123 protein-coding genes and 1 tRNA gene (2 of these 124 running past the window's edge) are annotated in these 104,928 nt (G+C 69.6%); 71 read left to right on the forward strand and 53 right to left on the reverse strand.

Going from position 1 to position 104,928, the window contains the following annotated elements:
- A protein-coding gene (gene alr / locus ACFFGE_RS04630) for an alanine racemase (protein ID WP_376834755.1) crosses the window boundary here: on the forward strand, positions 1–205 show its 3' portion. It extends 830 nt beyond the left edge of the window; 205 of the gene's 1,035 nt are visible here — the last part of the coding sequence; the start codon falls outside the window, past its left edge; its stop codon occupies positions 203–205.
- Between the two features lie 3 nt (positions 206–208).
- Here alr and ACFFGE_RS04635 read toward each other — a convergent pair whose 3' ends face one another.
- Positions 209–487 carry a hypothetical protein gene (locus ACFFGE_RS04635; protein ID WP_376834757.1) on the reverse strand — a complete coding sequence of 93 codons (279 nt, stop codon included), beginning with the start codon at positions 485–487 and terminating at the stop codon, positions 209–211.
- A 139-nt stretch (positions 488–626) separates the two neighbouring features.
- Here ACFFGE_RS04635 and radA point away from each other — a divergent pair, with 139 nt between their 5' ends.
- From radA to ACFFGE_RS04665, 6 genes are read left to right on the forward strand one after another with little or no spacing between them, the layout of a single operon-like run.
- Complete coding sequence (gene radA / locus ACFFGE_RS04640) at positions 627–2,006, forward strand: DNA repair protein RadA (RefSeq protein ID WP_376834759.1); 1,380 nt, start codon at positions 627–629, stop codon at positions 2,004–2,006.
- A gap of 53 nt (positions 2,007–2,059) precedes the next feature.
- Complete coding sequence (locus ACFFGE_RS04645) at positions 2,060–2,650, forward strand: CvpA family protein (protein ID WP_376834761.1); 591 nt, start codon at positions 2,060–2,062, stop codon at positions 2,648–2,650.
- Between the two features lie 26 nt (positions 2,651–2,676).
- Entirely contained in the window at positions 2,677–4,191 is a 1,515-nt protein-coding gene (gene purF, locus ACFFGE_RS04650; RefSeq protein ID WP_376834763.1) for an amidophosphoribosyltransferase, read from the forward strand.
- A gap of 6 nt (positions 4,192–4,197) precedes the next feature.
- A complete protein-coding gene (locus ACFFGE_RS04655; protein WP_376834766.1) occupies positions 4,198–4,539 on the forward strand; it encodes a VOC family protein in 342 nt (113 codons plus the stop codon).
- 47 nt (positions 4,540–4,586) lie between these two features.
- Positions 4,587–5,333 carry an SDR family NAD(P)-dependent oxidoreductase gene (locus ACFFGE_RS04660; protein WP_376834768.1) on the forward strand — a complete coding sequence of 249 codons (747 nt, stop codon included), beginning with the start codon at positions 4,587–4,589 and terminating at the stop codon, positions 5,331–5,333.
- The gene (locus ACFFGE_RS04665; protein WP_376834771.1) at positions 5,330–6,253 is read left to right on the forward strand and encodes a DMT family transporter; all 924 of its coding nucleotides are present in this window, start codon (positions 5,330–5,332) and stop codon (positions 6,251–6,253) included. The genes ACFFGE_RS04660 and ACFFGE_RS04665 overlap by 4 nt, the downstream gene beginning before the upstream one ends.
- Before the next feature lie 12 nt (positions 6,254–6,265).
- On the opposite strand, the gene ACFFGE_RS04670 is transcribed toward ACFFGE_RS04665, so the two are convergent.
- The 6 genes from ACFFGE_RS04670 to ACFFGE_RS04695 form a co-directional block, all read right to left on the reverse strand.
- Positions 6,266–6,469 (reverse strand): cold-shock protein, encoded by a 204-nt coding sequence (locus ACFFGE_RS04670; RefSeq protein ID WP_298278254.1) that lies wholly within the window; start codon positions 6,467–6,469, stop codon positions 6,266–6,268.
- Between the two features lie 194 nt (positions 6,470–6,663).
- A complete protein-coding gene (locus tag ACFFGE_RS04675; protein WP_376834775.1) occupies positions 6,664–7,431 on the reverse strand; it encodes an extensin-like domain-containing protein in 768 nt (255 codons plus the stop codon).
- The gene (locus ACFFGE_RS04680; protein WP_376834777.1) at positions 7,428–8,516 is read right to left on the reverse strand and encodes a serine hydrolase domain-containing protein; all 1,089 of its coding nucleotides are present in this window, start codon (positions 8,514–8,516) and stop codon (positions 7,428–7,430) included. Before ACFFGE_RS04680 ends, ACFFGE_RS04675 begins: the two co-directional genes overlap by 4 nt.
- 48 nt (positions 8,517–8,564) lie before the next feature.
- Positions 8,565–9,653 carry an HAAS signaling domain-containing protein gene (locus tag ACFFGE_RS04685; protein WP_376834780.1) on the reverse strand — a complete coding sequence of 363 codons (1,089 nt, stop codon included), beginning with the start codon at positions 9,651–9,653 and terminating at the stop codon, positions 8,565–8,567.
- A complete protein-coding gene (locus ACFFGE_RS04690) occupies positions 9,650–10,000 on the reverse strand; it encodes a PadR family transcriptional regulator (protein ID WP_376834782.1) in 351 nt (116 codons plus the stop codon). Before ACFFGE_RS04690 ends, ACFFGE_RS04685 begins: the two co-directional genes overlap by 4 nt.
- Before the next feature lie 259 nt (positions 10,001–10,259).
- Positions 10,260–11,684: an alpha-amylase family glycosyl hydrolase gene (locus ACFFGE_RS04695; RefSeq protein ID WP_376834784.1), complete on the reverse strand. Its 1,425-nt coding sequence runs from the start codon at positions 11,682–11,684 to the stop codon at positions 10,260–10,262.
- Positions 11,685–11,797: 113 nt separating this feature from the next.
- Here ACFFGE_RS04695 and ACFFGE_RS04700 point away from each other — a divergent pair, with 113 nt between their 5' ends.
- Positions 11,798–12,841: a mechanosensitive ion channel family protein gene (locus ACFFGE_RS04700; protein ID WP_376834786.1), complete on the forward strand. Its 1,044-nt coding sequence runs from the start codon at positions 11,798–11,800 to the stop codon at positions 12,839–12,841.
- A 4-nt stretch (positions 12,842–12,845) separates the two neighbouring features.
- Here ACFFGE_RS04700 and ACFFGE_RS04705 read toward each other — a convergent pair whose 3' ends face one another.
- Positions 12,846–13,580, reverse strand: a complete 735-nt coding sequence (locus tag ACFFGE_RS04705; RefSeq protein WP_376834787.1) for an extensin family protein — start codon at positions 13,578–13,580, stop codon at positions 12,846–12,848.
- Between the two features lie 79 nt (positions 13,581–13,659).
- On the opposite strand from ACFFGE_RS04705, the gene uvrB reads away from it, so the two are divergent.
- The 8 genes from uvrB to ACFFGE_RS04745 all read left to right on the forward strand — a co-directional run bounded on the left by uvrB (position 13,660) and on the right by ACFFGE_RS04745 (position 19,543).
- Entirely contained in the window at positions 13,660–15,894 is a 2,235-nt protein-coding gene (gene uvrB / locus ACFFGE_RS04710) for an excinuclease ABC subunit UvrB (RefSeq protein WP_376835215.1), read from the forward strand.
- 103 nt (positions 15,895–15,997) lie between these two features.
- Positions 15,998–16,270, forward strand: a complete 273-nt coding sequence (locus tag ACFFGE_RS04715) for a hypothetical protein (RefSeq protein ID WP_376834789.1) — start codon at positions 15,998–16,000, stop codon at positions 16,268–16,270.
- Positions 16,270–16,614, forward strand: a complete 345-nt coding sequence (locus ACFFGE_RS04720; RefSeq protein ID WP_376834791.1) for a type II toxin-antitoxin system RelE/ParE family toxin — start codon at positions 16,270–16,272, stop codon at positions 16,612–16,614. Before ACFFGE_RS04715 ends, ACFFGE_RS04720 begins: the two co-directional genes overlap by 1 nt.
- Before the next feature lie 12 nt (positions 16,615–16,626).
- Positions 16,627–16,752, forward strand: a complete 126-nt coding sequence (locus ACFFGE_RS04725; protein ID WP_376834793.1) for a hypothetical protein — start codon at positions 16,627–16,629, stop codon at positions 16,750–16,752.
- A 75-nt stretch (positions 16,753–16,827) separates the two neighbouring features.
- Positions 16,828–17,802, forward strand: a complete 975-nt coding sequence (locus ACFFGE_RS04730; RefSeq protein WP_376834795.1) for a toll/interleukin-1 receptor domain-containing protein — start codon at positions 16,828–16,830, stop codon at positions 17,800–17,802.
- 69 nt (positions 17,803–17,871) lie between these two features.
- Complete coding sequence (locus tag ACFFGE_RS04735; RefSeq protein ID WP_376834797.1) at positions 17,872–18,090, forward strand: hypothetical protein; 219 nt, start codon at positions 17,872–17,874, stop codon at positions 18,088–18,090.
- A 27-nt stretch (positions 18,091–18,117) separates the two neighbouring features.
- Entirely contained in the window at positions 18,118–18,906 is a 789-nt protein-coding gene (locus ACFFGE_RS04740; RefSeq protein WP_376834799.1) for a DpnI domain-containing protein, read from the forward strand.
- A gap of 88 nt (positions 18,907–18,994) precedes the next feature.
- Entirely contained in the window at positions 18,995–19,543 is a 549-nt protein-coding gene (locus ACFFGE_RS04745; protein WP_376834801.1) for a hypothetical protein, read from the forward strand.
- Positions 19,544–19,559: 16 nt separating this feature from the next.
- Here the strand turns inward: ACFFGE_RS04745 and ACFFGE_RS04750 are convergent, their stop codons facing one another.
- On the reverse strand, positions 19,560–19,814 hold the full coding sequence (locus tag ACFFGE_RS04750; protein WP_376834803.1) for a hypothetical protein: 255 nt from the start codon (positions 19,812–19,814) through the stop codon (positions 19,560–19,562).
- A 239-nt stretch (positions 19,815–20,053) separates the two neighbouring features.
- On the opposite strand from ACFFGE_RS04750, the gene ACFFGE_RS04755 reads away from it, so the two are divergent.
- Complete coding sequence (locus ACFFGE_RS04755; RefSeq protein WP_376834805.1) at positions 20,054–20,659, forward strand: hypothetical protein; 606 nt, start codon at positions 20,054–20,056, stop codon at positions 20,657–20,659.
- 153 nt (positions 20,660–20,812) lie between these two features.
- On the forward strand, positions 20,813–21,124 hold the full coding sequence (locus tag ACFFGE_RS04760) for a hypothetical protein (RefSeq protein ID WP_376834807.1): 312 nt from the start codon (positions 20,813–20,815) through the stop codon (positions 21,122–21,124).
- A 6-nt stretch (positions 21,125–21,130) separates the two neighbouring features.
- Here ACFFGE_RS04760 and ACFFGE_RS04765 read toward each other — a convergent pair whose 3' ends face one another.
- Positions 21,131–21,400: an usg protein gene (locus ACFFGE_RS04765; protein WP_376834809.1), complete on the reverse strand. Its 270-nt coding sequence runs from the start codon at positions 21,398–21,400 to the stop codon at positions 21,131–21,133.
- A 228-nt stretch (positions 21,401–21,628) separates the two neighbouring features.
- On the opposite strand from ACFFGE_RS04765, the gene ACFFGE_RS04770 reads away from it, so the two are divergent.
- Both ACFFGE_RS04770 and ACFFGE_RS04775 read left to right on the forward strand, forming a co-directional pair.
- Positions 21,629–21,940, forward strand: a complete 312-nt coding sequence (locus ACFFGE_RS04770; protein WP_376834811.1) for a hypothetical protein — start codon at positions 21,629–21,631, stop codon at positions 21,938–21,940.
- Positions 21,930–22,928 carry an SDR family oxidoreductase gene (locus ACFFGE_RS04775; protein WP_376834813.1) on the forward strand — a complete coding sequence of 333 codons (999 nt, stop codon included), beginning with the start codon at positions 21,930–21,932 and terminating at the stop codon, positions 22,926–22,928. The genes ACFFGE_RS04770 and ACFFGE_RS04775 overlap by 11 nt, the downstream gene beginning before the upstream one ends.
- Here ACFFGE_RS04775 and ACFFGE_RS04780 read toward each other — a convergent pair.
- On the reverse strand, positions 22,913–23,536 hold the full coding sequence (locus ACFFGE_RS04780) for a winged helix-turn-helix transcriptional regulator (protein ID WP_376834815.1): 624 nt from the start codon (positions 23,534–23,536) through the stop codon (positions 22,913–22,915). The genes ACFFGE_RS04775 and ACFFGE_RS04780 overlap by 16 nt on opposite strands.
- A gap of 209 nt (positions 23,537–23,745) precedes the next feature.
- On the opposite strand from ACFFGE_RS04780, the gene ACFFGE_RS04785 reads away from it, so the two are divergent.
- The 5 genes from ACFFGE_RS04785 (at position 23,746) to ACFFGE_RS04805 (ending at position 25,829) form a co-directional block, all read left to right on the forward strand.
- Positions 23,746–24,186, forward strand: coding sequence for a VOC family protein (locus tag ACFFGE_RS04785; RefSeq protein ID WP_376834817.1), 441 nt, complete (start codon positions 23,746–23,748; stop codon positions 24,184–24,186).
- Positions 24,186–24,653 (forward strand): SRPBCC domain-containing protein, encoded by a 468-nt coding sequence (locus ACFFGE_RS04790; protein WP_376834819.1) that lies wholly within the window; start codon positions 24,186–24,188, stop codon positions 24,651–24,653. Before ACFFGE_RS04785 ends, ACFFGE_RS04790 begins: the two co-directional genes overlap by 1 nt.
- Complete coding sequence (locus ACFFGE_RS04795; protein ID WP_376834821.1) at positions 24,650–24,868, forward strand: DUF4287 domain-containing protein; 219 nt, start codon at positions 24,650–24,652, stop codon at positions 24,866–24,868. Before ACFFGE_RS04790 ends, ACFFGE_RS04795 begins: the two co-directional genes overlap by 4 nt.
- Before the next feature lie 8 nt (positions 24,869–24,876).
- Positions 24,877–25,365 (forward strand): VOC family protein, encoded by a 489-nt coding sequence (locus tag ACFFGE_RS04800; RefSeq protein ID WP_376835216.1) that lies wholly within the window; start codon positions 24,877–24,879, stop codon positions 25,363–25,365.
- A 116-nt stretch (positions 25,366–25,481) separates the two neighbouring features.
- A complete protein-coding gene (locus ACFFGE_RS04805) occupies positions 25,482–25,829 on the forward strand; it encodes a DUF1428 domain-containing protein (RefSeq protein WP_376834822.1) in 348 nt (115 codons plus the stop codon).
- 6 nt (positions 25,830–25,835) lie between these two features.
- Here ACFFGE_RS04805 and ACFFGE_RS04810 read toward each other — a convergent pair whose 3' ends face one another.
- Positions 25,836–26,366 carry a hypothetical protein gene (locus tag ACFFGE_RS04810; RefSeq protein WP_376834823.1) on the reverse strand — a complete coding sequence of 177 codons (531 nt, stop codon included), beginning with the start codon at positions 26,364–26,366 and terminating at the stop codon, positions 25,836–25,838.
- Between the two features lie 150 nt (positions 26,367–26,516).
- Between ACFFGE_RS04810 and ACFFGE_RS04815 the strand changes: the two genes are divergently transcribed.
- The gene (locus tag ACFFGE_RS04815; protein WP_376834825.1) at positions 26,517–29,168 is read left to right on the forward strand and encodes a M14 family metallopeptidase; all 2,652 of its coding nucleotides are present in this window, start codon (positions 26,517–26,519) and stop codon (positions 29,166–29,168) included.
- A gap of 91 nt (positions 29,169–29,259) precedes the next feature.
- Positions 29,260–29,469, forward strand: coding sequence for a flagellar hook protein FlgE (locus ACFFGE_RS04820; protein ID WP_376834827.1), 210 nt, complete (start codon positions 29,260–29,262; stop codon positions 29,467–29,469).
- Positions 29,470–29,502: 33 nt separating this feature from the next.
- On the opposite strand, the gene rpoD is transcribed toward ACFFGE_RS04820, so the two are convergent.
- Positions 29,503–31,434: an RNA polymerase sigma factor RpoD gene (rpoD, locus tag ACFFGE_RS04825; protein ID WP_376834829.1), complete on the reverse strand. Its 1,932-nt coding sequence runs from the start codon at positions 31,432–31,434 to the stop codon at positions 29,503–29,505.
- Between the two features lie 61 nt (positions 31,435–31,495).
- Positions 31,496–33,352 (reverse strand): DNA primase, encoded by a 1,857-nt coding sequence (gene dnaG, locus ACFFGE_RS04830; RefSeq protein WP_376834831.1) that lies wholly within the window; start codon positions 33,350–33,352, stop codon positions 31,496–31,498.
- A gap of 189 nt (positions 33,353–33,541) precedes the next feature.
- On the opposite strand from dnaG, the gene ACFFGE_RS04835 reads away from it, so the two are divergent.
- Positions 33,542–33,808: a hypothetical protein gene (locus ACFFGE_RS04835; protein ID WP_376834833.1), complete on the forward strand. Its 267-nt coding sequence runs from the start codon at positions 33,542–33,544 to the stop codon at positions 33,806–33,808.
- Between the two features lie 234 nt (positions 33,809–34,042).
- On the opposite strand, the gene ACFFGE_RS04840 is transcribed toward ACFFGE_RS04835, so the two are convergent.
- The 3 genes from ACFFGE_RS04840 to ACFFGE_RS04850 form a co-directional block, all read right to left on the reverse strand.
- Positions 34,043–35,185 carry a patatin-like phospholipase family protein gene (locus tag ACFFGE_RS04840; RefSeq protein ID WP_376834835.1) on the reverse strand — a complete coding sequence of 381 codons (1,143 nt, stop codon included), beginning with the start codon at positions 35,183–35,185 and terminating at the stop codon, positions 34,043–34,045.
- Positions 35,186–35,255: 70 nt separating this feature from the next.
- Positions 35,256–36,416, reverse strand: a complete 1,161-nt coding sequence (gene carA, locus ACFFGE_RS04845; RefSeq protein ID WP_376834837.1) for a glutamine-hydrolyzing carbamoyl-phosphate synthase small subunit — start codon at positions 36,414–36,416, stop codon at positions 35,256–35,258.
- Positions 36,417–36,497: 81 nt separating this feature from the next.
- Entirely contained in the window at positions 36,498–37,187 is a 690-nt protein-coding gene (locus ACFFGE_RS04850) for an SDR family NAD(P)-dependent oxidoreductase (RefSeq protein ID WP_376834839.1), read from the reverse strand.
- A gap of 120 nt (positions 37,188–37,307) precedes the next feature.
- Here ACFFGE_RS04850 and ACFFGE_RS04855 point away from each other — a divergent pair, with 120 nt between their 5' ends.
- The gene (locus ACFFGE_RS04855; RefSeq protein WP_376834841.1) at positions 37,308–38,003 is read left to right on the forward strand and encodes an HAD family hydrolase; all 696 of its coding nucleotides are present in this window, start codon (positions 37,308–37,310) and stop codon (positions 38,001–38,003) included.
- A 16-nt stretch (positions 38,004–38,019) separates the two neighbouring features.
- Here ACFFGE_RS04855 and ACFFGE_RS04860 read toward each other — a convergent pair whose 3' ends face one another.
- Entirely contained in the window at positions 38,020–38,814 is a 795-nt protein-coding gene (locus tag ACFFGE_RS04860) for a hypothetical protein (RefSeq protein WP_376834843.1), read from the reverse strand.
- Between the two features lie 81 nt (positions 38,815–38,895).
- Positions 38,896–41,889, reverse strand: a complete 2,994-nt coding sequence (locus ACFFGE_RS04865; RefSeq protein WP_376834845.1) for a TonB-dependent receptor plug domain-containing protein — start codon at positions 41,887–41,889, stop codon at positions 38,896–38,898.
- Between the two features lie 340 nt (positions 41,890–42,229).
- On the opposite strand from ACFFGE_RS04865, the gene carB reads away from it, so the two are divergent.
- Positions 42,230–45,529 carry a carbamoyl-phosphate synthase large subunit gene (carB, locus tag ACFFGE_RS04870; protein ID WP_376834847.1) on the forward strand — a complete coding sequence of 1,100 codons (3,300 nt, stop codon included), beginning with the start codon at positions 42,230–42,232 and terminating at the stop codon, positions 45,527–45,529.
- 4 nt (positions 45,530–45,533) lie between these two features.
- Here carB and ACFFGE_RS04875 read toward each other — a convergent pair whose 3' ends face one another.
- Both ACFFGE_RS04875 and ACFFGE_RS04880 read right to left on the reverse strand, forming a co-directional pair.
- Complete coding sequence (locus ACFFGE_RS04875) at positions 45,534–46,538, reverse strand: serine hydrolase domain-containing protein (RefSeq protein WP_376834849.1); 1,005 nt, start codon at positions 46,536–46,538, stop codon at positions 45,534–45,536.
- Positions 46,539–46,605: 67 nt separating this feature from the next.
- Positions 46,606–47,910: a dicarboxylate/amino acid:cation symporter gene (locus tag ACFFGE_RS04880; protein WP_376834851.1), complete on the reverse strand. Its 1,305-nt coding sequence runs from the start codon at positions 47,908–47,910 to the stop codon at positions 46,606–46,608.
- Between the two features lie 108 nt (positions 47,911–48,018).
- Here ACFFGE_RS04880 and ACFFGE_RS04885 point away from each other — a divergent pair, with 108 nt between their 5' ends.
- Positions 48,019–48,684 (forward strand): glutathione S-transferase family protein, encoded by a 666-nt coding sequence (locus ACFFGE_RS04885; RefSeq protein WP_376834853.1) that lies wholly within the window; start codon positions 48,019–48,021, stop codon positions 48,682–48,684.
- A 57-nt stretch (positions 48,685–48,741) separates the two neighbouring features.
- Positions 48,742–49,521: a CAF17-like 4Fe-4S cluster assembly/insertion protein YgfZ gene (gene ygfZ / locus ACFFGE_RS04890; protein WP_376834855.1), complete on the forward strand. Its 780-nt coding sequence runs from the start codon at positions 48,742–48,744 to the stop codon at positions 49,519–49,521.
- Between the two features lie 4 nt (positions 49,522–49,525).
- Here ygfZ and ACFFGE_RS04895 read toward each other — a convergent pair whose 3' ends face one another.
- Positions 49,526–49,780: a YdeI/OmpD-associated family protein gene (locus ACFFGE_RS04895; RefSeq protein ID WP_376834857.1), complete on the reverse strand. Its 255-nt coding sequence runs from the start codon at positions 49,778–49,780 to the stop codon at positions 49,526–49,528.
- Between the two features lie 56 nt (positions 49,781–49,836).
- Between ACFFGE_RS04895 and ACFFGE_RS04900 the strand changes: the two genes are divergently transcribed.
- Complete coding sequence (locus tag ACFFGE_RS04900) at positions 49,837–50,427, forward strand: DNA-3-methyladenine glycosylase I (protein ID WP_376834859.1); 591 nt, start codon at positions 49,837–49,839, stop codon at positions 50,425–50,427.
- A 45-nt stretch (positions 50,428–50,472) separates the two neighbouring features.
- On the opposite strand, the gene ACFFGE_RS04905 is transcribed toward ACFFGE_RS04900, so the two are convergent.
- Positions 50,473–51,003, reverse strand: coding sequence for a P-loop nucleotide/nucleoside kinase family protein (locus ACFFGE_RS04905; protein ID WP_376834861.1), 531 nt, complete (start codon positions 51,001–51,003; stop codon positions 50,473–50,475).
- A 155-nt stretch (positions 51,004–51,158) separates the two neighbouring features.
- On the opposite strand from ACFFGE_RS04905, the gene rnhB reads away from it, so the two are divergent.
- A complete protein-coding gene (rnhB, locus tag ACFFGE_RS04910; protein ID WP_376834863.1) occupies positions 51,159–51,776 on the forward strand; it encodes a ribonuclease HII in 618 nt (205 codons plus the stop codon).
- On the opposite strand, the gene ACFFGE_RS04915 is transcribed toward rnhB, so the two are convergent.
- The 6 genes from ACFFGE_RS04915 to fni all read right to left on the reverse strand — a co-directional run bounded on the left by ACFFGE_RS04915 (position 51,773) and on the right by fni (position 56,467).
- Positions 51,773–52,051, reverse strand: coding sequence for a hypothetical protein (locus tag ACFFGE_RS04915; protein ID WP_376834865.1), 279 nt, complete (start codon positions 52,049–52,051; stop codon positions 51,773–51,775). The genes rnhB and ACFFGE_RS04915 overlap by 4 nt on opposite strands.
- A gap of 24 nt (positions 52,052–52,075) precedes the next feature.
- Positions 52,076–53,113 (reverse strand): DNA adenine methylase, encoded by a 1,038-nt coding sequence (locus tag ACFFGE_RS04920; protein ID WP_376834867.1) that lies wholly within the window; start codon positions 53,111–53,113, stop codon positions 52,076–52,078.
- A 30-nt stretch (positions 53,114–53,143) separates the two neighbouring features.
- On the reverse strand, positions 53,144–54,196 hold the full coding sequence (locus tag ACFFGE_RS04925) for a DNA methyltransferase family protein (protein WP_376834869.1): 1,053 nt from the start codon (positions 54,194–54,196) through the stop codon (positions 53,144–53,146).
- A 2-nt stretch (positions 54,197–54,198) separates the two neighbouring features.
- Complete coding sequence (locus ACFFGE_RS04930; protein ID WP_376834871.1) at positions 54,199–54,522, reverse strand: type IIL restriction-modification enzyme MmeI; 324 nt, start codon at positions 54,520–54,522, stop codon at positions 54,199–54,201.
- 80 nt (positions 54,523–54,602) lie between these two features.
- Positions 54,603–55,376 carry a hypothetical protein gene (locus tag ACFFGE_RS04935; RefSeq protein ID WP_376834873.1) on the reverse strand — a complete coding sequence of 258 codons (774 nt, stop codon included), beginning with the start codon at positions 55,374–55,376 and terminating at the stop codon, positions 54,603–54,605.
- Between the two features lie 62 nt (positions 55,377–55,438).
- Positions 55,439–56,467, reverse strand: coding sequence for a type 2 isopentenyl-diphosphate Delta-isomerase (gene fni, locus ACFFGE_RS04940; protein WP_376834875.1), 1,029 nt, complete (start codon positions 56,465–56,467; stop codon positions 55,439–55,441).
- A gap of 64 nt (positions 56,468–56,531) precedes the next feature.
- Between fni and ACFFGE_RS04945 the strand changes: the two genes are divergently transcribed.
- On the forward strand, positions 56,532–57,056 hold the full coding sequence (locus tag ACFFGE_RS04945) for a sterol desaturase family protein (protein WP_376834877.1): 525 nt from the start codon (positions 56,532–56,534) through the stop codon (positions 57,054–57,056).
- On the opposite strand, the gene ACFFGE_RS04950 is transcribed toward ACFFGE_RS04945, so the two are convergent.
- The gene (locus ACFFGE_RS04950) at positions 57,026–57,583 is read right to left on the reverse strand and encodes a hypothetical protein (protein WP_376834879.1); all 558 of its coding nucleotides are present in this window, start codon (positions 57,581–57,583) and stop codon (positions 57,026–57,028) included. The two genes, ACFFGE_RS04945 and ACFFGE_RS04950, sit on opposite strands and share 31 nt — an antisense overlap.
- Before the next feature lie 58 nt (positions 57,584–57,641).
- Between ACFFGE_RS04950 and ACFFGE_RS04955 the strand changes: the two genes are divergently transcribed.
- The gene (locus tag ACFFGE_RS04955; RefSeq protein ID WP_376834881.1) at positions 57,642–58,592 is read left to right on the forward strand and encodes a glycosyltransferase family 9 protein; all 951 of its coding nucleotides are present in this window, start codon (positions 57,642–57,644) and stop codon (positions 58,590–58,592) included.
- Between the two features lie 2 nt (positions 58,593–58,594).
- Positions 58,595–59,929, forward strand: a complete 1,335-nt coding sequence (locus ACFFGE_RS04960; RefSeq protein ID WP_376834883.1) for a dihydroorotase — start codon at positions 58,595–58,597, stop codon at positions 59,927–59,929.
- A gap of 2 nt (positions 59,930–59,931) precedes the next feature.
- On the opposite strand, the gene ACFFGE_RS04965 is transcribed toward ACFFGE_RS04960, so the two are convergent.
- From ACFFGE_RS04965 to ACFFGE_RS04980, 4 genes are read right to left on the reverse strand one after another with little or no spacing between them, the layout of a single operon-like run.
- Positions 59,932–60,870, reverse strand: a complete 939-nt coding sequence (locus ACFFGE_RS04965) for a phytoene/squalene synthase family protein (protein WP_376834885.1) — start codon at positions 60,868–60,870, stop codon at positions 59,932–59,934.
- Complete coding sequence (locus ACFFGE_RS04970) at positions 60,867–62,369, reverse strand: phytoene desaturase (protein WP_376834887.1); 1,503 nt, start codon at positions 62,367–62,369, stop codon at positions 60,867–60,869. Before ACFFGE_RS04970 ends, ACFFGE_RS04965 begins: the two co-directional genes overlap by 4 nt.
- Positions 62,366–63,538 carry a lycopene beta-cyclase CrtY gene (gene crtY, locus ACFFGE_RS04975; protein WP_376834889.1) on the reverse strand — a complete coding sequence of 391 codons (1,173 nt, stop codon included), beginning with the start codon at positions 63,536–63,538 and terminating at the stop codon, positions 62,366–62,368. The genes ACFFGE_RS04970 and crtY overlap by 4 nt, the downstream gene beginning before the upstream one ends.
- A gap of 9 nt (positions 63,539–63,547) precedes the next feature.
- Positions 63,548–65,356, reverse strand: coding sequence for a PPC domain-containing protein (locus tag ACFFGE_RS04980; protein ID WP_376834891.1), 1,809 nt, complete (start codon positions 65,354–65,356; stop codon positions 63,548–63,550).
- A 98-nt stretch (positions 65,357–65,454) separates the two neighbouring features.
- Between ACFFGE_RS04980 and folD the strand changes: the two genes are divergently transcribed.
- The 5 genes from folD to ACFFGE_RS05005 all read left to right on the forward strand — a co-directional run bounded on the left by folD (position 65,455) and on the right by ACFFGE_RS05005 (position 69,405).
- Positions 65,455–66,375, forward strand: coding sequence for a bifunctional methylenetetrahydrofolate dehydrogenase/methenyltetrahydrofolate cyclohydrolase FolD (folD, locus tag ACFFGE_RS04985; protein ID WP_376834893.1), 921 nt, complete (start codon positions 65,455–65,457; stop codon positions 66,373–66,375).
- 79 nt (positions 66,376–66,454) lie between these two features.
- Positions 66,455–67,135, forward strand: a complete 681-nt coding sequence (locus ACFFGE_RS04990) for a LemA family protein (RefSeq protein ID WP_376834895.1) — start codon at positions 66,455–66,457, stop codon at positions 67,133–67,135.
- Positions 67,135–67,932: a TPM domain-containing protein gene (locus ACFFGE_RS04995; RefSeq protein ID WP_376834897.1), complete on the forward strand. Its 798-nt coding sequence runs from the start codon at positions 67,135–67,137 to the stop codon at positions 67,930–67,932. The genes ACFFGE_RS04990 and ACFFGE_RS04995 overlap by 1 nt, the downstream gene beginning before the upstream one ends.
- Positions 67,932–68,618 (forward strand): TPM domain-containing protein, encoded by a 687-nt coding sequence (locus ACFFGE_RS05000; RefSeq protein WP_376834899.1) that lies wholly within the window; start codon positions 67,932–67,934, stop codon positions 68,616–68,618. The genes ACFFGE_RS04995 and ACFFGE_RS05000 overlap by 1 nt, the downstream gene beginning before the upstream one ends.
- A 49-nt stretch (positions 68,619–68,667) precedes the next feature.
- Positions 68,668–69,405 carry an endonuclease/exonuclease/phosphatase family protein gene (locus ACFFGE_RS05005; protein WP_376834901.1) on the forward strand — a complete coding sequence of 246 codons (738 nt, stop codon included), beginning with the start codon at positions 68,668–68,670 and terminating at the stop codon, positions 69,403–69,405.
- Here ACFFGE_RS05005 and ACFFGE_RS05010 read toward each other — a convergent pair.
- Complete coding sequence (locus ACFFGE_RS05010; RefSeq protein ID WP_376834903.1) at positions 69,398–70,861, reverse strand: phospholipase D-like domain-containing protein; 1,464 nt, start codon at positions 70,859–70,861, stop codon at positions 69,398–69,400. The two genes, ACFFGE_RS05005 and ACFFGE_RS05010, sit on opposite strands and share 8 nt — an antisense overlap.
- A gap of 155 nt (positions 70,862–71,016) precedes the next feature.
- On the opposite strand from ACFFGE_RS05010, the gene ACFFGE_RS05015 reads away from it, so the two are divergent.
- The 3 genes from ACFFGE_RS05015 to ACFFGE_RS05025 all read left to right on the forward strand — a co-directional run bounded on the left by ACFFGE_RS05015 (position 71,017) and on the right by ACFFGE_RS05025 (position 74,574).
- On the forward strand, positions 71,017–71,199 hold the full coding sequence (locus ACFFGE_RS05015; RefSeq protein ID WP_376834905.1) for a hypothetical protein: 183 nt from the start codon (positions 71,017–71,019) through the stop codon (positions 71,197–71,199).
- A gap of 109 nt (positions 71,200–71,308) precedes the next feature.
- Positions 71,309–73,879, forward strand: a complete 2,571-nt coding sequence (locus ACFFGE_RS05020) for a tipN (RefSeq protein WP_376834907.1) — start codon at positions 71,309–71,311, stop codon at positions 73,877–73,879.
- 134 nt (positions 73,880–74,013) lie between these two features.
- On the forward strand, positions 74,014–74,574 hold the full coding sequence (locus ACFFGE_RS05025) for a hypothetical protein (RefSeq protein WP_376834909.1): 561 nt from the start codon (positions 74,014–74,016) through the stop codon (positions 74,572–74,574).
- Here ACFFGE_RS05025 and ACFFGE_RS05030 read toward each other — a convergent pair.
- On the reverse strand, positions 74,556–75,722 hold the full coding sequence (locus tag ACFFGE_RS05030) for an MFS transporter (protein WP_376834911.1): 1,167 nt from the start codon (positions 75,720–75,722) through the stop codon (positions 74,556–74,558). The genes ACFFGE_RS05025 and ACFFGE_RS05030 overlap by 19 nt on opposite strands.
- A gap of 50 nt (positions 75,723–75,772) precedes the next feature.
- On the opposite strand from ACFFGE_RS05030, the gene ACFFGE_RS05035 reads away from it, so the two are divergent.
- Positions 75,773–76,141: a DUF423 domain-containing protein gene (locus tag ACFFGE_RS05035; RefSeq protein WP_376834913.1), complete on the forward strand. Its 369-nt coding sequence runs from the start codon at positions 75,773–75,775 to the stop codon at positions 76,139–76,141.
- Positions 76,142–76,171: 30 nt separating this feature from the next.
- Positions 76,172–77,146: a prolyl aminopeptidase gene (gene pip / locus ACFFGE_RS05040; protein WP_376834915.1), complete on the forward strand. Its 975-nt coding sequence runs from the start codon at positions 76,172–76,174 to the stop codon at positions 77,144–77,146.
- A 1-nt stretch (position 77,147) separates the two neighbouring features.
- Here the strand turns inward: pip and ACFFGE_RS05045 are convergent, their stop codons facing one another.
- On the reverse strand, positions 77,148–77,585 hold the full coding sequence (locus tag ACFFGE_RS05045; protein ID WP_376834917.1) for a DUF6173 family protein: 438 nt from the start codon (positions 77,583–77,585) through the stop codon (positions 77,148–77,150).
- 41 nt (positions 77,586–77,626) lie between these two features.
- Complete coding sequence (locus ACFFGE_RS05050; protein WP_376834919.1) at positions 77,627–78,298, reverse strand: Fe2+-dependent dioxygenase; 672 nt, start codon at positions 78,296–78,298, stop codon at positions 77,627–77,629.
- Between the two features lie 81 nt (positions 78,299–78,379).
- Here ACFFGE_RS05050 and ACFFGE_RS05055 point away from each other — a divergent pair, with 81 nt between their 5' ends.
- On the forward strand, positions 78,380–79,189 hold the full coding sequence (locus tag ACFFGE_RS05055; protein ID WP_376834921.1) for a hypothetical protein: 810 nt from the start codon (positions 78,380–78,382) through the stop codon (positions 79,187–79,189).
- A gap of 7 nt (positions 79,190–79,196) precedes the next feature.
- On the opposite strand, the gene ACFFGE_RS05060 is transcribed toward ACFFGE_RS05055, so the two are convergent.
- From ACFFGE_RS05060 to ACFFGE_RS05125, 14 genes are all read right to left on the reverse strand, one after another.
- Positions 79,197–79,273: transfer RNA gene (locus ACFFGE_RS05060), tRNA-Lys, on the reverse strand.
- Between the two features lie 19 nt (positions 79,274–79,292).
- Positions 79,293–80,393: a tyrosine-type recombinase/integrase gene (locus ACFFGE_RS05065; RefSeq protein ID WP_376834923.1), complete on the reverse strand. Its 1,101-nt coding sequence runs from the start codon at positions 80,391–80,393 to the stop codon at positions 79,293–79,295.
- A gap of 286 nt (positions 80,394–80,679) precedes the next feature.
- A complete protein-coding gene (locus ACFFGE_RS05070; protein WP_376834925.1) occupies positions 80,680–81,300 on the reverse strand; it encodes a hypothetical protein in 621 nt (206 codons plus the stop codon).
- 170 nt (positions 81,301–81,470) lie between these two features.
- Complete coding sequence (locus ACFFGE_RS05075) at positions 81,471–81,905, reverse strand: hypothetical protein (RefSeq protein ID WP_376834927.1); 435 nt, start codon at positions 81,903–81,905, stop codon at positions 81,471–81,473.
- Entirely contained in the window at positions 81,902–82,726 is an 825-nt protein-coding gene (locus ACFFGE_RS05080) for a recombinase family protein (protein ID WP_376834929.1), read from the reverse strand. Before ACFFGE_RS05080 ends, ACFFGE_RS05075 begins: the two co-directional genes overlap by 4 nt.
- Positions 82,723–83,883: a PD-(D/E)XK nuclease family protein gene (locus ACFFGE_RS05085; protein WP_376834930.1), complete on the reverse strand. Its 1,161-nt coding sequence runs from the start codon at positions 83,881–83,883 to the stop codon at positions 82,723–82,725. The genes ACFFGE_RS05080 and ACFFGE_RS05085 overlap by 4 nt, the downstream gene beginning before the upstream one ends.
- Positions 83,880–84,113, reverse strand: a complete 234-nt coding sequence (locus ACFFGE_RS05090) for a hypothetical protein (protein ID WP_376834932.1) — start codon at positions 84,111–84,113, stop codon at positions 83,880–83,882. The genes ACFFGE_RS05085 and ACFFGE_RS05090 overlap by 4 nt, the downstream gene beginning before the upstream one ends.
- Position 84,114: 1 nt before the next feature.
- Entirely contained in the window at positions 84,115–84,954 is an 840-nt protein-coding gene (locus ACFFGE_RS05095; RefSeq protein WP_376834934.1) for a pentapeptide repeat-containing protein, read from the reverse strand.
- Position 84,955: 1 nt separating this feature from the next.
- Positions 84,956–85,087, reverse strand: a complete 132-nt coding sequence (locus tag ACFFGE_RS05100) for a hypothetical protein (protein WP_376834936.1) — start codon at positions 85,085–85,087, stop codon at positions 84,956–84,958.
- Positions 85,084–85,422 (reverse strand): hypothetical protein, encoded by a 339-nt coding sequence (locus ACFFGE_RS05105; RefSeq protein WP_376834938.1) that lies wholly within the window; start codon positions 85,420–85,422, stop codon positions 85,084–85,086. The genes ACFFGE_RS05100 and ACFFGE_RS05105 overlap by 4 nt, the downstream gene beginning before the upstream one ends.
- Positions 85,423–85,454: 32 nt before the next feature.
- Positions 85,455–85,664, reverse strand: coding sequence for a hypothetical protein (locus ACFFGE_RS05110; RefSeq protein ID WP_376834940.1), 210 nt, complete (start codon positions 85,662–85,664; stop codon positions 85,455–85,457).
- Complete coding sequence (locus ACFFGE_RS05115; protein ID WP_376834942.1) at positions 85,664–86,341, reverse strand: hypothetical protein; 678 nt, start codon at positions 86,339–86,341, stop codon at positions 85,664–85,666. The genes ACFFGE_RS05110 and ACFFGE_RS05115 overlap by 1 nt, the downstream gene beginning before the upstream one ends.
- Before the next feature lies 1 nt (position 86,342).
- Complete coding sequence (locus ACFFGE_RS05120) at positions 86,343–86,654, reverse strand: hypothetical protein (protein ID WP_376834944.1); 312 nt, start codon at positions 86,652–86,654, stop codon at positions 86,343–86,345.
- Positions 86,654–87,763 carry a DUF7666 domain-containing protein gene (locus ACFFGE_RS05125; protein WP_376834946.1) on the reverse strand — a complete coding sequence of 370 codons (1,110 nt, stop codon included), beginning with the start codon at positions 87,761–87,763 and terminating at the stop codon, positions 86,654–86,656. Before ACFFGE_RS05125 ends, ACFFGE_RS05120 begins: the two co-directional genes overlap by 1 nt.
- Positions 87,764–87,896: 133 nt before the next feature.
- On the opposite strand from ACFFGE_RS05125, the gene ACFFGE_RS05130 reads away from it, so the two are divergent.
- Entirely contained in the window at positions 87,897–88,280 is a 384-nt protein-coding gene (locus tag ACFFGE_RS05130; protein ID WP_376834948.1) for a hypothetical protein, read from the forward strand.
- Positions 88,280–88,795, forward strand: coding sequence for a hypothetical protein (locus ACFFGE_RS05135; RefSeq protein WP_376834950.1), 516 nt, complete (start codon positions 88,280–88,282; stop codon positions 88,793–88,795). Before ACFFGE_RS05130 ends, ACFFGE_RS05135 begins: the two co-directional genes overlap by 1 nt.
- Here ACFFGE_RS05135 and ACFFGE_RS05140 read toward each other — a convergent pair.
- Positions 88,788–89,471 (reverse strand): LexA family protein, encoded by a 684-nt coding sequence (locus tag ACFFGE_RS05140; protein ID WP_376834952.1) that lies wholly within the window; start codon positions 89,469–89,471, stop codon positions 88,788–88,790. The two genes, ACFFGE_RS05135 and ACFFGE_RS05140, sit on opposite strands and share 8 nt — an antisense overlap.
- Before the next feature lie 84 nt (positions 89,472–89,555).
- Here ACFFGE_RS05140 and ACFFGE_RS05145 point away from each other — a divergent pair, with 84 nt between their 5' ends.
- The 21 genes from ACFFGE_RS05145 to ACFFGE_RS05245 all read left to right on the forward strand — a co-directional run.
- A complete protein-coding gene (locus ACFFGE_RS05145) occupies positions 89,556–89,762 on the forward strand; it encodes a helix-turn-helix domain-containing protein (RefSeq protein WP_376834954.1) in 207 nt (68 codons plus the stop codon).
- Complete coding sequence (locus tag ACFFGE_RS05150) at positions 89,759–90,169, forward strand: hypothetical protein (RefSeq protein WP_376834956.1); 411 nt, start codon at positions 89,759–89,761, stop codon at positions 90,167–90,169. Before ACFFGE_RS05145 ends, ACFFGE_RS05150 begins: the two co-directional genes overlap by 4 nt.
- Positions 90,170–90,229: 60 nt before the next feature.
- Positions 90,230–90,487 carry a hypothetical protein gene (locus tag ACFFGE_RS05155; protein WP_376834958.1) on the forward strand — a complete coding sequence of 86 codons (258 nt, stop codon included), beginning with the start codon at positions 90,230–90,232 and terminating at the stop codon, positions 90,485–90,487.
- A gap of 50 nt (positions 90,488–90,537) precedes the next feature.
- Complete coding sequence (locus ACFFGE_RS05160) at positions 90,538–90,954, forward strand: hypothetical protein (RefSeq protein WP_376834960.1); 417 nt, start codon at positions 90,538–90,540, stop codon at positions 90,952–90,954.
- A gap of 237 nt (positions 90,955–91,191) precedes the next feature.
- The gene (locus ACFFGE_RS05165) at positions 91,192–91,527 is read left to right on the forward strand and encodes a YfdP family phage-associated protein (protein ID WP_376834962.1); all 336 of its coding nucleotides are present in this window, start codon (positions 91,192–91,194) and stop codon (positions 91,525–91,527) included.
- Positions 91,524–92,342 carry a DUF2303 family protein gene (locus ACFFGE_RS05170; RefSeq protein ID WP_376834964.1) on the forward strand — a complete coding sequence of 273 codons (819 nt, stop codon included), beginning with the start codon at positions 91,524–91,526 and terminating at the stop codon, positions 92,340–92,342. The genes ACFFGE_RS05165 and ACFFGE_RS05170 overlap by 4 nt, the downstream gene beginning before the upstream one ends.
- 79 nt (positions 92,343–92,421) lie before the next feature.
- Positions 92,422–92,577: a hypothetical protein gene (locus ACFFGE_RS05175; RefSeq protein ID WP_376834966.1), complete on the forward strand. Its 156-nt coding sequence runs from the start codon at positions 92,422–92,424 to the stop codon at positions 92,575–92,577.
- Positions 92,574–93,293 (forward strand): GcrA family cell cycle regulator, encoded by a 720-nt coding sequence (locus ACFFGE_RS05180; RefSeq protein WP_376834968.1) that lies wholly within the window; start codon positions 92,574–92,576, stop codon positions 93,291–93,293. Before ACFFGE_RS05175 ends, ACFFGE_RS05180 begins: the two co-directional genes overlap by 4 nt.
- Positions 93,290–93,628 carry a hypothetical protein gene (locus tag ACFFGE_RS05185; protein WP_376834970.1) on the forward strand — a complete coding sequence of 113 codons (339 nt, stop codon included), beginning with the start codon at positions 93,290–93,292 and terminating at the stop codon, positions 93,626–93,628. Before ACFFGE_RS05180 ends, ACFFGE_RS05185 begins: the two co-directional genes overlap by 4 nt.
- Positions 93,625–94,872 carry a DNA-methyltransferase gene (locus ACFFGE_RS05190; protein WP_376834972.1) on the forward strand — a complete coding sequence of 416 codons (1,248 nt, stop codon included), beginning with the start codon at positions 93,625–93,627 and terminating at the stop codon, positions 94,870–94,872. Before ACFFGE_RS05185 ends, ACFFGE_RS05190 begins: the two co-directional genes overlap by 4 nt.
- Positions 94,869–95,903 carry a hypothetical protein gene (locus ACFFGE_RS05195; protein WP_376834974.1) on the forward strand — a complete coding sequence of 345 codons (1,035 nt, stop codon included), beginning with the start codon at positions 94,869–94,871 and terminating at the stop codon, positions 95,901–95,903. Before ACFFGE_RS05190 ends, ACFFGE_RS05195 begins: the two co-directional genes overlap by 4 nt.
- Positions 95,900–96,157: a hypothetical protein gene (locus ACFFGE_RS05200; RefSeq protein ID WP_376834976.1), complete on the forward strand. Its 258-nt coding sequence runs from the start codon at positions 95,900–95,902 to the stop codon at positions 96,155–96,157. Before ACFFGE_RS05195 ends, ACFFGE_RS05200 begins: the two co-directional genes overlap by 4 nt.
- A complete protein-coding gene (locus ACFFGE_RS05205) occupies positions 96,151–97,722 on the forward strand; it encodes a DEAD/DEAH box helicase (protein WP_376834978.1) in 1,572 nt (523 codons plus the stop codon). The genes ACFFGE_RS05200 and ACFFGE_RS05205 overlap by 7 nt, the downstream gene beginning before the upstream one ends.
- Positions 97,719–98,642, forward strand: a complete 924-nt coding sequence (locus tag ACFFGE_RS05210; protein WP_376834979.1) for a primase/helicase family protein — start codon at positions 97,719–97,721, stop codon at positions 98,640–98,642. Before ACFFGE_RS05205 ends, ACFFGE_RS05210 begins: the two co-directional genes overlap by 4 nt.
- A 403-nt stretch (positions 98,643–99,045) precedes the next feature.
- Positions 99,046–99,666 carry a hypothetical protein gene (locus ACFFGE_RS05215; RefSeq protein WP_376834981.1) on the forward strand — a complete coding sequence of 207 codons (621 nt, stop codon included), beginning with the start codon at positions 99,046–99,048 and terminating at the stop codon, positions 99,664–99,666.
- Complete coding sequence (locus ACFFGE_RS05220) at positions 99,663–100,247, forward strand: hypothetical protein (RefSeq protein ID WP_376834983.1); 585 nt, start codon at positions 99,663–99,665, stop codon at positions 100,245–100,247. The genes ACFFGE_RS05215 and ACFFGE_RS05220 overlap by 4 nt, the downstream gene beginning before the upstream one ends.
- 277 nt (positions 100,248–100,524) lie before the next feature.
- On the forward strand, positions 100,525–100,743 hold the full coding sequence (locus ACFFGE_RS05225) for a hypothetical protein (protein WP_376834985.1): 219 nt from the start codon (positions 100,525–100,527) through the stop codon (positions 100,741–100,743).
- Between the two features lie 101 nt (positions 100,744–100,844).
- Positions 100,845–101,321 carry a phage terminase small subunit, hendrixvirinae-type gene (locus tag ACFFGE_RS05230; protein WP_376834987.1) on the forward strand — a complete coding sequence of 159 codons (477 nt, stop codon included), beginning with the start codon at positions 100,845–100,847 and terminating at the stop codon, positions 101,319–101,321.
- Between the two features lie 70 nt (positions 101,322–101,391).
- On the forward strand, positions 101,392–102,279 hold the full coding sequence (locus ACFFGE_RS05235) for an HNH endonuclease signature motif containing protein (RefSeq protein ID WP_376834989.1): 888 nt from the start codon (positions 101,392–101,394) through the stop codon (positions 102,277–102,279).
- 73 nt (positions 102,280–102,352) lie between these two features.
- The gene (locus ACFFGE_RS05240) at positions 102,353–103,798 is read left to right on the forward strand and encodes a terminase large subunit (RefSeq protein ID WP_376834991.1); all 1,446 of its coding nucleotides are present in this window, start codon (positions 102,353–102,355) and stop codon (positions 103,796–103,798) included.
- A 101-nt stretch (positions 103,799–103,899) separates the two neighbouring features.
- Positions 103,900–104,928 carry the 5' portion of a phage portal protein gene (locus tag ACFFGE_RS05245; protein ID WP_376835218.1) on the forward strand. The gene runs 93 nt beyond the window's last position, so 1,029 of the gene's 1,122 nt are visible here — the first part of the coding sequence; it begins with the start codon at positions 103,900–103,902; the stop codon falls past the right edge of the window.

The following is a 104,928-nucleotide window of genomic DNA, read 5'->3' on the forward strand; positions in this document are numbered from 1 at the left end:
GAACGGCGAAACGCGCCCCTTGCTGGGGCGCGTCTCCATGGACGTCTGCGCGGTCGACGTGACCGGCCTTGACGTCGCCGTCGGCGACCGCGCGGAGCTGTTCGGGCCCCGCCGCCGGATCGACGACCAGGCCTCGGCCGCCGGCACGATCGCCTATGAGCTGCAGACCTCGGTCACGGCGCGCGTGCCGAGGCGCTACCGCTAGACGTCAGCCCGCGTCGCCGGTGACCGGGGCGTCCTGCTCCTCGATCACGTCGGCGCGCTCCTCCGCCTGTTCACGCACCTGATCGGCCTGGGCTTCGAGCGCCTCCTCGGCGGCGTCGGTGGGGGCCTGGTCGGCCTGGGCCTCGAGCACGGCGGCGTCGGCTTCGCCGGCGGCCTCGACCGCCTCGGCCTGGGCGTCGGCGGCCTCTTCCACGGGATCGCTGCAGGCGGCCAGCGACACGGCGGCGGCGGCGGCGGCGAGGAGGGCGGCGGTGATCTTCATTCCAGCTTCCTTTTTCAAGCGTTGCCTTGACCGAACGCCGCAGCGACCCTCGGGTTCAGTCCACGTCCGCCAATGACGCATCCGCCGGTCATCCACATCGCGCGCCAGGGAATCGGCGCGCTCTGCTAAGGACCGCGTCATGGCTCGCGACGGCGCTCTCTATGTCTGCCAGTCCTGTGGGGCGGTTCATTCGAAATGGGCCGGCCAATGCTCGGCCTGCCAGTCCTGGAACACCCTGGTCGAGGAGACCAAGTCCGCCCCGCCCGGCGCGATGAAGCCCGCGGCCACCGCCCGCGGCCGCGGCCTGACCTTCGAGAGCCTGACCTCCGAGACGCCCGAGCCGCCGCGCATCCTGACCGGGGTGGCCGAGTTCGACCGCGTCTGCGGCGGCGGGGTCGTGCCGGGCTCGGCCCTGCTGCTCGGCGGCGACCCCGGCGTCGGCAAATCCACCCTGCTGCTCGAGGTGCTGGCCAAGGCCGCCCGTGCGGGCGCCCGCACCGCCTACATCTCCGGCGAGGAGGCGATCGAGCAGATCCGCGCCCGGGCGCGCCGCATGGGCGTGGCCGACGCGCCCGTCGAGCTGGCCTCCGCCACCTCGCTCCGGGACATCCTGACGACGCTCAAGCGCGAGCGGTTCGACATCGTCGTCATCGACTCCATTCAGACGCTGTGGAGCGACGTGCACGACGCGGGGCCCGGCTCCATCGTCCAGGTTCGCGCGTGCGCCGCCGAACTGGTGCGCCTCGCCAAGGCGGGCGGCCCGGCGGTCATCCTTGTCGGCCACGTCACCAAGGACGGCCAGATCGCCGGGCCTCGCGTGGTCGAGCACATGGTCGACGCCGTCCTCAGCTTCGAGGGCGAGCGCGGCTATCCCTTCCGCATCCTGCGCGCGGGCAAGAACCGCTTCGGCGCCACCGACGAGATCGGCGTGTTCGAGATGGGCGACGCGGGCCTGCGCGAAGTCGCCAACCCGTCGGCCCTGTTCCTGGGCGAGGGGAAGGACCGGGCCCCAGGCGCGGCCGTCTTCGCCGGCATCGAGGGCTCGCGCCCGGTTCTGGTCGAGGTCCAGGCCCTGGTCGCGCCGTCCGCCTACGGCACGCCCCGGCGCGCGGTGGTCGGCTGGGACTCCGGGCGCCTGGCCATGGTGCTGGCGGTGCTCGAGGCCCGCTGCGGCCTCGGCTTCGGCGACCGCGACGTCTATCTGAACGTCGCCGGCGGCCTTCGCGTCACCGAACCCGCGGCGGATCTCGCGGCGGCCGCCGCCCTGATTTCATCCGCCACCGACATGCCCCTGCCGCAGGGCTGCGTCGTCTTCGGCGAGGTCAGCCTGTCGGGCGAGGTTCGCGCCGTCGGTCGCGCCGAGGCCCGCCTGCGCGAGGCCGCCAAGCTGGGCTTCGACCAGGCCCTGTGCGCCCCGGGGCCCGCGAGGGGAGGCGCCGCCAGGAGCGAGGCCGTCGGCCTCACCGCCGTCAACCGACTCGCGGAAGCGGTCGAACGAATCTCGACGAACCGGTATTAGGGATCTGTCTCGTCCCCGTTCGTGCGACGAATGGGGACGAGAAGGTGGAGCGAATGACCGGCTACGACGTCTTCGTCATTCTCGTGGTGCTGGCCTCGGCGGCGGCCGGGGGCGTGCGCGGCGGCGTGCGCGAGATCATCACGCTGCTCAGCTTCGTCCTCGCGGCCTTCGTCGCCCTCATCGCCCTGCCCTTCACCGCGCCCCTGGGCCGGGCGCTGGTCGATCCCGACTGGGCCGGCTCGATCCTGGCGGCGATCGTCAGCTTCATGGCGATTTACTTCGGCATCCGCATCTTCGGCTCGACCCTGTCCAGGCGCGCCCAGGCCCATCCCCAGCTCAGCGGCGTCGACCGGGCGCTCGGCGTCGTCGTCGGCGCGGGTCGGGCCCTGGTTCTGGTGGGCGCGGTGCACCTGGTGATCGCCGCCGCCCTGCCGGGCGAGCGCACGCCGCGCTGGCTGTCCGAGGCCGCGCTCTACGACCTCAGCGCCGGCTCGGCGCGGACGATCCAGTGGATTCTCCCCGGCATCGGCCAGAGTGTCGACGCGGTCACGCCCGCGCTGGACTCGTCCGTCCGCAGAGGGTTCTCCGGCGACGACGCCTTGCCCCCGCCGCAAACCGAGCCTACTTCGCCCACCGATCCCTGACCCCGCCGATCATCGGAGCCCCGACGATGAGCCGCACCGCCCACGCGATCGCCGATCCGGTGGTCCATCGCGCGCACTGGCGCGATCCCGAGGACGACCAGCCCCGTCTGGAGTGCGGCGTCTGCGGCGTCTGGGGGGCGGCCGACACCGACGGCGCCTCCATCGTCGCCCTGGGCCTGCACGCGCTCCAGCATCGCGGCCAGGAGGCCTGCGGCATCGCCTCGGTGCACCAGGCCCGCTTTCACACCGAACGGCACCAGGGCCTGGTCGGCGACGCCTTCGGCGGCTCGGACCTGTCCCAGCGCCTGCCTGGCTCGGCCGCGATCGGCCACACGCGCTACTCCACCGCCGGCGGCGGCTTCGCGCGCAACATCCAGCCGATGTTCGCCGACCTGGACTCCGGCGGCATCGCCATCGCCCACAACGGCAACCTGACCAACTTCCACCACCTGCGGAAGATCCTGGTCGGCGAGGGCGCGATCTTCCAGTCGACCTCGGACTCCGAGGTGATCCTGCACCTCATCGCCCGCAGCCGTAAGGCCAAGATCGTCGATCGCTTCATCGACGCCATCGGTCGGATCGAGGGCGGTTACGCCCTGGTCTGCCAGACCCGGTCCAAGATGATCGGCGCGCGCGATCCTCTGGGCATCCGGCCGCTGGTGCTCGGCCGTCTCGGCGAGGCCTGGGTGCTGGCGTCCGAGACCTGCGCGCTGGACACCATCGGCGCCGAGTTCGTCCGCGACGTGGAGAACGGCGAGGTCATCGTCATCGACCACGAGGGCCTCAAGTCCCTCAAGCCCTTCCCCGAGCGCCCGGCCCGGCCCTGCCTGTTCGAGTACGTCTACTTCTCCCGCCCCGACAGCGTGGTGAACGGCCGTTCGGTCTATGGCGTGCGCAAGGCCATGGGCCGCATCCTGGCCCGCGAGCATCCGGCCGAGGCCGACGTGGTGGTGCCGGTGCCCGACTCCGGCGTCCCCGCCGCCATGGGCTTCGCCCAGGAATCCGGCGTGCCCTACGAGATGGGCATCATCCGCAGCCACTATCTGGGCCGCACCTTCATCCAGCCCAGCCAGGGCGCCCGGCAGAAGGGCGTGCGCATGAAGCACAGCCCGAACCGCAGCGTCATCGAGGGCAAGCGGGTCATCCTGATCGACGACTCCATCGTGCGCGGCACCACCTCGGTGAAGCTGGTGCGCGCCGTGCGCGCTGCGGGCGCCAAGGAGATCCACCTGCGCTCGGCCTCCCCGCCGATCCTCTATCCCGACTTCTACGGCATCGACATGCCGTCTCGCGACCAGCTGCTGGCCGCCAACAAGTCGCTTGAGGAGATGCGCCAGTACCTCGAGGTCGATTCGCTGGGCTTCCTGTCGGTCGATGGCCTTTACGAGGCGATGGGCGCCGGGCCGCGCGATCCGCGCCACCCACAGTTCACCGACCACTACTTCACCGGCGACTATCCGACCCGCCTGCTGGACCGCGAGATCGAGGAGGGCGGCCGCGAGGAGGCCGCGCGGCAACTTTCCCTGCTCGTCAGCGCTTAACGGCGCATGATCCAGCTCGGCTACTTCACCCTCGCCACGCCCGATCTCGACAAGGCCCGCGCCTTCTACGGCGCTCTGTTCGGCTGGACCTTCGACGAGGCCGGGTCGCATCAGACCTACGCCCACGTGGCCGACAGCGCCCCCGCCTTCGGCATCACCAAGGGTGAGCGCAAGGATTTCAGCCACCTCTACTTCCGCGTGGATGACGTCGATGCGCTCTGCGCCCGCATCGCAGAACTCGGCGGGAAGGCCGCGGTGCCGTCCGACAGCCCGTCAGGCCGTTCCGTCACCTGCGAGGACGACCAGGGCGTCAGCTTCAGCCTGTGGACGCCGGCCGAGGGATACTGAGACGGCTTACGGCCTTGTGTTGAGGCGGCGCGGCGCTATCAAGCGCCATGACTGACGCCAGCCCGCTTTCCGATCGCATCGCCCTCGTCGTCGGGGCCTCGCGCGGCATCGGATACGAGAGCGCGCTCGCCCTGGCCAAGGCCGGCGCCCACGTCATCGCCACCGCGCGAACCGAGGGCGGACTGGAGGCGCTGGACGACGCCGTCTACGCCGCGACCGGCTGTCACGCGACGCTCGTGCCCTTCGACCTGGTGGACGGCGGCGGCATCGACCGGCTGGGCGGCGCCATCCACCAGCGCTTCGGCCGGCTGGACGTCTGGGTCCAGGCGGCGGCGACCATGGGGCCGTCGGGCCTCACGCCGGTGTCCCACGCCGACCCGCGCGAGTTCGCCAGGATCGAGCGGGTCAACTTCACCGGCGTCTACCGCCTGATCCGCTCGCTGGAGCCGCTGCTGCGGGTCTCCGACGCCGGCCGCATGATCCACCTGACGACCAGTCTGGCCACCAATCCCCGCGCCTTCTGGGGCGCCTACGCCGCCACCAAGGCGGGGGCCGAGGCGCTGATCGGCTGCTGGGCCGACGAGATCGAGAACACCCCGATCCGCGCCACCATCCTGGACCCCGGCCGCCTGCGGACCCAGCTGCGGGGTCAGGCCTATCCGGGCGAGGATCCCATGAGCGTCCCGCCCGCGTCCGACATCGGCCCGCTGATCGTCGAGCTCGCCCGACCCGACCGCACGCCGCCCGCGCGCGTGTCGCTGAAAGAGTGGCTGAAGGACCGGCCCGCGGCGTGACGCGGCCCGCGGCGCTGCCCCTCCTGGTCCTGACGGCGGCGGCCTGCGTCCTGGGGCTGGCGCCCATCCTCGTGCGTCTGACCGAGACGGGTCCGGCGGCCGCAGGGTTCTGGCGGCTGTTCCTGGCCCTGCCGCTGCTGCTGGCGCTGAACCTGGCCTTCGCCCGCCGCGACAGCGAGACCTCGGGATCGGACCTGGCCCCCAACCGCTGGATGTTCCTGGCGGGCGGCTTCTTCGCCCTGGACCTCGGCTTCTGGCACTACGGCATCACCCTGACTTCGGTCGCCAACGCCACGGTGCTGTGCAACCTGACTCCGGTGGTCGTGACGGCCGTCGCCTGGATCGCGTTCCGTGAGCGGCCGGGGGGCGGCTTCCTGATCGCGCTGGCCGTGGCGCTGGCGGGCGCCTTCGCCATGGCGGCGGGCGCGGACCCGGCTCAGGGCCGCCGGCCGCTGCTGGGCGACCTGCTCAGCCTGGCCGTCTCCTTCTGGTACGCGGGCTACTTCCTGGCGGTGAAGGCGGCGCGCAAGACGGCCTCGGCGCTGAAGGTCATGCTCTGGTCCACCGCCGCCGGGGCGCCCCTGATGCTCGTCGCGGCGGTCCTGTTCGGCGAGGACATCCTGCCGGTCGCGCCGATCGGCTGGCTGTTCTGCGGCCTGTTCGCCCTGGTGCACGTCGCGGGTCAGACCGGCGTCACCTGGGCGCTGGGTCGTCTCCCGGCCGGGCTGACCGCGCTGGTCATCCTGATCCAGCCGCTGGTCGCCGCCCTGTTCGGCTGGCTGCTGTTCGCCGAGACGCTGACCGTCATCCAGGCGCTGGGCGGGGTTCTCGTGCTGGCTGCGGTGGCCATCGCCCAATGGACCGGCGCCCAAAGGAAAACGGGCGCGGAGACCACAGCCCCCGCGCCCGCCGAAACCTGAATTCTCTAGAGGTTAGAGAAGCTTGAGGTTCACCGCCGCCGTCTTGCCGCGCTGGGATTCCAGCTCGTACTCGACGCGGGCGTTCTCGTTCAGGCCGGCGAGACCCGCCTTCTGAACCGCGGTGATGTGCACGAACACGTCATTGCCGCCGTTCTCGGGCTGGATGAAGCCGAAGCCCTTCGTGGGGTTGAACCACTTGACCGTACCGGTCGCCATTGTGCGCTCTCCGTAAACGCGCTTTCCAGGCAGCGCTCCCGTTCGGGAACGCCGTCAGCCCATCTGGACGAGCTCGTTCAGGCGAAGGAGCGACACGCGGGTTTGGACCCCAGCGAAAATCCGGACTGCGCCGGGTTTGTCTCGCGTCCGGGGCGAACGGTCAAGAAAAAGCGATTCGCCGCCGTCGCTTCCGCTCAGGAGCACAGCCCGCGCGGCGCTCCGTCCAGATGCAGGTGATCGGCGTGCTGGGCGTTGTAATCGGGGCTCAGGACGGTGGCGAACACCTCGCAGGCGCCGTCCCGCAGGCGCTTCAGGAAGGCCGCCTCGTCCTCGTCTTGCGGGCCCTCGGCCTCCCAGTCCGCCAGCACGCTGATCCGCCGCCCGTCCTCCAGCGTCACGCCGCCGACGTCCAGGGCGTTGGCCCGCGCGTGCTCGCTCGGCCGAGCGGTCGCCTCCTCGGACCCGTAGATCCGGCGACAGGCGTAGGTCCCGAAGTTGTCGACCGACGCCACCTCCGAGCCCAGCACCTCGCGCGCGGCGGGCCTCAGCACCTGCCGGTCCCAGATGACGTACCGGATGGCCATGGGGCACTGCATGACAAGGCCGTCGGGCCGGAGCGGCGTCACCGCCCCGCCGGTGATCCTGACCGCGCCGCGCACGATGCAGAAGCCGCCGTCGTCCCGATCCTCGGCCCGCTCGACCTCGACCCCCGCCTCGCGCAGCACCTGCATGCAGGCCTCGGTCACGGCCGTCAGCTCTTCGGCGGGGGGCGGGCGGTCCCGGCTGACCTCGAAGTCGGCCACCTTGGCCTTGGTCGCCTGACCGACCGGCTGGCTCAGGTCCAGCGGCCGCCACGGCAGGTCCTGCGGCGGCGCGAAGGCGTTCAGCAGGGCGAACACCCCGCAGATCGCCAGTCCCGCCTCCCACAGCAGGTTCCAGAAATCGGCGAAGTCGCGCTTCATGCGGCGAAGGCGCGGATCATCTCGCCGGCCAGCGTCTGACACGCCGGGCCCCCGCGCGGGCCGCCGTTGCTGACCGTCGCCAGGGCCCTGCCGCCCGCCGGATCCACCAGGGCCAGGGCGTGCCACCGGGTGTTCGAACCCTCATGCGCCAGAACCGGCCCCGCCGCCCATCCCTGCCGCACGACGCCCCAGCCCAGCGCATAGGCGCCGTCCGCCCCTGAGGGCGACATCAGCCGTCGGATCGAGTCCGCGCTCAGCCAGCCGTGCTCCCACCCCGTGAACGCCCTGAGAAATCTTGCGTAATCCGCCAGGCTCGCGTGAACGGTCCCCGCCGGGCCCAACGCCTGGGGATTGTCCGCGCCGGGCGTCTCGGGCGTCATCGCCGACAGCTGGCCGAAGACCCCCGCGTGGCCCAGCGGCGCCTCGCCCGTCGGCGGCCCGAAGCCCGCCGAGCCCATCCCCAGAGGCCCGAACACCTCGCGCCGCATCAGCGCTTCCCACGGCTGCCCGGTCAGGGCCTCCAGGGCCGCGCCGACGACGATGTAGTTGGCGTTGCCATAGGCGAAGGCCCCGACCTCGCCCGCCGGCGGCGTCGCCAGCGCCCGCGCCGCCAACGCCCGCCGCTGCTCGACCATTGTGCGTGTATCGGCGCGCGCCGCGTTCAGCCAGGCGACGTCCAGCAATCCCTGATCCAGCAGTCCGGCCCGATGCGCCATCAGCTCCGTCAGCCGCGTCCCGGCCCAGGCGGGGTCCGCCGCCACGCCGGGCAGCAGGTCGACGACCCCGGCGTCCCAGTCCGTCCGTCCCGCCTCCACCAGGCGCGCGAACAGCGCCGCCGTCATCGCCTTGGTGTTCGAGCCCAGGTGCCAGGGGTCGGCCGTCGTCACGGCCGCGTCGGCGCCCAGGGCGCGCAGGCCGACCGCCTCGAGCCAGCGCACCTCCCCGCCTTCGATCCAGACCCCGCCCAGCGCCGGGACCCCGGCGGCCTCGCGCGCGGCGTTCGGATCAGGCGCCGCGTCCCGGGCCCGGGCGGCGGCGGGGAAGGCGGCGACGGCGGCGGCGAGCAGGGCGCGACGGTCCAGCATGGGGCCATCCTGCCAGACCCCCCGTCGTCAGGCGACCCTCGTTCGGCGTCAGCGCGCGGCCCGCCCCATCCGGGCCAGAGAGCCCACGACGGTGAAGACACCTTCCACGGCGATGAAGGCCACGATCAGCATGACGATGCCGGCGGTGTCATAGCCGGGGTGAAACGCCGCCCGCGCCCGATCCACGAACTCGGGCCAGGTCTGGACCGCGATCGCCGCCGAGAAGGGCGAGGCCAGCCACAGCCAGGCGGCCAGCGCGACCCGCCCCAGGGCGAAGGCCGCCCCGCCGACGCCGGCGTAGAGCCACGCCCCCGGCCACGCCGCCCGTCCCAGGTCGAAGGCGACCCGCGTCAGGCCGAACGCGATCACGGGGAAGTACAGCCACTGATAGGTCTCGCGCGTCATCGCCCCCCAGTCGACGCCCGCGCGGACGTACTCCCACTCCATCGGGTGCAGGCCCGGGATGCGGAACGTGCCCGTCCACCACAGCAGGACCACGGTCCAGGCGATCACGTTGCTCAGCGCCTCGCCGGTCTCGGAGCGGCGTCGCTTCGCGGTCTGCTCGGTCTTCGACGCCCCGCCCGTGCGGGTCAGGTTGTCCAGCCAGTCGTCGCTGACCCCGAACTCGTACAGGCCCAGATCCTTGACCTTCCAGTCGTGCAGCCAGCGCGGCCGCTCGGACTGGCGCTCGATCATATAGGCGACCAGGGTCGCGATCCCGACCAGGGTGATCGCCCCGCTGAACAGCCCGGTCAGGCTGTCGACCAGCACCTCCCCCACGTCCGGGTCGCCGCTCGCCACCCGGGCCACCAGTCCCAGCCCGGCCAGGATCAACAGCACCAGGAGCCCCGCCCGGATCGCGAACCGCCAGTAGGGATAGAGCTCGGGTCCCACCACGTGGCTCGGCCCTGGGCGATAGCGCGCGGCCACGCTCAAGGGGTGCCCCACCTCGCGCAGCACCTGCTCGATCTCGTCCTCGCTCAGGTCGCGGCCCAGCGCCTCGACCCGGTCGTCCAGGCGGCTCTCGATCTCGTCCCTCAGCTCGGCGACCACGTCGTCCCGCTGCGTCGCCGGCAGGTGCGCGGCCACCACCTTCAGATAGCGCCCGACCAGCGCCTTGCGATCACCCGAGCTCATCGCCCGCCCCCCCCTTCGTTCAGGATTCGATCCAGCGACGCGGAGATGCCGCGCCATTCCTCCATCAGCCGCGCCAGCATCGTCTCGCCCGCGGCCGACAGCCGGTAGAAGCGCTTCCGGCGCTTCTCCTCCTCACGCCATTCCGAGGTCAGCAGCCCCTGCCCCTCCAGCCGGCGCAGCAGCGGATAGAGGGTGCTCTCCTCCATCTCGACCCCGTCCTCGGCCAGGGCGACGCGCAGCGAATAGCCGTACCGCTCGACCCTGAGCCGCGCGAGCACCGCCAGGATCAGCGACCCCCGCCGAAGCTCCAGCCTCAGACTCTCGAACAGCTCGTCGCCCGCGCCCATCCCGGCTCCTCTGGCGCCACATAGTGTGTGGCGCACAGTGTATGCGGCATACTGTGTGAGGGAGTCAAGGGAGTCGATGGAAGGCGGGGCGCGGCCTCCTTCACTCGCCATCCTTGGGCCCGACTCGAGGATGGGAGATGGGCCCGCAAGCGCACGAAGGCGTCGCCCTGAGAGCGCGGCGCCTCATCGGTCTCGGACACGCGGCGGACGGTCCGACCCTCGGGTCGAGCCCGAGGGTCACGGCGCCCCGAAGGGCCCCTTACTCCCGCGTCAGCACGCGCCAGCCCCAGGCCGGCAGGGTCATCCGCGTGTCCTCGCCCACGCTGACCGCCTCGCCGGTGGTGAAGTCGCGGTAGTCGCCGTGGTGGTGGGGGCCGGTGAAGGTCACCGTCCGCTCCTCCGCCGACAGGTTCAGGGCCACGAACACCTTGTCGCCGTCCCGCTCGCGGAAGAAGCTGAACACAGCTTGCGGGCTCGTGTTGATGACCTGATACATCCGCCCGCCCCACTGGCCGTTCCACAGGGCGGCGTTCCGCGCCTTCAGCGCGAACAGGTCGCGGTACAGGCGGCCCTGGCTGTCCAGCTCATAGTTCTCGGGCCAGGCGATCGGGTCCTTCTCGAAGAACTCCAGCCGCTTCTGATTGCCGACCTCCTGGCCGTTGTAGATCAGGGGGATGCCCTCGCCCGTGACCGACAGGACGATGGCGGCCTCGCGCATGGGACCATACTTCTCGTACTCGGTCCCCTCCCAGGCGTTCTGGTCGTGGTTGGAGGTGTAGGTCATCCGCATGGCCTCGCGCGGATAGGCGCTCTCGTTCCAGCTGTAGAAGCCGTATAGCGCCCCGGTGTCGGCACGGCCGGCGGCGATCGCCTGCATCGCGTCCTTCCAGGTCCAGGCGTAGGTGGCGTCGAAGGCGGCGTAGTGCATGTCGCGCATCTCCCACTCCGCCAGCATGAAGACCGGCTTGATGGCGTCCAGCCGCGCCCGGACCGTGTTCCAGAAGTCCAGCGGCACGAAGCCCGCCACATCGGCGCGATAGCCGTCGATCCCGGCCTCGCGCACCCAGAACTCCAGCGCCTCGGTCATGTACTGACGAAGGCCCGCGTTGCGGTAGTCCAGGTTGATGATGTCGGACCAGTCCCACCACGGCGTGGGGCGGAAGTCGCCGTCCAGGTCGCGCTCGTACCACTCCGGATGGGCGGTCACGAGCGGGTTGTCCCAGGCGGTGTGGTTGGCCACCCAGTCCAGGATCACATGCATGTCCTGCGCATGCGCCGCGTCGACGAAGGCCTTCAGGTCCTCGAAGGTCCCGAACTCCGGATTGACCGCGAAATAATCCCGCACCGAATAGGGGCTGCCCAGCGTCCCTTTCCGCTCCACCTCGCCGATCGGATGGATCGGCATCAGCCAGATGATGTCGACGCCGAGGTCTTTCAGCCGGGGCAATTGCTCCTGCGCCGCCCGGAACGTGCCCTCCGGCGTGAACTGGCGGGTGTTCAGCTGATAGATCGCCGCGTCGCGGGTCCATTCCGGGTGCTGGATCGTCACCAGGGGCCGCGGCTGGAAGGCCGGATCCGCCGTGGCGTTGGTGATCCCGACGTTCGGCCCGCCCGGCGGAAAACCCTGCGCGCTCGCCGTCCCCGCGGCCAGCAGCATGGCCGCCGCCATCATCATCGCCCGCATCGCAACCTCCCTTGTTTTCGGCAACAGGAGAGGCCGGCGGGGCCGAGGTCAAGGCGCGCCGCCATCACGCCGTGCAACGGAACCCCCGCGTCCCCCCGCGCGTAAGCTCCCCCATGGTCCTTCCCGCACAGCTGTCCCAGATCGAGGACGCGCGCCTGGTTCGTCTCGGAGGCGCCGCCCTGACGCTGGGCGAGATCGTTTCGGCGCTGATCGTGATCGCCGTGGCCGCCGCCCTGTCCTGGCTGGCCACCCGGGCGCTGCGCCGGGCGCGAGAACGTCGGCCCGGCCGTCACGCGCAGATGCTGTATCTGTTCGAGAAGCTGACCGGCTACGGCATCCTGACCGCCGGCGTCTTCATGGCGCTGTCGGCGGCGGGGCTGAACCTGTCGTCGCTGGCGGTGTTCGCCGGGGCCATCGGCATCGGCGTGGGCCTGGGCCTCCAGGGGGTGGTCAAGGAGTTCGTCTCCGGCCTGTTCCTGATCTTCGACCGCATGGTCTCGGTCGGCGACTACATCGAGCTGGAGGACGGCGCCCGCGGCATGATCGTCGAGATCGGCCCGCGCGCCAGCCGCATCCGCACCAACGACAACATCAACATCCTGGTGCCCAACAGCCAGCTGATCGAGAAGCCGGTCACCAACTGGACGCTGAAGGGCGACACCCGCCGCATCCACGTGCCCTTCGCGGTGGCCTATGGCGCGGACCGGGCCAGGGTGCGCGACGCGGTGCTGAAGGCGGCGCGCGACATCCCCTTCACCCTGCCCGAGACCGAGACCCGCAAGTGCCAGGTCTGGCTGGTCGGCTTCGGCGAGTCCGGGCTGGATTTCGAGCTGCTGGTCTGGCCGACCCAGGACGCGGTCAAGCGCCCGGCGGCCATGCACGCGGCCTACACCTGGGCCATCGCCGAGGCGCTGGACGAGGCGGGGATCGAGATCCCCTTCCCCCAGACCGACCTGCGCCTGCGCTCCATCTTCGGCCGCGAGGGCGACGAGGCGGCCGAGCTCATGGGCCTCGAGCCGCGCGGTCGCCGCAGGGAAGCCCGCGCGCCCGAAGCCTCGGCCGGATCGGAGAACGACGCCGCCGCCGAGTTGCTGTCGCCGCTGCCGCCGGAGGCCGAGACCGGCGACGAGGACACGCCTGCCCCGCGCGACCGCTGACGGCTCAGCGGCACAGCCGTCCGCCGGGCTCCAGATGCAGATGGTCCTCGTGCGCCGCGTCGTAGTCGGGGCTCAGCACCGTGCCGAAGCGGCGGCAGCCCGCGTCCCGCACGGCCCGCAGGAACCGCGCCCCCTCGTCTCCGCCCGGCCCCTCGCCCGACCAGTCCGCCGCCACCGTGATGCGACGCCCGTCGGTCAGGCGGAAGCCGGCGATGTCGATCGCCTCGGCCCGCGCGTGGGCGCTCATGCGCGCGCCCGGCCGGTTGCTGACCGTGCGGCAAGCGTAGACGCCGTAGTGGTCGATGGTCTGCACCTCCGCGGCCAGGATCTCCCGCGCGATCGCGTCCAGGTCGCGCCGCCAGGCGGTCAGGTCGCCGGCCAGGCGGCAGGTCATGACGGGTCGGCCCGGCGACAGGCTGTTGCGCACCGCCATGTCGGCGACCAGGGCGCCCGCGCCCTCCACCCGGCAGGCCTCGCTGTCGATCCGGTCCGGCGTGGGCGAGAAGCGCACGTCCAGCGCCGTCAGCTCGGCGACGCAGGCCTCGAACGCCGCCGTCGCCCGCGTCACCGTCGGATAGGGCGTGGGATTTCCCGGCGCGCCGGGCCAGCCCGGCGGCGGCGGGTTCGCTCGCCCGCACGACGCCAGCGCCAGCAGCAGGGCCAGCGCGGCCGCTGAACGCGCGGCCTGGCCGGACGTTCTATGGCGCATATCTTCGCCCCGTCCTATCTTGGCGTTCATGGCTCGTTCTCCCCGCAAGTCTTCCGCCTCCGGCGTCGCCGAGGCGCCCGCGACCTTCGTGCCCGCCGGCGCCGATCCTATGGCGAGGATGCCGATGTTCGCGCCCGTTGTCGGCCCCCGCCTGACGCCGGAGGAGGCGCCGGGCGCCGCCCAGGACTGGTCCCCGCACCGCCCCTCGCGGCCGGACGCGCGCATCCGCAAGCCGTTCCGCCTGGTGTCGTCCTACACCCCCGCCGGCGACCAGCCCGCCGCCATCGCCGAGCTGGTCGAGACGGCCAAGGCCGGCGAGCGCGACCAGGTCCTGCTCGGCGTCACCGGCTCGGGCAAGACCTTCACCATGGCCAAGGTCATCGAACAGACCCAGCGCCCGGCGCTTATACTTGCGCCGAACAAGACTTTGGCCGCACAACTCTACTCGGAGTTCAAGGCCTTCTTCCCCGACAACGCGGTCGAATACTTCGTCAGCTACTACGACTACTACCAGCCGGAAGCCTATGTTCCGCGCACTGACACTTATATTGAAAAAGACTCCAGCATAAACGAGCAGATCGACCGGATGCGGCACGCCGCGACGCGGGCGATCCTGGAGCGGGACGACGTCATCGTGGTCGCCTCGGTCAGCTGCATCTACGGCATCGGTTCGGTGGAGACCTACACCGCCATGACCTTCACCCTGAAGGTCGGCGACACGATCGACGAGGCGAAGCTGCGGGCCGACCTGATCGCGCTGCAGTACAAGCGCAACGACGCCGCCTTCGAGCGCGGCATGTTCAGGAAGCGCGGCGACACGCTGGAGATCTTCCCCGTCCACCAGGAGGACCGCGCCTGGCGCGTCAGCCTGTTCGGTGACGAGATCGAGGCCATCGCCGAGTTCGACCCCCTGACCGGCGCCAAGACCGCGGACCTGACCGAGGTCACCGTCTACGCCGCCAGCCACTACGTCACGCCCCGCCCGACGCTCAACCAGGCCATCACCGGCATCAAGGCCGAGCTGAAGGAGACGCTCGACTGGATGGTCGAGAACGGCAAGCTGCTCGAGGCCCAGCGCCTCGAACAACGCACCCGCTTCGACATCGAGATGATGGAGGCGACCGGCTCCTGCGCCGGCATCGAGAACTACTCCCGCTGGCTGACCGGCCGCGCGCCCGGCGAGCCCCCGCCCACCTTCTTCGAATACATCCCCGACAATGCGCTCCTGTTCGTGGACGAGAGCCACGTCACCATCGGCCAGATCGGCGGCATGTTCCGGGGCGACTACCGGCGGAAGTCCACGCTCGCCGAATACGGCTTCCGCCTGCCCTCCTGCATCGACAACCGCCCGCTGAAGTTCGACGAGTGGGACGCCATGCGGCCCCAGACCATCCATGTCTCCGCCACCCCGGGGTCGTGGGAGATGGAGCGCACCGGCGGCGTCTTCACCGAGCAGGTCATCCGCCCCACCGGCCTGATCGACCCGCCGGTCGAGGTGCGCCCGGTCACGGGAACCACGCGCAACCAGGTCGACGACGTCATCGCCGAGGTGAAGGACACGGCCCGCGCCGGCTACCGCTCGCTCGTCACCGTTCTGACCAAGAAGATGGCCGAGGACCTGACCGAGTACATGCACGAACAGGGGGTGCGCGTGCGCTATATGCACTCCGACGTCGACACCATCGAGCGCATCGAGATCATCCGCGACCTCAGGCTCGGCGCCTTCGACGTCCTGATCGGCATCAACCTGCTGCGCGAGGGGCTCGACATCCCCGAATGCGGCCTGGTCGCCATCCTGGATGCGGACAAGGAGGGCTTCCTGCGGTCCGAAACCAGCCTGGTCCAGACCATCGGCCGCGCGGCGCGCAACGTGGACGGCCGCGTCATCCTCTACGCCGACCGGATCACCGGCTCGATGGAGCGCGCCATGGCCGAAACCCAGCGCCGGCGCGAGAAGCAGATCGCCTACAACACCGCCCACGGCATCACGCCCGAGAGCGTCAAGCGCGACATCAAGGAGATCCTGGCCAGCCCCTATGAGTCCCGCGCCCTGGACAGCCTCACCGCGCCCGGCGTGCGCGAGGACGCCAAGCCCTTCGTCGGCTCCAACTTCCAGGCCGCCCTCAAGGACCTGGAGACCCGCATGCGCGACGCCGCCGCCAACCTGGAGTTCGAGGAAGCCGCCCGCCTGCGCGACGAGATCAAGCGGATGAAGCTCATGGACCTGGAGTTCGCCAACGAGGTCCTGACCGGCGAAGGCGAGGCGGTCGACACCGCCGCGCCCAAGCGCTGGCGCGCGGAGGCCAATGCGGAGAAGGCGGAGCGGTTCAGGAAGGGGCGGTAACCCACCGTCTCCTCCCCATCGCGGAGCGATGGGGAGGTGGCTCGGAGCGCAGCGGAGAGACGGAGGGGTTCTTGCCCCACCCCCAATCTGCTAATCTCCCTTCATGCCCAGCCGCGCCCTTTCCCTGTCTCCGGATCATCAGCGGTTCGTCGACGATCAGGTCGCCTCGGGCGCCTACCCCGACGCCGAGGCCGTCATCGAAGAGGCCCTCGAACGCCTGGCGAATGCGGAAGACGACGCGGCCCGCGAGGCGCGCTTCAATCGCCTGATCCAGGAGGGCCTCGATGACCTCGACGCCGGGCGGTATGAGACGGTCACCGACACCAGGGCCTGGCTCGACGGGCTCGGACGCGAGGTCAAGGCCGAACCGCGTTGATGCGGCTGGACATCTCGGCGCGAGCCAGGGACGACATCGCCCGCGCCTTGCGAACCAGCCATAAAACCTTTGGCCCGCAGGCCGTGGATCGATACACCTTGCTGATCGACCAGGCGCTCGCCGACCTGTGCGCCGAGCCGGACCGGACCGGCGTTCGACGCCACGACAGCGACCGATCCGACCTGCGGCTCTATCCGCTCCGCCACAGCCGCACGCGCCTCGCGCCCGCCGACCGTGTCGGCCAACCTCGCCACCTGATCGCCTTCCGCCTCTCGGGCGACACCCTGCGCGTCGTGCGTGTTCTGGACGAGCGGATGGACCTTCCCGCGCGGCTCCGGGGATAGGGCAAGACGCCCATGGACCCGGCGTTCGCCAACGTGGTCCTGACCGGCGAAGGCGAGGCGGTCGACACCGCCGCGCCCAAGCGCTGGCGCGCGGAGGCCAATGCGGAGAAGGCGGAGCGGTTCAGGAAGGGGCGGTGAGGGCTGTACCCAACGGTTGCATTGCGGAGGCCGGTCGGGCGGGTTAGGGAATCCGTTGTGATCTGAGGGGATGCCGTGAAGATATTCATCAGCTGGAGTGGCCAACGAAGCCAAACTCTGGCGCTCGCATTGCGCGACTGGTTGCCCCTGGTGCTTCACTACGCGGAGCCGTGGCTATCGACGTCAGACATCAAGTCAGGTGATCGGTGGGGAAACGAGATCGCCAAAGGTCTACAAGATTCCAACTTCGGGATCATATGCGTGACGAAAGACAACCTAGAAGCGCCTTGGCTGCTATTCGAGTCAGGCGCGCTGGCCAAATCAATGGAAGACGGCCGTGTCATTCCGCTTCGTCTTGACCTCGATGTCAGTGAAATCTCCGGCCCGCTGACCCAGTTTCAGTCAGAGAAGGCCGACGACGATGGCATCAAGCGGCTCATTTTCAGCCTCAATAAATGTGCGCCCGTGCCGATTGCGGAAGAGCGTCTCGTCCGCCTCTTCGAGCCGATGTGGCCAGACCTCAAAGGGAAAGTCGAAAAAATTCCTGCTTCGGGATCGGCCCCGAAGAAGACGCGCACCCAAGGCGAGATTCTTGAAGAACTTGTGGCGAGTGTTCGTTCTGTGGAAATGAAATTTCGTGACGTGATGGATGACGATCCATCCGGCCGACGGCGCAATCGCAGACGGGTTCCTCCAGGCATGATGATGGAGTTGGCTCACAGGGTTGGCCGAGGTCCAGGTGACCCTCTCCAACTGCTTATGTTCGCGGGGCTTCTGCGCGATGATTTCCCTTGGCTCTACGAGCTCGCCTTGGAAACCTACCGTTGTGTCCGCGACGGCAACGCTGAGGCGGGGAGAGAATCGGCGGACCGCTTCCGCGAAGCGTTGATGGTCCTTCGACGTAGCCCGTTCCTAGAACGAAACTACGACAGCGCGAAAATGCTCGAAATGATGCTAATGGAAACGCTGGAAATGCTGCCCTTCTATCCAGAGCCATCTCCGCCGATAAGGACCAAAAATTCGAAGGCTGCGGCCGAGGACGACGAGTAAGGAGAGCAATCTCGCTTGCACCCAACCCATTGTTGTGGATCCCTGATTCCGGATCAGGGAGCCACTGCCATGCCGATCTTCCGCATCCTTTCCCGCGTCGACGCCTACGTCGACTACACCTGCGAGGTTGAAGCCGACTCCGCCGAGGAGGCCGTCGATCTCGTCTACGAAGGCCACGTCAAGGTCGCCTGGGAGAACCACGGCGTGACCGAGTTCGACGCGGTCCGCATGTCCGCCATCGACGAGGACTGGAACGACATCGACGACTACACTCGCGGTAAGGCCTGATTAGCCAAGCCGCCGTCATGTTGCGGCATGGCCGCCGACGACGAACCTTTCCGCAATCTCGGCTTCGCCGAGGACGCCGCCGTCTTCGCAAGCGCATCGCAGAACGTCCGCGTCCTGTCGGAGGGCTGGATGGCGATGCACGGCTTCTGCCCCTCCTGCGGCGCGGAGCCTCTGGCCGCCTTCAAGGCCAACTCCCCCGTGGCGGACTTTCACTGCTCCACCTGCGCCGAGGAATATGAGCTCAAGGCCCAGCGCGGGCCGATCAAGCGGCGGATCATGGACGGCGCCTATGGCGCGATGACCGCGCGGCTGAAGGCGCGGAACAACCCCAGCCTGATGGTCATGAGTTACGATCCGGGCCGCGCCCGCGTCACCGACCTGATCGTCGTGCCCCGCCACTTCTTCACCGCGGACCTGATCGAGCCGCGAAAACCGCTCGGCCCAACCGCCCGCCGCGCCGGATGGCAGGGCTGCAACATCCTGATCGGCGACGTGCCCGCATCCGGCCGCATCCCCCTGATCACCGGCGGCGCGGTTACCCCGCGCGCCGAGGTCGTGGACCGCTGGCGCTCCACCCTGTTCCTGAAGGACGCCAGCCTGAACGCGCGCGGCTGGCTGCTCGCCGTCATGCGGGCGGTGGAGGCGGTGGGCCGCCCGGAGTTCACCCTCGACGACGTCTACGCCCACGAGGCCGCCCTCTCGGCCCTCTACCCCGGCAACCGCAACGTCCGCCCCAAGATCAGGCAGCAGCTCCAGGTCCTCCGCGACCGGGGCTGGCTGGCGTTCAACGGACGGGGAACGTATCGGCGGACGTGATCGCTCGCTGCCCCCGTCTCCCCGCGCAGAGAGCAATCGATCCCCCCACGTCCGCCCCTGACGCAGCGAGGCCCTAGCCTCCCCGCCCATGACCGAGACCCCGTCCCGCCGCCGTATCCGCCCAGACGCCGTCTGGGCCGAGGTGCGCAAGGCGTGGGAGGGCGGGGAGACGGCGCGGTCGGTGGCGAAGCGCTATGACGTCGGGGTGCACGCCCTGTGGAAGCGGCGCGAGGCGGAGGCCTGGAAGCGGCCGGACCCGGTGTTCGGCCCGGTCGAGCCGGCGGAGGGCTGGTCCGGCTATGCGGCGGCCCGCTGGGACGCCTTTTCGGCGCGGCTGGCGGAGGAGCGGGACCTGGCCCGGGCGCTGGCGGCAGCGCTGGTCGGCAAGCGGCCGGAGGACGTGCCCCTGTGGCACCTGCCGTTCGTCATGCAGTGGCGGGCCGAGCACCTGGGCCCCGAGGTCGCCGCCGACGACCGGGCCCGCAACCTCGACCAGGCCTGGGCGGCGGTGATCTGGGACGCCGAGGGACGGATGGGTTCGCTGGAGACCATGACCCGGGCGCTGGCGCGGCTGTATCGCGCCGACTGGCGGGCGCGGGAGAAGCTGCCGGAGTGGGCGGCGCCCGACTGGCCGTAGGGGGGCCGAACAAGGCTCATGCCCGCAGGCCCAACCGCCTCAGCTCCAGCGTCGCGGCCATGCGGGCGATTTCGCCGGGGTGGCGGCGTTCGATCTCGGCCAGCAGGGTGGAGATGCCCGCGCGGCCGGCCGCCCCTTGCGCCGCCAGGTAGCCGGCGTCGCGCAGCAGGCGCAGCGCCCGGTCCTCGCCCGGCTCGCCCCGCGCGAGGGACGTGGCGGGTCGCGGCGGGGGCTCAGCACAGGGCTCGGCGTCGGAAATCGGCAGGGGCATGGCAGGGGGCCAGGCAGGGGGCATGGGGGGCGCTCAAGTCCTTCGTTCAACATCCGCTCACCGACCCGGCCGCGACCCTGCCCCGGGCCCCGGCGGCGATCAAGAACATAAGAAGAACATACCTGGGGACGGCGGCCAGGCGGCGGCCGGGCCCGGTTTCGGCCTCCGCTTTTCACGGCTCCGCTTGACCTCGCCCTCCATCCGGGGTCCGGTGGCCGCAGTGCCCTCGGAGCGTACCCATGCTGGCGACCCTGCTTCTGTCCGGACTCCTGCAGGGCGCGCCGCAGACGCCCCCGGCGGCGACGCCCCATCCCCAGACGCCGCAGCAGATCGAGGGCCGCCGGTCGGCCTTCGTCCAGGGCACGCTGAACGTCGCGGTGGGCGAGCGGGCGACGCTGCGGCGCAACGCCGACGGGACCTATGACCTGATCGCCGTCGACGCCATTCGGGTGGAGGACGTGCTGCCGCCCCGGGACGGCAGCCCCGCCGCCGAGCTGAACGGCGCCGCGCCGGGCACCCTGCGCTTCGGCCTGCACGGGCGCCAGGACGTGGGCTCGCTGCTGAAGGTGGAGAACGGCCAGGACACCGGCCTGAAGTACGGCGGCTTCGTCGTGCGGTACTTGGGCGGACGGGCGCGGGGGCCCGAGGCGACGTCGGTCTGCACCGTGCCCGCCGGCATGACGACGTTCGAACACTGGCCCGAGCCGGTGATCCAGATCGTCGTCGGCGGCCTGGAGCCCTCGGCCGACACGGTACCCACCTGCCCGCCGCACGCGGCCCCCCCGTCGCCGGCCGAGGCGCCCACGAACGAGACGCCCCCGAATCCGGCGCCCCCGTCGCGATAGACGGCGGCCCCGGCCGGTCCGCGACCCTCGGATGTGACATCGGCGCGACACCCGGCGGCGAAGCGACGACGCCCCGCCCCCTTTCGGCCTCAATCGGGGAACCTTCGCCGCGCGGGCAGCTTGGCGATGTGTCTGTCCAGCTTGTCCAGAGTCATGCCCAGGAAGTCCGATCCCCCCGCCCGCCCCGACCTCCGGCTGGTCCAGTCCGAGGTGTATGAGTTCATGAAGCCCCCCGAGACCACTGCCGAGCGGGTCCGGCGCCTGCAGCGCGAGGCCCGCGCGCTCGCGCTCGAGCAGGTGGAGGCGCTGGAGACGGCGCTGATCCAGGCCGCCGCCCTGGCGCGCGAGGTCGCCGAGGGCGGGGACGCCTATCCCGTCGGCGCGCGCGAGATCGCCTCGCGCCTGGCCGAGGACCTGCCCTCCAAGGCCGAGACGATCAAGCTGATCGTCGCGCGCTCGACCTGACGCGGGTCAGTTGAGGCGGAAGTCGGCGTCGACCTTGCGCCACTCGTTGGGCCCGATCAGGCGCCGGTGCGCCACCTGGATCGAGTGCAGCGGGCCGTCCAGGGTCTCGCGCCAGAAGGCCAGGAACTTCTCCAGCACCGGGAAGTCCGGCGCCAGGTCGTAGTCCTGCCAGACATAGCTCTGCAGGATCCGGGGATGGTCGGGCAGGTGATAGAAGATGTGCGCGGTGGTCAGGCCGTAGCCCTGAAGCTGACGCTGGAACTCGATGCTCGCCATGGCATCCCCTCGATGCGGTTGTGTCTGCACGTGGCCGACGGCCGCCCCGGCCTCATCTCACGACTCGGCGCGAGGGATCGCCGACGCCTGAGCCTGCCGCGACGAAGATGACCGCTCAATGAATTTCTCGTTCCAGATCAGTTTGTTGGCAGCGTTGACGAGTGGCTGCTGCCGCGTTCGCTGAGCGCGCTTCGGGAACGTCCGAGCGCCTCGGCGATTGAGACGGGCATGACCGCCACGCCCCCTCCTCCGACCCGCAAGCCAGGGCCCGGCGCAGGCCTGATCGTCGGCGGGATCGTCCTGGCCTTCGTCCTCGCCGCCCTGATCGGCTGGCTCTACATCCGCGAGGGCGGCGCGGCGCGCCACGGCCTGACCGCCGACGCGCCCGATCCCGCGCCCCTGCCCTCGGGCGCGCCCGTCGCCGTTCCCGCCGACCCGAACAACACGCCCGCCCCCGGCGTCGACCCGACGGGCGACGCCTATCAGGGCGACCAGACCGTGATCGACCGCCAACAGGAGAGCTCCGCCGATGGCCGCTGACGACCGCACCGCCCGCTTCGAACCCGCCGCCGAGGACGTCGCCGACGCCCAGCGCGACATCCAGGCCGGAATCGACGCCAAGGAGGGCTCGTCCGACGAGGCCGGCGGCGGCGCGGTCCAGGCGGGGGCCCGGCGCTATCCCGAACCGCCCCTGCCGCAGCAGCATCAGATCAAGCCCGGCGACGAGGCGGCGCTTGACCCCGCGCCCATGTATGACGCCCCTTTCTGGAAGGGCTCGGGCAAGCTGGAAGGCTTCGCCGCCCTGATCACCGGCGCGGACTCCGGCATCGGCCGCGCGGTGGCCGTGCTGTTCGCGCGCGAGGGCTGCGACGTCGCCATCTGCCATCTCGACGAGGACGGCGACGCCGAGCACACGAAGCGCGCGGTCGAGGCCGAAGGCCGCCGGGCCATCGTGCTCCAGGGCGACGTGGCGGACCCGGCGTTCTGCAAGGCGGCGGTGAAGGCGACGCTGGACGCCTTCGGCCGGCTGGACGTGCTGGTGCCGAACGCCGCCTTCCAGGAGCATGTGGAGCGGTTCGAGGACCTGACCTTCGAACACTTCGATCGGACGCTGAAGACCAATCTCTACGGCTACTTCAACCTGACCCAGGCGGCGGTCCCGCACATGAAGACCGGCGGCGCCATCGTCATGACCGGCTCGGTCACGGGCCTGATGGGGAACAAGCAGCTGCTCGACTATTCGATGACCAAGGGCGGCATCCACGCCTTCGCCCGCTCGTTGGGCACGCACCTGGCGCCCCGCGGCATCCGTGTGAATGTCGTGGCGCCCGGCCCGGTCTGGACCCCGCTGAACCCCGCCGACCGGTCGGCCGAGGATGTGGCTCAGTTCGGGGCGCAGACGGTGATGAAGCGCCCCGCCCAGCCGGAGGAGATCGCCCCCGCCTTCGTCTTCCTGGCCTCGCCCCAGATGTCGAGCTTCATCACCGGCGAGATCCTGCCGATCATCGGCGGCTATTCCGGCGGTTGAGGCTTCGTCGCCTTCGGCGGCAGCTTGAACCAGGACTGGAAGGCCAATGCTCGCGCGGCGTCGCCTTCCAGTTCGAGCGCATCGCCCAGGGCCTCCAGCGGGACATTCTCATAGACGAAGCCCGCGATCGGTTCCGGCGCGCCGACGAAGACGACGTCGACGCTCTCGGCCGGGGCCCGCGCCGCCGTCAGCCGTCCATCGGCGACGGTGACGACGAAGGTCTCCTCGCCCAGCCGGAAGCCGAACCGACCGCCATCCCCCGCCGCCTTGCCCGGATCGAACATCGTCCGAAACGACATCATCAGCGACGTGTTCGACAACGGCAGGCTCGGATCATGGTCCGGCGACCGCGCCGCCCAGCGGCCCAGCGCCATGATCATCTCGTCGGCCTCGTAGCCCCAGGGGGTGAGGCCATAGACCTGGACCGACGCCGGCGGCGGCAGGCGAGTCCGCTCGACCACGCCGTGGGCCTCGAGCGTCTCCAGCCGCTGCGTCAGCACGTTGGCGCTGATCCCCGGCAGGGCCGAACGGATGTCGCTGAACCGGCGTGGCCCGAACATCAGCTCTCGCACGATCATCAGGGACCACCGCTCACCCACCAGTTCCATCGCGTGAGCCGTCCCGCAGGCGTCCTCATACCAGCGCGGCCGCCCTCCGACCAAGTAAGTTATTTTTTTTGACTTCATCGTTGACAAAGATAACTCTTTAGACGACGCTGTGCAACGTCGAAGCGTCGAACGCGCTTCAGACGCGTTCAATCCGGAGGCGCCGCAGGGAGGGAACCGGCGCGCCTTCGCCGTTCCAAGGGAGGGGACAAATGTCCCGCATGATCTTCATCAACCTGCCGGTCGACGACCTCGCCGCCGCCAAGACCTTCTACGCGAGCGTCGGCGCGGTGAACGACCCACGCTTCACCGATGACACCGCCGCCTGCATGACCTTCTCCGAGCACATCCACGTCATGCTGCTGACCCACGAGAAGTTCTCGGGCTTCTCGCCCCGGCCGATCCCGTCACGCGAGACCGCCGAGGTTTTGTTGTGCCTCTCGGCGGACAGTCGCGAGGCCGTGGACGCCATGGCCGAGGCCGCCTGGAACGCGGGCGGTCGCATGGACCCTATCGCGCCCCAGGACTACGGCTTCATGTACGGTCGCAGCTTCGAGGACCCGGACGGCCATATCTGGGAGGTCATGTGGATGGACCCCGCCGCCGCCGAGAAGGGCCCCGAGGCCTTCGCCGCCGAGATGGAACCCGCCTGATGTCCGTTCCCCACGAGCTCAGCGTGACCCGCTTCATCGCCGCCGGACCGGAGACGGGGTGGACCGCCTTCATCGACCACGCGACCGAGTGGTTCACTCCCCGGCCCTGGAGCACCGTCAGCGTCGATTATGGCCTGGCGCCCGGCGGTCGCGCCGATGTCGTCATGCAGTCCCCCGAGGGCGAACAGCACGCCTATCGCGGCGTCGTGCTGCTGGTGGAGCCCGGCCGGCGCCTCGTCACCACCGGAGCCATGACCGAAGGCTTCGTGCCCCAGCCCGGCGACATGAACTTCGTCCGTATCGACACCTTCGAACCCGAGGGCGACGGCACGCGCTACACCGCCCGCGCGCGCCACTGGGACGAGGCCGCTGCGGCGAAACACGCGGAGATGGGCTTCGAACCCGGCTGGGGCGCCGCCGCCGATCAACTGGCCGAGGTCGCCGAACGTCTGGAGCGGGGATCATGACCGACAAGCCCGTGGTCAAGGGTCCCAAATCCTACTTCCCGTCTATCGAGAAGACCTACGGCAAGCCCATCGCCCACTGGAAGGAGATCATCCGCGCGGGCAGGCCCGCCAGGCACATGGAGCTGGTGGCGATGCTGAAGTCGGACCACGGCCTGGGCCACGGCCACGCCAAAGCCCTGGTCGCGCACACCCTGGCCGAGGAGGCCCGCTCCTGACCGACAAGATCGTCCCCTGCCTCTGGTACGACCGGGGCCAGGCCCTGAAGGCCGTCCAGTTCTACATGTCGCTGGGCCTGCTCGACAGCCGCATCGACCAGGTGAACACCAGCCCCGCCGACAATCCCCACAGCGGCCACGCGACGGGTGAGGAGCTGACGGTCGCCTTCACCCTGGCCGGACGGTCCTTCGTGGCCCTCGCCGGGGGCCCGATCTTCCCGCACACGGAGGCGATGTCCTTCACCATCCTGACCGACGACCAGGCGGAGACCGACCGGCTGTGGGACGCCATTGTCTCCAATGGCGGCGCTGAGAGCGCCTGCGGCTGGTGCAAGGACCGGTGGGGTGTGAACTGGCAGATCACGCCGCGCCGGCTGATCGAGCTGGTGACCTCCCCCGATCCGGCGACGGCGAAAGCCGGGTTCGAGGCCATGATGACCATGACCAGGATCGACATCGCCGCGCTCGACCGCGCGGTCGCCGCCGCCGTCCGCTGACCGCCCCTCGCGCCGCTGGCGACCGCGGCGCGAGCGACAGGGCCCCACCCACCCATGAGCCCTCAAGCAGCGAGCGACCGCGTCGCGAGCGATAGGGCCCCACGAAGGAGACCCCCATGACCTACTACACAGGCTTCCTGCTTCCGGTGAAAGCCGCCGACAAGAACCGCTACATCGCCTCCGCCCAGGCGGCGTGGCCGCATTTCCAGCGCTACGGGGCGCTCGAGCAGGTCGAGACCTGGGGCGACGACGTCCCCGACGGGCAAGTGACCAGCTTTCCGATGGCGGTGAAGAAGCAGGACGACGAGGTGGTCGTCCTGTCCTGGATCAGGTGGCCCGACAAGGCGACCGCCGACGCCTGTTACGCCACCATGGACACCGATCCGGCCTGGCAGGCGATGGACATGCCGTTCGACGGCAAGCGGATGATGTGGGGCGGCTTCGCCCGGATATTCCAGAGCTGACGCCGCTCAGACCTGCGCCGGCTCCGGCCCAAGGAGCCGGCGCAGGCGGGGCCACAGATTGGCCAGGGCCGACAGGAAGCCCACGACGCTCGCCGCCACCTGGAAGGCCGACCACATGAGCTGGATCAGCCCCGGCCCGAAAACCGCCTCGGACAACGGATGAAGCAGGCGGCTCACGCCGATGCGGAACCCGGCGTAGGCCGCGGAATACTCGATGGAGCGATCCGCGAAGAAGGCGATCACGACAGCCGCCGACACCGGCGCCCACATCAGCGGCAACACGAGGATGAGCCCGAGCAGGGTCAGCGCCAGGCTGGTCCCCAGGCTCGGCCCCCTCGCCCAGGTCAGCCCCAGGCCGACCACGACGGCCAGCCCCAGCGCGACCCAAAGCACCGGCAGCGCCAAATCCGCAGCCGCCATCATGTCCGCGCCGAACACACCCAGCACGAGGATCGCGGCCATCGCCCCCGCGAAGCCGAACAGCCACAGTGCGCCGTACTGGCCCATGCGGCGCTTGAGATGTGCCAGATCGATCATGTCCCGTGTCCCCGACGCCCCGGACCGACGTTCGGGCAACCCGCGCGGCACGTCCAGTCGCATAACCGTGATCTGCGCCCGGCGCTCGGCTGAACGCCGTTGCCTGCGTGAGGCGACGCGCTAGGCTGGCGTGGTTTCATGGGGGGTCGCATGAATTTCCGCGTCGTCGCCGCAGCGTTGGCGGGGCTTCTCCTCGCATCGGCCGGACCGGCCGCGGCTCAATCCCGCACGGGGCCGCTGATCGAGGGCGCGAGCCACGACCCCGCCGTCCCCGCGCTTCGCTCGGTGCTCGGCTGGGACCCGGGAGAGGTCATCAGCCGTCCCGCCGACCTGCGCCGCTACTTCGACGCCTTGGCGGCGCATTCGCCGGACCGCGTCCGGATCGGCGAGTACGGCCGCAGCCACGAGGGACGGCCTCTCTGGTGGGCCGTGGTGGGATCGCCGGCGAACATCGCCAGACTCGACGCCATCAAGGCGGCCTCGCAGGCCGTCTCGGACCCCCGCATCACCAGCGCGGCCGAGGCGGAGCGCATCATCGCCGATATGCCCGCGATCGTCTGGCTGGCGTATTCGGTCCACGGCGACGAGATCACCCCCGCCGATGCGGCGGCGGCGGCGGCCCACCACCTGCTGGCCTCTCGCGATCCGGCGGTCGCGGGATGGCTGGAGCGGACGGTGGTGATCTTCGTGCCGACCCAGAACCCCGACGGGCGCGAGCGCTTCATCGACAGCTTCACCGCGGGGCTCGGCGTGGAGCCCAATCCCGATCCCCTCTCGGCCGAGCGGGCTCAGCCCTGGCCGGGCGGCCGTTTCAATCACGACCTGTTCGACCTGAACCGCGACTGGTTCATCCAGACCCAGCCGGAGACCCGGGGACACGCCGCCCTGGTGCTCGACTGGCGGCCCCATGTGCTGGTGGACGCCCATGAGATGGGCACGGACGAGAGCTTCTTCTTCCCGCCCGAAGCCGACCCCCTGAACCCGCTCCTGCCGTCCTCGACGCTGGCGATGCGGGAGACGATCGGACGCAACACCGGCCGCCGCTTCGACGCGATCGGCGAGCCCTACTTCAACCGCCAGGTCTATGACGCCTTCTATCCCGGCTACGGCGACGGCTGGCCCGCCTACCTGGGGGCGGTGTCGATGACCTATGAGCAGGGCTCGCCGCGCGGTCTGGTGGCCCGTCGCTCGAGCGGCGACCTGCTGACCTATCGCGACGGCGTGCGGAACCACTTGGTGGCGTCCCTGTCGACCATCGAGGCGGCGGCCGCGAACCGCGAGCGGCTGTGGCGCGACCGCTGGGCCTTCGCCCGGGACGGCTTGGAAGGGGGGCGCGGCGCCTACGTCATCGCGCCGAACCCGGCCGATCCCACGGCGGTGGACAAGCTCGGCGGACTGCTGGTCCGTTCCGGGATCGAGGTCGGCCGGGCCGAGAGCGGCTTCACCGCCTGCGGCCGGTCGTGGCCGGCGGGCTCGCTGGTCGTGAACCGCGCCCAGCCGTTGCGCCGCATGGTCGAGGTGCTGCTGACCCGCGACGTGCCGGTGCCCGCCGACTTCATGGCCGAGCAGGAAGCGCGGCGCCAGCGCGGGCTCGGCGATCAGCTGTACGATGTCACCGCCTGGTCGCTGCCGCTGATGTTCAACACGCCGTCGGCCGTCTGCGACAGCCGGCCCAACGTCCAGACGACGGCCGTCGGCCGGGAACTGGTGCGTCCGGCGGAGATCGTGAATCCGGACGCGCGCTACGGCTTCCTGGTCCATCCGGGCGCGGCGGGGCAGAAGCTGGTCATCGACCTGCTGCGGGCCGGCGTGACCGCCCGTGCGTTCACCGAGGGCTTCACCCACGCCTCGGGCGTCTGGCCGTCCGGGACGGTGCTGATTCCCCGCGCGGGCCAGCCGGCGGATCTCGCCGCCCGGCTTCAGGCGGCGGCCGCCGAGACCGGCGCCCGCGTCGTCGGCGTGGATGAGAGCTGGACCACCGAAGGGCCGAGCTTCGGCTCGGAGGAGGCGGCCCTGCTGCGGAGCCCGCGCGTGCTCCTGGCCTGGGACGAACCCACCGATCCCACCGCCGCGGGCGCCGCGCGCTATGTGCTGGAGCGCGAGTTCGGCCTGCCGGTCACCGCCGCCCGCACCCGCCTGATCGCCGGCGCCGACCTGTCGCGCTATCCGGTGATCGTGCTGCCCGACGGAAACGGCTACCAGGCCCGGCTGGGCGAGCGGGGGCTGAACAACCTGCGCGCCTGGGTCGAGCGGGGCGGCACCCTGATCACCCTGGGCGCGGGCCCTTCGCGCTTCGTGGCCGCGCCGGACGCCCGGCTGAGCGCCGCCAGGCTGGAGACGGCGCCCGAGCCCGGGACCGCCGGGACCGAGCGCGCGCTGATCGAGACCGAAGCCGCCTACCGCGACGCCGTGCTGGGCGAGGAGCGCCGGTCGTCGGTCGCCGGGGCCCTGATCCGGGGGCGTGTCGATCCCGACCACTGGCTCTCGGCCGGCATCGCTTCCGAACTGACGCTGCTGGTTCAGGGCGACGACACCTTCGCGCCGCTGACGCGGGGCCAGGGCGCGAACGTCGTCCGCTTCCTAGGTCCCGACGAGCTTCTGGCGTCGGGCCAGCTGTGGGACGAGAACCGCCGCGCGCTCGCCTTCAAGCCCGCCGTGATGGTCACGCCGCTGGGGCGCGGCGCCATCGTCGTCTTCACCCAAGACCCGACCACGCGCGGCTATCTGGAGGGACTGAAGCCGCTGCTGATCAACGCCGTCCTGCTGGGCCCGGCGATCGGCGGCGCCGCCTGGATCGACTAGGAGGGCGACACGCCGGGGCTCCGCGGCTAACCGCGTTCGTTCGCCATCTTCGTGCACGGGCGGTTGACCCTGGCCGTGCGAGGCTGGCGTCATGAACAGCGTCAACATCGCCGCCGCCGGGATCCAGAGCGCCATCGCCCGCTTCGACGAGAGCGCGCGCCGCACCGCCCAGGCGCCGCTCGACAACCTCGCGGAGGAGCATGTCGAGCGCCTGATCGCACGACGCGAGGTCGAGGCCAATGTCACCGTGGTCAAGGCCGCCGATGAGATGATGGGCACGCTGCTGGACACGCGCGCCTGAGAAAAAGGCCCGGCGTCTCCGCCGGGCCTCGTGTCAGCTGTCCAGGAAGCTGCGCAGCTTGCGGCTGCGGCTGGGGTGCTTGAGCTTCCTCAGCGCCTTGGCCTCGATCTGGCGGATGCGTTCGCGGGTCACGCTGAATTGCTGGCCGACCTCCTCCAGGGTGTGGTCGGTGTTCATGCCGATGCCGAAGCGCATGCGCAGCACCCGCTCCTCGCGCGGCGTCAGGCTGGCCAGCACCCGCGTCGTGGTCTCGCGCAGGTTGGACTGGATGGCCGCGTCGATCGGCAGGACCGCGTTCTTGTCCTCGATGAAGTCGCCCAGGTGGCTGTCCTCCTCGTCGCCGATCGGCGTCTCGAGGCTGATCGGCTCCTTGGCGATCTTCAGGACCTTGCGGACCTTCTCCAGCGGCATGGCCAGCTTTTCAGCCAGCTCTTCCGGGGTCGGCTCGCGGCCGATCTCGTGCAGCATCTGGCGCGAGGTGCGGACGATCTTGTTGATCGTCTCGATCATGTGGACCGGGATGCGGATGGTCCGCGCCTGGTCGGCGATCGAGCGGGTGATCGCCTGACGGATCCACCAGGTGGCGTAGGTCGAGAACTTGTAGCCTCGGCGGTACTCGAACTTGTCGACCGCCTTCATGAGACCGATGTTCCCTTCTTGAATCAAATCAAGGAACTGCAGGCCGCGGTTGGTGTACTTCTTGGCGATGGAGATCACGAGGCGCAGGTTGGCCTCGACCATCTCCTTCTTGGCCTGACGGGCCTCGCGCTCGCCCTTCTGAACCTTCTGGACGATGCGGCGGTAGTCGTCGATCGGCAGGCCGGCCTCGGTGGCCACGGCGGCGACGTCGGCGCGGATGTCGCCGATCTGGCCGGCCTCGTTCTCGGCGAACTTGGTCCAGCGCACGCCCATTTCCTTGACCCGGTCGGTCCAGGCGGGGTCCAGCTCGGAGCCGAAGTAGGCGTTCAGGAACTCGGGCCGCGAGATGCCGTAGCTGTCGGCCAGGCGCAGCAAACGGCCTTCCAGCCCGATCAGCCGCTTGTTGATGGCGTACAGCTGCTCGACCAGCGCCTCGATGCGGTTGTTGTTGAGTTTCAGCGTCTTCAGCCGATCCGAGATCGACTTGGTCAGCGCGTCATAGGCCTTCTGGTCCTTGGCCGAGAGCGCCTCGCCCTTCAGCCGCGCCTCGACCAGCTTGTCCTGCAGCTTGCGGAAGGCGCCGAAGTCGGCGGCCACGGCGTCGAGGATCTCCATCACCCCGTCGCGCAGCTCCGCCTCCATGGCCGAGATCGACAGGCCGCCGCCGTCGTCGAAATCGTCGTCGTCCTCGTCGGACTCCGGCTTCTCGTCCTCGGCCTCGGCGGGCTCCTCTTCCTCGGCCTCCTCGCCCTCGGCGGGCGGCGCCGTGGGGTTCATGACCCCGTAGGTGGCGTCCAGGTCGATGACCTCGCGCAGCAGGATGCGGTTGTTCGCCAGCTCGTCGCGCCACACCATGATGGCCTCGAACGTCAGGGCGCTTTCACAGAGCCCTGAGATCATGGCGTCGCGGCCGGCCTCGATGCGCTTGGCGATGGCGATCTCGCCCTCGCGGCTCAGCAGCTCGACCGATCCCATCTCGCGCAGGTACATGCGCACCGGGTCGTCGGTGCGGTCGTAGGCCGGCTTGGACTCGGTTTCCGCCACCGCGGTCTCGGCGCGCTCGGCGACCTCGGTGGATTGCGCCTCCTGGGCGTCCTCCTCGGCCTCGACGACGTTCACGCCCATCTCGGACAGCATGGCCAGCGTGTCCTCGATCTGGTCGGGCGTGACCTCCTCGGACGGCATGACCTTGTTCAGCTCGTCCATCGTGACGTAGCCGCGGGCCTTGGCCTGCTTGATGAACTTCTTGACGCCGGCGTCGGTCAGGTCGAGCAGCGGCCCGTCTTGCGAGGTTTCGACTTCCTGCGTCTCAGGCTGGGCGTTCATTCGGTCTTCGTCTCCAAGCGGACCTGCGTCCGCCTATGCAACTCGTGACGCGAGCGATGGATCATCGGCTCGCGGGTTGATCCCAAATCTCTCCGGCTTTGATCGCACGGCGAAGCGCGTCCCGCTCGGCCTTCAGCCGTCGGAACGTCTCGTCCTGGCCCGGCGCGGCCTTCGCCGCGTCCAGGGCCGACTCCAGCGCCGCGACGCGCGTCAACGCGTCGAACGCCTGCGACCAAAGGGTCCGCGCCTCACCGAGGGGCTTGTCCATAGCCAGGAAAGGCGCGCCGGACTTCGCCGCCGCCTTCTCGACCTCGCGCAACAGAACGCTATGACCCGAGGTCGCCAGATGGCGACGCAGGGCTGAAGAGTCAAGCGATTGGCCCGAGAACCGCACCCCGACCATGGCCTGGGCCAGAGGTTCGAGCTGAGGGTCGCCGAAGCCATGCGAGGCGATCGCCTCCAGATGATCGTCCATGCGCTCGGGATCGTCGAGCGCCCCATGGGCGATCGCGGCGGCCATCGGCTCCAGCGCACGGCTCAGCGCCTGCATCGCCTCGGCGCCCTCGGGCGTCTGGCCGAGCACCGGCGGCGGGCCGAAGCGGCCCCGTCCCTGACGCGGCGCGACCGGGGCGGGCGCGCGGCGCGGAAACAGGGCGTCGAAACGGTCGAAAAGGTCGGCGCGATACTGCTCCGCCAGATCACGGTCCTGAATGGCCTGGGCCGCCTGACGCAACCGCGCCTTCAACCCCGCGCGGCGCTCTGGCGTGTCCAGGGGCTCGGCCGCCTGCTCGCGCTGGAACAGCACCTCGGAAAAGGCGCGGGTTTCGCCCACCGCCTGACGCAGCGCCGGCGCGCCCGCGTCGCGCAGGATGTCGTCGGGATCCTTGCCCCCGGACAGCAAGGCGAATCTGAACGAGCGCCCGGGCTTCAGCAGCGGCAACGCCCGCTCCACCGCGCGATAGGCGGCGCGCAAGCCTGCCGCGTCCCCGTCGAAGCACAGCACCGGCTCCGAACTGACCCGCCACAGCACCGCCATCTGCTCTTCGGTCAGGGCCGTGCCCATCGGCGCGACCGCCGGCAACCCCGCCCGCTGGCAGGCGATGACGTCCATGTAGCCCTCGACCACGATCAGGCTCTGATCGCTGTTCGACGCCGCCCCCAGGATGCGCCGCGCCTCCGGCAGGCCGTAGAGCGTCGAGCCCTTGTGAAAGAGCGGGCTCTCCGGGCCGTTCAGATACTTGGCCCGGTCGTCCGGGTTCATGGCCCGGCCGCCGAAGCTGACGATGCGCCCCCGCGCGTCCAGGATCGGAAAGATCAGCCGGTCGCGAAACCGGTCGTAGGGCTGACCGCCCCCTTCCGGCGCGATCAGCAGGCCCGCCTCGACCAGCTCGCCGGGCCGCGCGCCGCGCTGGACCAGCGCGTTCTTCAGCCCCTCGCGGTCGTTGGGCGCATAACCCAGCCCGAAGCGGTCCCACTGATCCTCAGGCAGGCCGCGCCTTGCCAGATAGTCTCGCGTCGCCTGGCCGACCGAGCGACGCAGGTTGGCGGCGAACCACTTCTGGGCCAGGTCCATCCAGTCCGACAGCCCCTGGCGCTTCTTCTCGCGCTCGGCGGCCTGGGGATCCTCGGCGGGCAGGGCCATGCCCGCCTCGCCCGCCAGCCGGGTCACCGCTTCGACGAAGCTGAGCCGCTCGGTCTCCTGCAGGAAGCTGATGACGTCGCCATGCTTGCCCGACGAGAAGTCGTGGAAGAAGCCCTTGTCGTCGTTGACGAAGAAGCTGGGCGACTTCTCCTTGGTGAAAGGGCTCAGGCCCACCCACTCCCGGCCCTGTCGCTTGAGCTTCACCGTGCGACCGATGACATCGGACGGCCTGAGCCGCGTCTTCAGCTCCTCGATGTATCGCTCGTCGAACCGCACGCGCCTTCATAGCGCGAATCGCTCCGCGCCCGGCGTCGCGCGACGCATTAACTGTGTGGGCGAGATTGAGGCTCAAGAGACTGTTCTCACGCCTCTTTTTGGTCAGATGACGGAACTATCCACAGCTCGTGTGGATTAACCACACGCATCCGGGCGCAGAAGGCGTCGCCCAGACACGACGATCATTCCATGTTCATGACCATCGCCCGGCCGGCGGTGGAGCCTCAAGGCCCCGACGCCGTCGCCACCCCCTTCGCCCCCTTCATTGCTCAAGAAACGCCCCGAGCGGTCCACGCGCGGCTGCTCGCCAATGCGGCGCTTCGCCGATTGCGCGGCCTGGAGCGGCGTGTGGCCCAGCGGCATGAGGACGCCGACTACTGGCTGCACGCGGCGCCGCTGGCGGTCCGCAAGGCCTCCGATCTCAGGCGGACGGCCGGCCTGGCGGTCCTGCCCTAGTTCCATGGCTCGCGCTGGGCCCGCAGCGAACGCGCGCCATCGACGCTGAACATGTAGCTGCTCATGGCCGCGCGCACGGTTCGCAGGGGTGTTCGCGCGCGCGAGCCGACCTAGCGTCCTGAGCGGCAGACGGCGTGGCCGGCAGCACGACACCCGCCGCGAACATGCGTCTGATCGCTGAAGACACGGGGACCTCCCGTGGCCCCTCTCCCTACATCCCATCCGGGCGGCCTCCTAGCGCCAGATGTCGCCGCTGGCCGCGCCGAGCCGGCCGATCTCGTAAACCCGCCGCATGGTTTCGGTCTGGAAGCTCAGAGCGGGAGCCTCGACATCGCTCGGCAGGGCCGCATAACGGAACTCGACCCCGTTGCTTCGCGCGAAGGCCCGATTTCCGGCGATCGCGCTGACCAGGGAGCCGCGCAGCAGGACCTCGACGCTGCGGCCGAGGACGCTCTGAGCCGTGTCGGGCGTCACGCCAAAGCCGGGCTCCAGCTTGCCGTTGACGACGACGTGCAGACGCGCGCCGCGCAGGTGGCCGGACGGATCACTGAAGGTCCAGAGGTCCTCGGGCAACGCCAGGAAGGGGGTCGTCACCCCGCCGTCGACATGCATCTCGCGAAAGGTCGCCGCGCCGTTGCGCGACTCGATCAGCACCGGCGGGAACACCCCGGGCACGCTGGCGGAGGCCACGAGCACGTCGCGAAACAGCCGCACCGCCTCCGGCCCGCCTCGGGCGGCGATCACGCCCATGTCCCAACTGACGCCTCGCTGAGCGTCCAGATCGGTCGTGGCGACCAGCAGCACCCTGCCCTTCGCATGCTCCGCCGCGACGGCCGCGAGCATGCGCTCGTCCACGTACCGCTCGACGAGCCGCCTCAGCGGCGCGTCCTGAAACAGGCCGGAGCCGAAGAAGACTCCCAGCCCTTGCGGTCTCAACAGGCCGTCGGCGGCGCCGCCGACATAGGCCTCCTCGAGCTCATCGTCCCAGTCGGGGCCGAGGAAGACGAAGGGCGCCGCCAGGGCGCCTGTGGAGACGCCCGTCACCACCTCGAAGTCCGGCCGGTCGCCGCGCTGGGTCCAGCCCTTGACCAGGCCCGCGGCGAAGGCGCCGTTCGCCCCGCCGCCGGACAGGGCCAGAATGTCGAACCGTCCGTCGGGTCCGACCTTCAGCCCGGAGCGGATTTCGTTCTCGAAGAAGGCGATCCGCCGGCCGTCGTCGATGAAGAACCGAAGGGGGGGATCGGCGTCGAGCCTGAAACCGGTCGGCGCGGCGCCGGAGCGGTCCTCCAGCGCGAAGTCGTCCCGCGCCATCCCGGCGCAACCCGCCAGCAGAAGCCCGCCGGCCGCGATGGCGGCGATCGTGAGGGACTTCGGCATGCGGGCCTCCGACGCTGGGCGAGCCTGGCCGGGCCACAGTATCAGATCAAGGCTCTCGCGGCAGGCTGGTTCAGCCTCTCATCGTGTCGGCGAACCTCTGAAACAGATACAGGCTATCCGTCGGCCCCGGCGACGCCTCGGGGTGATGCTGCACGCTGAACACCGGTCGATCCTTCAACGCGATGCCGCAGTTGGTGCCGTCGAACAGGCTGACGTGGGTCTCCATGACCGCGTCCGGCAGGCTGTCGCGATCGACGGTGAAGCCGTGGTTCATGGACACGATCTCCACCTTGCCGGTAGTCAGGTCCTTCACCGGATGGTTCGCGCCGTGGTGGCCCTGGTCCATCTTCACGGTCCGGGCGCCCAGCGCCAGCGCCAGCATCTGGTGGCCCAGGCAGATGCCGAAGATCGGCTTGCCGCTGTCGACCAGCTTCCGGATTTCCGGCACGGCGTATTCGCCGGTCGCGGCCGGATCGCCCGGACCGTTCGACAAAACCACGCCGTCCGGGTTTCGCGCCAGGATGTCCTCGGCCGAGGTCGTCGCCGGCACGACGGTGATCCTGGCGCCGGTGGAGGCCAGCGCCCGCAGGATGTTGCGCTTCACGCCGTAGTCGACGACGACCACCGACTTGTCCGACGCATCGACGCGGGGATAGCCCTCGGGCCAATCCCACAGGCCCTGATCCCACTCGAAGCTTTGCAGGGTGGAGGCGGGTTTCGCCAGGTCCAGACCGACCAGCCCGGTCCAGGCCCGCGCCTCTGCGACCAGAGCGTCGAGGTCGAAGCGACCGTCCGGGTGGTGGGCGATCACCGCGTGGGGCGCGCCCCTGTCACGGATCGCCTGGGTCAGGGCGCGCGTGTCGATCCCGGCCAAGCCCACCACGCCCCGGCGCTTCATCCAGGCGTCGAACCCGTCGTCGGCGCGCCAGTTCGCCGCCTCGGTCGGCACGTCGCGGAAGATCGCTCCCCGCGCCGAGGTGTCGGAGCCGCCGCCCATCTGTTCGACGTCCTCCACGTTCACGCCGACGTTTCCGACATGCGGAAAGGTGAAGGCCAGGATCTGGCTCATGTAGGAGGGGTCGGTCAGGATCTCCTGGTAGCCCGTCATCGCGGTGTTGAAGACGACCTCGCCCAGCGCGCTGCCCTCGGCGCCGACCCCGATCCCTTGGAAAACGGTGCCATCGGCGAGGGCCAGGACGCCCGTGGCGCCTTCGATCAGCTTGGCGGTCATCGGCGGGATCCTCGTTTTGGTCGCGGCGGGCAAACGGTCGCTGCGCTACAGGCGCCCGCCCCTCAGGTCAACGCGCCAGCGTCATTCCGGTATGCGGGCGCCGTCCCAGGCGAAGACGCCGCCGCTGTCTGCGGGCGTCAGGCGGTAAAGAACCGCCAGCAGGCGGCCGGCGGAATCGCCGGGCGTGAACAGCTTCTCGGGCGGCACGCCCCGCTGGAACGGCTTGGACAGGGCGCTGTCGACGGTGCCCGGATGCAACCCCGCCACCACCGCCTGCGGGTGGGTGCGAGCGAGCTCCACGGACAGGGTCTTCAGGATCATGTTCAGCGCGGCCTTGGACGCCCGATAGCTGTGCCAGCCGCCCAGCCGGTTGTCCCCGATCGAGCCGACCCGGGCCGACAGGGCCGCGAACACCGCCCGACGATCCCGCGGCATCAGCGGGATCAGGTGTTTGGCCAGAAGCGCCGGTCCGACGGCGTTGACCCGGAAATCGCGAAGCAGGTGCTCGGCGGTCATGGCCTTGAAGCTGCGCTCCGGCTCTTCGCCGTGGTGCAGGACGCCCGTCGCGACGAACACCAGGTCCAGCGGCGTGCCGCCGCCGACACGTTCCGCCAGCGCGGCGACCGAGGCCTCGTCGGTGATGTCCAGTCCGTCCGACCGACGGGAGACGCCCAGGACCTCAGCGAAACGTCCGGAGCTCCGAAGGCGGTCCAGCACGGCCGCGCCGACACCTCCCGACGATCCGATCACCAGCGCCGCGCCTGTCGTCATGGTCGCCTCCATGGGGCGCACCTAGCGGCCGCAGGAGCGTCCTTGCAACGCGGCCGAACGCCCCGGCTTGACCCCAGGCCGGTCCCACGCGACCACGCCCCTCACCTCCAGGAGCCGCCCATGCCGATCACCACCGTCGGGCTCGATGCCGACGACACCCTCTGGCACAACGAGACCATCTTCCGTCTGACGCACGACCGCTTCGCGAGCCTGCTGTCGGACTACGCCGACGCCGTGATGATCGACGCGCGTCTGGCGGAGGTCGAGGCGCGCAATCTCCGGCTCTACGGCTACGGCGTGAAGGGGTTCACCCTGTCGATGATCGAGACGGCCATGGAGCTGACCGACGGGCGTGTGGCGTCGTCCGTCATCCGCGAAATCCTGGCGGCCGGCCGCGACATGCTGGGCCATCCGGTCGAGCCCCTGCCGGGCGTCGACGACGCGCTGAACGAACTGTCGACCCGCTACAGGCTCGTGCTGATCACCAAGGGCGACCTTCTGGATCAGGAGCGGAAGCTGGCCGCGTCCGGGCTGGGCGAACTGTTCGCCGCCGTGGAGATCGTCTCTGAGAAGGATCGCGACACCTATGAGCGGGTCTTCAACCGCCACGGCACGGGCCCGCGGGAGGCGGTGATGGCCGGCAACTCCATGCGCTCGGATGTCCTTCCGGCGTTGGAGGCGGGCGCCTGGGCGGTCCATATCCCCTATGCCGTCACCTGGGCTCACGAGGTCGCCGAGGCGCCGGTGGGCCACGACCGATTCGGAGCGCTCGAGACCATATCGGATCTTCCAGCTTGGCTCGCGGCGATCGATTGACGTCGCCTCCCGGCGGTCAGCTGTAGCCCAGGGCCGCCCTCAGGCCGGGGGCGTGAAGGTCGACCAGCCGCTTCTGCGTGTCGGGCAGCGAGTCCGGGAAGACCAGACCCTCGGGCAGCTTGAGATTCTCGCGGGCCGTCCGGCTCAGCTTGCGGTCCGAACCGACCTTGATCCGTTCGCGCCAGTCGCCCGGCATGTCGATTCCGGCCGCCCCCAGCAGAGTGCGGAAGTACGCCTCGGCTTCGGCGGATTCGAGCCGCTTCAGCGCGCCGACGACCTCCTCGTAGCGCACGAGATGCACGCCCGTGCCGAGCCAGGCGGCGGCGTTGTGCGTGAAGATGTCGATGAGCGCCGGCGACTTCTGGTGAATGCCGAAGATCATCATGTTCAACAGCACCTCGGCCGAGAACAGGCCGGGCGTCTTCAGGTGCCGGATGTTCTCCTGGTCGAACTCCTCCGACACGAAGAAGCGCGCCCGCGCCAGCACCCAGTCGTAGGGATCCCTGACCAGCAGCAGGTGACGCGCATGGCGCACGTTGGCCACCGACTGGTCGCTGAACAGCAGGTGCGCCGCGGCCAGCTTGGGCCGGTTCGGATCCAGTGCGTCCAGATGCAGGTGCATGTTCGGGATCTGGATGAAGTCCCGGTCGTGATGCTGCTCGACCGGCACGAACATCCGCAGGATGTTGCGCAGCAGGTGGGTGCCGCCCTTGGGCACGCTGTTCACCAGAAGCGGCTGCCGTAGCGGCGTCTGCTCGAAGCGGCGGACCTCCGCATCGAGCGTGTCGGTCATCCCGCGGATGATGGCCATGGGTCGTCCTCTCCACGTCGCAAACGAACGAAGGGCGGCGGATCGCTCCGCCGCCCCCAGAGTTCTAGTCCGGATTACGCCTTAGAACGACTTCGACAGCCGCAGGAAGGCGCGACGGCCGTAGTAGGCCTCGGTGTACTGCGACGCCAGGATCGAGTTGCCCTGGGTGCCGACCGCCACCGCCGAGGCCGCCGGCGGCAGCTCGTCGAAGACGTTGGCGACGCCGCCCGACACGGTCCAGCCTTCCGCGTCATAGGTCAGCGACAGGCTGTGGAAGCTGGTGAACTCGGCTTCCGCCTTGATCTCGGTCCGGCGCCCGTCGATCGTCTGGAACAGCGAGCCCCCGTTCGTCACGCGCTCGTAGCGGTCGTCCTGGTTACCGATCCAGTCCAGACCCCAGAAGGCCGTCCACGGACCGCGGTTCAGGCTGACGTTGAAGTTGCCGACCAGTTCCGGGTAGCCGATCTCGCCCAGGAAGTCGTCGCCGAAGTCCGCGAAGGTCGCTTGGTTGTTCTCCAGCGTCCACGTGGTCTGGCTGTCGATCGTCAGGGTGCCGAACGAGAAGTCGTGGTACCACCGCGCCGTGAAGTCGAGGCCGCGGTTGTTCTGTTCCGCGATGTTCAGGTAGCTGTCGCGGACCTGGGTGATGCTGCCGTCCAGCGCCGGGTCACGATCGAACTGGTCGCAGATCGGATCGTTCGGGAAGTTGTCCGACAGGTAGCAGGCCTGCAGGATGCCGCCGGCGCCCAGGACGTCGACCTGATCCTCGATCTTGATGTCGAAGTAGTCGATCGCGAGGCTGAGGTTGCTGTTGGTCGGCGTCAGGATCACGCCGAGCACGGTGGCCGTCGAGGTTTCCGGCTCCAGCACGCCCAGACCGCCGCCGGTCACGACTTCGGCCGAGGACACGCCGCCGGTGAAGTCACCGGCCACGCCGCCGCCCGGACCGGCCGGATTGGTGCAGTTCTGGTAGAGCTGCGACTGCTGTTCCAGAGAGCCGTCGGCCACGCGCTGGTCCAGGTTCAGGCAGGGGTCGATGTTCCGCTGGCCGATGAAGCTGGTCTGGTCGGCCAGGTACAGCTCGAACAGGGCCGGGGCGCGGAACGACGTGCCGTGGGTGGCGCGGAAGCGGACCGAATCGGTCAGCGCCCAGTTCAGGCCCACCTTGTAGGTGGTGGCGTCGCCCGACGTCTTGGTGTCGGTGTAGCGGCCCGACAGGGACAGATCGAGCTCCTGCACGAATGGCAGGTCGCGCAGCAGCGGGACCGCCAGCTCGAGGTAGGCCTCGTTCGTCTCTTCCGAGCCTTCGGTGATCCCGGCGCCCGACAGGCCCCAGCTGTTGTCGGCCAGGGTCACTTCACCCGGAACGTCGCGGATTTCGTCGCGGCGCAGGTGGAAGCCGACGGCGACGCCCAGCGGACCGGCGGGCAGGTCGAAGACGCTGCCGGCGATCGAGCCTTCCACATAGGTCTGCTCGTAGAGGGTGTTCCCGGTCTCGGTGTCGAACAGGAACGCCCGCTCTTCCGGCGTCAGGTTTCCGGCGAGGAACTGCGGGTCGGTGAAATCGACGTCGATGCACGGACGGCCGCTGACCGGCAGGTTGGTGCCGACGCACGAGCTCGTCTTGAAGCTGGTGGAGTCGACCGCATCCTGCAGGATGACGTCCGAGGTGTAGTCGCCGTCCGAACGGCTGTACTGGGCGAAGACATCCCAGCTCCAGTTGCCGAAGTTGCCGCGCAGGCCGGCCACGACACGGCCGTAGTCGACGATCTGTTCAGCATCGAAGTGGTCGGTGATCGGCGTGGCGCTGAGCAGGTTCAGGCCCGTGAAGCCCGTCACCGGGTCGCCGCCCGCGCCAGGACCGTAGTAGAAGTCCAGGAAATCGGCGGTGTAGGTGTAGTTCCAGAACTGACGGTAGCTGTCCGTGCGGCTTTCGCGACGGTTCAGAAGCAGCTCGGCGTAGGCTTCGACGCCGTTGCCCAGCTCGTAGGCGCCGTCGACGAAGACCGTATAGCGCTCGATCTCCGGGACGATCGACTCTTCCAGGGCGAACGGGCTGAGGTTGTTGGTCACCGCACGCGACGGCGTGTCGTAGTTGACCAGATAGAAGCCGGCCGGCGCGTTCGGATAGGTGGCGGCCACGGCAGGATTGGTCGGGCGCGCGGGGATGTACTGGCCCAGGTCGCCGTCATAGTCGAACTGGAAGCGGCCGGCGCGGCCGGAGAAGTCCGGGCCGTAGACATACACCTGGCCCCAGGCCAAGTCGGTGCACTGCGGCTCGCCGGTGCGCGGATCGATCCGGTCCGCGCGCGTGCGGGTGCCGGGCTCGAAGACGTACTGGTTGCGGCAGTTCAGGTAGTCGCGGTCGCCGGCCCGCAGGGTTTCCTGCAGGTAGTAGTCCGCCGAGATGTTGATGTAGCCGCGGTCGAACGTACGGCCGAACGCGCCGTTGATGTTGTACTGCTCGCCGCCGCCCTCGACCGGCAGCGAGGCGAAGACCGACATCTCGCCCCCGTCGCGACCGCGCTCGGTGATCAGATTCACCACGCCGGCGACGGCGTCCGAGCCGTAGATCGACGAGGCGCCGTCCTTCAGGACGTCGATGCGGTTGATGGAGGATTGCGGAATGACGTTCAGGTCGAACGCCGAGACGCCGCCCCGCGTACCGGCCGGACCGGCGCGGCGGCCGTTCAGCAGCACCAGGGTGCGGTTCGCGCCCAGGCCGCGCAGCGAGATGGTCGACGAGCCCGGACCGCCGTCGGTCACGAAGGCCGAAGAGATGGTGGCGTTCACCTGCGGCGAGCCCGCGGCGATGGTCGAGCTCTGCAGCAGCTGGGCCGTGTCGCTGAGGCCGCGCTGTTCAGCGCGCTCGGCGGTCAGGACCTGGATCGGGTCGGCGCTGGTGAACTCGTTGCGCGGGATGCGGCTGCCGGTGACGACGATCTCTTCAACCTCGGTCGCCTCCTGCTCGCGGGGATCGGCGGCCTGGTCCTGCGCCAGGGCGGGAACGGCGATCATCAGCATCGAGGTGGCGGCGCTCAGCGCCGTGCCGCGGAGGAGCAGGTTACGTCTCAAGGGAAGCGTCCTTCTAACTCGGAGAACGACGATCGCCGAAACGATCGCCGCGCATGGTGTTCAGGTGACGGCTTCTTTAGGGCGACCCGCGTCGCCCGCGAAACCGAAATCTGGCATGCGCATGGGCGGTCGGAGCCGATGGTTGCAAATTTGCGACGCGTCTCCGTCACATTGACGACATCCGACAGTGCGGAAACTTGTCGTCTGAACCCGCCCGCGAGCCCGCTTGTGGACGCGTGCGGTTGCCTCTAAACGGGCCGCTTAACCGACAACCCATCCGCCCCCGGATCGCGCCTCCCCTCGCGAGCCGGGATGACGCGCGCGACGAGAGATCAGGACCATGCCCAGGCGTACGGACATCTCCTCCATCCTGATCATCGGCGCGGGCCCCATCGTCATCGGCCAGGCGTGCGAGTTCGACTATTCCGGGGTTCAGGCGTGCAAGGCGCTGAAGGCCGAGGGCTATCGGGTCATCCTGGTCAACTCGAACCCGGCGACGATCATGACCGACCCGGAGATCGCGGACGCCACCTACATCGAGCCGATCACGCCGGAGATCGTCGAGAAGATCATCGCCAAGGAGAAGCCCGACGCCCTTCTGCCCACCATGGGCGGTCAGACGGCGCTGAATACGGCGCTGGCGCTTGAGGCTTCGGGCGCGCTGGCGCGGCACGGGGTCGAGATGATCGGGGCCAAGGCCGAGGTCATCGACAAGGCGGAGGACCGGCAGAAGTTCCGGGACGCCATGGACGCCATCGGCCTGGAGAGCCCGCGCTCTCGGGCCTGTCACACGCTTGAAGAAGGCATGGAGGCGCTGGAGTTCGTCGGCCTGCCCGCCATCATCCGCCCGTCCTTCACGCTGGCCGGCACCGGCGGCGGCATCGCTTACAACGTGGAGGAATTCCGCGAGATCGTGGAGCGGGGCCTGGACCTGTCGCCGACCACCGAGGTGCTGGTCGAGGAATCGGTCCTCGGCTGGAAGGAGTACGAGATGGAGGTGGTCCGCGACCGGGCGGACAACTGCATCATCGTCTGCTCCATCGAGAACGTGGACCCCATGGGCGTCCACACCGGCGATTCGATCACCGTCGCCCCGGCCCTGACGCTGACCGACAAGGAATACCAGCGCATGCGCACCGGGTCGATCGCCGTGCTGCGCGAGATCGGGGTCGAGACCGGCGGGTCGAACGTCCAGTGGGCGATCAACCCCGCCGACGGCCGCATGGTCGTGATCGAGATGAACCCGCGGGTGTCGCGCTCCTCGGCGCTGGCGTCCAAGGCCACCGGCTTCCCGATCGCCAAGGTCGCGGCGCGCCTGGCCGTCGGCTACACGCTGGATGAGCTTCAGAACGACATCACCAAGGTCACCCCGGCCAGCTTCGAGCCGTCGATCGACTATGTGGTGACGAAGATCCCGCGTTTCGCCTTCGAGAAGTATCCCGGCTCGGAGCCCTATCTGACCACCTCGATGAAGTCGGTCGGCGAGGTCATGGCCATCGGCCGCACCTTCCAGGAGTCCATGCAGAAAGCCCTGCGCGGCCTGGAGACCGGTCTGACCGGCTTCGACGAGATCGAGATCGAGGGCGTGGCCGGCGCCGAGGACGACGCCTCGGCCCGCGCCGCCGTCATCCGCGCGCTGGGCCAGCCGACGCCGGACCGCATCCGCGTGATCGCCCAGGCCTTCCGCCACGGGCTGACGGTCGAGGAGGTCGCCGCGGCCTGCGCCTACGAGCCCTGGTTTCTGCGCCAGATCGCCGACCTTGTCCGCGAAGAGGGCCATCTGAAGGTCAAGGGCCTGCCCGGCGAGGCCCGCGAGTTCCGGCGTCTAAAGGCTAAGGGCTTCTCCGACGCGCGCATCGCGAAGCTGACCGGTTCGACCGAGGCCGAGGTCCGCAAGCTGCGACGCGGCCTGAACGTCCGCCCCGTCTTCAAGCGCATCGACACCTGCGCCGCCGAGTTCGCCTCGGCCACCGCCTACATGTACTCGACCTACGAGACCGGCGCGCTGGGTCAGGTCCCGGCCTGCGAGGCGGACCCGTCGGACCGGCGCAAGGCTGTCATCCTCGGCGGCGGCCCGAACCGCATCGGCCAGGGGATTGAGTTCGACTACTGCTGCTGCCACGCCGCCTTCGCCTTCGCCGACATCGGGGTGGAGTCGATCATGGTGAACTGCAACCCGGAGACGGTCTCGACCGATTACGACACCTCGGACCGCCTCTATTTCGAGCCGCTGACGGCCGAGGACGTGCTGGAGCTGATCGATGTCGAGCGGTCGAAGGGCCAGCTCCTGGGCGTCGTGGTGCAGTTCGGCGGTCAGACGCCGCTGAAGCTGAGCCACGCGCTGGAAGCCGACGGCGTGCCGATCCTGGGCACCAGCGTCGATTCCATCGACCTCGCCGAGGACCGCGAGCGGTTCCAGCGCATGCTGACCGAGATCGGCCTGAAGCAGCCGCCGAACGCGCTGGCCCGCTCCGCCGAGGAAGCCGCCGAGAAGGCCGATCAGGTCGGCTATCCGGTGGTGCTGCGCCCCTCCTATGTGCTGGGCGGGCGCGGCATGCAGATCGTCCACGATCGCGAGCAGCTGGACCGCTACGTCCATGAGGCGATGCAGGTGTCCGGCGACGATCCGGTGCTGATCGACCACTATCTGAACCGCGCCACCGAGGTGGACATCGACGCCCTGTGCGACGACCAGACGGTGTTCGTGGCCGGCGTGCTGGAGCATATCGAGGAGGCGGGCGTGCACTCCGGCGACAGCGCCTGCTCCATGCCGCCGCACTCGCTGCGGCCGGACGTGATCACGGAGCTGAAGCGCCAGACCACCGAAATGGCGAAGGCGCTGAAGGTGCGCGGCCTGATGAACGTGCAGTTCGCCATCGAGGAGCCGCACTCCGACGCCCCGCGCATCTTCGTGCTGGAGGTCAATCCGCGCGCCAGCCGCACCGTGCCGTTCGTCGCCAAGACCATGGGCGCGCCGGTCGCCGCCATCGCGGCCAAGGTCATGGCCGGCGAGCCCCTGGCGTCCTTCGGCCTCCAGGACCGCACGCTGGACCACATCGCGGTCAAGGAGGCGGTCTTCCCCTTCGCCCGCTTCGCCAATGTCGACACGGTCCTGGGCCCGGAGATGCGCTCCACCGGCGAGGTCATGGGCCTCGACTTTCGCCGGGACGGAGAGGCGGACCTTCAGCCCGCCTTCGCCCGCGCCTTCGCGAAGAGCCAGATCGGCGGCGGCACGAAGCTGCCGACCGAGGGCTGCGCCTTCATCTCGGTCAAGGACGACGACAAGCCGTTCGTGCTGGACGCCGCCCGCACCCTGCTGGCCCAGGGCTTCAGCCTGATCGCCACCGCGGGCACCCATGCCTGGCTGACGGCGCAGGGGCTCGAGGTCGGGCTGGTCAAGAAGGTGCTGGAGGGCCGCCCGCACATCGTCGACGCCATGAAGAACGGCGAGGTGCAGTTGGTCTTCAACACCACCGAGGGCAAACAGTCCCTGTCGGACAGCTTCTCCATCCGGCGCACGGCCCTGATGATGAAGATCCCCTACTACACCACCGCCTCCGGGGCCGACGCCGCCGCCCGCGCCATCGCCGCCATCAAGGCCGGCGAACTGGATGTGAAGCCGGTGCAGGCGTACGCCTGATCGATCAGGAAGGGCCCAGCAGCCGCGTCAGGAACTCCACGTCGGACCACGCCGGCCCCCGGCCCATCAGGGCCTGACCCAGGCGATCCGCCTGGCGCACCACGACCAACTCGCGGTCGGGGATCAGATAGAGGCGCTGGTTGCCGGCGCCGGCCGCCATCCGGACGTCGAGGCCGCCCAGCCGGTGGAAGGCGTCCGGATCGATGCCCGACCGCGCTCCCGGCGGAACGAGCCCCGGGCGCAGCAACCACCAGGTGAGACCGTATCCCGGGTTCGAGGCCGAGGGCCGGAAGCATTCGTCCAGAGCCGCGGGGTCCACGAGACCACGCCCTCCCTCGAGCACGCACTGGCCGAAACGGGCCCAGGCGGTCGCCGTCAGCTGCGCGCCGGACGGCAGGTTCGGCTGCCCCTCCTGACGTCGCCACCCTCCGATCTCCACGCCGACGGGGTCCAGCAGGCGGACGCGAAGATGGGCGAGGACATCGTCCGGCTGTCCGGCCGCGACCAGCTTGCGCCGGACGATCTCGCCGAAGACCTGGAATGGGGCGGGCCCGTAGCGGAACACGCCCGCGGCCCCGGCCGGAGGTTGTGCGACGGCGTCGCCGTAGCTCGGCGGACGCCCGATGGGTCCGCCGCCGACGCCGGAGGAGAGCTGCAGCAACGCGCGGACCGTGGCCGACCCGAGAACCTCCTCGTCTCGCCACTCCGGAAGGGTGTCGGCGCAGCGCTCGTCGAGCGAAAGCAGGCCGTCCTGCACCATCGCCGCGGCCAGGACGCCCGAGAAACTCTTGGTCCCGCTCGCCAGCTCATAGGGTCGCTCCGCGCCCCTCGGATGATCGCGAAAGACTTCCCGCCCGCCTTCCAGCACCAGCATCGAGACGCCGTTGGACGCCGCGGAATAGGCGGCCGCGGCGGCGAAACGATCCCGGGACACGGCGACAGAGGGGGCCGCCAGCATCACGGCCGGCGCGGCCTTCAACAGTGATCTTCGGCTGACATCGCGCATCATCCGGCCCTCGCACTCGACCGTCTCACGTCGGCCGGGCCGTTTTCCGTCGCGACGGACACGGCGAGGATCAGATCCCCGCCCCCGCCTCCTTTTCGGCGGTCGCGTCACCGCCCTCGACGATGCGGGCGGCGGCGAGGTCGGCGGTGACGTTGCCGATGGTGCGGAAGATGTCCGGGATCACCTCCACCGCGAGCAGCAGCGGCAGGAGCTCGACCGGGACGCCCATGGCGATGCAGATCGGGGCGATCGAGGCGAAGAAGCTGACCTGACCCGGCAGGCCGACCGAGGCGACGCTCACCGCGAACGCCACGACGCCGCCCACCAGCATCTGCGTCAGGCTGATCTCGACCCCGAACAGCTGGGCGCAATAGAGCACCACCGCCAGGTTGGCGACCGGGCTGGTCATGCGGAAGACCGCCACCGCCAGCGGCAGGACCAGGCCCGCCGTCGCCGTCGAGACGCCGAGGAAGCCCCGCGCCCGGTCGACCATCGCCGGCAGGCTGGCCAGCGAGCTCTGGGTGGAGAAGGCGACCACCTGCGCGGGGGCGGCGGCTTGAGCGAACCGGCCCGGCGAAACCCGGCCGAACACCGCCACGATCACGTACAGAAGCAGGATGAGCCCGACCTGGGACAGGACCACGATCGAGATGTAGTGCCCCAGCGTGCCCGCCGCCCCCAGGCCGGTCCTCAGGCCCACGCCGAACGACAGGGCGAACACACCGACCGGCGCGGCCAGCAGCACCCAGTGCACGATCACGATCATGGTTTCCGACACCGCCTCGAAGAAGGCGGTCATGGGCTGACGCAGACGGTTGGGCAGGCGGGTGGCGGCGAAGCCGAAGGCGATGGCGAACACCACCACGCCCAGAATGGCGTCGTCGGCGGCGGCGCGGATCGGGTTGGAGGGGGCCAGCGTCTGCAGGAAGGCCGTCAGCCCGTCGCCGTTGACGTTCCTGAGCACCTCCTCGGCGCCGCCCGCGGCGCCCGCGGCGAGCGCCTGGCCGCCTTCGGCGTCGATCGGCCAGAGCGCCAGAAGACCGAAGCCGGCGGCGAAGGCGTAGACGATGGCGAACACCAGCAGGATGAAGAACACGACGAGCGCCTTCACCGCCATCCGCCCCGACGCCGCCGCGTCCGCGATCGAGGCGATGCCGACCACCAGGAGCGAGAACACGAGCGGGACGATCGTCATGCGCAGGGCGTTCAGCCACAGGCCGCCGAGACTTTCGATCGCCTGGGCCGTGCCGGCCCCGCCGGGCAGGCCGTTGACCTGAGCGGCGGCGCCCGCGACCAGGCCGAGCGCCAGGGCCAGAAGGACCTGAAAACTCAGCGACGTGAGGAAGCCGCCGCGGCGGGGAGAGGCGCTCTGCATTCTTTTCGCATAGCACAACGCCCGGTCTGTTCCACCACGGTGTAATGAGGGGCTTTACGAACGCCGCGTCAGCTTGGCCTTATGGCCGGGAACGGAAGGATCGCCGCCATGATCATCGTCCACCACCTCGCCGACAGCCGCTCCCAGCGGGTCCTCTGGCTGCTGGAGGAGCTGGGCCTGCCCTATGAGGTGAAGCGTTATGAACGCGATCCCAAGACCCGCCTGGCCCCGCCGGCGCTGAAGGCGGTCCACCCGCTGGGCAAGTCGCCGGTGCTGGAGGACGGCGCGGTCAAGGTCGCCGAGACCGGGGCCATCGTCGAGTACCTGCTGGACACCCACGGCTACGGCCGCCTCAGGCCCGCCCAGGGCACCGAGGCGCGGCGGCGCTTCACCTACTGGCTGCATTATGCGGAAGGCTCGGCCATGCCGCCCCTGTTGCTCGCCCTGGTGTTCAGCGTCCTGCCGGAGCGGGCGCCCGCGCTGATGAAGCCGATCGTCCGCGGCATCTCGGGGAAGGCTCTGAACGGGTTCGTCCGTCCCCAGCTGAAGCTGCACAGCGAGTACTGGAACAGCGAGTTGACCGACAACGAGTGGTTCGCCGGGGACCAGTTCACCGCCGCCGACATCATGATGAGTTTCCCGCTGGAAGCGGCCTCGACCCGGGCGGTCGACGTCGAGGCCCTGCCCCGGGTCAAGGCGTTCCTGGAGCGGATACATGCCCGCCCGGCCTATCAGCGCGCGCTGGAGGTCGGCGGCGCTTACGCCTACGCCTAGATCTCGGCGGGACGGAACGCGGATGCGCGGCCGGTCGGGCCGACCTATCTAGGGGCCATGCCGATCGCCCGCCTGACCTCCCGCGCCCTCGTCCGCGTCTCCGGGCCCGACGCGCGGCCGTTCCTGCACAACCTGCTGACCCAGGACGTCGAGACGCTGAAGCCCGGCGACCTTCGGTTCGGCGCGCTGCTGTCGCCGCCGGGACGGCTGCTGTTCGACCTGTTCCTGTGGGGCGAGGCGGACGGGGTGACGCTCGACGTGGCCGCCGGGCGGCGGGACGCCCTGATCCAGCGGCTGACCCTCTACAGGCTGCGCGCCAAGGTGAATGTCGCGGCGGACGAGCGGCCGGTGTTCGCCTCATGGCCGGGCGTCGCGGCGGGCTTCACGGTCGATCCCCGGCTGTCGGAACTGGGCGGCCGCGCGCTGGGCGACCAGCCCGCCGACGCGGACGAGGACGACTGGCACGACCATCGCCTCCGGGTCGGCGCGCCCGACCCGGACGCGGACGGCGGCTCGGACCGCGCCTATCCGATCGAGGCGAACTTCGACCTGCTGAACGGCGTCGACTTCCGGAAGGGCTGCTTCGTCGGCCAGGAGACCACCAGCCGGATGAAGCGGCGCGGGGAGATCAAGAAGCGCATGCTGCCGATCGCCTTCCACGGCCCCCCGCCCCCGCCCGGCGCCGAGGTCCTGAACGGCGAGCTCCGCGCGGGCGAGGTCCTGACGGGGCGCAACGGCGCGGCCATCGCCCTGATGCGGCTGGACCGGCTGGAGGGCGCGCTGACGGTCGACGGGCGGCCCGTTCAGGCGCGTCGGCCCGAGTGGATGAGCCGCTGACGCCCTATCGGTGCTTGCACCCCGGCCAGCAGCAGGGGCGGCGCTTGCCGTCGCTCAGGTTCTCGCGGCCCCAGACGATGCGCTTGGCGCGGGTCTCGGCCTTCTTGGCGGACTCCACCCAGCAGATCCATTCGTTACGGGCCAGCGGCGTGATGTCGGTCCAGGTCGCCAGCGCCCGAGCGTCGCCGCGAAGCTCCGCCTCCAGATCGGATGGCAGGTCGTGCACCACGCCGCCGGGCAGGGTCTGAGGCTCGCTCACGCGCCCTTGTCGCAGCGGAGGTCGTGGACGGCAACCGCAGGCGCTAGGCTGAACCCATGACCGACTCACGCTGCGCCTGGTGCGGGACCGACCCGCTTTACGTCCACTATCACGACACCGAATGGGGCGTGCCGGAGTACGACGCCCGGGCCCTGTGGGAGAAGCTGGTGCTGGACGGGTTCCAGGCGGGCCTGGCCTGGATCACCATCCTGAGGAAGCGCGAGGCGTTCCGCGCCGCCTTCGACGGCTTCGACCCGGACAAGGTCGCCCGCTACGGCGACGCGGACCGCGCGCGGCTGATGGCCGATCCGGGCATCGTGCGCTCGGGCGCCAAGATCAACGCGGCGATCAAGGGCGCGCGCATCTGGCTGGACATGCGCGAGCGGGGCGAGGACTTCACCGCCTTCCTGTGGGACTTCGTCGAGGGGCGGCCCGTCCAGAACGCCTGGACCTCCATGGCCGAGCTGCCGGCCCAGACGCCAGCCTCGGTGGCCATGGCCAAGGCGCTGAAGGCCAGGGGCTTCAACTTCTGCGGCCCGGTGATCGTCTACGCCTTCATGCAGGCCACCGGCATGGTCAACGACCACGTCACCGGCTGCTTCCGCCACGCGGAGGTACGGGCGTTCGGCGGCGGCGCGAGGATCTGAGGTCGGGCGGGGGAGGGATGACCGTTTCCGACTCGTCGCGGACCGCTAGCGGGCGGACAGATATGCAGCGATGCGTGTCGCCGCACCCACCGGATCGATTGCCTCGGTGTCGATCGACAGTTCCGCAACGGGCATGGACGCCATGCTGGCGTCGAAACTTTCGCGCAGGTCTCGTAGCAGTTCGAGAGACGTAAGCTTCCCGAACTCTGCACGGCTGGCATTGCCGATCCGCCGCTCCTGCTCCTCGTGCGACACTGTGAGAGCGACGAACACCACAGCGCCTCCGAGAGGCTCGATCGCCGCGCGCACGCGATCTGGGAAGTCGGACGCCACCGTCGCCTCGGGCGCAAAGGTAAAGATGAAGGATTGTCCGGCTCGCGCCGCCTCGGTGAAGGCTTGAAGCCAGAAACGCTCGCGCAGGCGGATGAACGGCTCCGAACCGAAGGGAAACAACGCACCGACTGCGTCAACGACGAGATGGTTATGAAACAGAGGCAGCTCTGTAAGCTTGGCAAGCTCCCGGCCCACGGTGAGCTTGCCGGCTGCAGCGGGGCCGTAGACGAAAACGATCCTCATGCGGCGAAGCTAGCGATGAGAGTGTCCGCTTTCCACCAGACGCAGACCTAAATCCCGGCCCGCGGAGAGCCGGGCCCGTTCCCATCCACAGGCGAACGCGCCGCCGTCGGTGGCCGGCGCTTCCGACACCGCGCGACGCAGGCTAGGGACATCCCATGAGCCGCCCCTTCCCCACCTTCGCGCTGGAGACGCTGGCGGCGTCCGCCGGGCCGGTGTGCGGGGTGGACGAGGCCGGGCGCGGGCCGTGGGCGGGGCCGGTGTCGGCGGCGGCGGTCGTCCTGAATCCGGACGACGCGCCCGACGGCCTGGACGACTCCAAGGCGCTGACGGCCAGGCGGCGCGAGGCGCTGGAGGTCGAGATCAAGGCCCGGGCCCTGTCGTGGGCGGTCGGCTTCGCCTCGGTCGAGGAGATCGCCGAGCTGAACATCCTACACGCCACCGGCCTGGCCATGTGCCGGGCGATCGAGGGGCTGGACGTCCGGCCGGCCGTGGCGCTGGTCGATGGCAATTACGCCTTCCGCCTGCCGTGCGAGGTGAAGACGGTGGTCGGCGGCGACGGGCTGAGCCTGTCGATCGCCGCGGCCTCGATCCTGGCCAAGACGGCGCGGGACCGGCTGATGGTCGAGATGGACGCGCTCTATCCCGGCTACGGCTTCGCGGGCCACAAGGGCTACAACGCCCCCGTCCACCAGGAGGCGCTGAAGACGCTGGGCCCCTGCCCAATCCATCGGCGCGGCTGGGCCCCGATCCGGGCGCTTCTCGGCGACGCCTAGAGCGACAGGGCCGAGCCCATGAGGGCGCCGAGGAGGGCGGCGATGACGCCGCCACCGGTCACGATCGCCCAGGTCGGCAGGTTCAGCGCGTCGGCTTCGACGTCGTTCGCGGGCAGGCTGGGCGCGCGCGGGAAGCTGGGGGCGCGCCAGGCGACGGCGTCGAAGGCGTCGGCGGCGCGGTTCAGACGCACGGTCGCGCCGCTCACGCCATAGGGCCGGTTGTGTCCAAGGTTCGGGGCCAAGTTCGAGGTTTCCATGCCGCCCGGAACGCCCATGAAAGCCGTCCCGTTCCGAAACGGTCAAGCCGCGATCATGTCCGCGGCCCGCTCGCCCACCACGAACAGCCGCTCGACGTTCCGGAGCCGCCCGACCTCGCCCACCTTCACCCCCTTGCGGTCATGGATGCCGATGCGCGCCCCGACATAGCGGGGGCGCTCCACCTCGATCACCTTCACCTCGCCGCGCACGGAGAGGATGTCCATCAGGGTGTCGAGGTCCAGAAACCCCTCGTCGCTGAACGACACCATCAGATGCCGCGCCCGCACGCGCTCCACCACCTGGCGCAGGGCCGGGGCGATGCCGCCCCTGAAGTTGAAGGGGCTCTTGCGCGTACGGCAGTCCACCCGCTTGTTCGCGACGCCGTAGGTCTCGGGCCGGTCCCAAAGCACCAGGCTCTCCCAGACGTGGTAGTTCCCGAGATAGGAGTGCTGGTTGTAGGGCGGGTCCAGGTAGACGAGGTCCGCCTCGACCTGATCGGCGATGGCCAGCACATCGGCGCGCGTCGCGCGCCCCGGACCCGACGCCGCGCGGGGCAGCAGTTCGGGCGGGCGCAGCAGCATCGGCTTCAGCGCGCGCGGGGCCCAGCGCTTCATGAAGGCCATCTGCACCCCCGCGGTGGAGTCCACCTTGTCCGCGGCCCGGATGAGGCTGGTCAGTGCGATCGCCTCCAGTTCCGGCTCGAGCGACAGGGCCGCGATCCGCTCGCGCACCGCGTCGATCACCGCGCCGTTCGAGGGATGGAAGAACCGCGCGCGCTCGCAGAAGGTCTCGGTGAACCAGCCGGGCTTGGGCGAGACCCTGGCCAGCTCGGACACGAGTCGCTCGGCCCGATCACCCCAGACCTCCAGGTCGGCCTGCACGAGGGCCGTCGCGAGCGTCGCGGCATAGGCGTTCACATCATTGGACCATACGGCGTAGCCCTCGCGCTTCAGCGCGTGGCCGACCCGCGCCGAGCCCGAGAACAGGTCGGCGACCCGTCCGCCGTCCGGCAGCAGGGCCCGTGTCGCCGCGATGATCGGGTCGATCATCCCCCGCTTTGAGCCGATGTACTTGATCACGCGCGCAGCATGCGGCGGTCGGCCGACGATTCACAATCCCCGTCTGGGCGCGAACCAGCCCGCGTCGGTCCGCGCGGCCGCGCCGGCGGCGGCGAGGATGGCCAGGGTGTCCTCGATCCTTTCGACCAGGCGGGGGCCGCCGGGCTGGAAGCGCCGGGCCAGGCTCGCGGGCTGCACCGGACGGCCCGCCTGGCGCAGCTCGCTGAGCAGAACCGACGCCAGGATCTCCGGCTGGGCCGGCGGCGGCGGCGCAGGCTGATCGGCCGCCAGCGGCAAGAGCGGGGGTCGGACGCGCTGGACGCCCTGGGCCGGCCGACGACCATCCAGCCAGCGGACCTGGCCCGCCGTCTCCTCGGACCGGCGCCGCGCATGCAGCTCATGAAGTTTGCGCACCAGGGCCGCGTCACCCAGTTCCGGCCCCCAGCCGTAGGCCGCGATCGTGAGCGCGTCGATGCGGTCATGCAGCGACATCAGGACATCGACGCAGCCGCGTGACCGGATGTCGGTCTGCTCAGCCGTCAGGGGGCGACCCCGACGCAGGTCGGAGATGACGTTGTACAGGCCCGTCATGGTCAGGGCGGGATCCGCCGCGAGAACCCGGGCGCGCAGCCCGTCCAGCTCCTCGCCGGCCTCGACGAGCCCGCGGCGCTGGTCGTCGTCCAGGTCCGGGAAGGGGAAGGCGTCGAAGCAGACCGACTTCACATAGACCGCCTCGTCGGCATACACGCCGATCCGCCCGGCGTGCCGCAGGAACCAGGCCAGATGGGGCCGGCTGTTCAGCATCGCCAGCAGCGCGGCGTCCGCGCTCGCCACGACGATGAGCTTGTTGTCCGGGGCGATCTCCGCGTCGAGGAAGCGGAACCACCTGTGCTTGGCCGTCTCGACGGTGACGATGTAGCGCGGCAGGCCCCGCAGCGCCTGGCGGAGTTCCGGCCGGGGCTCCCCGAACCACCACCAGCGTCGGCGGTAGGCGTCGCGATTGTTGCGATCGCGTTCGGGTTTCACGTGCTGCATCAGGTGCTGGTAGACGCGCGGGCGGTTGCGCCGCACCGCCGCTTCGGGCTGGGGCCAGAGATCGACCACCCTCAGATGGCGGGGTCGGTCGGCGAGGTCGCGCCCGTTCCGAAGCGGCCTGCCGCCGGCTGGTCGGACTGCGGCGCGGCGCCGGACTGCTTGGCTTCCAGGACGAAGGCCCCGCGCCGGTAGCAGTCCATGCGACGGTGACTCACCGTGCCGTCGTCGTGCCGGAACTGGACCGCGCGTTCGAAGGCGTAGTCCAGGTCGCCGGGCTGGTCCTCGTCCGGGGCGGGAACGCCGATGACGCGGCACAGCTGGATGATGAAGCTGTGGCAGTGGGACCGCTCGCGCAGCGGCGCCGAGGTCCACGCCTGAATGAACGCCTCCACCATGCCAGCCCTCCCACGCGGGACAGGCTGGCATGGCGAAGAACCCTACGCAAGGTTGGGTTGTCTGTTAAATCTACCTGAGGTTATCTCAGCTCGATCGTGATCGTGTAGGCGCCGGTGTCGCGGCCCAGGCTGGTCGCGCGCACCGAGTAAACCCCGTCCTCGGGGATGTCGTACTCCAGCCGACTATTCAGCGAGCCGGCTCCGTCGTCGTCGCTCGCCAGCTCCGCGCCCTGGCAGTTGATGCCCTCGTAGAGCTTCAGATAGGCGTCGAAGTCCGTCGACTCATGGGTGATCACCACGCCCTGGCCGTTGATGCCGCCGAAGGTGTAGCAGTCGAAGTACGATCCGCCGTTCGGCTCGGCACGGTCCCCGGAATCCAGGTAGCCGGTCTCGCTGCCGCGCAGGAAGAACCGCGTCGGCAGCGGATCGCCGCCGCCGCCGCTGCGCGAGCGCACCCCCAGAATGGTGTAGCGCCCGGTGTCGCCCCCGCCGAGCGAGGTGGCGCGGATCAGGTAACGGCCGGCGTAATCGAAGGTGTAGGAAAGACGGGAGTCGAGCCCGAGGCCCTCACCGTCGTCGTTGGTGCCGAACACGTTCAGCGCGGTCGCACCGCAGCCCGAGCCGCTGCCGATGGCCAGATAGCTGTCGAAATCCTCCGACTGCATCGTGACCGTCCAGGTGTCCCCCGCCTGCGCGTCGATCGCGTAGCAATCGTAGAACGAACCGTCGAACTGCGGGTCCGAGGTCTGCAGCCGCCCGTTCTGGACGACCTGATCCTGTAGCGCCGACTGGGCGTGAGCCCCGCCGGCGAACAATGCGAGCGCCATGGAAGCGCAGGCGATACGGAAAAACATGTCGACCCCCCTTGAAGTTATAGCGCCAGATTGGCGTCTCGCGCGGAGGGTTTCAACCGGCGTTATGCTGAGTCCGGCTGGAGCGCCGCAGCCCTGAGCGCGGAGAGATCCGCGGAGCCCGTACAGAAGCACACCGTGCGCAGTTGTCGGATCACGAGCTGGAAGTGGGCGATCACCGCCTCCGTCGAACGGGTGGCGGCCTCCAGCACGCCGGCCGCCTGGCCGACCACGTCCGCGCCCAGTCGGATGGCCTTCGCGGCGTCCACGCCGTCGCGAACGCCGCCCGATCCGACGATCACAGCTCCGGGACAGGCGCGGCGCACCTCTCGAAGAGCCTGGGCGGTCGGGACGCCCCAGTCGGCGAAGGCGGCGGCGTGGGCCTTGTCCGCGGCGTCGGTGGCCCGTTCGCCCTCGATGAGTCCCCAGTTGGCGCCGCCCGCGCCCGCGACGTCCAGCGCAGCCACGCCCATGTCGAGCAGACGGCGGGCCGTCGCCGCGGACAGGCCGGCCCCGGTCTCCTTGACCACCACCGGCGCCTCGAGGGTTCTGACCAGCGCCTCCAGCGCCGCGCCGACGCCCCACCAGTTGCGGTCGCCCTCGGGCTGGCAGGCCTCCTGCAGCGGATTGAGGTGCACGATGAGGGCGTCAGCCCCGATCATGTCGACGGCGCGCCGCGCCTCGTCCAGGCCGAAACCCAGGGTCAGCTGCGCCGCGCCGATGTTGGCGAGGATCAGGGTCTCCGGCGCCCGATCCCGCAGGGACCGGTCCAGCCCCCCCGCGCCGCCGCTCTCCAGGGCCGAGCGTTGCGAGCCCACCGCCAGGGCGATTCCGAGGTGCTGGGCGGCCTCCGCCAGATGCGCATTGATGGCCTCGGCGCGCGCCGGGCCGCCGGTCATAGAGCTGATCAGGAGCGGCGCCTTGAGCCGTCGCCCGAGGAAGTCGGCGCCCAGGTCGATCTTGTCGTGATCCAGGTCGGGCAGCGCCTCATGGACGAAGCGGACCCGCTCGAAGCCCGTGGTCAGCGCGTGACGCCCGCCGCCGGACAGAACGACGTCCAGATGCTGGTCCTTGCGGTCGACGGTTCGCGTCATCGGCCTCACTCCGCGCGCAACCGTCGCGCTGGCGAGCGATAGCGCGAAACGCTAGTCTGAAGCCATGCCCTGGCTGCCCTTCATCGCCCTGACCCTGCTCGTCTTCTTCCTGATGGAGGGCGTCGCCTGGTGGTCGCACAAGTACATCATGCACGGCTGGGGCTGGGACTGGCACAAAGACCACCACGAGCCCCATGACAACAAGCTGGAGAAGAACGACCTCTATGCGGTGGTCGGCTCGGGCGTGGCGATCGCCCTCTTCAGCGTCGGATGGGCGACCGGCATCTGGTGGGTCTATGCGATCGCGACGGGGATCACCCTCTACGGGGCCATGTATGCCTTCGTGCACGACGGACTGGTGCATCAGCGCTGGCCGTTCCACTTCATGCCCAGGAACGGCTACGCCCGACGTCTGGTCCAGGCGCACAAGCTGCACCACGCCGTCCAGACCAAGGAGGACGCCGTCTCGTTCGGCTTCATCTTCGCGCCCGACCCCAAACGCCTGAACGCCCAGCTCAAGGCCCTGCGAAGGGCGCGCGCCGAGGCTCGCGTCGCGGCTCAGACCGGGGCGGAGCCGCCCACGGCGTAGCGGGTCTCGATCCCGTCCGGCTCGAACGGATGCCGGGACAGGCTGTCCAGAAGCGCCATCAGCCGCTCCAGAAAGGCCGCGGCGTCGCCCGTCTCGATCGCCGGACGCAGCCAGTCCGTCGCGACCGCGCGGACGGGCAGATGTCCCGCCGGGCCCGGCAGGCTGAAGGCGACCTCGATGTCCTCGGCGATCCACTGGCCCACCGTGGCGAACAGGTCCGCTCGAGCGAGGAAGTCGGTGACGCGCTCGACGTGCAGGGTGATGCGCCCGTCCTCTATGCCGTCAGGCCGCACGATCACGCCCGACAGGTCCGGCCGCCAGTCGTCGGGCAGCTCCACCACGCGCCAGAGGCAGAACCACACGCGGCACGCCTGGGGTCTGATCTCGTGCACGGAACATCCGGCGCCGTCGACGCAATAGGCGCACAGCGTCCCCGTCGGCTTGGACAGTTCAGGCAGGCTGAGCGGGATGGCGCGGCAGCATTCGACGCAGCCGCCGCAGGTCCTGCCGGGCACGAGAGGGAGCATGGCCCTCCCTACCAGCCGCCCCCGGACGCGGCGACAGAATCCTTGTAAGGACAATCCGATGAGCGGCCGCTTTCCCATCCTCTACATCGCCGAGGCGGACGCCGAGGCCGCGGTCCTGTCGTCGGGCCTGCTCGCCTATCTGGTCGAGCAGATGCCGAAGGAGAGCTTCACGGTGGTCGGCTCGGCCGCAAGCGCACCGCTGTTCGCCGACACGCCGCGGCTGGATCGTCTGATCGTGCTGGACGGGGAGAAGGCGTTCGACTGGCTGAAGCTGTGGAACCAGGTCCGCGCCACCCGCTGGGGGCTGGTGGTCGACCTGCGCGGAGGACCGATCTCCGACAAGCTGCGACGGGTCAAGCGGGCCGTGCGCGCGCCCGACCCGGAGCCGATGCACGCCGTCGCCTCCGCCGCCCGCGTGCTGCAGCTGGACGAGACCCCCGCCCCGCACCTGTTCTTAGGCGAGGAGACGCGGGCGGCCGCGGACGCCCTGGTGAGGCCGGACGACCGGCCGATCCTGGCCATCGGGCCGGGCGTTGACTGGATCGGCAAGCGCTGGCCGGCCGAGCGCTTCACCAAGGTGGCCGCCTCGCTGCTCGCCGACGACGGGCCGCTGGCGGGCGGCCGGCTGCTGATCGTCGGCGAGGACGCCGATCGCGACGCGGCCCATACGATCCGGCTGGCGACGCTTCGCGAGCGCACCATCGAGGCCCAGGGCAAGCTCACCCGGCTGCAGACGGCGGCGGCCCTGTCGCGCGCGAAGCTGTATCTGGGCGCGGACTCCATCTGGACTCAGCTGGCCGTCGCGGCCGGCGTGCCGACGCTGGCGGTCTATGGTCCCTCGGACGAGACGCTCACCGGGCCCTGGGGCGGAGAGGCGGTGCGCGGGCCCCGGAGCCTGGACGAGTTCCGCGCCCTTGACCCCGGCCTCAATCAGGCCATTCAGCACATGATGGACCTGCCCGCCGAGCGCGTGCTGCAGGCCGCGAAGCGACTGCTGGCCCGGAGCTGACCATGACCACGACCTATGACCTGATCGTCCGGGGGGGCGAGGTGATCAACCACGCCGGGCGCGGGCCCGCCGACGTCGGCGTGATCGACGGCCGCATCGTCAAGGTCGGCGACCTGGGCCAGGCCTCGGCGGGCGAGGTCATCGACGCCTCGGGCCTGACCGTCATGCCGGGCGTGATCGACACCCAGGTCCACTTCCGCGAGCCGGGCCTGGAGTGGAAGGAGGACCTTGAGACGGGCAGCCGCGCGGCGGCGCTCGGCGGCGTCACCGCCGTGTTCGAGATGCCGAACACCGAGCCCACGACCACGGACCCCGACGCGCTGGCCGACAAGCTGGAGCGGGCGCGCGACCGCATGTGGACCGACCACGCCTTCTACGTCGGCGGCACCCACGAGAACGCGAAGGATCTCGGCGAGCTGGAGCGGTTGCCGGGGTGCTGCGGCATCAAGGTGTTCATGGGCGCCTCCACCGGCACCCTGCTGGTCGCCGACGACGACGGCGTGCGCGAAGTGCTCAGGCACGTCAAGCGCCGCGCCACCTTCCACTCCGAGGACGAGTACCGCCTGGCCGAGCGCCGTCCCCTGGCCCGCGCCGGCGACTGGACCAGCCACCCTGAAGTGCGCGACGCCGAGAGCGCCATCATGTCCACGCGCCGGCTGGTGAGGCTGGCCCAGGAGACCGGCGCCCGCATCCATGTGCTGCACGTCACCACCGCCGACGAGATCGAGTTTCTGGCCGATCACAAGGACGTCGCCACCGTCGAGGTCACGCCCCAGCACCTGACGCTGACCGCGCCCGAGGCCTATGAGCGGCTGAAGGGCCTGGCCCAGATGAACCCGCCGATCCGCGACAGCCACCACGTGGCGGGCCTGTGGCGGGCGATCACCCACGGGGTCGCCGACGTGCTCGGTTCGGACCACGCGCCCCATACGCTGGAGGAGAAGGCCCGTCCCTATCCGGCCTCGCCGTCCGGCATGCCGGGGGTGCAGACGCTGCTGCCGGTCATGCTGACCCATGTGGCGGAGGGCCGGCTCAGCCTGGAGCGGCTGGTGGACCTGACCAGCCACGGCGCCCAGCGCGTCTTCGGCATCGCCGGCAAGGGCCGCATGGCCGAGGGCTATGACGCCGACCTGACGATCGTCGATCTGAACGTCCGCCGCACGATCCGCCACGAGGACATGGCCAGCCGCTGCGGCTGGACCCCCTTCGACGGCATGGAGGCCAGGGGCTGGCCGGTCATGACCATCGTCCGCGGCAGGACCGTCATGCGCGACGGCGAACTGATCGGGACGGCCGGCGGTCGGCCGGTGCGGTTCCAGGAGACCCTGGCCCGCTGACCTCAGACCCGGGTCCACATCTCGGGCCGGGCCGGCGCGGGTCGCCCCCGGTCCAGCAACTGGGTCCAGAAGGCGATCAGCAGCCCGCGCGTGAACAGCCAGGCCTTGGCGACCTTGCCGACGACCGCGCGCCGGTCCCACACGCGCGGCCCGCCCCGCGCCACCTTGCGCCCGATCTCGCGATAGACGCCGCGCGCCGCGGCGATGGCCAGCGCTGAACGGAACGGCAGCGAGCGCAGCCCCTCGCGCGCGCTGTCGTAGTACGGCTCGGCCACCTCCAGAAGCCGGACCGCCACCGCATGCACCCTGGCGCGGTTCGCCGGATCGGCCACGGCCTGGGGCGTCGGGTCCAGCCCCGCCTCGGCCAGCCATTCGGACGGCAGGTAGACGCGGCCGTTCTCGGCGTCCTCGATCACGTCGCGGCTGATGTTGGTCAACTGGAAGGCGAGCCCCAGATCCTGGGCCCGGCGCAGCACCAGGGGGTCCGACGCCCCCATGACGCGCGCCATCATCACCCCCACCACCCCGGCGACGTGCCAGCAATAGGACAGCACGTCATCCAGCGTCCGATAGGGGCGTTGCTCCACATCCATGGCGAAGCCGTCGATCAGGTCCAGCGGCCAGCGCTCCGGCAGGTGGTGGCGCAGCGCCACACGCTGGAAGGCGGCGAAGGTCGGGTCGCTCATGGTCTCGCCGGCGAGGGCCCGCCGGGTCAGGTCGTAGAGCCGGGCCAGCCGCCGCTCCTGCTCCGGACGGCTGATCGCCTCCTGGCCGTGACCGTGGTCCTGGCCGTCGATCTCGTCGTCGCAGCGGCGGCACCAGGCGTAGAGCAGCCAGGCGTCCTCGCGCACCTTGGGATCGAACAGGCGCGACGCCGAGCGGAAGCTCTTCGAGCCCTTGACGATCGACTCCTTGGAGGCGGCGAGGACGGCGTCGGTCATCGCGCGGCCGTGAGCCCCTCAAGCATCAGGCCCGCCGTCGCCTTGGCCGAGCCGACGACGCCGGGGATGCCCGCGCCCGGGTGCGTCCCCGCGCCGACGACGTACAGGTTGGGCACCCGGTCGTCGCGGTTGTGGGTCCGGAACCAGGCGCTCTGGGTCAGGATCGGCTCCAGCGAGAAGGCCGAGCCGAGGTGGGCGTTCAGCGTGTCCTCGAAGTCGTCCGGGGTCCATAGCCTGTGCGTGACCAGATCGCGCTTCAGGTTCGGGATGTAGCGTTCCTCGAGGTAGTCCATGATCCGTTGCGCGTAGCGCGGGCCCTCCACCGACCAGTCGATGTCGGCGGCGCCCAGGTGCGGCACGGGGCTGAGCACATAAAAGGTCGAGCAGCCCTCGGGCGCCATGCCCGGATCGGTGGCGCACGGGTTGTGCAGATAGAGCGAGAAGTCCTCGGGCAGGTTGGGTCCCTTGAAGATCTCGCTGATCAGTTCGCGATAGCGCGGCCCGAAGCAGATGGTGTGGTGCGCCAGCTGCGGATGCTCGGCCTTCAGCCCGAAGTGCAGCACGAACAGGGACATGGAGAAGCGCTTGGACTTCAGGTCCTTCGCCTTGGCCCGCCCGCGCGGGGTGTGGCCCAGCAGCTTGTCGTAGGTGTGCACCACGTCGGCGTTGGAGGCGACCATGTCGGCCTCGATGGTCTCGCCGCTCTCGAGCGTCACGCCGGTGGCGCGGCCCTCGGCCATCTCGATGCGGGCCACCGGCGCGTTCAGACGCACCGTTCCGCCCAGGTCCTGGAAGGCCTTGACCAGACCGGCGATCAGGGCGCCGGTGCCGCCCCGGGCGAACCACACGCCGCCGCGCCGCTCCAGCGCGTGGATCAGGGCGTAGACCGAGCTGGTCTTGAAGGGATCGCCGCCGACCAGAAGCGTATGGAAGCTGAAGGCCTGGCGCAGCTGCGGGTCCTTCACATAGCGCGAGACCATGGCGTGGACGCTGTTCCAGCTCTCCAGCCGCGCCAGCTCGGGCGCCGAACGCATCATCGACCAGAAGCTCTGGAACGGCACCGCGCCGAGCTTGATGTAGCCTTCCTGATACAGCTCTTCGGAATAGGCGTGGAAGCGGTTGTAGCCGTCCACGTCGGCCGGGTTGAAGGCCGCGATCTGGCGTTCCATCGCGGCCTGATCGTCGTTGTAGTCGAACGACTTTCCGTCTTCCCAGCACAGCCGATAGAACGGATCGACCGGCAGCAGCTCGACATAGTCCGACAGCGTCTTGCCCGTGCCGTCGAACAGCTCCTGCAGACAGGCCGGATCGGTGATGACCGTGGGGCCGGCGTCGAAGACGAAGCCCTGATCGTTCCAGACGTAGGCGCGGCCGCCGGGCTTGTCGCGCTTCTCCACCAGGGTGGTCTGCACGCCCGCGCGCTGCAGTCGGATCGCTAGGGCGATGCCGCCGAAGCCGGCGCCGATGACCACCGCGCGGCGCGCCGTGACGTCTCTCATGGGGTCTGTCCTTCGCCGGTCTCGCGGAGTTCGCGCATAGCTTTGCCTATGGGCACGGGGGGTTTTCCCGCCAGGATGCGCGCCTTGTCCAGCGCGGTCGAGCGGCCTGCGTAGAACCGCCGCACGACGCCCTCCGACAGACCATAGAAGCGTTCGAGCACTCGCCAGCGCTCGCCGGGCTCCGCGGCGCGGAACAGCATCCGGTCCAGCAGCCGGTAGAAGCCCCGCTCCCGCCAGACCCGCCGCGAGTGACCCTCCAGCAGGCGGCGCAGCGCCTCGCCCTCGAACGACGCCGCCTCCGCCACGCGCCGCGAGGTGTCGACCGCGTCCGGCAGCGAATAGCCGGTGGTCGGATGAAACAGCGCCGCCGAAAGGCCCGCCCGCGCCACGCCCTCGGCCCCTGACGCCCAGAAGGCGTCCATGTCGCCGTCCAGCGCGATGGGAAGGACGCCCTCCTCCTCCTCGACGATCTCGGCGACCTTCCAGCCGCGCGACACGGCGTAGGCGGCGATGCGATCGCGGATCGCCGGACGATCCAGGCCCGGCCCGTCGGCGTAGTAGGTGTCCTCGACGAGCACCGTCGTCTCATCGAAGGGCAGCAGATAGACGAAGCGATAGGCCCCGTGCTGGGCCACCGTCGCGTCCATGATGGTCGGCCGGGTCAGGCCGTGCGCTTGCTCCAGCCGCAGCACCTGGCCGAGGAAGACCTGCCAGCCCAGCTGAAGCTCAGGGCTTGGACCGGGTCCGCGCGCGTCGATCACGCCCCTCGCCGTCAGCACGCGCTGGTCCGACAGCTGCACCGATGCGGGCGTCACGGCCACGACCTCGCCCGTGACCAGCCGGTCGCCGATCAGGGGCCTGAGCGCCGCGTCCAGCCGGTCCGAGGTCAGGCTGTTGTAGGGCGTCCTGAGCGTGCGGGAACGGTTGGGGAAGTGAACGTCGTAACCCTCCTCCCACCGGTGCGCGACCGCGGGCGCCAGCCAGGCGCGATCGGCCTCGGACACGTCGCCGTCGAAGAACGACCACGTATGCCTCCCGCCGAAGCGCCCTTCGCGCTCCACGACCGCGAACCGCACCTCCGGCCGGGTCACGTGCAGACGCCAGGCGATCAGGCTGTTGGCGAGCCCGCCGCCGACCAGGATCAGGTCGAGGTCGTCATCGGCGGACACGCTTGATCCTCAGGGCTTGGCTTCGACCCGCAGGATGTAGGGCCCCAGCTGCTTGGCGTCGAACCCCTGCGCGCGGATGACGTAGACCCCGTCCTCCTCCGCGGTCCAGTCCAGACGGGCGTGGGTGTCGGACAGGCTGTCGTCGTCGCTGGACAGGGCGACGAACTCCTCGCCGTCGCGGCCGATCGCCACCACGGCGTCGAAGTCGTTGGAGGCCATGACGATCCGTACCTCCTCGTCGGCCTTGAGGCGGATGCGATAGGCGTCGAAGTAGACCCCGTCCAGGGACAGGCCGTCGTTCTCGTCGATGACGCCGCGCACGGTCGAGCCGATCAGCAGGCTGCCGGGCTGGGGCGCGGGGCCCCGGTCCGTGATCTCGACGGCGAACAGGCCGGTCGAGCCGGAGCCGAGCGGCGAAACCCTGAGGATGTACTCGCCGGTCTCCTCCGGCGTGAACATGAGGCGCGAATCCAGTCCTTCGCCCAGGCCGTCGTCGTCCTCGGCCAGCGCTTCGAAGGCGTCGCCCGGCCGCCCTATGCGCAGATAGCTGTCGAAGTCGCCGGAGCGCAGGACCGCCTGCAGGCGCCGGCCCGCCTCGCCCTGGACGACGAAGTCCCGGTAGCGACGCCCCTCGGCGTCCTCCGGGCTGTCCTCGTCGATCTCGCCTTCGAGCCGCTGCCCGAATGAGAGCGGCGTCGGCGGCGGCGGGGGCGGCACATCCTCGAGCTCCAGGGTGTAACCCCCCTCGGCTTCTCCTCCGAAGGCCCGGGCCTCGATGAGGTAGGTGCCAGCCGCGTCGAAGGTGTGGACGATGCGCGCGTCAGTCCCGAACCCGGCGCCGTCGTCGTCGAAGGCCAGCTCCTGCCCGTCGACATCGGTCAGGGCGAGGTAGGCGTCGAAGTCCGCCGACCGCATGCCGATGCGTACGGTCTGCCCGGCGGCGGCCTCGAAGGCGTAGATGTCGGCCCGTTCGCCGGCCCGATTGGTCCCGTCCCCGGCGGTCAGCTCGCCCTCGACCTCGTCCCCGAACGCGATGGGGTCGCGCGGCGGCGGCGGCGGCGGCGTGGTGCGCGTCAAGGTGTAGCCGCCGGCGGCCTCGCCGGAGAGCGCCATGGCGCGCACGACGTACCGCCCGGCTTCCGGCGCGGTGAAGACGAGGTAGGAGTTGAGTCCGAGCCCCGGCCCGTCGTCATTGCGGGCCAACTCCACGAAAGCCCCCTCGACCTCGCGCCCCACGACCAGCAGGGCGTCGAAATCCTCCGATTCCAGCGTCAGGGCCGTGCGCTCGCCGGCGGCGGCGTCGAAGCGGTAGGCGTCGTAGGCGGCGTCGGCCTCGTCCACCGGATCCCCGTCGTCGAGCGCGCCAGACACCGGGGCGTCCAGATCGATCGGCTTCGCGGGCGGGGCCGGCGGCGCAGGCGGACGTTCGGCGAGCGAGAGGGTGTAGGGGCCGCCGTCCAAACCGTTCAGCGCCCGGGCGCGCAGGACATAGACGCCGTCTTCCGGCAGGGTGGCGCGCAGGCGGGCGTTGAAGCCTTCGCCCAGGCCGTCGTCGTCCCAGGCGAACGCCTCTTCCGCTCCCTCGACGAAGAGCTCGAGGTAGGGATCGAAATCGTCGGCCAGCAGCGTCGCCTCCAGCCGCTGTCCCGCGCGCCCCTCGAGCACATAGTCGTCGTAACGGTAGCCGTCACGGGTGGGATCCTCACGGGTGAGGGCCGCTTCGACGCTCGCCCCGACCGAGAGGGGCTCCTGCGCCAGCGCCGGACCAGCCAGGAGGATCGCGCCCCAGGCGGCGGCGGCCAGAAGATTGCGGCGCATGCGAGTCTCCCCAGATCGACGTCCGATCATAGACGCCGAAGCCGCACCTCTGTAAACGCGCGGCGACCCCTTATTTTCGAGTTCGCGGAGCCCTCCCCATGGCCGACGCCCCCGCCCCCGCGCGCCGCATCGACGGCAAGAGCTTCGCCGAGCGTCTGCGCGAGCGGGTCGCCTCGGCGGCGGCGCGGCTGGAGGCGGATCACGGCGTGAAGCCCGGCCTGGCGGTCGTCATCGTCGGCGAGGATCCCGCCAGCCAGATCTACGTCCGGAACAAGGGCGAGCAGACCGTCGCCGCCGGCATGCGCTCGGACACCCACAGGCTGGCCGAAACGACCACCCAGGACGAACTGCTCGGCCTGATCGCCCGGCTGAACGCCGATCGGGGCATCCATGGCGTCCTGGTGCAGATGCCGTTGCCCGCCCACATCGACTCCGCCGCCGTACTGGACGCCATCGATCCGGACAAGGACGTCGACGGGTTTCACGTGGTCAACGCCGGGCGGCTGGCCGTGGGTCTGCCAGGCCTGGTCCCCTGCACGCCGCAGGGCTCGATCCTGCTGCTGAAGGACGCGCTCGGCGACCTCTCGGGCCTGCACGCGGTGGTCGTGGGACGCTCCAACATCGTCGGCAAGCCCATGGCCCAGCTGCTGCTGGCCGAGAACTGCACCGTGACGATCGCCCATTCGCGCACCCGCGACCTGGCCGCGGTCTGCCGCCAGGCCGACATCCTGGTCGCGGCGGTCGGCCGGCCGGAGATGATCCGGGGCGACTGGATCAAGCCCGGCGCGACCATCATCGACGTCGGCATCAACCGCGTCCCGTCCTCCGATCCGGCCAAGGCGGCCGAGGGCCGGACCCGCGTGGTCGGCGACGTCGCCTTCAAGGAGGCCGAGGCGGTCGCCGGAGCGATCACGCCGGTGCCGGGGGGCGTCGGCCCCATGACCATCGCCTGCCTTCTGGCCAACACCTATGTCGCCGCCTGCCGGGCCGCCGGCGTCGAGCCCGAACGGCTCGACTGATGCGCCTGTCACATGGCCGCGCTTGAAGACGACCGCCGGTCGCTGATACCTGTTGCGGGAATTCCAGGGGGATCGAGCGATGACCGGACCGCGACGTCGATGGGTAGGCATGGGGGTGGTCTCGGCCATGGCGCTGGGCCTCGGCGGCTGCGGGGTCAACGCCATTCCGGAACAGCAGGAACGGGCGGAGGCCGCCTGGGCGGACGTCCAGAGCCAATATCAGCGCCGATCCGACCTGGTGCCCAACCTTGTCGCCACCGTCCAGGCCTCGGCCATCCAGGAGCGCACCACCCTGACCCAGGTGATCGAGGCCCGGGCGCGCGCCACCTCGGTCAACCTCGACGCCTCCGACCTCGATAATCCGCAGGCCTTCCAGCGGTACCAGGCCGCGCAGGGCGAGCTATCCAGCGCGCTGTCGCGCCTGCTGGTGACGGTCGAGGCCTATCCGCAGCTCCAGGCCAACCAGAACTTCCTGGCGCTCCAGTCCCAGCTGGAGGGCACCGAGAACCGCATCCAGATCGCGCGGCGCGACTACAACGAGGCCGTCCGCCAGTACAACACGACCCTGCGGGTGTTCCCGACGGTGATCTGGGCCAACACGATCCACTCCGGCTCGGAGCCCATGCAGCTGTTCACCGCGACGGCGGAGGCCCAGACCGCGCCGAGCGTGAACTTCAACCTCGACGCGCCGCCGGCCGCGGCGGGCGCGCCAGGCGGCGGTCAGCCGCCGGTGACGCCGGGCGCCGCCCCGGGGGCCTGATGGCGCTTTTCGCTCGATGGGCGGGGCTGGTCCTCGCCGCCGTCCTGATCCTCGCGCCCGGCGGAGCGGCGGCGCAGGACTTCCCGCCCCTCAGCGGCCGGGTCGTCGACGAGGCGGGCCTGATCTCGCCCGAAACCCAGGCGGAGCTGGAGGCCCGGCTGGCGCGGCTGGAGGCCGAGACATCGGACCAGCTGGTGGTCGTCACCCTGCGCGGCCTCGAAGGCTACGAGATCGAGGACTACGGCTATCGCCTGGGCCGCGCCTGGGGCGTCGGCCAGTCCGAGACGAACAACGGGGTCCTGCTGATCGTCGCCCCTGCGGAGCGCCGCGTGCGGATCGAGGTCGGCTATGGCCTGGAGCCCATCCTGACCGACGCCTGGTCGGCGCTGGTGATCCATGACGAGATCCTGCCCCGGTTCAGGACCGGCGGCTACGAGGCCGGGATCGAGGCCGGCGTGACGGCCATCGAGGGACAGCTTCGCGCCGATCCGGCCGAGGCGGCCGCGCGCGCCGCGGCGGTGGAGGCGCCCGGCGCCGAGGCGCCCGCCGGGCCGGCGATCATCATCGCCCTCGTCTTCCTGTTTCTGTTCCTGGGCCTGATCAGCGGCGGTCTCCGGGGCCGGCGGCGGCGCCCGAGCGGGGTCGGCACGGTCGTGCTGTGGACCGTGCTGGATGCTCTGGCCAGCAGCGGCCGGGGCGGTCGGGGCGGCGGATTCGGCGGCGGAAGCTTCGGCGGCGGCGGCTTCAGCGGCGGCGGCGGCGGTTTCGGCGGCGGCGGCGCCTCGGGGGGCTGGTGATGAAGATCAGGCCGGAAGACCAGGCGCGCATCGCCGAGGCCATCGCCCGCGCCGAGGCGACGACCTCGGGCGAGATCATCTGCGTGCTGGCCCGACGAGTGTCGGACTGGCGCGACGTCGCCCTGGCCTGGGCGGCGGCGGCGGCGCTGGTGCTGCCGCTGGGTCTGATCCCGCTGGGATTCGACGCCTCCTGGCTGCCCGGCCTGGGGGCCAACTGGGAGGCGGCGCACACCGCCGCGCGCGATCTCACCGTCGGACGGACGCTCGCCGCCTACGGCATCGTGCAGGCGGCCGTGTTCCTGTCGACCCTGCTGATCCTGCAACTGCCGCCGCTGCGGCGCTGGATGGTCCCCACCCCCCTGCGCCGGACGCGCGTCCACCGGGCGGCGATGGAGCAGTTCCTGGGGCACGGCATCCACGTCACCGAGAACCGCACCGGCGTGCTCATCTACGCCGCCTTGTCGGAGCATGTGGTGGAGGTCGTGGCGGACAAGGGCATCCACGCCAAGGTCGACCCCGAGCTGTGGGGCGAGCTGATCGCCGAGCTGGCGCTGGACCTGAAGCGGAACCGGCCGGCGGACGGCTTCGTGCGCGCGGTGGAGAGATGCGGCGTCGTGCTGGCCGAACACTTCCCGCCGGGCGCCATGAACCGTGACGAATTGCCGAACCACCTGATCCAGCTTTGACCCGCCGCGGGGTCGCGCCGCGGCCCGAAATCGCCTAGCAGGGCCGCGCATGCCCCGGCTGATGACCTACAACGTGCACCGCTGCGTCGGCACGGACCGCAAGCTCGACGTCGATCGGGTGGCCGCCGTGATCGCGGAGTACGAACCCGACGTCGTCTGCCTCCAGGAGCTGGACGTCGGCAGGGCCCGCACCGGCCATGTCGATCAGGCGGCGGCCATCGCCGAGCGCCTGAGCATGGCCTTCCACTTCCACCCCGCCATGCGGGTCGAGGCCGAGCAGTACGGCGACGCCATCCTGACCCATCATCCGGAGCGCCTGATCAAGGCGGACGCGCTTCCCACCGTCGCGGGCGTTCCGGGCCTGGAGCCGCGCGGCGCGCTGTGGGTGCGGCTGGACATCGGCGGCGTGGAGCTGAACGTGATCAACACGCACCTGGGGCTGGTGCCCAGGGAGCAGCGGCTTCAGGCCTCCGCCCTGGTCGGCAAGGCGTGGCTGAAGCACCCCATGATGCAGGGGCCGGTCATACTGACCGGCGACTTCAACGCCACCTCGATCACCCGGCCCTATCGCATCCTGGCGGCGCGTATGGCCGACGCCCAGCGGCGGCTCGGCAGAAAGCCGAGCGTGAAGACCTTCCCGTCCGCCTTCCCCGCCATCCGCATCGACCACGCCTTCCTCAGTCCGGAGATCAGGCCGACGGCGGTGACGGCGCCCTTCTCGCCGCTGGCGCGCACCGCGTCGGACCATCTGCCCCTGGTGCTCGATTTCGAGATCGAGGCTAGCTGACGTCGATGCGCTCGGTCTTGGGTCGTTGCGACCGGTTCCGCCGCAGCCAGGGACGGAACGAGTCCCGCGTCGAGACCGGGTCTCCCAGCTGCCACTCCGCCACCGTCTGCTGGAGGGCGGTCGGCCGATCCTCGCCGAGCAGACGCATGCGGCCCGACGACAACTTCTGGATCGCCTGCCCCGTGGAGCCCTCGAGCGCCTCCACCGCGCCGAACGCTTCGGCGGTCTGGCCTAGGAAGTGGGCGATCGAGCGATGGCGGAAGGTCCGCACAAAGGCCCGGCCGGCGTCGTCCTCGGGGGCGGCCGCCACGTCGCACTCGGTGTCGAATCCCATCGACCGGTTGTTGAGGTTGGTCGAGCCGATCCTGAGCAGCGCGTCGTCGATGATGCTGACCTTGGCGTGGACGATGATGCGCTCGCCGTCCTCGGTCAGGGGGCTGAAGGCGTAGAAGCGGCCATGCCGGTCGGCCTGCTCCAGGCGATAGAGGACCTCCGCGCGGGCGGTGTCCATGGTCATGCTGTCGAACCAGCTGGGGCTGCGGCCGGTGCTGACCAGCACCACCTCCGGGCCGTCGGGCTCACGTAGCCGCTCGGCCAGCGCCTCGGCGATCAGCGGCGAGGTGAAGTACTGGTTCTCGAAATAGATCAGCCGCCGCGCCCGTCGGATGCATTCCAGGTGCAGCGCCTCGTTCTCTCGCACCTCGGCTCGTCCCCGCCAGCCCGGCTCGGTCCGGGCGATGGCGACCGGGACGTCGCGCAGATCGGGGGCGACGGCCTCGGGCCACGGATCCTCGTCGGCCTCGACCGGAGCGGTGCGCTCCCAGGTGGCGCGGAACCAGCGCTCGCGCGCCAGGTCGGCCATGGCGCGCGCGGCCTCGCCGTCGAACATGCACATGGTCTCGTGCCGCGGCGGCGCGATCAGACCGGACGGCATGCACCGGCGAGGGTCGTCGTCCAGGTGCTCGGGCGTGTCCCATCGGTCGGTGGCGATGTCGCCGCCGCCGCAGAAGGCGAGGCGTTCGTCGATGATGACCGCCTTCTGGTGATGGCAGGCGCCGACGGGGCCGGGCGAATCGAGCCTGAACTCGACGATCCGCTTGCGAAACCAGGCCTGGGCGCGGTGCGGGTAGAAGCCCTGAGACGCCGCGATGAGGATCGGCGAACGCCAGATCAGGAGGCGAACGTCGAGGTCGGGATTGTGCCGGACCATCAGGCGCAGCCGTCGGCCGATCTCCGCATCCCGGCCCGTGTCGTAGGGATCAAGGCGCGTGCGCGGGTCGAACTGCCAGCCCAGGATCACCACCGAGCGCCGGGCCCGCGACAGCGCCTGGTCGAGGGCGTCGAAGTAGGCGGCGTTGTCCAGCAGAACGGCGAAGCGGTCCGCCCGAGCCGTGCGCCAGCAGGTTCTGCCCGGTTGCAGCCAGTCCCCTGCCTCGCCGTCGGCGCTGGCCGTCATGGTGCGAGAGCCCCTCCCCGTCCGTGTCCGGAAAGCCTTAACGGCTGACCCGTTCCCCGCTAGGGCGCAAACGTGACGTTTTCTTCATCTCGGCCGAGCTTGTCCTGATCGCGGCTTGAGCGCATACAGACGCCAGCGTTCGGCAGGGGAGGATGATGCAAGCGCTCATCGACCTCATAGCGGGTTTGGTGGCCTTGCTGGCGGCCTCCGCGCTCGCCCAGTTCGGCGTCGATCTGCGCCGCCCCGCCGACGACCAGCCCGAGGTCCGGCGCGTGGCCGACTGCGGCGAACGACGGACGCCTCCTGCGGCCGTCGCCGTGTCCCGTCCCCGGTGTTGAGGCGCTGAAGGGCTCGCTCGCCCTTCACGCAATCGGTTCAAGTCGCTAGGTTCGTGTCGCGCGCGAGCTCATTGCCGCATCGCGCCGCGCTTCCAATAGAGACCGGACGATGACAAGCCGCCAACGGCCGCCCCTCACGCTTCACGACCCTGAAGTCGAGCCCGAGGCGCATGCCGGGGCGGCGGCCCCCGCGCCCGAGGCGCCCGCCCGCCAGCCGGTCATGTCCGAACGCCGCCGTCGCAAGCTGGCCGAGGAGGCGCGCCTCAAGGCCGAGGCCGAGACCCGCGAGGCTTCGACGCCGGCGCCCGTCGCCGAGACGCCGCCGCTCGCCGATCCCGCCGCCGGAACCCCGCCCGCGCCGCGCGCAGCCGGCGAACCCGCCGCCGCACCCTCCGAAACCCCGACCCTGGTCCGCCCCACGCCGATCCGCGAGACCCGAGGCCCGGGCGTCGCCGCCTTCGTCGCGGCCGCCGTCTGGGCGGGCGGCGTGGCCAGCTGGCTCGCCTACGAGGTCGGATCGGGCGCGGTGGAGCTTGAGACGCTGCGGGTGGCGGTTTACGCCCTTCTGGCCCTCGCGCCCGCCGGGCTGATCCTCATCATCGCCCAGGCTCTGAGGCAGGGGGCCCGGCTGGCGGCGGAGATCCGACGGGCGCGGGAGCTGGCCGACAACCTGACCGCGCCGACCGCGCTGGCCGCCCGCCAGTCCGGGGATGTCCTGCAGGGGCTGCGGTCGGACATCGATCAGGCGGCGCTGGCCGCCGAGCGCGCCCGGAACGATCTGACCCTGCTGCGAGAGACGCTCGGACAGGAGACGCAGCGCCTGAACGACGCGGCGGAGACGGCGGCCCGTACCGCCCGGCGCCTGTCGGAGCAGCTCGCGGCGGAGCGGGAGGCGATGAGCAGCCTCGGTGGTCAGCTGGACACGCAGGCGACGGCGGTCGTGGACGCTGTGGAGCGGCAGTCGCGCATGGTCGGCGACGCCTCCGACCTGGCGCAGACCCAGCTTCGCGAGGCGGAGGCCGCCCTGGCCGCCCGCGCCGCCGATCTGGCCGCCGCCGCCCAGGAGGCGCAGGACGCCGCGCGGCTGGCCGCCGACGATCTGGCGCGGCAGACCATCAGGCTTGAGAACGCCGGGACCGGCGTCGCCGAACAGATCCAGTCCGTCGAGGAGGGGCTGGGCCAGCAGCGCGCCGCCCTGGTCTCCGCAGTGTATGCGCTGCGCACCGAGCAGGAGGACTTCTCGGCCCAGGTCGAGAGCCAGCGCGCCCAGCTGATCGACCAGCTGTCGCAGACGCGCACGGCGGCGGGCGAGCTCAGCGACCTCTCCCGCCGCGCCGGGGAGACCCTGGGCGAACTTGTGGAGGCCGCCGGAGATCAGTTCCGCGCCCTGATCGAGCTGTCGGCCCGCGAGGCGGACGAGTTCGACGCCGCGACCAAGGTGTCGCTCGACAAGTTCGACGCCGTCGCCGCGGACGCGCGCGACCGGCTGGTCGAGGAGACGCGCCGCGCCCTCGAGGCCTTGTCGGCGACGGCTGAGGATGCGCGACGCGCCGCCGACGCGGCCGCGGAGCAGGCCCAGGTGCGGGCCGACCGGCTGGGCGAAGCCCTGTTCGACGCCGCCCAGAAGGCCGACGCCGCCGCCGACGCACGGCTGGAGGAAGCCCGGCGCCTGGCGACGGACGCCGCCGAACTGGTCGACATCGCCGGCCAGGAAGCCGTGGCGCGGCTGGAGACCACGCTCGCCCGCCTCACCGCGTCGCTGGACGACATCCGGCAGTCCGTGGCCGAGGTCGATCAGCGCGCCCAGCGGCTGCCCGAAACGGCTCACGCCCAGATGCAGGCGATCCGCGAAACGGTGGAGGCCGGGCTCGCCGCCCTCGCGGAAGCGGCCCGCCGCGCCGCCTCGGACACGGAAGCGCTCGAGGCCGGCTTCCAGGAGCGTGTCCGGCGAAACTACGACATGCTGACCGAAACGGTGCGGCTGATGGGCGTCGTCTCCGGCGATCCCGCGCCGCGCCGACCGGTTATCCGGGCCCCGGACGTCGGGGCGGCCGACCTTCAGCTGCCGGAGGCCCGGCGGGGGTCTCGGGAACCGGCCCCCGAGCCGCCCGCGCCCGGCCGTTCCGAGGCCGGCCGTTCCGAATCCCGCAGGGACGAGCCGTCGCGCGGCTTCGGCCTGCGCGGCCGTCTGCGGCTGGACGCCGGCGAACCCCCGGCGAGCGGTTCGGAGAAGGGGCCGCTGGACTGGAGCGATCTCGGCGCGACGGACGAAGCGCCGCTCGAGCTGGACGCCCCACTGGCGCCCGCCGGCCCGTCGCCCGACGCGGCGGCTGTGCGCGATCGCGTCACCCAGGCGATCCGCCGCATGGGGGTCGATCCCAACGCGCTGCTTCCCCGGGCGCGGGTCGAGGACGCCGCCTCGGCGCTGGCGGCGGGCGACGCCGACGCCGCCCGGCAGATCGTCAGGCGCGTCGCCCCGGCGGCGGTCCGCAGCGTGTCGCGGCGGGTGCTCAGCGATCCCGCGCTGCGCGCCGATGTGGAGCGGCACGTGCGGGCCACCGCCCTGTCCCTGGCCGAGGCGGCCCGGAGGGGCGACGCCACGGCGGTCTCTGATCAACTGTTGACGGACGCGGGGCGCGCCTTCCTGCTGCTGGACGCCGCGGTCGGCGATCTGGCCTGACGCCCTTCGGGCACACCGGCTTCGGCCCGGCCGGGCGTGGGCGCTTTACGGGTTGACGGACAAGTGGTCCTCGCATCAGGTTCACGGCGACGTCACGAACTCGTCAATGTCGCTGAGGACTCATGTTGGAGCCGTTGGTCGAGATCGACGCCTTGCGTCGGCCGCAGGTCGGCGTCTGCGCGGTGGGCCTCGAGGTGCCGGCCGGTGAGGGCGGGGACGGGCTCTGGGACGGGTTCTCCGCGTCCGACGACGCCGAAATCGAAACCGCCGAGATGTTGGTGAGGGGCATCTCCGGCGGGCGGTGGCATGCGCTGCTCATCGTCGCGAAGGGACGCGCGGGCGGACCCCTGCGTGTGCAGCTGCGTGCCGAGAACCGCTCCGCCGACGGCCCGGGTCGCCTGTTTCCGACAGGTCCGGCGATGGCGCGCGCCACCGCCCCCGCCGCCGAACTGGTGCGCGCCTTTCAAGGCGCCGGCTTCGAGACGGAAGCTTCGTCGGAAGGGCCGTGCGATACGGCGGGAGCCCTTCTCTTCAGGACCCTGCTCGCGCTCGCGGACTGCTCGGACGCGCCTCCGGTCGGCCTGGTCCGGGTGCCTGCCGACGCGTCGGGCGAAGCGGTCGATCGAATGATCGGGATCGGCGCTCCGGTGATGGCGCGGCGGCTGGCGCCTCTGCGTCAGGTGGTCGTCGGCTGACCTCCCAATCGGCTCCGGACGATCCAAGCCGCGGCCGCCCCACACAGAACCATGGCGCTCATGGCGAGGTACCCCAAGGCGCCGACGTGGTCATAAAGCGGGCCCGCGATCGCCGTGGCCAGGCCGATCAGCAGCCCCGACGACAGGGCCGACGACAGGGTCTGCGCCGACGTCTGATGCTCGGGCGCGCTCAGCCGCTCCACGATCTCCAGCCCGGCGAGAAAGACCGCCGCGAAGCTGAGCGCATGCAGCGCCTGGAGCGGCCACAGCATCCATTCCGGCGGGGCGGCGGCGAACGCGGTCCAGCGGATCAGTCCGGCGACCACGCCCAGCGCCAGGATCACGCCGGGACCGACGCCATGCCGCCGCCGCAAGGGCTCGATCCACCACATCCAGGCCACCTCGGCCGCGACGCTGAAGGCCCACAGCAGGCCCGTGGTCTGTTCGGACACGCCCCTCGCCTTCCACTCGATCGCCGAGAAGGCGTAGTAGAATCCATGGCTGCCCTGGACCGCGCCGACCGCGAAGATGGCTGTCAGGAAGGTGCGGTCCCTGAGCAGGACGCCCAGCCCCGCGAACCGATCCCCGCCGGCCGGCTGGCGGTCCCGGACCGGCTCGGCGGGCGCGCGCCAGGCCGCCAGCGCCGTCAGCGCGCTCGCCGCCGCGATCCAGACGATCACCACATCGCTCGGGGCCCTGAGCAGCAGCGCGCCCATGACCACATTGGCGACCACGAAGGCCAGCGAGCCGGCGCTGCGGGTCGGTGCGAAGGCGAAGTCGAATCTGCGCCCCAGCCTGAGGGTGAGGACGTCGGTCAGGGGGATCATGGCCGCCGCCGCGGAGGCGGCGACGAACCAGATGGGAAGCCATAGGAAGAAGCCGTCCACGAGGCCGGCCGCGCCATAGGCGAACGCGGCCACGAGGCCGAGGACGACGATCGGCGTCCGGCGCAGGCGAAACCGGTCCGCCCAGACGGCGAGCGCCGGTCCCACGACCAGCCGGGCCAAGGTGGGGGCGGCCAGCAGCGCGCCGATCTCCGCGCCGCTCAGACCCTGGTCCCGGAACCACAGGCCCGCGAACGGCAGGCTCACGCCGGTGGCGCCGAAGAGCAACACATAGACCACGGCCATGCGGCGCGACGCGTTCATCGGCGCCCGATAGCAGACTTTCACAAAGTCGTCGGCTAGGCTTCATTTCGATGACTATGGATCGCCCGCTCGCCCTGTTCGCCGCGCTCAGCGGCGCCATGGCCGTGGCGCTGGGCGCCTTCGCGGCTCACGGCGCGGGTCCCCAGATGAAGTCCCTGCTGACCACCGGCGCCCACTATCAGGGGCTTCACGCCGTCTTCGCCCTGGTATGCGCCAGCGCCGGCCGCCCGGCCCTCGTCGGAATCGCAGGCTGGGCCGGGGCGGCGGGCGGCTTGATCTTCGCCCTGGCCCTGTCCGCCATCGCCGTGCTGGACCTCTCCGCCATCGGCGTCGTCGCCCCCGTCGGCGGACTTCTCATGATCGCCGGATGGCTGATCCTCGCCGTCGCGATCCTGCGGCCGGCTCCACACCAATCGTAATCCGCGCCGCATCAGGAGTTCGTCCGCAGCATGGCCTTTCAGTCGTCAACCACGCCGCGCCGCGACCTCTTTCCGGAGATCGAGCCCTTCGCCAGCGGCTTCATGCCGACCAACGGCGTCCACCAGATCTACTATGAGGAGTGCGGCAACCCGAACGGCGTGCCGGTGGTCGTTCTTCACGGCGGACCGGGCGGCGCGGTCAATCCGGGCATGCGGCGATACTTCGATCCCAAGCGGTATCGCATCATCCTCTTCGACCAGCGGGGCTGCGGACGCTCCACGCCCAACGCCTCGCTCGAGGACAACACGACCTGGTCGCTGATCGACGACATCGAGCGTCTGAGGGAGCGGTGCGGGGTCGATCGGTGGGTGGTCTTCGGCGGCTCCTGGGGCTCGACCCTGTCCATGGCCTACGCCATCACCCATCCGGAGCGGGTGCGCGCGCTGGTGCTGCGGGGCATCTTCCTGCTGACCCGCAAGGAGCTGCACTGGTTCTATCAGGACGGCGCCTCAATGCTCTTCCCGGACGCGTGGGAACGGTTCATCGCCCCGATCCCCGAGGCCGAGCGCGGCGACCTGATGGAGGCCTACTTCCGTCGCTTGACCGGCGACGACCGGGAGACGCAGCTGCGCTGCGCGGTCGCGTGGTCGTCCTGGGAAGGCGAGACCGTGTCGGTCGAGGGACCGGCTGCCCGACCGGACAAGTTCGTCGATCCGGAGTTCGCGCTCGCCTTCGCCCGGATCGAGTGCTGGTACTTCAAGAACGCCGGCTTCTTCCCCGAGGACGGCTGGCTGCTGAATAACATCCAGCGCATCCGGCATCTGCCGTGCTGGATCGCGCAGGGGCGGTTCGACGTGGTGACGCCGATGTCCGGCGCCTGGGCCCTTCACCGGGCGTGGCCCGAGGCCAGGCTCGAGATCGTCCCCGACGCCGGGCACGCCTCCAGCGAACCCGGCATCGTCGACAGCCTGGTGCGCGCCACCGACTGGGCGGCCGGCCTGTAGCTCAGACGGGCTCGGTCTGCTCGACCAGTTCGTCCAGGCGAAAGCCGATCCGGCGCGCCTCGCGCTCCTGCGGCTTCGGCAGGGCGTTCAGCAGGACGTTGACCTGACTGTAGTGCTGCACCAGGCGCACGGGTCGGCCGTCCGGCGTCCGTCCGAAGAACAAGAGCAGGTCCGGGCCCCAGAAGCCGAGGTCTTCGAACTGCATGACCTGATCGCCGGGCAGGCCGGTCAGGCGCGCACCCACCTCCTCGTCGGGATTGAGCCCGGCCTCGAACTCCCGGATCAGTCGGGACAGGCGGACGAAGGTCCACTCCGCCGGGTTGTCGCGGGCGTGAACGCCGTCGGCCAGGCCCTGGGTGTTGGCGGGTTCGCCGGCCACCGGGCGGGGGCAAGGCGCGAACATGGCCGGATCGGCCTTGGGGATGGGCGTGTCGCTCATCCCCGCATCCTAGATCACGCCCGCATCAAGATCACACCCGGTCAGCTCGCCGCCCATCGCCTCAGCAGCGCCCCAATCGCCTTGTCGAGCGCCATCCGGCCGGCGGGATCGTGAGCGGCGGGCCAGGCGGCGCGCGCCTGCTCCAGATCCCAGAGGACCTCCCGCGCGGACGGGTCTCGCACCTGGCTCTCGATCCATCCCACGAACGCCAGCCGACGCCCGCGCTCGACAGTCGTGACCTCATGCACCGCCCCCGAGGGGTAGAGGATCAGGTCCCCCGGCGGCAGGCGGATCTCCGTGTCCTGGAGCGGCGCGTGGATGCGCAGGGCTCCGCCATCGTAGGCGTCGGGCGGCGTCAGGAAGAGGGTGAAACTCAGGTCCGAGCGGAGGCGCGCGTCCTCGCCGCCCATCAGGGCGTTGTCGACGTGCGGCCCGTAGCCGCCCCCGACGTCCGTGCGGCTGAGCAGCAGTCGGCTGAGCCGGCGCGGCCGCGCCGCCAGGGCGACGATCGGATGGGAAAGGATGCGCTTTCGGACGAAGGCTTCGAGCGCCTGGCCCCGGGCGCTGGTCAGATCGGCCTGCTCGTTGCGCTTGACCTCGCGCGCGGCGGGCCCCGCCGTCTCGTGCCCGGGACGCCAGTCCAGCGCTTCGATCTCCGCCAGCGCCCACGCCAAGGCCGCGTCGTCCAGAACGCCGCCCGCGATCAGAAGCACGCCAGCCTCCTGCGAACCAGTTGCAATCTCATGAGGCGTCCTATAGTTCGACCCAAACGATCACGCAAAGGGCCCCTTGTCATGTCGACCTTCAAGCGCTGGACCGCACTGGGCGTCGGAGCCGCCCTGATCGCCGGCTGTTCCGAACAGGGCCAGCCTGCGGCGCCGGCCGCGGACCCGGCCACGCCTGCGTCGACCTCTGGGGAAGGCGAAGGCGGCGAAGGCGGTGAGTCGGGCGAGGGCGGCGTCGACGTGGCTGCGGCCGCGACGGATCCCGTCGTCTTCCTGTCGGCGCTGGCGCTGGTCGAGGCCCATGTGCGCGCCGCCGAGGCCGCCGCCATCGCCGGCGAGCGCCAGGCGGCCGCCGAAATGTTCGCCCATCCGGTCTCGGAGGTGCTGGTCGACATCGCCCCCGCCTTCCAGACCCTGGGCGTCCCGTCGCTGGATGATCGCCTCATCGCCGCGTCCGGCGCGGTGGCCAACGGTGCGGACGAGGCGACCGTGCGCCGTCACGCCCGCGAGATACTCGCGGCGCTGGACGCGGCCGAGGCGCGAGCCCCCGACGGGGGCGCGGCCAACCCTGACGTGATCGCCCGCGTCATTTCCGACCAGATCGACCGCGCCGCGCTGCAATACGCAACGGCGCGGGGCAGCGAAGCCTATGAGCCCTATCTCGACGGCTATGGTTTCAGACTGACTGCGGAAGCCTGGAACGAGGAAGAAGGGGCCGCCGTGCGTCGCGCCCTGCCGCAGGCGGCCACAGCCATCGACGCCGCCCTCGCGCGGGTCGTCGCCGCCTATCCGCAGGCGACGCGTCCGGCGAACCTTACGGCCGACCCCGGAGCGCTGCTGGCGGCCTCCTCGGCCGTTAAACTTGCGCTGTCGAACTGACGGCGAGTGGTGAGCCCCCTGGGACTCGAACCCAGGACCCTCTGATTAAAAGTCAGATGCTCTAACCGACTGAGCTAGGGGCTCTCGCTTTATACTCAACCACTTAGGTCGAGCTATCCAGAACCGGTTTGTCGCCGGTTTGTAGGTGGCGTTCGTGCTTCATTCGGGACAGCAGGTCAAGGGCGACCGCATCGCTCGAGACATACTTCGTCAGCAGGGCGTCCACGGCCTCCTCCGACCAGGCGAAGATCGTCGCCAGATCACGCTTCGGAGAGCCCGCGATGAACATGCGGGTGCAGGCCGTGCCGCGCAGGTCGTGGAAGTGCAGATCGGTCAGGCCCGCTGCGAGCTTGGCCCGGCGGAACATCGTCTTGAACCCACCGGGCGTCCACGGCGCCCCGGACGCATTGGTGAGGACGATGGGGCCTCGCTTGGGGATGGCCGCCAACACCGACCGGGCCTCCGGCGTAAGCGGGATCACGGCCTGACGCTTGCGCTTACGGGTGCGGCGCACGATCCCGTGCTGGCCTATCTCGCTCCAGGTCAGCTTCAACAGATCGCCGGTCCTGAGCCCGATTTCGGCAGCCAGCTTGACGCCATGGCCGATCTCCGGCGTGGCCTCTTTCAGCAACTTCGCCAAATCCTCGTCGGTCCATATGAGGTCGGCCCGGTCGGCGTCGTAGAGGCGCGGCACATCCTCGGTTGGCCTAGCCTTCGTCAGCCCCCTACCCCGCGCCCATGCAAACAGACGGCTGACGGACTGCATGGCGTAGTCCGCAGCGCGGGGCCGGTCGGCGTAGTCGTCGCGCCAGTCGACCAGATCGGCCTTGGTCGCGGGCTCATCGAACAGGCGGACCTTCCAGTCTCCGAACTCCGCATCGAAGCTGTCGAGATAGCGGGTGTATTCGCGCTTGCTGGACTCCCCGAGCTTGGCCCATTCCGGCGACGCCTTGAACGCGACGATCAAGCCCCGGATATAGGCCTTGTCCTCAACCACTCGGATCGGCCGGCGCGCGCTCTCCAGGGCTTCCAGGGCGGCGCTCTGGCCTAGCAGGCGCTCCAGATCGGCGTTGGCGTCGGCGAGAGTTCTCCCCTCCCCTCTGGCGACCAGCGGCCCGGTGCGCCAAGCGTAAGCATAGACAGCGATGCGCCCTCCGCTAAGCCGCTTCGTCGCCTTGTGCAGCCCGACCAGCCTTGCGCGCACGTCTGCGCTCCCTCGCCCGCGTGAGGTCGTCATCTGCATCCTCGTTGACTGCGGAGGTCAAGACCCGCACCGTGCCGTCAGGGCACACCTCGACCCCCGTCACGCAAAGGCCGAGCTTCTGAATGGCCTTGACGGTCTTGCTGACGGAGGCGCGCGCGGTCATCTCCAGACCCCCCTCCCCTCGCGCCGGGCCTGAGCCTCGGCGCGGGCTTCCGCAATGGCAAAGTCGCTCATGCTCTTCCCGCTCATCTCGTGGTCTCCTTAGGGTCGGGGGTGGCGAACGGGGTCATGCGGCGGTTCCGAACAGGTCGTGGTCGGCAGATTGGGGGCTAGCCCATAGGACCTTGTGACCGAGCCCCTTCTTTTCCCAAGGGCGTGACCGCAGCCGTTCGCAGACGGCGGGGATGAGGTCGCGCAGCGGCATGGTATCGGCGATGTGCTGTCGAAGCTGCTCGCACCCGCCCCTGAGCCCGCCCGCAATGAACTTCAACTCGTCAGCCCAAAGCGCCTGCAAAAGCTGGGCGGGTGCCGTAGGAAGTAGGCGGGGCTCGTTCCTGTAACTGCCAGATGGCACGACCACCTGATCTCCTTCGACCGCGAGAATGCCCCATGCGTCGTAGGTGACGACCTCGCACTTCTTCGCCAGCGATGGCGCTGGCAGTAGCCACATGCGCTGCGCCGCCTTAGAGTAGAGGGCGCTCTGGAGCTTCAGCCGGGTGGGGCTGTCGCCGTCGCCCTTGACCTCAACCCCGATGATCTCGGCGGGCCGGACGGCAGCAAGGTCAATGAGTGCACCGCCCCATGTGCCGACGCTGAACTCGCGAATGATGAGCGCGTCGGGGTAGCGCTCGCAAAGCCAGTCTGACGCCATGGCCGTCAAGCGGGCGGCGGGATACGATTCCCCCATCACCCCTCCTCCTTCGCTCTGAGTTTTGCGCCGTTCCCACGTGGGCGCCTTGATCGCTGGGGCTCTAGCCGCGCGGGCACACTTCTGAGAGCAGAACTTTTGGGGCTTCGCCTGGGCTGGTCTCAGCGTGCGAGCCGCCCCGCAATGCGGACAAGTGTGAACAACCGCCGTCATTCGGCACCTCCGCAGTACGCGGCATAATGCCGAGCGGCGGCTTCGTAGGGATCAACGCCCACCAGCGCCCAGAAGGGTCGCTCTCCGAGAACGTCGCCCTGAATCCGGTGATGCTCCGCGCAGAGCGGATTGCAGTGCCGGTCGTGGTTTTTGGCCTGTCCTCCGGCGCTATTGGGGTAGCGGGCGTCGCGATAGCGAATGTGGGCCGCTTGTATCGGGCCGGCGCATCCGCCAAGCGCGCGGGCTTCGCAGGGCTGACGCCTAACGTAGGCCAGGAAGCCCTTGTCCTTGATCCGCGGCTGGCGCTGGCCCTTCCCTGACGGACGGAACCCGCGCTGGATCTTCGGCGCCGCCTTCTTCGGGGCGAGCGCCTTCTTCTCCGCCTTGAGGCGGGCCATGTCGCTGTGGATGTCCGCCAGGGTCCGGGTCATGCGGCCTCGTCGTCGGGCTGGGCGTCGACCTCGGCGGCCTTGGGCTTGAGCTCGCTGTCCTTGACCTCGGCGTAGAGGGTCCGCTGTTCGGGCGTCAGGCGCTCCCACCAGGCCACCAGCGCGGCGCTTCCTCGGATCGCGGCTTCACGACCCTCCTCGAGCAGCGGGTCGGCCGGGATTGGCTCGATGTGGGCGTCGGTCATATCGGCTTCGGAGTCGTCGAACAGGGCCGTGGCGCGCGCCGGCCCGACGTCGGTGATCGTCTCCTCAATCACCTCGCGCTCGTCGGGGGACTCGATGCCCAGCACGACTTCGGGGCAGAAGGCGCGGGCCCAGTTGCGGGCGCCGTAGTAGCGGAACTGCTGGTCCTGGTCGGAAAACCATAGGGGCGAGTTCTTGACCTTGATCTGGCCGAAGGTCGGACTGCGATAGACCGACGGCTGGTCGTTGCCCTCCAGGGTGCCGGAGACCACGACGCGGCGGGTCGCCCCCTCCCCCTCGAACTCGAACTTCAGCCGCCCTTTCATGGGCGCCCGCTCGTTGATGAGGGCGTGGATCAGCTGCGCCTCATAGGCCACCCGCTCCTCGCCGGGCTTGCGGCCGGGCACGACATAGGCCTTCTGCGCGACGGCTAGGGCCGACATGCCCCATTCGGCCGCCTGCCAGGCGATGGCCTTGCACAGATCGGGCTGGCCTCGGAAGGCCGGCGGGACCGCCGCACCTGACGCAGCGAGCATCTTCGCCGCCAGTTCCAGCTGTTCGATCGGCGCGGGCAGCGCGTCGCCGCGCCCGCCCATCGGGGTCGGTAGGTTCGTCGTCATGCGGCTTGCTCCCATCGCTTGGCGCCACGGCTGGTGATGGACGGGCTGAACACCACGTCCTCCATTCGGATCAGGCCTCTGTCCTCGACCCACAGGGCGTCGTCGCCGAAGCGGTCGCGGTAGCGGCGGAAGGCGTCGCGGGCGTCGCGGACCATGCATTGCGCCGAAGCCAGCACGAGGGACGAAGACGGCAGCTCGCAGACATCGACTTCTGGACAGCCGACGGTCTGGATCGTGACCCATGTCCATGCGGCCTTGGGGTGTTCGGCGACGCGGCGGATGAACGTCAGGTCCGATGACTGCGGCTCTTCACCGGGGCCGCGATAGACGGCTCCGGCCTCGACAAGGGCGGGGATGGCTTCGCGCGCCAGCCCGTAATGGGCAGCCTGCATGTCGTAGCCGAACCGGTGAACGGCGGAGGCGAAGGCGTCGATCACCTCCCGCCCGTCGGGGCACGCGAACGTCTTCACGTCGACCGAGGCCTTGATCCGCAGGTAGTCGAAGCGGGCCTTGAGCCGCACGCCGTCGTCAGCGGTCCAGATGACCGACACCTCGGGGTGGCCTCCAGTCAGGACCGCCGATCTGATCGACTTGCCGCCCAGGCTGGCCCGCTCGGCGTCGAGCATGGACCCGATCAGCCGGATGGTGGCGAACCAGCGCTCGGACACGACTTCACGGCCGGCGATCACGCGCTCCCGTCCGTCGGCCCAGTCATCGGACAAGGGGCCGATGCCCAGGGCTCGGCAGACGTGGACGAAGTCCGGCCGCTTCCACTTCGAGGGGGCCGGCATGTCGGTAGGTGGCGTCAGCCCGCTCTCGCGGATGGCGTCGCGCATCTCCTCCACAGTCTTGAGCAAACCCTCCGGCGGCGTCGGCTCCACACAGTGACGCGCGGCGAACACCTCCGGCCCCTCCAGCACCATCGTGTGGACCGCCTTCCCGAACCGCTTGGCGGCGCTGTCCTCGGCGTCCTCATCGTCGCCCAGGCCGATGCTGGCGCGGAAGTCCCGCAGGCGCTCGAACTGCCACTGGATCGGCGAGATGTAGAGGCGCTTGATGTCGCCGGACCCCAGCGCCGGGTGGGCATGATAGGCCTCTTCGTCCAAGCCGAAGTAGATCCCGTCGGGCAGGTGGTCGTCGTTCGCCGGAGGGGTCATGCGCGCACCGGCATGGCCGGGATGTCGAAGGCCGCAGGTCTGGGCGCGCGCGGCCGATAGATCGGCTCTTCGGTGATGGTGATCCGGCGAAGGTGCAGGCCGTCGTGGCGGTAGGCGTTCTCCCGGACCCAGGCCTTGCCTGCTTCACGATCGGAGAAGGTGTAGAGCTTCACGCCACGGGCATTGACGGCGGCGTAGTCTGTGCGGAGGTGGCAGAAGGCCGGGGTCATGTCAGGCGGCCTCCGGCTCGGCGGCGGGCTCCCACGGCGCCGGGATCAAGCGCGCGTCGAAGAGCCGGATGAACTCGTCAGCGCGAGTCCGATAGATTGCGAACTTGCCCGTCATCTCCGATGTGGAGTTGACCCCGAACGCCACGTGCATCGGGCAGTTGGACCAGTCGTGGCAGTCCCAGGCGCCGGCCGCGCGAATGTCGTCGAGCGTCTTGCCGCCAGCTGTCAGGAGCGCCGGGACGACATCTCGCTTGTATTGAGCGAAGGTCAGGCCATCGGGCATGATCATGTCGTCGAGGTTTTTGGCCCCGCGCAGGTTGGCCTCGCGCAGGTCGGCCCGGCTCAGGTTGGCCCGGCTCAGGTAGGCCTCGCTCAGGTCGGCCCGGCTCAGGTCGGCCTCGCTCAGGTAGGCCCGGCTCAGGTAGGCCCCGCGCAGGTTGGCCCCGCGCAGGTCGGCCCGGCTCAGGTAGGCCCCGCGCAGGTTGGCCCCGCGCAGGTCGGCCCGGCTCAGGTCGGCCTCGCGCAGGTCGGCCCGGCGCAGGTTGGCCCCGCGCAGGTCGGCCCGGCTCAGGTCGGCCCGGCTCAGGTCGGCCTCGCTCAGGTAGGCCCGGCTCAGGTAGGCCCCGCTCAGGTTGGCCCCGCGCAGGTAGGCCCCGCTCAGGTCGGCCTCGCTCAGGTTGGCCCCGCTCAGGTTGGCCTCGCTCAGGTTGGCCTTTGCCTTGACCGCCCATCGGACAGCGAGGCCCAGCTTGATCGACACCGGAGCGTCGGGCGCGCAGTCGATTTTGGCGATCACCTGGACCTCGTTGGTCCAGCGGTTGCGGATTTCGAAGGGGATCACTTCAAGCTCCAATGCAGATGATGAGGAGGCACAGGACCAAGGCCGCCACGGTCATTCCGGCGAACTGGATGAGGGCGTAGGACCAGCGGGCCCATTGCGGGCCGGAGAGATTGCGGAGGGTGGAGCGGATCATGCCGCTCTCCCCTGTTCAGAGACGCCAGCGCCGGAGCCGGGGGAGCGGAGCACATGCGGCTCGGGCTCGTATTCCCGGACGGCCTTGATGCAGGCCCGCAGCGCCCGGATGGCTTGCAGGTTCATGTCCTGCAGGATGTCGGCGGTGTCGGGGTCGCTCTGGCCGTAGGTGGCCTCGACGCGGGCGATGTCGGCGGCGATGTCGGCGATCCGGCGCTGGGCCATCGGGACCGAAAACACCTGACCGGAGGCGTTGACAATCCGGCCTTCGACCACCTGATACCGGCCGATGTAGGGGACCGGCCCGGCGCCCGGCTTCACCGTGATGGCGCTCATGATGCGCGCGAGAGGGGCGGAGACGTGTTCCATCACGCGCCCCCCTTCTGCAGGGTCGGCATCTTCGCGACGGCGGCCTCGATTCTGCCGAGACACCTCTTGATGTTACCGATCTCGTGGCGGGCGGCATCGGCATAAACGCCGTAGCCGCAGCGCTCCGCATCCGCGAGGCTGATCGCTAGCCCGACGCAGTGGTCGGCAAGCGAGCGCGCCTCGATAACGGGGGAGATTTCACGGGCCATCACGCGGCCTCCGCCAGCTTGGCCGTGTCGTTGGCCGGCAGCTTTCGACGAGCGCGCTTCTTCGGCCCCAGCACCGGCTTGAACCACGCCGGGAACGCCTGCTCATTGCCCCCGCGCATCGGCATCAGGACGCCGAACACGTCTGGGATGTAGGGGAACAGGACCAGGGCTGGATCGCTGTCGCTCAGGGCAATCACGCGGATGCCCTGATAGGCTGTTGGGTTCAGCCGTTCCGCGACCTTGCCGAACGATCCCAGGTAGTGCGGATTGAACGTGGCGTGAGCGGCTGGCGCCTTGGTCTTGATCAGGTCCAGCAGGGGCGTGAACGCCCGCTGCCAGCTGATCCAGTCGCCCGCCGACGTAAGCCCCGTCAGCTCCGGTTGATCGGCGACCAGAACATGGCCTTCAGCGGTGACGGTAAGCGCCTGATCGCCCTTCACAGACCTTAGGGCGCGCCTCAGCGCCTTGTCGGCGAGGATGATGCGAGGTTCGGCGCAGACGCCGGTCTCGTCTCGCACGACCACGAAACGGTAGCCGTCGGTGGCGAGCATTACGGCGCCGCCCTCGGGGTGCGGCTGGACATAGACGCCGCGCAAGCTGGGCCGAAAGTCGTCGGTCGAGGCGCAGGTCGCGGCGGCGTCGAACAGGCGGGCGCGGATGCGGATGATCTCGCTCATCTCACGCCACCTCCGCCAGATCAGCAGACCGGGCCGCGTTCAGCTCAGCCAGCCATTCAGCCTGACGCCGCTCCACGTCCCACAGAACATCGTCGCCGCGCTCGACGCGGGACAGCTGCCAGAGCGCCCACTGGAACTCGGTCATCCGCCCCGAAGGGTTGCCGGCCGCGACGTGTTCGTAAGCCTTCGTGGCGCTGCCCCAGGCCAGGGCATACCGGCGGGCCTCAGCCGTCGCCGTCGCCTCATCCATGAGTTCCGTGGCCATCGAGAGCGTCACGCTCGCCCTCGCGCCCGATTGGACTGCCGTCTGCATCAGGCGACCTCCACCATCTTGCCGCCCTCGGCGCGATACCAGGTGTCAGGCTTGATGCCGTCCTCACCGACGTAGCCGACAGCGAACCGAATGCGTTTACCGTCGTGGTAGGGGATGCAGATCGCCCCGCCCGCACCAGCCTTCACCCACGCATCCCTGCCGGCGCAGGCGACAACAGCGTCCTTTCCAGACGCTTCGATCCGGGCGAGGTCGCCACTGGAGCCGATCTGGGCGGAGTCGCCGCTGGAGCCGATCTGGGCGCGGTCGCCACTGGAGCCGATCCGGGCGTAGTAGCCACTGGAGCCGATCCGGGCGTAGTGGCCGCTGGAGCCGATCTGGGCGCGGTCGCCACTGGAGCCGATCCGGGCGCGGTCGCCACTGGAGCCGATCTGGGCGGAGTAGCCACTGGAGCCGATCCGGGCGTAGTAGCCACTGGAGCCGATCCGGGCGTAGTAGCCACTGGAGCCGATCCGGGCGTAGTGGCCGCTGGAGCCGATCCGGGCGTAGTGGCCGCTGGAGCCGATCTGGGCGGAGTAGCCGCTGGAGCCGATCTGGGCGGAGTCGCCACTGGAGCCGATCCGGGCGTAGTAGCCACTGGAGCCGATCTGGGCGGAGTAGCCGCTGGAGCCGATCTGGGCGCGGTCGCCACTGGAGCCGATCTGGGCGCGGTCGCCACTGGAGCCGATCTGGGCGTAGTGGCCGCTGGAGCCGATCTGGGCGTAGTGGCCGCTGGGATGATCACCCTTGGCCCGCGTCGCGGCGATCACCCAATCCACGGCAGCGCGGATCATGTCAGACAGCCGAACCTCGGCCCCGATGGTGATGCGACCCCCGGCGACCTTCGTGTCATCGCCGTGGCGGGCAAGCTCACCGCTGAGGGTCACCCTGGCGAAGCGGTTACCCTCGCCGAGGCCGTAGTAGCCCCACACATCCATGGGGTTCTCGCAGGCGTGGAAGCCGCTGTGACACGCCTCCACCCTGCCGGTGTGCTCATAGGTCTTGCCGACCTCGAACTGATAGCCCCGGCATTGGAGGTTCTTGTCGAAACCCTTCCAGGCGACGACGGGCTGTTCCGTCGCGGCGGGCTCTGCGGTCTTGCGCTTGGGCATGTCGTCGCCTCGTCAGTTGATGAGGCGGTTGTGCATGACTGCACGGCCCATGTCAATGCACAAATGCACGGTCTCTGCGCATCCCGCATCGGTTAACGTCTGTCCGCACAACCCGGACGGGTCAGGAGGGCACATGAAGCGAGTGATGGTGATGGCGGCGCTGGGCGTCGCCGTGATGGCGAGCGGGTGCGCGACTAAGCGCTATCCCATCGCGACGGCGTGGTCGCAAGCCGAGGCGGAGGTCATGGACTGCAACCAGCTTCGGCTAGAGATGATCCGCGCGCGCCAGGTCGAGACCCAGATCGCAGAGACCGCCGACTTCGACTGGCGGTCGGTCGCGGGCTTCCTCGGCGACTATGGCATCGGCAACGCCATGGCGAAGTCCGACGCCGACCGCGCTATCCGTCAGCGCATAGCGGGCATCCAAGAGGCGCAACGGGAGAAGAACTGCCCGGCGACCGTCAGCTGGCTCGACAGCCTTGAAGGGCTCGTCGGCCGGGTCATCGGGCAAGGCTGATGTTCGGGTGGCTGTTCGGCAGACGGAAGGCCAAGGCGCCAATTGTCGCCGTTCAGCCCGTCCGGCGTGAGCCGACGCCGATGGTCCAATGGAGGCCGGACTCGTTTCCGATGCCGGTCGTGGGCGAAAGTCACTACCAGGATGCGCTGGTGGCGATCTTCGGTCGCCACCGCCGCTACGGCACGGAGGAAGAGACGGAGGCGCTTGTCCGGCTCGATCCCATGAACGCATACGATCCCAACGCCGTCGTCGTGACGATCGACAACCGGATCGTGGGCTTCCTGCCGCGAGACCAAGCCGTCAGGGTCGGAGCGGCTCTTCGTGAGGCCAAGCTGACGCAGGTCCGGGCAAGGGCGCAGGGGCGCGGCGGCTGGCGCACCAACCAGTATGATGAAGGCCACTACGGCGTGAAGCTGGCGATCCCAACCTATGGCTGGATCGACCTGGGCGTCGGAGCGTCGCCCCCGCCAAAGCCCCCGCGCAAGAAGCCGGTCCGAAAGCCGAAGGCTAGCTGAAGCGCTTGATGGTCTGCACGAGCAGGCCGGTCACCTGGACCTCAACGTCAGTCCCATCCCCGTCATCGAGTTGAACGGGCTCCGTCCAGCGCGGGTTCGTCGAGCGGGGCCATAGCAGGATGGCGCCCGGCGTGATCTCGACCTCTTTCAGCGTGATCTCGCGGAGCGCCCCGCCCGCTCGCGTGCGCGTCACCTCCACCACCTGACCGGAGCGTAGCTCGGCTCCGGCCCCGGTGAAGTCCACAAGGTGCGCCAGATCGCCGGGCGTGATGCCGCGTGCGTCCATCGAGTCGCCCTTGACCTCGCGCAGCCATTGGCGGGCGTGCGGGTAGCGCCGGTCCAGCGCCACGGCGAGCATCACCGGCTCGTCCTGCGGCGTCTCGTCCACCTCCAGCCATGCGCCGGCCTGCACCGGGCCGATCACCGGAAGGTCGCCAACAGAAGGCGCAGTGGCCGGGCCGTCGAACACCCCGGCGGGGAGCGGGACGCCGGAGGCTTCGGAGATCTTCAGCAACGTCGCCAGCTTGGGCGTGAACTTGAAGCTCTCGTCATTCAGCGGGCGCGTGATCGTCGTCGGCGCAACCCCCGCTCTCTTCGCCAGCGCATAGGGAGCGAGCCCCGAGGCCTTCACAGCCTGGGCGAGAAATCGGCGGGCAATCTCGGCGACATCTGACACGGCGCGACTATGCACAGCCTGGACGCCAGGTGTTCGTGCATTGCCGCATTGACTTTCCGTGCAGGAATGCACATAAGACGGTTCATGACCCAACCGCAGCCTGAAGTTCTCGAAGTCGAGGCCCGCGCCGAAGCGGTCCAGATCAAGATGAGCGTCGTCCTGCGCGAAGCCGGAGTGCCCGCGAGCACCTGGTGGCGGTGGCGCAAGGGCGGCGTCGAGCCGAAGGTCACCACGCTCCGCAAGGTGCGTCATTCGCTCGACCGCCTCGCGTCGGAGCAGGCCGCCGCATGAGCGCTCACGTCTGCTCCCTCCGCTTAACGGCGAGCGGCGGCGACCTTCTCTCCCGGCAGCTCGATTTCCTGGCGACCCGCCTAGCGGAAGCGCCGGAGAGCCTTTCGGAACTCATCGACGCGCTTTCGGGCCGCGCCGAGGCGCTGGTCCAACTCCGCGAGGTCCAGGTCGGTGACGCCGCCGCATCCGGCGCACGTGAGATTCCCTTCCGCCTTGAGCTTACGGAGGGCGCGGCGCGTCTGCTTTCCGCAGTGGCCGCAGCGGACGGTGATGCGGGGATCGTCGAGGATGCCCTTCGCCATTTTCTTTCAGCTCCAGTGGTGGCGTTGAACACCTCCACTGTGACGGCCACCGCCGGGGGAGTCACCCGTCCCCTCCCGGACTTCCCCGGCGGTGTGCGCCCATGACCCCAGCCTATCCCGCACCGGCCGAAGAAGCCGGGCTGCCCCGCATCACCGAGACCGGACATGAAGACGAGCCTCTGCGAAACGCTCTGTGACAGCAGCGACCGGCTGACGGCGGTGATCAACCGCTATGTCCTGGCCCTGTCCAATGGGTCCGCCGCCGAGGTCGTGGACGGCCTTCGCGCCAGCCTCATCGACGAGGCCCGCGCCGCCAAGGCGACCAGCGATGCGGCACGGGCGGTTCTCGCCCAGGCCACAGCCGCCCTGCCCGATCTTCACCACGCCAACGATCTGCATCCCAGCCCTCCATCCGCCGCCTGAGTAGGCCGGAGAGCCGGGAGCGTCACCGTAAATACCTTGGGGTCCATTACGTGAACGAACCGACCATCACAGACCTGACCCGCCGCCTGATCGAGGCCTGTGGCGGGCTGGAGACGGCCTCGCGGAAGTGCCGCTACTCCGTTCCCCAGCTTTCGCGCTGCCAGACCGAGAACAGCGGGTGCTTCCTCGCCCTGGACGTGGTGATCGCGCTGGAGGCCTACTGCAAACAGCCGATCATCTCGCGGGCGATGCTCGCGGCCACGCCCGACACGCGCCCGGCGTCGGATATCCGAGACGAGGCCAGCGAGGCTTTCGAGGCCTGCGCCGACATGCACCGGGTGGTGCGTCTCGCCGACCGCACCCCGCGCGGACGCAAGACGATCCGGCAAGCGGTGGCGCGCGCCCGCGACGAGCTTCGCGACGTTGAGGCGGCGCTGGAAGCCGAGGAAACGGCGGTGGCGTCGTGATCCGCCTCCCTCTCCTCCGCCCCAAGCCCGACCCCTTCGCCACCCTCCAAGGCGTTCTCGACGCCCTGGACAAAGCCGCGACCGCTCGTCGGGACACCCGGGCCATCGGCGAGCTGAGGGCCGCCCGGCAAGTGATCAATCGTGAGTGTCTGAGGGCGGCGAAACGAGGTTCGCAGGGGGCCAATCGGGACAGCCTCCGGCGTGTGCTCCGTCCCGATCAATCGAAAGGTTAAGTGCATGAAGCCGATCACCGATACCTTGCGGGACATCCGCAAGGGCATGGTGGCGGAGGCCGCTGGCGAAGAACTCGCCGCCGTCGTCCGCGCCGTCACCGCGACCGGAAAAGCCGGTTCGCTGACCCTGAAGCTCACCGTCAAGCCTCAGAAGGGCGACAGCGAGCAGGTCGTCATCAGCTCGAAGATCAGCGTCAGCGCGCCTACCGCTGACATGCCAGAGGCGATCTTCTTCGCCGATGGCGAGGGCGACCTTCACCGCAACGACCCGCGACAGCCCGAGATGTTCCGCAACGCGGATCTCGGCGATGCGGTCGTTGATCGGAGGGCGTCGGCATGAGCGCTCCTGAAACCGAAGCGGGCGTCATCGCCGAACTGGCCGTGAGGGCCAACGGCGGAGAGGTCGTGCACGGCCCGAATGGCCGCACCTTCCTCGTCTCGGCGCCCGGCGCGGTCGTGAAGGACATCACGGACCCGCACGGCATCGTCGTCGATCCGCCGGCGCGCATTCGTCAGAGCGTCACGCTTCAGACGGTCGACTCCCTGGTCGACTATGTGGATCGGTTCAAGACGAAGGACACGGTGCTTTTCGCCGACATCCGGCAGTCCAGCATCGCGGCGCTCATCGACTATCACGGCCCCGGCGAAGCGGCTCACGTCGATCACAAGGCGACGATGATCCTACCGTTTTCGGAGGAGTGGAAGACCTGGACCGCCATCGACGGCAAGATGATGGACCAGCTCACCTTCGCGCGCTTCCTCGAGGAGAACGCCGTGGACGTGGTGGCACCGTCGGGCGCTGACCTGCTTGAGGTCTGCCGTGACCTGCAGGCGAAGCGCAAGGTGGACTTCCGCAAGGCCGTCCGCACAAACACCGACAACGAGAACTTTGAGTACACCGACGAGACCACGGCGACCGCCAAGTCCGGCGGCGTCGAGGTGCCCTCCAAGTTCCAACTCAAGGTGCCAGTCTACTTCGGCGGCGAGACGGTGTCGCTGTTCGCCTTCCTGCGCTGGAATCTCGTTGAGACGTCGCTCCAACTCGGCGTGAAACTGCATCGGGCTGAGCACGTGCGTCAGGCCGTCTTCAAGCAGATCGTGACGGACGCTGGCGCGCGCTCTGAACGCCCCGTCCTCTTCGGAACGGCGGGGTGACGATGCGGAGCCCGCACATCTACGGCTTGGGTGTGCGGGCTTTCGCACACTCGGCGCAAGCCCCTCTGAGGGCCTCCCGATGAAAGTCGTCGTCCACACCTGCGCCCGCCGGCGCGACGACAAGTTCCTGATCACCTTCCGCCTGCCGGGGGGCTCGATGGGCTCTGCGATCTCAGACCGTGAGCATCGCGAGGGCGAGAGCGTGGTCGTCAGAGATGGGAGGGTCGTTCGATGAGCGTTTGGGAAGAGCCCGGCGTCACCGACGCCCTGATCCGGCTCCACAAGGAAGGGCTGTCATATTCAGACATCGGCGCGCAGCTCGGTGTCAGCCGGAACGCCGTGGCGGGCAAGATCGCCCGCCTGGGCCTGGCCCAGGGCGTTGCCGAGGCCGAGATGAAGCGGCGGCGGCATCTGGCGCACCTCAACAACGCCCGGCGTCGGTATGTCTGGACCGCCGAAGCGGACGCCCTGCTGCGCGAGATGGCGCAGAAGGGCGTGACGAAGGCCTATGCCGCGCGCCGCCTCGGGATCACCCATGATCAGGTGCGGAACCGGATAGACGCCCTTCACCTGCCTTGGCGGCGCCCGGCCGGGATGGGGACCTTTGAGCGCGTGGTGAAGCCGAAGCGCGAGCGGTCTGTCGAGATCGCCGACGCGCAGGACCTGTTCGCCGCTCCGGCCCCCGAGGATGCCGTCCCGCTGATCGGCAGGCCGTTTGGGGCCTGCGCCTTCCCGCTCGGTATCCCGGAGACCCCCGGCGAGCAGCTGTGCTGCGGCCACTCGGTCAAGGGCGGAGGCTTCGTCTACTGCGAGCGGCACCACAACATCGCCTTCCGGCCCGGATCGGGCATGTCGCCGCGAGACGTGGGCCGGGTGGTCAGCATGGCGGGCCGCGCGACGAGACGCTCTCCGGTCGCGCAGACCCCGTGGGATGAGGCCCGAGCCGCATGAAGCCCCGCCGCCCCCGCCCCTTCGACCTCTGCGACGGCCGCATAGACCGCGACCGCTCCCGAGCCCGTTCCCAGGAGCAGGCCAAGCACATCGAGGCCGCGTCCTACCACGCCGCCCAGGCCCGCCTCCGCCGTATCGAGAAGGTGGACCTGGAGGCCCATGTCCGGGGCGAACTCCGGGCCATCCGGGACATCTACACCGCCCACACCGATGCGGCTGGGGCCTCGTCCCTGATCGCCAGCATGGCCGTCCAGGCCATCGTCCGGGCTCCCGTCGCCAGGGCCGAGGCTGAGCGGGTCTTCGCCAAGGCCGCGAACGATGGGAGCGAGGGATGAGCGTCAGCATCCTGATCGGCGACGTTCGCGAGCGCCTGGCCGAGTTGCCGGCGGACTCGTTCGACTGTGTCGTGACGTCGCCGCCCTACTGGGGTCTGCGCGACTACGGCGTTTCTGGTCAGATTGGCCTTGAGGCGACCTTGGCCGAGCATCTGACCGTGATGGTCGACGTCATGCGCGAGGTGCGTCGCGTCCTGAAGCCGACCGGCACGCTCTGGCTGAACTACGGCGACTGCTATGCGACGTCGCCGAACGGGCGCAGCGCGGCCGACACCAAGGCGGCCGGCACGGATGACCGGACGTTTCGGGACAAGCCGTTCTCCACGATCCAGGGACTGCTGAAGCCGAAAGACCTGTGCATGGTCCCGAACCGGCTCGCGATCGCGCTGCAGGAGGATGGCTGGTGGGTCCGGTCGGAGATCATCTGGGCCAAGCCGAACCCCATGCCGGAGTCGATCACCGACCGGCCTGCGACGGCCCATGAGAAGATCTTCCTGCTGAGCCGGGCGCCGAAGTATCACTACGACGCCGATGCGGTGCGCCAGGGGCGCACGTCGGACGAGGACGCGAACACCTTCCGAGGCGGCGCCTACACGGGCGGCGACATCGACAACGGCGCGACCGGAAAGCGCAAGGTGCGCGGCAACAAACAGATCGCCACCGCAGAAAGCGCGGCTCGCGCTGGTGCATCCTCCGGCCGCCGGATGGCTGGCTTCAACGAGAGGTGGGATGCCAAGGAGAAAGCCCGCCGAGATGCTCAGTATGAAAGACCCTACACGGGCAAATCGCTGAAAGACTATTCGGCCGAGGGCCTTCAGGACCCCTCTGACATCAAGCGCCGGATCGTCGAGGGCAAGATGAACGGCACGATCGCCGAGGGTCGCAACCTCCGCAACTACGAGCCTGCCCCGGTTCAGGTCTGGCCTATCGCCACCCGGCCGTTCAGCGACGCCCACTTCGCCACCTTCCCGCCGGAGCTTGCCGAACGCTGCCTGCTCGCCGGGTGCCCCAAGGGAGGGTCTGTTCTCGACCCCTTCGGCGGCGCCGGAACGACGGCGCTGGTCGCAGACCGCTTGGGCCTGGACTGCACGCTGATCGAACTCAACCCCGAGTATGCCGAGATCGCTCGCCGCCGCATCGCCCGAGATCAGGGGATGTTCGCCGCGATCACCGTCGCCTCCAACGACCAGACAGGGAGCGAAGCGGCTCCCCTTCCCCATCATTCCGACAGCGAGGCGGCATGACCGACGCCCTGACACACGACGAGACCATGACCGATCACCGGGGCCAGGAAGGCTCAGGCCTGCTGGTGATCGACGGCCAGACCGTCCCCGCCAAGTTCCACCCGCTCGCCCAACTCTTCCCGATGATCGAGGGCGAGGCGTTCAAGGCCCTGGTCGAGGACGTCCGCGAGCACGGCGTGCGCCGGCCGATCGTCCTCCTCGACGGGATGATCCTCGACGGCCGCAACCGCTACATGGCGGCGCGGGAGACCGGGGCGACGTATCGCGTGGTCGAGTTCACGGGGGATGATCCGGTCGCCTACGTGATCAGCGAGAACATCAACCGGCGCCACCTGACGGACGCACAGCGCCAGATGGTCGGGGCGAAGATCGGCAAACTTCCCAAGGGGGGAGATCGTCGCGAAGAGCAAACCGCCAATTGGCGGACTGCCCCCACGACGGCCCAAACGGCGGAACTGCTGAACACATCGGTTCGCGGCATTGAGAGGGCGCGGGTCGTGGTCGAGACCGGGGCGCCGGAACTGGTAGAAGCCGCTTCGTTGGGAGAGGTCAGCATTGCTGCCGCCGCCGAAGTGGCCAAGCTCCCCCAGGCCGAACAGGTCGAGATCGTGTCCAAGGGCCCCGAGGCCGTGCGCGAAGCCGCCAAGGCCGTGAGGCAGGAGCGGGCGACGAAACCGGCCGCCCCTTCGGAGCCTGCGGCGCCCGTCGATCCCGAGCGCCGCGCCCTGGCGAAGATGACGACCGAAGGCCTGATCGACGAGGTGATCGGGCTCAGGGCCAACCTCGCCGACGAGAAGGCGAAGTCGGCGAAGCTGAAGGCTGAACGTGACGAGCTTAAGGCCCAGCTTAAGGAGGCCCAGGCCACGGACGGCGGTCGGACGGTCGCCAATCTTCGCCGCGAGATCACGACCCTTAAGGGCCGCCTCAACCAGCATCAGACCGACGCCAAGCGCTACGAATACCGCGCCAAGAAGGCCGAGGCTCGGGTAAAGGAACTCGAGAACACCCCGATCGACATGGGTGCGCCGTGAGCATCCTCGCCCGTATCCGAGCCAATGGCGGCGACGTGATCCGGCAGGAATGGCGGTTCACGCTGAAGCGCGGTCGCCTGTCGGCTGAGGCTCTGACCTGGCTTCGGGGCGCCGGCCGCTGGCGGCAAGCCTGCCGCGAGGTCTGGCCGATTCTCGACCTGTGGGAGGAACGAGCCGCCATTCGCGAGTTCGACGGCGGCATGCCCCGCGCCGATGCCGAGGCCGCCGCATACGCGGAGGTCTGCCCATGCTGAGCCTGGTCGACGCCAAAGAGATCGTCCTCCGGCCCTATCAGCTCGACGCCGTCGAGGGGCTGAGGGTCCAGCTCAGGGACGGCAAGAAGCGCCTGATCCTGTGCGCCCCGACCGGCGCAGGTAAGACCGTGCTCGCCGCCCACCTGCTGAAGCAGGCGGACCAGAAGGGCAGCTACGCCCTGTTCCTGGTCGATCGCGTCGCCCTGGTGAACCAGACCAGCGAGACGCTGGACGGATATGGCGTCGGCCACGGCATCGTCCAGGGCATCAACCGCCGCTGGGCGCCGCGCGAGAACGTTCAGGTCTGTTCGGTACAGACCTTGGCCCGGCGGAGCCTGCCCCGGTCCCCGTCCCTGATCGTATATGACGAGGCCCACGCGCAGTATCAATCGACGCTCAAGTTCATCGCCGACCATCCCGAGGCCGTCGCCATCGGCCTGACGGCGACCCCCTTCACCGCCGGGATGGCGGACCATTGGGAGGGGATGGTCAACGTCACCACGACCCGCAAGCTGATCGACGACGGGTTCCTGATCGAGCCGAAGGTCTACATCGCTCGCTCACCCGACGAGAGCGAATACAGCCGAAACAGCTTTGGCGAGTTCTCCGACGAGAGCGCTGCGTCGGCCGGGATCAAGATCGTCGGCGACGTGGTCGCGGAATGGATCGCCAAGACCAACGAGCACTTCGGCGGGCCCGCCAAGACAATCGTCTTCTCGCCGACGGTCGAGCATGGGCGCGAGCTGTGCGCGGCCTTCGCCGCCGCCGGGTTCAACTTCCAGCAGATCAGCTACATAGACCGCTCCGATGAGGAGCGTGCGGGCAAGATCGCGGAGTTCCGCCGCCCCGATAGCCTCATCCACGGCCTCGTCTCATGCGGCGTGCTGACGAAGGGCTTCGACGTCCCTGACGTTTTGGTGGGCATCTCGTGCAGGCCCTACCGCAAGAGCCTTTCGAGCCATATCCAGGAGATCGGCCGCATCATGCGGACCTGTCCCGGCAAGACCAAGGCCCTGTGGCTGGACCACTGCGGCAACTTCGAGCGGTTCGCCGTGGACATGTACGACGTCTGGGACAACGGCGCCGGGGAGCTTTCGTCGGCAGCCAAGCGCGACAGCGTCGCCAGGGAGCGAGAGGTCAAGAACCGCGAGCCGCTGAAGTGCCCCGAGTGCGGCGGCGGCATGCGCGGCAACGTCTGCACCGCCTGCGGATGGGAGAGGCCGGCGCGATCGGAGATCCAGGCCGTCGCGGGTGAGCTCAAGGAGTTCGATCCCACTTGCCTGGGCATGGAGCCCCGTGGCGGTCTTCGGGCCGAGTGCCTGAAGAACCCGCGCCTGATCTGGAACGCGGCGCTGAACTACTGCGCCGCTCACACCCGGCAGGGAGAGGATCACGCCAGGCGCTGGGCCTATGGCATCTTCCGCGGCGTCTATCCGGGGGCCAAACTGCCGAGCGGCTGGTATGGCGCCCGTATCCCCGCCGTGGTCGATCCCGGCGCCTATTCTCTCGTCGAACGCGAGACCGCGCGCTTCCGCAAGATGAACCCGATGCGGAGGGCGGCATGAGCGCGCTCACGCTGGAGGAGGCCATGCGTCAGGCCTGCGCTGCGGTCGGCATAGAGCCGCCGAAGCATCGGCTTGTTCCGGGGCGTTGGGTTCGCACGGACTCCAAGGGCAAGAACGGCAAGAACGATGCCGCCGTGAAGCTGGACGATGATCAGCGCGGAGGCATGGCCTACAACTACCAGACCGCCCAGGGGCAGCGGTTCCACGTCAACGGGGCCAACGACAACTTCGCCCCCCGTCTGCCCAAGCGCGATCCGGCGAAGGAGCGCCAGCGGGAGGCCGAGCGGGTCGAGATCGAGCGGACCTGTGATCGCATCGTCCGGGCCTGCCGGCAGGACGTTCACCCCTACCTGAAGCGGAAGGGCTTCCCCGACGAGATCGGGCTGGTGATCGACGATCCGCGCGAGTGCTTCCCGACGGGGAAGCTCGGGGACCTGCTGCGGAAAACCATGCCGGAGGGCGACGGGCCGTTCCTGATTATCCCGGGCCGGATCAACGGCAAGCTCACGACCGTCCAGTTCATCACCCCCGAGGGCGTCAAGAAGAACATCTTCAGGGGCGTGATGGGCGGAGCAAGTCACCGGATCGCCACGGGACGCGATACTTGGGTCTGCGAGGGCATTGCCACCGCTCTGAGCGTCCGTGCTGCGCTGCGCCTTCTCGGCGTTCAGGCGACGGTTCTTTCGGCCTTTTCGGCGTCCAACGTCGCCAAGGTCGCCGAGGGCATCTCAGGGGCTCGGATCGCTGCGGATCATGACAAGCCGGTCGAGACCCTGGACGGCCTCGGGGCCGGGGAGTTCTACGCCCGCCGTTCCGGTCGGAAGTGGGTGATGCCTTCGGCGCTGGGGGACTTCAACGACATGCACATGGCCGATGGCGTCCGCGCCGTCGCCCTTCGTCTCCGGGAGGCGCTTGGATGAGATCGAGAACCCCCGCCTTCTCTGACGGCGGGGCCGGCCTGGCGGACGGTTTCGAGACAGTGGCGCCAGGTGCAGGAAGCCCACCACGGGGCGGGACCATGGGCAAAGCGCAGTCCGAAAGAGAGAAGCGCGGTCCCCGGCACAGTGACGATGGTGTCGCAAGTAGCTCTCGACGGTCTGGGGGTAGTCACCCCATCAGATCGGCCAAGGCGACGGCTCGGCTCCGGCCAGCAAGATCGCGGAGGCATGGGGACCGACCTCAGAGCCGAAAGGCCTGGGGCTGGTCGTCCTATGCCTTCTGCTCAGGCTCTCTCCATCCAGCAAATCAGTATAGACCATACATAGGACAAGCACAGATGAGTAACGCCCCCGCCAACGACCCCCGCCCCCAGGAGACCGCAGCATGAAAGGATCGACGCGTCGCTTTCAGAGCGTCAGCGAGCTCGAGGCCGGCGCCTATCGCCGGTTTCAGCTTGTCGCGTGCGGCGCCTGCGGCTTCATCGGCCGCCTTCACGACGCCACCGCCACCGGAATGCCGCCAGAACTCGCCAAGAGGAAGTTCCAACAGATGGGGTGGTCGATTGGTCAGAAGGCCAGCCAAGACCATTGCCCCCGGTGCGTCGAGGGGCGCGCCAAGTCCAATCCCAAGCCCGTCCCACAGGAGCCTATGATGGTAGAGCCGCCCCGCCAGCCCACCCTAGACGACCGTCGTCGCATTCGCGAGGCGCTGTTCGCCCACTACGATGAGGAGTCCGGCCGCTACAGCAAGGCCCACAGCGACAGGTCGGTCGCGGCGGCGCTGAAGGTTCCCTTCGCTTGGGTTTCCCAGGTGCGAGAGGCGCTCGGCTTCGGTCCGGACCGAAACGAGGCGGCTGATGCGTGGCATGGCGAAATCAAGGCCATCCGAGAGGCGATCAAGGTCGCCCAGGATGAGGTTCTTGCCGACGCTGCCGGACGGTTCGACGCTCTCGATAAGCGCCTCTCGGCGCTGGAGCGCAGCGGCGTGAAGGAGACCGCAGCATGAGCCGCCGCAAGAAGCGCAAGCCCGCCGACCCCCAGGCCATCGCCAAGGCGCGGATGGAGCGAGAGGCCAGCCGCGAGATGGCCGCCGTGATCGGGGCCCAGCCCAGCACGGCCATCAACCGCGACAAGCACACCGGCGCCATGGTGTCGGCGCAGCGGGTCAACTGCTTCGTCACCCTCCTGAAGGTCGGTGGGCCCGAGGCGGAAGCGGTGAACTGGTTCGAGATGCTGGTTCGTCGGTCTCGGGGCGAGGCGGATCGGCAGGTCAACGACCTTGGCATCCGGGCGGCGAACGACAGCCTTCCGGGCGGCCCCAGCGACGCAATGCTCATCTCGGCTGACAAGTTGGCGGTCGTCCGGGCCTTCATGCCGGGGAACGCCTACAGGATGATGCTGGCCTTGGTGGAGCCTGACGCCGCCCTCCTCACCCGCTGGCGGGATCACGTCGCCCTGATCACCGGGGAGACGAGCCCGATGGCTCAAGGGGCGAGAGTCCGGGCCGCAGCGGAGCATCTGGCCTGGATTCACGCCAACTTCCCGATGCTGGAGCGAGCCTACGAAGCCAGGGCGAAAGCGGCTTGACGTTTAAATCGAACAGGGGGACAAAGGCTACAGGGGCGCTTCGCGCGCACAGGGTTCGGCCGGGAAACCGCCGGGCCTTCCCTGCCGCGCCATTTCCACGCTGACCTGATCAGTCCTACCCCACCACACCCTGTGTCGGAGCTGCGCGCACATGGCCAGGAACGGTGGAAGGCCAGACCAGAGAAGCGCTGAGGCCCACGATTACCGAAGGCTTTACAAGACCGCCCGATGGCGCAGGGTCCGAGAGACCCAGCTATCGGCCAATCCCCTCTGCGCCATGTGCCTGGAGGACGGCAGGGTCACCCCCGCCACGGTGTGCGACCACGTCGACCCTAAGGACAAGCTCGACCCCGAGCTGTTCTTCACGGGGAAGAAGGCCAGCCTCTGCGGCCCGCACCACAACAGCACCAAGCAGAGGATGGAGAAGCGAGGCCACGGCATCGGACATGATGCGTCGGGCCTGCCCCTCGATCCGAACCATCCCTGGAACCGCTGAGGCGGGAGGGGGGTGGGCAAATCTCTGCAAGTCATCGCCTGTTGACCGGCGGAGGCCCACAAAATCAACGCTAACCCAGATTTCTCGCGCGCGGAGGTCCGATGCGTAAACAGCGGATCGACAGCGCGACCGCAGCGGTCGAGGTGATGGTCAAGGCGGCCCGCGAGATTGAGCCGCCGGCGCACGCTCCGCTGCACGATGACGCCGAGTCCTTCTGGGACGACATCATCGCGGCGCGGGCCCGGTCGGAGTGGAACGACCACGACCTCGCCATCGCGTCGGACCTGGCGAACGCCATGGCCCAGCTGGTGGAGAACCGGCAGACCTTGCGATCCGAGGGTGAGGTCATCACCACGTTTGACGGCGAGGCCTGCAAGCCGTTCGCCAATCCTCGGGTGGCCGTGGTCCATGGCCTCACCGCCCAGATCAAGGCGGCGCGGCAGTCGCTGAGCATCCACGGCCGGGCGGCCGGCGAGGCGCGCGACGTCGGGCGGCGCCGGGCTGCGGCAAAGGAAATCGAGGCGGGCAATCCGCTGGCGGAGGACGATCTGCTGGCGCGACCGCAGGCGTTCAACTAGATTCAGTCGAGGCCCGGCGGTGTTGACGCACCGGCCGAGCCTCTAATCCTCAACCTGGTAGGAACAGGCCATGGACTACGAGCGGATATACCGCGCTTTCATCGCGGATCGAAGAGGGCGCGAAGCCGATCTCGCCGGTTATTCTGAGAAGCACCACATCAAGCCCCGTGCCCTTGGCGGCACGGATGAACCTGCCAACCTGATCCGCCTGTCAGCGGAAGATCATTTCTTCGCCCATCTGCTGCTGGCGAAGATCCACGGCGGCAAACTGTGGGCTCCGATCGCGTTTATGGTCGGCGGCGACCGCAAGAGCTGGACGGTCCGGCGCTCACGCCGCGAATACGGATGGGCGCGTCGGTCGCTGGCGCTGGCCTTAAGCGGCGAAGGGCATCACGCTTTCGACCGAGAGGTTCGCCGTCTGCGGCACAAGGACGGTCGCACATGGGCCGGTCTTCAATCTGAGATGATCGGCCTCGGCTTGTCCAAGTCGATGGCGAACATGCTGATCAAGGGACGCGTCAACTCGGCTGAGGGTTGGTTCCTGGCGGATCGAGAAGAGCCTCGGCGTGATGGCGTTCACCACCCGGCATACCGGGCGGAGTCATTCTCTTGGCTGCACACGGACGGACGACGGTTCACCGGAACCGCCTTTGACCTGGCGGCCGAGTTCGGACTGAACCGTATGAAGACGGCAAATGTCCGCGCTGGCCGGCAAAGGTCATACGCGGGCTGGTATATCGACGGGCGGCCTCCGGCCACGGTGGGGCGCGGCGCAAAGGGTGCGGTTCCGGTTGGCGAGAGGGGCGTGGTCGCCGTTGCGCTCGCGCATCAAGACGGACGCGCGTTCGTCGGTTCACGACGGCAGGCGGCGGAAAGCCTCGGGCTTTCGCGCGGAAACCTCAACATGGTGATCAATGGCCAGCGCGCCCACACAAAAGGATGGAGTCTCGCGACCTAGTCGAGCCGAAAGAGTTTTGGCCTTCATCCGAAGGTATTGCCGAGTCCCGGAGGGAAAGCACGTCGGAGAGCCGATGGTGCTTCTGCCATTCCAAGAGAAGTTCATTCGCGAAATATACGACAACCCGGCGGGCACTCGGCTAGCCATCTTGTCGGTTGCGAGAAAGAACGGAAAAAGCGGACTTATAGCCGCGATTGTATTGGCTCATTTGGTTGGCCCGGAGGCAAGACTCAACAGTCAAATCGTTTCTGGCGCGCGATCCAGGAAACAAGCGGCGATCGTTTTTAACCTCGCCCTCAAAATGGTGAACCTAGAGCCGGCGCTCCGCGCGATCATCCGCGACGTGCCGTCGGCTAAGACGCTTCATGGCCTGACCATGAATACCGAATATCAGGCCTTGGCCGCAGAAGCGGGAACCGCGCATGGCCTGTCTCCCGTCCTCGCTATCCATGATGAAATGGGGCAGGTGCGCGGTGAGTTCGACCCATTCATCGAGGCGATTGAGACCGCCCAAGGGGCGTATGATGACGCCCTTCAAATCGTCATCTCCACCCAGGCGCCAAGCGACGCCGACATGCTTTCCATTCGGATTGACGACGCCGAACGGTCGGGAGACCCAACCGTCGTCAGCCATGTCTACGCCGCGCCAGACGACCTTGAACTTACCGACCCCGCCGCATGGCGCGCCGCGAACCCGGCGCTCGGAGCGTTTAGGTCGCTAATCGAAATTCAGAACAAGGCCGCCGAAGCGGCCCGCATGCCGTCCGTCGAAAACAGCTTCCTCAATCTTTATCTAAATCGTCGCGTGACGCGGTTCACGCCATTCGTCTCCCCGTCGGTGTGGAAGGCGTGCTCGGGTCCGGTGGACCTCGGAGTGTTCCGGCGAAACCCCGTCTATGGCGGGCTCGACCTGTCGCTGACGACCGACCTGACGGCGCTGATCCTGGCGGCGAAAGAGGATGAGGTCTGGCACCTGCTGCCGGTTTTCTGGACGCCTGAGGCCACGCTGGCTGATCGCAGCCGGCGAGACCGCGCGCCCTATGACGCTTGGGTGCGGGACGGGTTCGTGAAGGCGACGCCCGGCCCGGCTGTCGAATACGGCTTCGTGGCCCGCGACATCGCCGAGATCACCGAGGGGATGGACGTCAGGAAGATCGGCTTCGACCGGCACCGGATGAAGATACTGGAGGGTGAGCTGGAGCGCATGGGCGTGGACCTGCCGTTCGAGCCGTTCGGGCAGGGCTTCGTCAGCATGGCGCCGGCCATTGACGCGGCCGAGGTCGAGTTCCTGCATGGCCGGGTCCGCCATGGCGGGCATCCGGTCCTGACCATGTGCGCGGCGAACGCCGTCGTGACCCTGGACCCGGCGGGCAATCGCAAGCTGGACAAGGCCAAGAGCACCGGCCGGATCGACGGCATGGTTTCGCTCGTCATGGCGATGGGCGTGGCGGCCCAGGACAAGGCGCCAGAGGAGGCGGGATGGAAGGACTATCTCGCCAGCTTGGGCGTGGCGGCATGATGAAGGCGATGTGGCCTTTCGGCCGGAAGTCGGCGGACAGAGTCGTGCGGCTCAACCTGACTGACCCGGCGCCTTGGGGCTGCGAGCCCGTGGCGGCGGGCATGCCGGTGAGCGAGTCGTCCGTCCTGGCGTTATCGGCGGCCTGGGCTTGCGTGAACTTGCTGGCGGGAACGATCGCCTCCCTGCCGCTCATGGTCTATCGGACTTCGGCTGACGGCCGCCGCGAGCCCGCTCGGGACCACCCGCTGTATCGGGTTCTGCACGACAGTCCGAACTACGACCAGACGGCCATGGACTTCTGGGAGGGCGGGGTCGCGGCGCTGGAGTTGCGCGGCAACATGCATGCCCGCGTCGAGCGGTCCGGCGATCGGGTGATCGCGCTTCACCCCGTCTCGGCGACCGTGCGCCGCGAAGCGAATGGCGGGCTGAGGTATCGGTTCACGGAGGAGGGTAAGACCTACGACGAGCCGCAGGAGCGCATGCTGCACGTCCGCGGCTTCGGGGGCTCGCCTCTCGGCGGGCTGTCTACCCTGGCCTACGGCCGCCAGATTTTCGGGCTGTCGAGCGCGGTGAACACGGCCGCCGCCACCACCTTCGCTCAGGGCGTGAGACCGTCCCTCATCCTGACGGCGCCCGCCGACAAGACGTTGGGCGAGGCGGTTCGCGTGCCGCTCGAAAAGGCGCTTCAGGAGAAGCACGCCGGCGCGATGAATGCCGGCCGTCCAATGCTCCTCGAAGGCGGCCTGACACCGCACCAGGTGTCGTTCTCGCCTGAGGACGCGCAGATGCTGCAGAGCCGCGCCTTCAGCGTCGAGGAAGTGGCGAGGCTGTTCGGCGTGCCGCCGCACATGATCGGCCACACCGAGAAATCCACCAGCTGGGGGACGGGGCTGGAGCAGCAGACCCTGGCCTTCCAGAAGTTCACGCTTCGGAAGCGGCTGAAGCGGATCGAGCAGGCGTTGGAGAAGCAACTGCTGAGCGCCGCCGACAGGGCGGCGGGCGTCAGGATCGAGTTCAACCTGGAGGGCCTGCTGCGCGGCGACAGCGCCGGGAGGGCGACCTTCTACAAAGACATGACGGCCATGGGCGCGATGACCATCAACGAGGTCCGCGCCTTGGAGAACCTTCCG

The sequence above is a fragment of the Brevundimonas balnearis genome, assembly GCF_042434805.1.
GTDB classification, from domain to species: domain Bacteria; phylum Pseudomonadota; class Alphaproteobacteria; order Caulobacterales; family Caulobacteraceae; genus Brevundimonas; species Brevundimonas balnearis.

Coding starts and splice junctions, on each gene's coding strand:
- ACFFGE_RS04635 (WP_376834757.1), bottom strand. CDS start 487: ATGAAGATCACCGCCGCCCTCCTCGCCGCCGCCGCCGCCGCCGTGTCG.
- radA (WP_376834759.1), top strand. CDS start 627: ATGGCTCGCGACGGCGCTCTCTATGTCTGCCAGTCCTGTGGGGCGGTT.
- ACFFGE_RS04645 (WP_376834761.1), top strand. CDS start 2,060: ATGACCGGCTACGACGTCTTCGTCATTCTCGTGGTGCTGGCCTCGGCG.
- purF (WP_376834763.1), top strand. CDS start 2,677: ATGAGCCGCACCGCCCACGCGATCGCCGATCCGGTGGTCCATCGCGCG.
- ACFFGE_RS04655 (WP_376834766.1), top strand. CDS start 4,198: ATGATCCAGCTCGGCTACTTCACCCTCGCCACGCCCGATCTCGACAAG.
- ACFFGE_RS04660 (WP_376834768.1), top strand. CDS start 4,587: ATGACTGACGCCAGCCCGCTTTCCGATCGCATCGCCCTCGTCGTCGGG.
- ACFFGE_RS04670 (WP_298278254.1), bottom strand. CDS start 6,469: ATGGCGACCGGTACGGTCAAGTGGTTCAACCCCACGAAGGGCTTCGGC.
- ACFFGE_RS04675 (WP_376834775.1), bottom strand. CDS start 7,431: ATGAAGCGCGACTTCGCCGATTTCTGGAACCTGCTGTGGGAGGCGGGA.
- ACFFGE_RS04680 (WP_376834777.1), bottom strand. CDS start 8,516: ATGCTGGACCGTCGCGCCCTGCTCGCCGCCGCCGTCGCCGCCTTCCCC.
- ACFFGE_RS04685 (WP_376834780.1), bottom strand. CDS start 9,653: ATGAGCTCGGGTGATCGCAAGGCGCTGGTCGGGCGCTATCTGAAGGTG.
- ACFFGE_RS04690 (WP_376834782.1), bottom strand. CDS start 10,000: ATGGGCGCGGGCGACGAGCTGTTCGAGAGTCTGAGGCTGGAGCTTCGG.
- ACFFGE_RS04695 (WP_376834784.1), bottom strand. CDS start 11,684: ATGCGGGCGATGATGATGGCGGCGGCCATGCTGCTGGCCGCGGGGACG.
- ACFFGE_RS04700 (WP_376834786.1), top strand. CDS start 11,798: ATGGTCCTTCCCGCACAGCTGTCCCAGATCGAGGACGCGCGCCTGGTT.
- ACFFGE_RS04705 (WP_376834787.1), bottom strand. CDS start 13,580: ATGAACGCCAAGATAGGACGGGGCGAAGATATGCGCCATAGAACGTCC.
- uvrB (WP_376835215.1), top strand. CDS start 13,660: ATGGCGAGGATGCCGATGTTCGCGCCCGTTGTCGGCCCCCGCCTGACG.
- ACFFGE_RS04715 (WP_376834789.1), top strand. CDS start 15,998: ATGCCCAGCCGCGCCCTTTCCCTGTCTCCGGATCATCAGCGGTTCGTC.
- ACFFGE_RS04720 (WP_376834791.1), top strand. CDS start 16,270: ATGCGGCTGGACATCTCGGCGCGAGCCAGGGACGACATCGCCCGCGCC.
- ACFFGE_RS04725 (WP_376834793.1), top strand. CDS start 16,627: ATGGACCCGGCGTTCGCCAACGTGGTCCTGACCGGCGAAGGCGAGGCG.
- ACFFGE_RS04735 (WP_376834797.1), top strand. CDS start 17,872: ATGCCGATCTTCCGCATCCTTTCCCGCGTCGACGCCTACGTCGACTAC.
- ACFFGE_RS04740 (WP_376834799.1), top strand. CDS start 18,118: ATGGCCGCCGACGACGAACCTTTCCGCAATCTCGGCTTCGCCGAGGAC.
- ACFFGE_RS04745 (WP_376834801.1), top strand. CDS start 18,995: ATGACCGAGACCCCGTCCCGCCGCCGTATCCGCCCAGACGCCGTCTGG.
- ACFFGE_RS04750 (WP_376834803.1), bottom strand. CDS start 19,814: ATGCCCCTGCCGATTTCCGACGCCGAGCCCTGTGCTGAGCCCCCGCCG.
- ACFFGE_RS04755 (WP_376834805.1), top strand. CDS start 20,054: ATGCTGGCGACCCTGCTTCTGTCCGGACTCCTGCAGGGCGCGCCGCAG.
- ACFFGE_RS04760 (WP_376834807.1), top strand. CDS start 20,813: ATGCCCAGGAAGTCCGATCCCCCCGCCCGCCCCGACCTCCGGCTGGTC.
- ACFFGE_RS04765 (WP_376834809.1), bottom strand. CDS start 21,400: ATGGCGAGCATCGAGTTCCAGCGTCAGCTTCAGGGCTACGGCCTGACC.
- ACFFGE_RS04770 (WP_376834811.1), top strand. CDS start 21,629: ATGACCGCCACGCCCCCTCCTCCGACCCGCAAGCCAGGGCCCGGCGCA.
- ACFFGE_RS04775 (WP_376834813.1), top strand. CDS start 21,930: ATGGCCGCTGACGACCGCACCGCCCGCTTCGAACCCGCCGCCGAGGAC.
- ACFFGE_RS04780 (WP_376834815.1), bottom strand. CDS start 23,536: ATGGAACTGGTGGGTGAGCGGTGGTCCCTGATGATCGTGCGAGAGCTG.
- ACFFGE_RS04785 (WP_376834817.1), top strand. CDS start 23,746: ATGTCCCGCATGATCTTCATCAACCTGCCGGTCGACGACCTCGCCGCC.
- ACFFGE_RS04790 (WP_376834819.1), top strand. CDS start 24,186: ATGTCCGTTCCCCACGAGCTCAGCGTGACCCGCTTCATCGCCGCCGGA.
- ACFFGE_RS04795 (WP_376834821.1), top strand. CDS start 24,650: ATGACCGACAAGCCCGTGGTCAAGGGTCCCAAATCCTACTTCCCGTCT.
- ACFFGE_RS04805 (WP_376834822.1), top strand. CDS start 25,482: ATGACCTACTACACAGGCTTCCTGCTTCCGGTGAAAGCCGCCGACAAG.
- ACFFGE_RS04810 (WP_376834823.1), bottom strand. CDS start 26,366: ATGATCGATCTGGCACATCTCAAGCGCCGCATGGGCCAGTACGGCGCA.
- ACFFGE_RS04815 (WP_376834825.1), top strand. CDS start 26,517: ATGAATTTCCGCGTCGTCGCCGCAGCGTTGGCGGGGCTTCTCCTCGCA.
- ACFFGE_RS04820 (WP_376834827.1), top strand. CDS start 29,260: ATGAACAGCGTCAACATCGCCGCCGCCGGGATCCAGAGCGCCATCGCC.
- rpoD (WP_376834829.1), bottom strand. CDS start 31,434: ATGAACGCCCAGCCTGAGACGCAGGAAGTCGAAACCTCGCAAGACGGG.
- ACFFGE_RS04835 (WP_376834833.1), top strand. CDS start 33,542: ATGTTCATGACCATCGCCCGGCCGGCGGTGGAGCCTCAAGGCCCCGAC.
- ACFFGE_RS04840 (WP_376834835.1), bottom strand. CDS start 35,185: ATGCCGAAGTCCCTCACGATCGCCGCCATCGCGGCCGGCGGGCTTCTG.
- carA (WP_376834837.1), bottom strand. CDS start 36,416: ATGACCGCCAAGCTGATCGAAGGCGCCACGGGCGTCCTGGCCCTCGCC.
- ACFFGE_RS04850 (WP_376834839.1), bottom strand. CDS start 37,187: ATGACGACAGGCGCGGCGCTGGTGATCGGATCGTCGGGAGGTGTCGGC.
- ACFFGE_RS04855 (WP_376834841.1), top strand. CDS start 37,308: ATGCCGATCACCACCGTCGGGCTCGATGCCGACGACACCCTCTGGCAC.
- ACFFGE_RS04860 (WP_376834843.1), bottom strand. CDS start 38,814: ATGGCCATCATCCGCGGGATGACCGACACGCTCGATGCGGAGGTCCGC.
- carB (WP_376834847.1), top strand. CDS start 42,230: ATGCCCAGGCGTACGGACATCTCCTCCATCCTGATCATCGGCGCGGGC.
- ACFFGE_RS04875 (WP_376834849.1), bottom strand. CDS start 46,538: ATGATGCGCGATGTCAGCCGAAGATCACTGTTGAAGGCCGCGCCGGCC.
- ACFFGE_RS04880 (WP_376834851.1), bottom strand. CDS start 47,910: ATGCAGAGCGCCTCTCCCCGCCGCGGCGGCTTCCTCACGTCGCTGAGT.
- ACFFGE_RS04885 (WP_376834853.1), top strand. CDS start 48,019: ATGATCATCGTCCACCACCTCGCCGACAGCCGCTCCCAGCGGGTCCTC.
- ygfZ (WP_376834855.1), top strand. CDS start 48,742: ATGCCGATCGCCCGCCTGACCTCCCGCGCCCTCGTCCGCGTCTCCGGG.
- ACFFGE_RS04900 (WP_376834859.1), top strand. CDS start 49,837: ATGACCGACTCACGCTGCGCCTGGTGCGGGACCGACCCGCTTTACGTC.
- ACFFGE_RS04905 (WP_376834861.1), bottom strand. CDS start 51,003: ATGAGGATCGTTTTCGTCTACGGCCCCGCTGCAGCCGGCAAGCTCACC.
- rnhB (WP_376834863.1), top strand. CDS start 51,159: ATGAGCCGCCCCTTCCCCACCTTCGCGCTGGAGACGCTGGCGGCGTCC.
- ACFFGE_RS04915 (WP_376834865.1), bottom strand. CDS start 52,051: ATGGGCGTTCCGGGCGGCATGGAAACCTCGAACTTGGCCCCGAACCTT.
- ACFFGE_RS04930 (WP_376834871.1), bottom strand. CDS start 54,522: ATGGTGGAGGCGTTCATTCAGGCGTGGACCTCGGCGCCGCTGCGCGAG.
- ACFFGE_RS04935 (WP_376834873.1), bottom strand. CDS start 55,376: ATGTTTTTCCGTATCGCCTGCGCTTCCATGGCGCTCGCATTGTTCGCC.
- fni (WP_376834875.1), bottom strand. CDS start 56,467: ATGACGCGAACCGTCGACCGCAAGGACCAGCATCTGGACGTCGTTCTG.
- ACFFGE_RS04945 (WP_376834877.1), top strand. CDS start 56,532: ATGCCCTGGCTGCCCTTCATCGCCCTGACCCTGCTCGTCTTCTTCCTG.
- ACFFGE_RS04950 (WP_376834879.1), bottom strand. CDS start 57,583: ATGCTCCCTCTCGTGCCCGGCAGGACCTGCGGCGGCTGCGTCGAATGC.
- ACFFGE_RS04955 (WP_376834881.1), top strand. CDS start 57,642: ATGAGCGGCCGCTTTCCCATCCTCTACATCGCCGAGGCGGACGCCGAG.
- ACFFGE_RS04960 (WP_376834883.1), top strand. CDS start 58,595: ATGACCACGACCTATGACCTGATCGTCCGGGGGGGCGAGGTGATCAAC.
- ACFFGE_RS04965 (WP_376834885.1), bottom strand. CDS start 60,870: ATGACCGACGCCGTCCTCGCCGCCTCCAAGGAGTCGATCGTCAAGGGC.
- ACFFGE_RS04970 (WP_376834887.1), bottom strand. CDS start 62,369: ATGAGAGACGTCACGGCGCGCCGCGCGGTGGTCATCGGCGCCGGCTTC.
- ACFFGE_RS04980 (WP_376834891.1), bottom strand. CDS start 65,356: ATGCGCCGCAATCTTCTGGCCGCCGCCGCCTGGGGCGCGATCCTCCTG.
- folD (WP_376834893.1), top strand. CDS start 65,455: ATGGCCGACGCCCCCGCCCCCGCGCGCCGCATCGACGGCAAGAGCTTC.
- ACFFGE_RS04990 (WP_376834895.1), top strand. CDS start 66,455: ATGACCGGACCGCGACGTCGATGGGTAGGCATGGGGGTGGTCTCGGCC.
- ACFFGE_RS04995 (WP_376834897.1), top strand. CDS start 67,135: ATGGCGCTTTTCGCTCGATGGGCGGGGCTGGTCCTCGCCGCCGTCCTG.
- ACFFGE_RS05000 (WP_376834899.1), top strand. CDS start 67,932: ATGAAGATCAGGCCGGAAGACCAGGCGCGCATCGCCGAGGCCATCGCC.
- ACFFGE_RS05005 (WP_376834901.1), top strand. CDS start 68,668: ATGCCCCGGCTGATGACCTACAACGTGCACCGCTGCGTCGGCACGGAC.
- ACFFGE_RS05010 (WP_376834903.1), bottom strand. CDS start 70,861: ATGACGGCCAGCGCCGACGGCGAGGCAGGGGACTGGCTGCAACCGGGC.
- ACFFGE_RS05015 (WP_376834905.1), top strand. CDS start 71,017: ATGCAAGCGCTCATCGACCTCATAGCGGGTTTGGTGGCCTTGCTGGCG.
- ACFFGE_RS05020 (WP_376834907.1), top strand. CDS start 71,309: ATGACAAGCCGCCAACGGCCGCCCCTCACGCTTCACGACCCTGAAGTC.
- ACFFGE_RS05030 (WP_376834911.1), bottom strand. CDS start 75,722: ATGAACGCGTCGCGCCGCATGGCCGTGGTCTATGTGTTGCTCTTCGGC.
- ACFFGE_RS05035 (WP_376834913.1), top strand. CDS start 75,773: ATGACTATGGATCGCCCGCTCGCCCTGTTCGCCGCGCTCAGCGGCGCC.
- pip (WP_376834915.1), top strand. CDS start 76,172: ATGGCCTTTCAGTCGTCAACCACGCCGCGCCGCGACCTCTTTCCGGAG.
- ACFFGE_RS05045 (WP_376834917.1), bottom strand. CDS start 77,585: ATGAGCGACACGCCCATCCCCAAGGCCGATCCGGCCATGTTCGCGCCT.
- ACFFGE_RS05055 (WP_376834921.1), top strand. CDS start 78,380: ATGTCGACCTTCAAGCGCTGGACCGCACTGGGCGTCGGAGCCGCCCTG.
- ACFFGE_RS05070 (WP_376834925.1), bottom strand. CDS start 81,300: ATGGGGGAATCGTATCCCGCCGCCCGCTTGACGGCCATGGCGTCAGAC.
- ACFFGE_RS05075 (WP_376834927.1), bottom strand. CDS start 81,905: ATGACCCGGACCCTGGCGGACATCCACAGCGACATGGCCCGCCTCAAG.
- ACFFGE_RS05080 (WP_376834929.1), bottom strand. CDS start 82,726: ATGACGACGAACCTACCGACCCCGATGGGCGGGCGCGGCGACGCGCTG.
- ACFFGE_RS05085 (WP_376834930.1), bottom strand. CDS start 83,883: ATGACCCCTCCGGCGAACGACGACCACCTGCCCGACGGGATCTACTTC.
- ACFFGE_RS05090 (WP_376834932.1), bottom strand. CDS start 84,113: ATGACCCCGGCCTTCTGCCACCTCCGCACAGACTACGCCGCCGTCAAT.
- ACFFGE_RS05100 (WP_376834936.1), bottom strand. CDS start 85,087: ATGATCCGCTCCACCCTCCGCAATCTCTCCGGCCCGCAATGGGCCCGC.
- ACFFGE_RS05105 (WP_376834938.1), bottom strand. CDS start 85,422: ATGAGCGCCATCACGGTGAAGCCGGGCGCCGGGCCGGTCCCCTACATC.
- ACFFGE_RS05110 (WP_376834940.1), bottom strand. CDS start 85,664: ATGGCCCGTGAAATCTCCCCCGTTATCGAGGCGCGCTCGCTTGCCGAC.
- ACFFGE_RS05115 (WP_376834942.1), bottom strand. CDS start 86,341: ATGAGCGAGATCATCCGCATCCGCGCCCGCCTGTTCGACGCCGCCGCG.
- ACFFGE_RS05120 (WP_376834944.1), bottom strand. CDS start 86,654: ATGCAGACGGCAGTCCAATCGGGCGCGAGGGCGAGCGTGACGCTCTCG.
- ACFFGE_RS05125 (WP_376834946.1), bottom strand. CDS start 87,763: ATGCCCAAGCGCAAGACCGCAGAGCCCGCCGCGACGGAACAGCCCGTC.
- ACFFGE_RS05130 (WP_376834948.1), top strand. CDS start 87,897: ATGAAGCGAGTGATGGTGATGGCGGCGCTGGGCGTCGCCGTGATGGCG.
- ACFFGE_RS05135 (WP_376834950.1), top strand. CDS start 88,280: ATGTTCGGGTGGCTGTTCGGCAGACGGAAGGCCAAGGCGCCAATTGTC.
- ACFFGE_RS05145 (WP_376834954.1), top strand. CDS start 89,556: ATGACCCAACCGCAGCCTGAAGTTCTCGAAGTCGAGGCCCGCGCCGAA.
- ACFFGE_RS05150 (WP_376834956.1), top strand. CDS start 89,759: ATGAGCGCTCACGTCTGCTCCCTCCGCTTAACGGCGAGCGGCGGCGAC.
- ACFFGE_RS05155 (WP_376834958.1), top strand. CDS start 90,230: ATGAAGACGAGCCTCTGCGAAACGCTCTGTGACAGCAGCGACCGGCTG.
- ACFFGE_RS05165 (WP_376834962.1), top strand. CDS start 91,192: ATGAAGCCGATCACCGATACCTTGCGGGACATCCGCAAGGGCATGGTG.
- ACFFGE_RS05170 (WP_376834964.1), top strand. CDS start 91,524: ATGAGCGCTCCTGAAACCGAAGCGGGCGTCATCGCCGAACTGGCCGTG.
- ACFFGE_RS05175 (WP_376834966.1), top strand. CDS start 92,422: ATGAAAGTCGTCGTCCACACCTGCGCCCGCCGGCGCGACGACAAGTTC.
- ACFFGE_RS05180 (WP_376834968.1), top strand. CDS start 92,574: ATGAGCGTTTGGGAAGAGCCCGGCGTCACCGACGCCCTGATCCGGCTC.
- ACFFGE_RS05185 (WP_376834970.1), top strand. CDS start 93,290: ATGAAGCCCCGCCGCCCCCGCCCCTTCGACCTCTGCGACGGCCGCATA.
- ACFFGE_RS05190 (WP_376834972.1), top strand. CDS start 93,625: ATGAGCGTCAGCATCCTGATCGGCGACGTTCGCGAGCGCCTGGCCGAG.
- ACFFGE_RS05195 (WP_376834974.1), top strand. CDS start 94,869: ATGACCGACGCCCTGACACACGACGAGACCATGACCGATCACCGGGGC.
- ACFFGE_RS05205 (WP_376834978.1), top strand. CDS start 96,151: ATGCTGAGCCTGGTCGACGCCAAAGAGATCGTCCTCCGGCCCTATCAG.
- ACFFGE_RS05210 (WP_376834979.1), top strand. CDS start 97,719: ATGAGCGCGCTCACGCTGGAGGAGGCCATGCGTCAGGCCTGCGCTGCG.
- ACFFGE_RS05215 (WP_376834981.1), top strand. CDS start 99,046: ATGAAAGGATCGACGCGTCGCTTTCAGAGCGTCAGCGAGCTCGAGGCC.
- ACFFGE_RS05220 (WP_376834983.1), top strand. CDS start 99,663: ATGAGCCGCCGCAAGAAGCGCAAGCCCGCCGACCCCCAGGCCATCGCC.
- ACFFGE_RS05225 (WP_376834985.1), top strand. CDS start 100,525: ATGTGCCTGGAGGACGGCAGGGTCACCCCCGCCACGGTGTGCGACCAC.
- ACFFGE_RS05230 (WP_376834987.1), top strand. CDS start 100,845: ATGCGTAAACAGCGGATCGACAGCGCGACCGCAGCGGTCGAGGTGATG.
- ACFFGE_RS05235 (WP_376834989.1), top strand. CDS start 101,392: ATGGACTACGAGCGGATATACCGCGCTTTCATCGCGGATCGAAGAGGG.
- ACFFGE_RS05240 (WP_376834991.1), top strand. CDS start 102,353: ATGGTGCTTCTGCCATTCCAAGAGAAGTTCATTCGCGAAATATACGAC.